The 112,689-nt window shown below is 72.4% G+C and carries 105 protein-coding genes and 1 riboswitch (2 of these 106 running past the window's edge); of the genes, 64 read left to right on the plus strand and 41 right to left on the minus strand.

Annotation, left to right across the window (positions count from 1 at the left end; genetic code table 11):
- Both DDE18_RS00535 and DDE18_RS00540 read right to left on the minus strand, forming a co-directional pair.
- Positions 1-1,970, minus strand: the 5' portion of a protein-coding gene (locus DDE18_RS00535) for an ATP-binding protein (protein ID WP_165820964.1). The gene continues 397 nt to the left of window position 1, outside the view; the window shows 1,970 of its 2,367 coding nt (coding positions 1-1,970); it begins with the start codon at positions 1,968-1,970; its stop codon lies off the left edge, out of view.
- 33 nt (positions 1,971-2,003) lie between these two features.
- Positions 2,004-3,554, minus strand: coding sequence for a multicopper oxidase family protein (locus DDE18_RS00540; protein WP_116570295.1), 1,551 nt, complete (start codon positions 3,552-3,554; stop codon positions 2,004-2,006).
- A gap of 206 nt (positions 3,555-3,760) precedes the next feature.
- Here DDE18_RS00540 and DDE18_RS00545 point away from each other — a divergent pair, with 206 nt between their 5' ends.
- From DDE18_RS00545 to DDE18_RS00570, 6 genes are all read left to right on the plus strand, one after another.
- On the plus strand, positions 3,761-3,988 hold the full coding sequence (locus tag DDE18_RS00545) for a hypothetical protein (RefSeq protein ID WP_116570296.1): 228 nt from the start codon (positions 3,761-3,763) through the stop codon (positions 3,986-3,988).
- Positions 3,981-5,735: a fumarate reductase (quinol) flavoprotein subunit gene (gene frdA / locus DDE18_RS00550; protein ID WP_116570297.1), complete on the plus strand. Its 1,755-nt coding sequence runs from the start codon at positions 3,981-3,983 to the stop codon at positions 5,733-5,735. The genes DDE18_RS00545 and frdA overlap by 8 nt, the downstream gene beginning before the upstream one ends.
- A gap of 2 nt (positions 5,736-5,737) precedes the next feature.
- Entirely contained in the window at positions 5,738-6,481 is a 744-nt protein-coding gene (locus DDE18_RS00555) for a succinate dehydrogenase/fumarate reductase iron-sulfur subunit (RefSeq protein WP_116570298.1), read from the plus strand.
- Positions 6,482-6,530: 49 nt separating this feature from the next.
- Complete coding sequence (locus DDE18_RS00560; protein WP_116570299.1) at positions 6,531-6,920, plus strand: fumarate reductase subunit C; 390 nt, start codon at positions 6,531-6,533, stop codon at positions 6,918-6,920.
- Complete coding sequence (frdD, locus tag DDE18_RS00565) at positions 6,917-7,297, plus strand: fumarate reductase subunit FrdD (RefSeq protein ID WP_245916368.1); 381 nt, start codon at positions 6,917-6,919, stop codon at positions 7,295-7,297. Before DDE18_RS00560 ends, frdD begins: the two co-directional genes overlap by 4 nt.
- 168 nt (positions 7,298-7,465) lie before the next feature.
- Positions 7,466-8,671: a glycoside hydrolase family 16 protein gene (locus tag DDE18_RS00570; protein WP_133241112.1), complete on the plus strand. Its 1,206-nt coding sequence runs from the start codon at positions 7,466-7,468 to the stop codon at positions 8,669-8,671.
- Positions 8,672-8,968: 297 nt separating this feature from the next.
- Here the strand turns inward: DDE18_RS00570 and DDE18_RS00575 are convergent, their stop codons facing one another.
- Positions 8,969-9,337 carry an alpha-crystallin domain-containing protein gene (locus DDE18_RS00575; RefSeq protein ID WP_116570302.1) on the minus strand — a complete coding sequence of 123 codons (369 nt, stop codon included), beginning with the start codon at positions 9,335-9,337 and terminating at the stop codon, positions 8,969-8,971.
- Positions 9,338-9,514: 177 nt separating this feature from the next.
- Between DDE18_RS00575 and DDE18_RS00580 the strand changes: the two genes are divergently transcribed.
- From DDE18_RS00580 to DDE18_RS00590, 3 genes are all read left to right on the plus strand, one after another.
- Complete coding sequence (locus DDE18_RS00580) at positions 9,515-10,264, plus strand: PP2C family protein-serine/threonine phosphatase (protein WP_133241113.1); 750 nt, start codon at positions 9,515-9,517, stop codon at positions 10,262-10,264.
- 153 nt (positions 10,265-10,417) lie between these two features.
- Positions 10,418-11,023, plus strand: a complete 606-nt coding sequence (locus DDE18_RS00585; RefSeq protein ID WP_116570304.1) for a helix-turn-helix domain-containing protein — start codon at positions 10,418-10,420, stop codon at positions 11,021-11,023.
- Entirely contained in the window at positions 11,016-11,753 is a 738-nt protein-coding gene (locus DDE18_RS00590; protein ID WP_116570305.1) for a B3/B4 domain-containing protein, read from the plus strand. The genes DDE18_RS00585 and DDE18_RS00590 overlap by 8 nt, the downstream gene beginning before the upstream one ends.
- On the opposite strand, the gene DDE18_RS00595 is transcribed toward DDE18_RS00590, so the two are convergent.
- From DDE18_RS00595 to DDE18_RS00605, 3 genes are all read right to left on the minus strand, one after another.
- Positions 11,737-12,051, minus strand: coding sequence for a DMT family transporter (locus tag DDE18_RS00595; RefSeq protein ID WP_116570306.1), 315 nt, complete (start codon positions 12,049-12,051; stop codon positions 11,737-11,739). The genes DDE18_RS00590 and DDE18_RS00595 overlap by 17 nt on opposite strands.
- 10 nt (positions 12,052-12,061) lie before the next feature.
- Positions 12,062-12,126: riboswitch (guanidine-III (ykkC-III) riboswitch) on the minus strand.
- A gap of 43 nt (positions 12,127-12,169) precedes the next feature.
- Positions 12,170-12,763 (minus strand): dihydrofolate reductase family protein, encoded by a 594-nt coding sequence (locus DDE18_RS00600; RefSeq protein WP_116570307.1) that lies wholly within the window; start codon positions 12,761-12,763, stop codon positions 12,170-12,172.
- Positions 12,764-12,826: 63 nt separating this feature from the next.
- Complete coding sequence (locus DDE18_RS00605; RefSeq protein ID WP_211754346.1) at positions 12,827-13,117, minus strand: hypothetical protein; 291 nt, start codon at positions 13,115-13,117, stop codon at positions 12,827-12,829.
- Positions 13,118-13,198: 81 nt separating this feature from the next.
- Here DDE18_RS00605 and DDE18_RS00610 point away from each other — a divergent pair, with 81 nt between their 5' ends.
- The 3 genes from DDE18_RS00610 (at position 13,199) to DDE18_RS00620 (ending at position 14,852) form a co-directional block, all read left to right on the plus strand.
- On the plus strand, positions 13,199-13,768 hold the full coding sequence (locus tag DDE18_RS00610; protein ID WP_245916369.1) for a sugar O-acetyltransferase: 570 nt from the start codon (positions 13,199-13,201) through the stop codon (positions 13,766-13,768).
- Positions 13,768-14,304 carry a TetR/AcrR family transcriptional regulator gene (locus DDE18_RS00615; protein ID WP_116570308.1) on the plus strand — a complete coding sequence of 179 codons (537 nt, stop codon included), beginning with the start codon at positions 13,768-13,770 and terminating at the stop codon, positions 14,302-14,304. The genes DDE18_RS00610 and DDE18_RS00615 overlap by 1 nt, the downstream gene beginning before the upstream one ends.
- An 89-nt stretch (positions 14,305-14,393) precedes the next feature.
- Positions 14,394-14,852: a GNAT family N-acetyltransferase gene (locus tag DDE18_RS00620; protein WP_116570309.1), complete on the plus strand. Its 459-nt coding sequence runs from the start codon at positions 14,394-14,396 to the stop codon at positions 14,850-14,852.
- A gap of 9 nt (positions 14,853-14,861) precedes the next feature.
- Here the strand turns inward: DDE18_RS00620 and DDE18_RS00625 are convergent, their stop codons facing one another.
- Together DDE18_RS00625 and DDE18_RS00630 are read right to left on the minus strand one after the other, a co-directional pair.
- Complete coding sequence (locus DDE18_RS00625; RefSeq protein WP_116570310.1) at positions 14,862-15,968, minus strand: pyridoxal-phosphate-dependent aminotransferase family protein; 1,107 nt, start codon at positions 15,966-15,968, stop codon at positions 14,862-14,864.
- Positions 15,969-15,978: 10 nt separating this feature from the next.
- Positions 15,979-17,346 (minus strand): FAD-binding oxidoreductase, encoded by a 1,368-nt coding sequence (locus DDE18_RS00630; protein WP_116570311.1) that lies wholly within the window; start codon positions 17,344-17,346, stop codon positions 15,979-15,981.
- 75 nt (positions 17,347-17,421) lie between these two features.
- On the opposite strand from DDE18_RS00630, the gene DDE18_RS00635 reads away from it, so the two are divergent.
- The 3 genes from DDE18_RS00635 to DDE18_RS00645 are packed head-to-tail and all read left to right on the plus strand — an operon-like array spanning position 17,422 to position 21,015.
- A complete protein-coding gene (locus tag DDE18_RS00635; RefSeq protein ID WP_116570312.1) occupies positions 17,422-19,728 on the plus strand; it encodes an FdhF/YdeP family oxidoreductase in 2,307 nt (768 codons plus the stop codon).
- A 10-nt stretch (positions 19,729-19,738) separates the two neighbouring features.
- Positions 19,739-20,572: a formate dehydrogenase accessory sulfurtransferase FdhD gene (fdhD, locus tag DDE18_RS00640; RefSeq protein WP_116570313.1), complete on the plus strand. Its 834-nt coding sequence runs from the start codon at positions 19,739-19,741 to the stop codon at positions 20,570-20,572.
- Complete coding sequence (locus tag DDE18_RS00645; protein WP_116570314.1) at positions 20,569-21,015, plus strand: CBS domain-containing protein; 447 nt, start codon at positions 20,569-20,571, stop codon at positions 21,013-21,015. The genes fdhD and DDE18_RS00645 overlap by 4 nt, the downstream gene beginning before the upstream one ends.
- 14 nt (positions 21,016-21,029) lie before the next feature.
- Here DDE18_RS00645 and DDE18_RS00650 read toward each other — a convergent pair whose 3' ends face one another.
- The 4 genes from DDE18_RS00650 to DDE18_RS00665 are packed head-to-tail and all read right to left on the minus strand — an operon-like array spanning position 21,030 to position 24,053.
- Positions 21,030-21,491, minus strand: a complete 462-nt coding sequence (locus DDE18_RS00650; RefSeq protein ID WP_116570315.1) for an MOSC domain-containing protein — start codon at positions 21,489-21,491, stop codon at positions 21,030-21,032.
- The gene (gene chrA, locus DDE18_RS00655) at positions 21,488-22,852 is read right to left on the minus strand and encodes a chromate efflux transporter (RefSeq protein ID WP_116570316.1); all 1,365 of its coding nucleotides are present in this window, start codon (positions 22,850-22,852) and stop codon (positions 21,488-21,490) included. The genes DDE18_RS00650 and chrA overlap by 4 nt, the downstream gene beginning before the upstream one ends.
- 7 nt (positions 22,853-22,859) lie before the next feature.
- On the minus strand, positions 22,860-23,432 hold the full coding sequence (locus DDE18_RS00660) for a dienelactone hydrolase family protein (protein WP_116570946.1): 573 nt from the start codon (positions 23,430-23,432) through the stop codon (positions 22,860-22,862).
- 60 nt (positions 23,433-23,492) lie between these two features.
- A complete protein-coding gene (locus tag DDE18_RS00665) occupies positions 23,493-24,053 on the minus strand; it encodes a class I SAM-dependent methyltransferase (protein ID WP_116570317.1) in 561 nt (186 codons plus the stop codon).
- Positions 24,054-24,145: 92 nt separating this feature from the next.
- On the opposite strand from DDE18_RS00665, the gene DDE18_RS00670 reads away from it, so the two are divergent.
- Positions 24,146-24,901, plus strand: a complete 756-nt coding sequence (locus tag DDE18_RS00670; protein ID WP_116570318.1) for a DinB family protein — start codon at positions 24,146-24,148, stop codon at positions 24,899-24,901.
- A gap of 33 nt (positions 24,902-24,934) precedes the next feature.
- On the opposite strand, the gene DDE18_RS00675 is transcribed toward DDE18_RS00670, so the two are convergent.
- Positions 24,935-25,117, minus strand: a complete 183-nt coding sequence (locus DDE18_RS00675) for a hypothetical protein (protein WP_116570319.1) — start codon at positions 25,115-25,117, stop codon at positions 24,935-24,937.
- Positions 25,118-25,159: 42 nt separating this feature from the next.
- Here DDE18_RS00675 and DDE18_RS00680 point away from each other — a divergent pair, with 42 nt between their 5' ends.
- Positions 25,160-25,834: a hypothetical protein gene (locus DDE18_RS00680; RefSeq protein WP_116570320.1), complete on the plus strand. Its 675-nt coding sequence runs from the start codon at positions 25,160-25,162 to the stop codon at positions 25,832-25,834.
- 13 nt (positions 25,835-25,847) lie between these two features.
- On the opposite strand, the gene DDE18_RS00685 is transcribed toward DDE18_RS00680, so the two are convergent.
- The 4 genes from DDE18_RS00685 to DDE18_RS00700 form a co-directional block, all read right to left on the minus strand.
- The gene (locus tag DDE18_RS00685; RefSeq protein ID WP_116570321.1) at positions 25,848-27,191 is read right to left on the minus strand and encodes a dihydrolipoyl dehydrogenase family protein; all 1,344 of its coding nucleotides are present in this window, start codon (positions 27,189-27,191) and stop codon (positions 25,848-25,850) included.
- 66 nt (positions 27,192-27,257) lie between these two features.
- On the minus strand, positions 27,258-28,388 hold the full coding sequence (locus DDE18_RS00690) for a DNA glycosylase AlkZ-like family protein (RefSeq protein ID WP_116570322.1): 1,131 nt from the start codon (positions 28,386-28,388) through the stop codon (positions 27,258-27,260).
- The gene (locus DDE18_RS00695) at positions 28,385-29,404 is read right to left on the minus strand and encodes a succinylglutamate desuccinylase/aspartoacylase family protein (RefSeq protein ID WP_116570323.1); all 1,020 of its coding nucleotides are present in this window, start codon (positions 29,402-29,404) and stop codon (positions 28,385-28,387) included. Before DDE18_RS00695 ends, DDE18_RS00690 begins: the two co-directional genes overlap by 4 nt.
- A complete protein-coding gene (locus DDE18_RS00700) occupies positions 29,404-29,889 on the minus strand; it encodes an ATP-dependent zinc protease family protein (protein ID WP_211754347.1) in 486 nt (161 codons plus the stop codon). Before DDE18_RS00700 ends, DDE18_RS00695 begins: the two co-directional genes overlap by 1 nt.
- Before the next feature lie 113 nt (positions 29,890-30,002).
- On the opposite strand from DDE18_RS00700, the gene DDE18_RS00705 reads away from it, so the two are divergent.
- Positions 30,003-31,193, plus strand: a complete 1,191-nt coding sequence (locus DDE18_RS00705; protein WP_116570324.1) for a RimK family alpha-L-glutamate ligase — start codon at positions 30,003-30,005, stop codon at positions 31,191-31,193.
- 19 nt (positions 31,194-31,212) lie between these two features.
- On the opposite strand, the gene DDE18_RS00710 is transcribed toward DDE18_RS00705, so the two are convergent.
- The 5 genes from DDE18_RS00710 to DDE18_RS00730 are packed head-to-tail and all read right to left on the minus strand — an operon-like array spanning position 31,213 to position 33,497.
- Complete coding sequence (locus tag DDE18_RS00710; protein ID WP_116570325.1) at positions 31,213-31,641, minus strand: CHRD domain-containing protein; 429 nt, start codon at positions 31,639-31,641, stop codon at positions 31,213-31,215.
- An 11-nt stretch (positions 31,642-31,652) separates the two neighbouring features.
- On the minus strand, positions 31,653-32,051 hold the full coding sequence (locus tag DDE18_RS00715; protein WP_116570326.1) for an arsenate reductase ArsC: 399 nt from the start codon (positions 32,049-32,051) through the stop codon (positions 31,653-31,655).
- Positions 32,044-32,745, minus strand: coding sequence for an aquaporin (locus DDE18_RS00720; protein WP_116570327.1), 702 nt, complete (start codon positions 32,743-32,745; stop codon positions 32,044-32,046). The genes DDE18_RS00715 and DDE18_RS00720 overlap by 8 nt, the downstream gene beginning before the upstream one ends.
- Positions 32,742-33,122, minus strand: coding sequence for an ArsR/SmtB family transcription factor (locus tag DDE18_RS00725; protein WP_116570328.1), 381 nt, complete (start codon positions 33,120-33,122; stop codon positions 32,742-32,744). The genes DDE18_RS00720 and DDE18_RS00725 overlap by 4 nt, the downstream gene beginning before the upstream one ends.
- A gap of 54 nt (positions 33,123-33,176) precedes the next feature.
- On the minus strand, positions 33,177-33,497 hold the full coding sequence (locus DDE18_RS00730; protein ID WP_116570329.1) for a GNAT family N-acetyltransferase: 321 nt from the start codon (positions 33,495-33,497) through the stop codon (positions 33,177-33,179).
- Between the two features lie 19 nt (positions 33,498-33,516).
- On the opposite strand from DDE18_RS00730, the gene DDE18_RS00735 reads away from it, so the two are divergent.
- Genes DDE18_RS00735 through DDE18_RS00750 form a run of 4 tightly spaced genes read left to right on the plus strand, consistent with a single transcriptional unit; the run spans position 33,517 to position 36,970 of the window.
- Positions 33,517-33,873, plus strand: a complete 357-nt coding sequence (locus tag DDE18_RS00735) for a hypothetical protein (RefSeq protein ID WP_211754348.1) — start codon at positions 33,517-33,519, stop codon at positions 33,871-33,873.
- On the plus strand, positions 33,870-34,274 hold the full coding sequence (locus DDE18_RS00740; protein WP_116570331.1) for a hypothetical protein: 405 nt from the start codon (positions 33,870-33,872) through the stop codon (positions 34,272-34,274). The genes DDE18_RS00735 and DDE18_RS00740 overlap by 4 nt, the downstream gene beginning before the upstream one ends.
- Positions 34,275-34,325: 51 nt before the next feature.
- Complete coding sequence (locus tag DDE18_RS00745; protein ID WP_116570332.1) at positions 34,326-36,017, plus strand: alpha-amylase family protein; 1,692 nt, start codon at positions 34,326-34,328, stop codon at positions 36,015-36,017.
- Positions 36,014-36,970, plus strand: coding sequence for a TIGR03885 family FMN-dependent LLM class oxidoreductase (locus DDE18_RS00750; protein WP_116570333.1), 957 nt, complete (start codon positions 36,014-36,016; stop codon positions 36,968-36,970). Before DDE18_RS00745 ends, DDE18_RS00750 begins: the two co-directional genes overlap by 4 nt.
- Before the next feature lie 23 nt (positions 36,971-36,993).
- Here DDE18_RS00750 and DDE18_RS00755 read toward each other — a convergent pair whose 3' ends face one another.
- Both DDE18_RS00755 and DDE18_RS00760 read right to left on the minus strand, forming a co-directional pair.
- Positions 36,994-37,692 (minus strand): EcsC family protein, encoded by a 699-nt coding sequence (locus DDE18_RS00755; RefSeq protein WP_211754349.1) that lies wholly within the window; start codon positions 37,690-37,692, stop codon positions 36,994-36,996.
- Positions 37,693-37,777: 85 nt separating this feature from the next.
- Entirely contained in the window at positions 37,778-38,590 is an 813-nt protein-coding gene (locus tag DDE18_RS00760) for a glycerophosphodiester phosphodiesterase family protein (protein WP_211754350.1), read from the minus strand.
- A gap of 173 nt (positions 38,591-38,763) precedes the next feature.
- Here DDE18_RS00760 and DDE18_RS00765 point away from each other — a divergent pair, with 173 nt between their 5' ends.
- Together DDE18_RS00765 and DDE18_RS00770 are read left to right on the plus strand one after the other, a co-directional pair.
- A complete protein-coding gene (locus DDE18_RS00765; RefSeq protein ID WP_245916370.1) occupies positions 38,764-42,657 on the plus strand; it encodes a Pls/PosA family non-ribosomal peptide synthetase in 3,894 nt (1,297 codons plus the stop codon).
- The gene (locus DDE18_RS00770) at positions 42,654-43,949 is read left to right on the plus strand and encodes a M1 family metallopeptidase (RefSeq protein WP_116570337.1); all 1,296 of its coding nucleotides are present in this window, start codon (positions 42,654-42,656) and stop codon (positions 43,947-43,949) included. Before DDE18_RS00765 ends, DDE18_RS00770 begins: the two co-directional genes overlap by 4 nt.
- Here DDE18_RS00770 and DDE18_RS00775 read toward each other — a convergent pair.
- Both DDE18_RS00775 and DDE18_RS00780 read right to left on the minus strand, forming a co-directional pair.
- A complete protein-coding gene (locus tag DDE18_RS00775) occupies positions 43,938-44,453 on the minus strand; it encodes a 4'-phosphopantetheinyl transferase family protein (protein WP_116570338.1) in 516 nt (171 codons plus the stop codon). The genes DDE18_RS00770 and DDE18_RS00775 overlap by 12 nt on opposite strands.
- 1 nt (position 44,454) lies before the next feature.
- Positions 44,455-44,847, minus strand: a complete 393-nt coding sequence (locus tag DDE18_RS00780) for a tetratricopeptide repeat protein (protein WP_211754351.1) — start codon at positions 44,845-44,847, stop codon at positions 44,455-44,457.
- 117 nt (positions 44,848-44,964) lie between these two features.
- Between DDE18_RS00780 and DDE18_RS00785 the strand changes: the two genes are divergently transcribed.
- The 3 genes from DDE18_RS00785 (at position 44,965) to DDE18_RS00795 (ending at position 47,340) form a co-directional block, all read left to right on the plus strand.
- A complete protein-coding gene (locus DDE18_RS00785) occupies positions 44,965-46,137 on the plus strand; it encodes an LLM class flavin-dependent oxidoreductase (protein WP_116570339.1) in 1,173 nt (390 codons plus the stop codon).
- Positions 46,134-46,820: an FMN reductase gene (locus DDE18_RS00790; protein ID WP_116570340.1), complete on the plus strand. Its 687-nt coding sequence runs from the start codon at positions 46,134-46,136 to the stop codon at positions 46,818-46,820. The genes DDE18_RS00785 and DDE18_RS00790 overlap by 4 nt, the downstream gene beginning before the upstream one ends.
- Positions 46,821-46,902: 82 nt before the next feature.
- Entirely contained in the window at positions 46,903-47,340 is a 438-nt protein-coding gene (locus DDE18_RS00795) for a VOC family protein (RefSeq protein WP_116570341.1), read from the plus strand.
- 52 nt (positions 47,341-47,392) lie between these two features.
- Here the strand turns inward: DDE18_RS00795 and DDE18_RS00800 are convergent, their stop codons facing one another.
- Positions 47,393-48,934, minus strand: coding sequence for an SDR family NAD(P)-dependent oxidoreductase (locus DDE18_RS00800; RefSeq protein WP_116570342.1), 1,542 nt, complete (start codon positions 48,932-48,934; stop codon positions 47,393-47,395).
- Positions 48,935-48,968: 34 nt separating this feature from the next.
- A complete protein-coding gene (locus DDE18_RS00805; RefSeq protein WP_116570343.1) occupies positions 48,969-51,266 on the minus strand; it encodes a DUF6351 family protein in 2,298 nt (765 codons plus the stop codon).
- A 46-nt stretch (positions 51,267-51,312) separates the two neighbouring features.
- Here DDE18_RS00805 and DDE18_RS00810 point away from each other — a divergent pair, with 46 nt between their 5' ends.
- From DDE18_RS00810 to DDE18_RS00825, 4 genes are read left to right on the plus strand one after another with little or no spacing between them, the layout of a single operon-like run.
- Positions 51,313-52,185, plus strand: coding sequence for an ABC transporter ATP-binding protein (locus tag DDE18_RS00810; protein WP_245916371.1), 873 nt, complete (start codon positions 51,313-51,315; stop codon positions 52,183-52,185).
- Complete coding sequence (locus DDE18_RS00815; protein ID WP_211754352.1) at positions 52,182-52,943, plus strand: ABC transporter ATP-binding protein; 762 nt, start codon at positions 52,182-52,184, stop codon at positions 52,941-52,943. Before DDE18_RS00810 ends, DDE18_RS00815 begins: the two co-directional genes overlap by 4 nt.
- The gene (locus DDE18_RS00820) at positions 52,940-55,237 is read left to right on the plus strand and encodes an FtsX-like permease family protein (protein ID WP_116570345.1); all 2,298 of its coding nucleotides are present in this window, start codon (positions 52,940-52,942) and stop codon (positions 55,235-55,237) included. Before DDE18_RS00815 ends, DDE18_RS00820 begins: the two co-directional genes overlap by 4 nt.
- Positions 55,237-58,299: an FtsX-like permease family protein gene (locus DDE18_RS00825; protein ID WP_165820965.1), complete on the plus strand. Its 3,063-nt coding sequence runs from the start codon at positions 55,237-55,239 to the stop codon at positions 58,297-58,299. The genes DDE18_RS00820 and DDE18_RS00825 overlap by 1 nt, the downstream gene beginning before the upstream one ends.
- Before the next feature lie 6 nt (positions 58,300-58,305).
- On the opposite strand, the gene DDE18_RS00830 is transcribed toward DDE18_RS00825, so the two are convergent.
- Positions 58,306-59,016, minus strand: a complete 711-nt coding sequence (locus DDE18_RS00830) for a response regulator transcription factor (RefSeq protein WP_116570347.1) — start codon at positions 59,014-59,016, stop codon at positions 58,306-58,308.
- Positions 59,017-59,246: 230 nt separating this feature from the next.
- Here DDE18_RS00830 and DDE18_RS00835 point away from each other — a divergent pair, with 230 nt between their 5' ends.
- Together DDE18_RS00835 and DDE18_RS00840 are read left to right on the plus strand one after the other, a co-directional pair.
- The gene (locus DDE18_RS00835; RefSeq protein ID WP_116570348.1) at positions 59,247-59,606 is read left to right on the plus strand and encodes a YciI family protein; all 360 of its coding nucleotides are present in this window, start codon (positions 59,247-59,249) and stop codon (positions 59,604-59,606) included.
- Positions 59,603-60,823: an RNA polymerase sigma factor gene (locus DDE18_RS00840; protein ID WP_211754385.1), complete on the plus strand. Its 1,221-nt coding sequence runs from the start codon at positions 59,603-59,605 to the stop codon at positions 60,821-60,823. Before DDE18_RS00835 ends, DDE18_RS00840 begins: the two co-directional genes overlap by 4 nt.
- Positions 60,824-60,856: 33 nt before the next feature.
- Here the strand turns inward: DDE18_RS00840 and DDE18_RS00845 are convergent, their stop codons facing one another.
- The gene (locus DDE18_RS00845; RefSeq protein ID WP_116570951.1) at positions 60,857-61,774 is read right to left on the minus strand and encodes a GNAT family N-acetyltransferase; all 918 of its coding nucleotides are present in this window, start codon (positions 61,772-61,774) and stop codon (positions 60,857-60,859) included.
- A 118-nt stretch (positions 61,775-61,892) separates the two neighbouring features.
- On the opposite strand from DDE18_RS00845, the gene DDE18_RS00850 reads away from it, so the two are divergent.
- Positions 61,893-63,608: a DEAD/DEAH box helicase gene (locus tag DDE18_RS00850; protein ID WP_245916373.1), complete on the plus strand. Its 1,716-nt coding sequence runs from the start codon at positions 61,893-61,895 to the stop codon at positions 63,606-63,608.
- Positions 63,609-63,691: 83 nt separating this feature from the next.
- On the opposite strand, the gene DDE18_RS00855 is transcribed toward DDE18_RS00850, so the two are convergent.
- Positions 63,692-64,267 (minus strand): YceI family protein, encoded by a 576-nt coding sequence (locus DDE18_RS00855; protein ID WP_116570349.1) that lies wholly within the window; start codon positions 64,265-64,267, stop codon positions 63,692-63,694.
- Between the two features lie 159 nt (positions 64,268-64,426).
- The gene (locus DDE18_RS23910; RefSeq protein WP_281258310.1) at positions 64,427-64,552 is read right to left on the minus strand and encodes a hypothetical protein; all 126 of its coding nucleotides are present in this window, start codon (positions 64,550-64,552) and stop codon (positions 64,427-64,429) included.
- Positions 64,553-64,892: 340 nt separating this feature from the next.
- On the opposite strand from DDE18_RS23910, the gene DDE18_RS00860 reads away from it, so the two are divergent.
- The gene (locus DDE18_RS00860) at positions 64,893-66,332 is read left to right on the plus strand and encodes an NAD-dependent succinate-semialdehyde dehydrogenase (RefSeq protein WP_116570350.1); all 1,440 of its coding nucleotides are present in this window, start codon (positions 64,893-64,895) and stop codon (positions 66,330-66,332) included.
- Positions 66,333-66,384: 52 nt separating this feature from the next.
- On the opposite strand, the gene DDE18_RS00865 is transcribed toward DDE18_RS00860, so the two are convergent.
- A complete protein-coding gene (locus DDE18_RS00865; RefSeq protein WP_116570351.1) occupies positions 66,385-67,920 on the minus strand; it encodes a glycerol-3-phosphate dehydrogenase/oxidase in 1,536 nt (511 codons plus the stop codon).
- Positions 67,917-68,522, minus strand: a complete 606-nt coding sequence (locus tag DDE18_RS00870) for a TetR/AcrR family transcriptional regulator (RefSeq protein WP_116570352.1) — start codon at positions 68,520-68,522, stop codon at positions 67,917-67,919. The genes DDE18_RS00865 and DDE18_RS00870 overlap by 4 nt, the downstream gene beginning before the upstream one ends.
- 17 nt (positions 68,523-68,539) lie before the next feature.
- Between DDE18_RS00870 and DDE18_RS00875 the strand changes: the two genes are divergently transcribed.
- Genes DDE18_RS00875 through DDE18_RS00885 form a run of 3 tightly spaced genes read left to right on the plus strand, consistent with a single transcriptional unit; the run spans position 68,540 to position 71,505 of the window.
- Positions 68,540-70,105, plus strand: a complete 1,566-nt coding sequence (locus tag DDE18_RS00875) for an FAD-binding oxidoreductase (protein WP_165820966.1) — start codon at positions 68,540-68,542, stop codon at positions 70,103-70,105.
- A complete protein-coding gene (locus tag DDE18_RS00880) occupies positions 70,102-70,989 on the plus strand; it encodes a diacylglycerol/lipid kinase family protein (RefSeq protein ID WP_116570353.1) in 888 nt (295 codons plus the stop codon). The genes DDE18_RS00875 and DDE18_RS00880 overlap by 4 nt, the downstream gene beginning before the upstream one ends.
- A gap of 21 nt (positions 70,990-71,010) precedes the next feature.
- Positions 71,011-71,505, plus strand: coding sequence for an RDD family protein (locus DDE18_RS00885; RefSeq protein ID WP_116570354.1), 495 nt, complete (start codon positions 71,011-71,013; stop codon positions 71,503-71,505).
- On the opposite strand, the gene DDE18_RS00890 is transcribed toward DDE18_RS00885, so the two are convergent.
- Positions 71,459-72,172, minus strand: coding sequence for a pirin family protein (locus DDE18_RS00890; RefSeq protein ID WP_116570355.1), 714 nt, complete (start codon positions 72,170-72,172; stop codon positions 71,459-71,461). The two genes, DDE18_RS00885 and DDE18_RS00890, sit on opposite strands and share 47 nt — an antisense overlap.
- A 17-nt stretch (positions 72,173-72,189) precedes the next feature.
- Here DDE18_RS00890 and DDE18_RS00895 point away from each other — a divergent pair, with 17 nt between their 5' ends.
- Genes DDE18_RS00895 through DDE18_RS00915 form a run of 5 tightly spaced genes read left to right on the plus strand, consistent with a single transcriptional unit; the run spans position 72,190 to position 78,903 of the window.
- Positions 72,190-73,548, plus strand: coding sequence for a GH1 family beta-glucosidase (locus tag DDE18_RS00895; RefSeq protein WP_116570356.1), 1,359 nt, complete (start codon positions 72,190-72,192; stop codon positions 73,546-73,548).
- Positions 73,549-73,558: 10 nt separating this feature from the next.
- Positions 73,559-74,602, plus strand: coding sequence for a sulfotransferase family protein (locus tag DDE18_RS00900; protein ID WP_116570954.1), 1,044 nt, complete (start codon positions 73,559-73,561; stop codon positions 74,600-74,602).
- Position 74,603: 1 nt separating this feature from the next.
- A complete protein-coding gene (locus tag DDE18_RS00905; protein ID WP_116570357.1) occupies positions 74,604-75,542 on the plus strand; it encodes a glycosyltransferase family protein in 939 nt (312 codons plus the stop codon).
- Complete coding sequence (locus DDE18_RS00910; RefSeq protein ID WP_116570358.1) at positions 75,539-77,308, plus strand: hypothetical protein; 1,770 nt, start codon at positions 75,539-75,541, stop codon at positions 77,306-77,308. Before DDE18_RS00905 ends, DDE18_RS00910 begins: the two co-directional genes overlap by 4 nt.
- Entirely contained in the window at positions 77,305-78,903 is a 1,599-nt protein-coding gene (locus tag DDE18_RS00915) for a glycosyltransferase (RefSeq protein WP_116570359.1), read from the plus strand. Before DDE18_RS00910 ends, DDE18_RS00915 begins: the two co-directional genes overlap by 4 nt.
- A gap of 3 nt (positions 78,904-78,906) precedes the next feature.
- On the opposite strand, the gene DDE18_RS00920 is transcribed toward DDE18_RS00915, so the two are convergent.
- The 3 genes from DDE18_RS00920 to DDE18_RS00930 are packed head-to-tail and all read right to left on the minus strand — an operon-like array spanning position 78,907 to position 82,710.
- Positions 78,907-80,094 (minus strand): nucleotide sugar dehydrogenase, encoded by a 1,188-nt coding sequence (locus DDE18_RS00920; protein WP_281258311.1) that lies wholly within the window; start codon positions 80,092-80,094, stop codon positions 78,907-78,909.
- A gap of 46 nt (positions 80,095-80,140) precedes the next feature.
- Positions 80,141-82,147, minus strand: coding sequence for an NADPH-dependent 2,4-dienoyl-CoA reductase (locus DDE18_RS00925; RefSeq protein ID WP_116570361.1), 2,007 nt, complete (start codon positions 82,145-82,147; stop codon positions 80,141-80,143).
- On the minus strand, positions 82,144-82,710 hold the full coding sequence (locus tag DDE18_RS00930) for a PadR family transcriptional regulator (protein WP_116570362.1): 567 nt from the start codon (positions 82,708-82,710) through the stop codon (positions 82,144-82,146). The genes DDE18_RS00925 and DDE18_RS00930 overlap by 4 nt, the downstream gene beginning before the upstream one ends.
- A gap of 155 nt (positions 82,711-82,865) precedes the next feature.
- On the opposite strand from DDE18_RS00930, the gene DDE18_RS00935 reads away from it, so the two are divergent.
- Both DDE18_RS00935 and DDE18_RS00940 read left to right on the plus strand, forming a co-directional pair.
- Positions 82,866-84,014: a CaiB/BaiF CoA transferase family protein gene (locus DDE18_RS00935; RefSeq protein WP_116570363.1), complete on the plus strand. Its 1,149-nt coding sequence runs from the start codon at positions 82,866-82,868 to the stop codon at positions 84,012-84,014.
- A gap of 195 nt (positions 84,015-84,209) precedes the next feature.
- The gene (locus tag DDE18_RS00940; protein WP_116570364.1) at positions 84,210-85,661 is read left to right on the plus strand and encodes a DEAD/DEAH box helicase; all 1,452 of its coding nucleotides are present in this window, start codon (positions 84,210-84,212) and stop codon (positions 85,659-85,661) included.
- An 18-nt stretch (positions 85,662-85,679) separates the two neighbouring features.
- Here the strand turns inward: DDE18_RS00940 and DDE18_RS00945 are convergent, their stop codons facing one another.
- Positions 85,680-86,285, minus strand: coding sequence for a helix-turn-helix domain-containing protein (locus DDE18_RS00945; protein ID WP_116570365.1), 606 nt, complete (start codon positions 86,283-86,285; stop codon positions 85,680-85,682).
- 96 nt (positions 86,286-86,381) lie between these two features.
- On the opposite strand from DDE18_RS00945, the gene DDE18_RS00950 reads away from it, so the two are divergent.
- Together DDE18_RS00950 and DDE18_RS00955 are read left to right on the plus strand one after the other, a co-directional pair.
- Complete coding sequence (locus DDE18_RS00950) at positions 86,382-87,593, plus strand: acetyl-CoA C-acetyltransferase (RefSeq protein WP_116570366.1); 1,212 nt, start codon at positions 86,382-86,384, stop codon at positions 87,591-87,593.
- 16 nt (positions 87,594-87,609) lie between these two features.
- Positions 87,610-89,790 carry a 3-hydroxyacyl-CoA dehydrogenase NAD-binding domain-containing protein gene (locus tag DDE18_RS00955; protein WP_116570367.1) on the plus strand — a complete coding sequence of 727 codons (2,181 nt, stop codon included), beginning with the start codon at positions 87,610-87,612 and terminating at the stop codon, positions 89,788-89,790.
- A 99-nt stretch (positions 89,791-89,889) separates the two neighbouring features.
- Here DDE18_RS00955 and DDE18_RS00960 read toward each other — a convergent pair whose 3' ends face one another.
- The gene (locus DDE18_RS00960) at positions 89,890-90,300 is read right to left on the minus strand and encodes a DUF4282 domain-containing protein (RefSeq protein WP_116570368.1); all 411 of its coding nucleotides are present in this window, start codon (positions 90,298-90,300) and stop codon (positions 89,890-89,892) included.
- A 185-nt stretch (positions 90,301-90,485) separates the two neighbouring features.
- Here DDE18_RS00960 and DDE18_RS00965 point away from each other — a divergent pair, with 185 nt between their 5' ends.
- The 11 genes from DDE18_RS00965 (at position 90,486) to DDE18_RS01015 (ending at position 104,461) form a co-directional block, all read left to right on the plus strand.
- Positions 90,486-91,148 (plus strand): PadR family transcriptional regulator, encoded by a 663-nt coding sequence (locus tag DDE18_RS00965; RefSeq protein ID WP_116570369.1) that lies wholly within the window; start codon positions 90,486-90,488, stop codon positions 91,146-91,148.
- A complete protein-coding gene (locus tag DDE18_RS00970) occupies positions 91,145-91,867 on the plus strand; it encodes an ABC transporter ATP-binding protein (RefSeq protein WP_116570370.1) in 723 nt (240 codons plus the stop codon). The genes DDE18_RS00965 and DDE18_RS00970 overlap by 4 nt, the downstream gene beginning before the upstream one ends.
- Complete coding sequence (locus tag DDE18_RS00975; RefSeq protein WP_116570371.1) at positions 91,864-94,551, plus strand: ABC transporter permease; 2,688 nt, start codon at positions 91,864-91,866, stop codon at positions 94,549-94,551. Before DDE18_RS00970 ends, DDE18_RS00975 begins: the two co-directional genes overlap by 4 nt.
- Positions 94,552-94,728: 177 nt before the next feature.
- On the plus strand, positions 94,729-95,337 hold the full coding sequence (locus tag DDE18_RS00980; RefSeq protein WP_116570372.1) for a TetR/AcrR family transcriptional regulator: 609 nt from the start codon (positions 94,729-94,731) through the stop codon (positions 95,335-95,337).
- Positions 95,334-96,134 carry a TIGR03084 family metal-binding protein gene (locus tag DDE18_RS00985; RefSeq protein WP_245916374.1) on the plus strand — a complete coding sequence of 267 codons (801 nt, stop codon included), beginning with the start codon at positions 95,334-95,336 and terminating at the stop codon, positions 96,132-96,134. Before DDE18_RS00980 ends, DDE18_RS00985 begins: the two co-directional genes overlap by 4 nt.
- Positions 96,131-97,975, plus strand: a complete 1,845-nt coding sequence (locus DDE18_RS00990; protein ID WP_245916375.1) for an acyclic terpene utilization AtuA family protein — start codon at positions 96,131-96,133, stop codon at positions 97,973-97,975. Before DDE18_RS00985 ends, DDE18_RS00990 begins: the two co-directional genes overlap by 4 nt.
- Positions 97,972-99,129, plus strand: coding sequence for an acyl-CoA dehydrogenase family protein (locus DDE18_RS00995; protein ID WP_245916376.1), 1,158 nt, complete (start codon positions 97,972-97,974; stop codon positions 99,127-99,129). The genes DDE18_RS00990 and DDE18_RS00995 overlap by 4 nt, the downstream gene beginning before the upstream one ends.
- 74 nt (positions 99,130-99,203) lie before the next feature.
- Positions 99,204-100,766, plus strand: coding sequence for an acyl-CoA carboxylase subunit beta (locus tag DDE18_RS01000; protein WP_211754386.1), 1,563 nt, complete (start codon positions 99,204-99,206; stop codon positions 100,764-100,766).
- Complete coding sequence (locus DDE18_RS01005) at positions 100,763-102,877, plus strand: acetyl/propionyl/methylcrotonyl-CoA carboxylase subunit alpha (protein WP_116570375.1); 2,115 nt, start codon at positions 100,763-100,765, stop codon at positions 102,875-102,877. The genes DDE18_RS01000 and DDE18_RS01005 overlap by 4 nt, the downstream gene beginning before the upstream one ends.
- A complete protein-coding gene (locus DDE18_RS01010; RefSeq protein ID WP_116570376.1) occupies positions 102,874-104,040 on the plus strand; it encodes an acyl-CoA dehydrogenase family protein in 1,167 nt (388 codons plus the stop codon). The genes DDE18_RS01005 and DDE18_RS01010 overlap by 4 nt, the downstream gene beginning before the upstream one ends.
- Positions 104,041-104,086: 46 nt before the next feature.
- Complete coding sequence (locus tag DDE18_RS01015; RefSeq protein WP_211754353.1) at positions 104,087-104,461, plus strand: MmcQ/YjbR family DNA-binding protein; 375 nt, start codon at positions 104,087-104,089, stop codon at positions 104,459-104,461.
- Positions 104,462-104,474: 13 nt separating this feature from the next.
- On the opposite strand, the gene DDE18_RS01020 is transcribed toward DDE18_RS01015, so the two are convergent.
- Positions 104,475-105,026 carry a protein-L-isoaspartate O-methyltransferase family protein gene (locus DDE18_RS01020; RefSeq protein WP_116570377.1) on the minus strand — a complete coding sequence of 184 codons (552 nt, stop codon included), beginning with the start codon at positions 105,024-105,026 and terminating at the stop codon, positions 104,475-104,477.
- 79 nt (positions 105,027-105,105) lie between these two features.
- Here DDE18_RS01020 and DDE18_RS01025 point away from each other — a divergent pair, with 79 nt between their 5' ends.
- The 6 genes from DDE18_RS01025 to DDE18_RS01050 all read left to right on the plus strand — a co-directional run.
- Positions 105,106-105,501 (plus strand): PLD nuclease N-terminal domain-containing protein, encoded by a 396-nt coding sequence (locus DDE18_RS01025; RefSeq protein ID WP_245916377.1) that lies wholly within the window; start codon positions 105,106-105,108, stop codon positions 105,499-105,501.
- Positions 105,502-105,586: 85 nt separating this feature from the next.
- Entirely contained in the window at positions 105,587-106,360 is a 774-nt protein-coding gene (locus DDE18_RS01030; protein ID WP_116570378.1) for an enoyl-CoA hydratase-related protein, read from the plus strand.
- A gap of 162 nt (positions 106,361-106,522) precedes the next feature.
- Positions 106,523-108,694 carry a HelD family protein gene (locus DDE18_RS01035; protein WP_116570379.1) on the plus strand — a complete coding sequence of 724 codons (2,172 nt, stop codon included), beginning with the start codon at positions 106,523-106,525 and terminating at the stop codon, positions 108,692-108,694.
- A 100-nt stretch (positions 108,695-108,794) separates the two neighbouring features.
- Positions 108,795-110,708: an anthranilate synthase family protein gene (locus DDE18_RS01040; protein WP_116570380.1), complete on the plus strand. Its 1,914-nt coding sequence runs from the start codon at positions 108,795-108,797 to the stop codon at positions 110,706-110,708.
- An 84-nt stretch (positions 110,709-110,792) separates the two neighbouring features.
- Positions 110,793-112,526 carry a sulfatase-like hydrolase/transferase gene (locus tag DDE18_RS01045; protein ID WP_165820967.1) on the plus strand — a complete coding sequence of 578 codons (1,734 nt, stop codon included), beginning with the start codon at positions 110,793-110,795 and terminating at the stop codon, positions 112,524-112,526.
- 59 nt (positions 112,527-112,585) lie between these two features.
- On the plus strand, positions 112,586-112,689 hold the beginning of the coding sequence (locus DDE18_RS01050) for an anthranilate synthase component II (protein ID WP_116570382.1). It continues 457 nt past the right edge of the window; the window shows 104 of its 561 coding nt (coding positions 1-104); it begins with the start codon at positions 112,586-112,588; the stop codon falls past the right edge of the window.

Below are 112,689 nucleotides of genomic sequence, written 5' to 3' on the forward strand. Positions count from 1 at the left end.
TGATAGGTCTCCAGGGGGCGGCCCATGATCTCCCAGAGGCGGTCGGCCGCGCCCAGCAGCGTCGCGGCTCGTTCATGGTGCTCGAGGGCGGACTCCGCCCAGGCCAGCGACTCCATCGACCACCCGAGACCCGTCAGGTCTCGGAGCTCTCGTCGAAGCTGGATGCTGTGCTGGATCAGCTCCACCGCCCGCGGAAGATCCCTCTGCTGCATCACGAACAATCCGAATGTCCACAGCGCGTAGGCACGATGGAAGCACTCGCCGGCGTGCTCGGTGATCCGGAGAAACTCCTCATGGCACCACGTCGCGCGGTCCGCGTCACCGAGCAGCGCCACGGCGGACGAGTACGACAACAGCAGGTCGAGGCGCACGGTGAGGTCGCGCCCGGGCTCGAGCAGGGCGAGGCCCGCCTCGAAGGCGGTGGTCGCGGCGGCGAGGTCTCCGCTGTAGAGCGCCACTGACCCCTCGATCCAGTAGGCCAGCGCTTCGGTCCCGGGATCGCCGGCCGTGGCGTCGATGGCGCGGGCGGCCGCCAGCCGCTGGCCGCCGACGTCGAACTCGCCGTCGGCCAGGGCCAGGGAGGCGTCGGTCAGCAGTGCCCGTGCCCGCACCACAGTCGGCGGACTCGGCCTGTCGAGCGCCCGCGCCAGCCAGATGCGGCCCTCGCGGGCCCAGCCGCGTCCCCACCAGTAGAAGTGGAAGACCGCCGTCAGGATCCGCATCGCGGACTCCAGCTCACCGGGCTCGGTCAGGCAATAGTCCACCGCCGCCTGGACGTTGACGTGCTCCCGGTCCAGCCGGGCGAACCACTCCACCTGCCGAGGACTGACCCAGTCGGCATCCGCCTGCTCGACCATGCGCAGGTATGCGTCGCGGTGCCTGCGGCGTAGTCGCTCCCGCTCGCTGGTCTGTTCGAGCTGCTCGCGGCCGAACTCCCGGATGGTGTCCAGCATGCGGTAGCGGACGACATCGGCATGCCGTTCCCCGACCAGGATCGACTTGTCGATCAGGTGCGCCAGGATCTCCGGCACTTCGGCGACGTCCAGGCCGTCTCCGGAACAGACCTCTTCGGCGGTGTCCAGCTCGAAGCCTCCGGTGAAGACCGAGAGCCGCGCCCACAGGAGCTGCTCCTGCTCCGAGCACAGGCCGTGGCTCCACTCGATGCAGGAGCGCAGCGTCCGCTGCCGGCTCGGGGCGGTGCTGAGTGTGGAGGTCAGCAGGTGGGGGTGTTTCGACAGCCTGGCCAACACCTCCTTCTCCGAGAAGGCGCGCAACCGCGCCGCGGCGAGCTCGATGGCCAGCGGAAGCCCGTCGAGTCGCCGGCAGATCTCGGCAACCTCGGACCTGTTGCGCTCGGTCAGGTGATAGTCGTTCACGACCGCAGTGGCCCGGTCGACGAACAGCTCCACGGCGCCGTACTGGAGGAGGTTGTGGCTCTCGGGCTGGTCAGTGCCGGGCCGTTCGGCCTCGGGCAGCCCGAGCGGCGCCACCGGGTAGACCACCTCGCCCGTGATGCCCAGCCACTCGCGGCTCGTGGCCAGGATGCGCAGCCCCGGACACGCACGCAGGAGGGCCCCGGCGAGCTCTCCGATCGCCTCGACCACATGTTCGGAGTTGTCGAGCACGAGCAACACCTGCCGCGAGGCCAGGTAGTCGGTCAGCATCTCGATCGGTGTGCGGCCGCCCTGCTCCCGGAGCCCGACCGCGACGGCGACCGTGCTCGCGACGAGCGCCGGGTCGCTCACCTGGTCCAGCTCCACGAGGACCGTGCCATCGGGAAAGCCTCGGCGTACGGCATTCGCCACCTCGCGCGCGAGGCGAGTCTTGCCCACGCCGCCGGGTCCGGTCAGGGTCACCAGGCGGGAGGTGGAGAGCAATCCCCTGACCTCGGCCACGTCATGTCGACGGCCGACGAAGCTGCTCAAAGCCAGGAACCGGCCGGAGGTCGCACCCTCCACGGGCTGCCCCATGCCGTTCATCCTAGTCCCCGACCCGTGGGCCCTTCAGTGGTCGTGGGCCTCGTGGTGGTCGTGCGAGGGATCGCCGGCCTGCTCGTCCGGCTTCACCACGACGAACTGGCCCATCATGCCGCGGTCCTCGTGTCGCAACACGTGGCAGTGGAACATGTATGGCGTCTCCGGATCGGTGTAGTCGGAGAACCGCACCAGCAGCTCCACCTCTCGGCCCTCGGGCATGAAGACGGTGTCCTTCCAGCCCGCGAGCTCCGGCGGTGGCTCCCGACCGTCGACGGACTCGACGACGAACTGGACGTCGTGGATGTGGAAGTTGTGCGGGTCACCGTCCGCGTTGCGCACGACCCACCGCTCCGTGGTGTCGACCTCGACGGTGGCGTCGGTGCGGTCCATCGCCATGTCCTGGCCGTTGATGGTGGTGCCGGACAGCCGGAACTCGCGGGTCCTCACGACGTCGTCAGGGTCGAGGGTCGGCGCGTCCGCGATCCGGTCGGGCAGGGGCGGCGACGGGGAGAGGTGGTCGGCGGCGCGGAGCTGAAGTACGTCGAGTCTGTCGTCCGCGCCAGCGAACCGGTTGCCGGAGAGCTCCGACGGCGCGCTGCGGAGCACGGTCGTCTCACCGGGTTCGACGGCGACCACGACCTCGGCGCGCTCCCCGGGAGACAGCTCCAGATGGGTGAGCTCGACCGGCCTCGGCAGCAGCCCGCCGTCGGTGGCGATCAGCTGGTATCGCCGGTGGTCGTCGAAGTGGAAGTTGTAGACGCGGGCGTTGGACGCGTTGAGAAGCCGCAGCCGGACCAGCTCGGTCGTCACGTCGAGGTAGGGACCGGGTGTGCCGTTGACGAGGACCTGGTCGCCGAGGATCCCGTTGTTGCGGAACATCCCGTCGGAGTCGTCGAGCTCGCTACCCTCGAACTTCTTGTCCTGGACGATCACGGGGACGTCGTCGACGCCGTACGTCCGGGGAAGCGGGAGCTCCGCCTCCTGCGGGTCGTCGAGGATGAACATCCCGGCGACGCCGCGGTAGACGTGCTCAGCGGTCTCACCGTGGGGATGCGGGTGGTACCACAACGTCGCCGCCGGCTGGTCGACCTGCCACGTCGGGGACACGGTGTCGCCGTCGCCGACCATCTGGTGCGGCCCGCCGTCCATCGCGGCCGGGAGGTGCATGCCGTGCCAGTGGAGGGTGGACTCCTCGCCGAGGTCGTTGTGCACGTTGACGAGCACCTGCTCGCCGCGCTCTGCTCGGAGCGTCGGCCCGAGATAGCTGCCGTTCACGCCCCAGGTCGGCGTCGGCTCCGGTCGGCCCAGATCGGTCTCGCCCTGCTGCATGGTCAGGTCGAAGACGCGCGTGCCCTCGTCGACGTGCGACTCGGCCAGCGGCGGGATCGTCAGCGGCCGGTCGAAGTCGACCTCGCCGACGGTGTCGATGTCGGCGGTCGTATAGGTGACGGCGAACGCCGTCACCAGCGCCGCGACGGGGAGCAGCACCAGGGCGACGGGGATGGCCAGCCACCGCAGCCACCGGGTGCGGCGGCGAGGCTGCGTGATCGGTCGTCCGAGTGGGTCCACGAGAGTCATGTCCCCCACCCTCGGGCGGGGCCCCTGCACGCTCAACGAGAACGGCCAGGTTCCAGGGCCGTCTCGGGGACGGTTCCGGGTGTTCCCCCAGACAGTCTCGGCGGGAGCCAGCGCTCTCATCGCGTAGACGGCAGGCCGACCCCTTCACATTCGGCCCGCGACGGAGCACCCTGACAGGAAACAGCCCTTCGTGAGGGAGATGCGCTGTGACGACCACCGTCAGCCGCTTCGAGGCCCAGCTTGCGCCCTGCGGCAAGTCGCACGACGGCGAGTCCCTGACGACCGAGGACCTGCAGGGCCTGGTCACCGAGGATCGCCGCTACTCGTGCGGATGCCGCATCAGCAAGGAGGAGTTCCATGACGGCAGCGTCCACCGCACGGTCGTGAACCACCACGGCAAGGTGCTCGTGGACGAGGAGCTCCGAGGTGAGTGAGGGCCTCGTACGCGCCGCCCACGACGTACTGATCGTGGGCGGCGGGGCCGCAGGCCTGCGCGCGGCGATCGCGATCGCCGAGACCAATCCGCGCCTCGACGTGGCGGTGGTCTCCAAGGTCTACCCGATGCGCAGCCACACGGTCTCCGCCGAGGGCGGAGCGGCCGGCGTCATCGCCGACGACGACACCCTCGACGAGCACATCTACGACACGATCTCGGGCAGCGACTGGCTCGGCGACCAGGACGCCATCGAGGCGTTCGTCCACGAGGCTCCCCGCGAGCTGCTGCAGCTCGAGCACTGGGGCTGCCCGTGGAGCCGGCAGCCGGACGGCCACATCGCGGTCCGTGCGTTCGGCGGCATGAAGAAGAAGCGCACCTGGTTCGCGGCCGACAAGACCGGCTTCCACATGCTGCACTCCCTGTTCCAGACGACCCTGAAGTACGACGCGGTCACGCGCTACGACGAGGTGTTCGTCACCCGGCTGCTGGTCGACGACGGCCGGGTGCACGGCGTCGTCGCGATCGGCCTGTTCACGGGGAAGATCCAGGCGGTCACTGCGAAGGCGGTCATCCTGTGCACGGGCGGCTGCGGCAAGGTCTTCCCGTTCACCACGAACGCCAACATCAACACGGGCGACGGCATGTCCCTCGCCTACCGCGCGGGCGCGCCGCTCAAGGACATGGAGTTCGTCCAGTACCACCCGACCGGCCTGCCGTTCACCGGCATCCTGATGACCGAGGCCGCGCGGGCCGAGGGCGGCTGGCTGCTGAACAAGGACGGCTACCGCTACCTGCAGGACTACGACCTCGGGAAGCCCTCGCCGACTCCGGAGCTGCGCAGCATGGAGCTCGGTCCTCGCGATCGACTGTCGCAAGCCTTCGTGCACGAGGTCGAGAAGGGCCGCACGTCGGACTCGCCCTGGGGTCCGATCGTCCACCTCGACCTGCGACATCTCGGCGCGGAGCTCATCGACGCGAAGCTTCCGTTCGTGCGCGAGCTGTGCCTGAAGTACGAGCGCATCGACCCCGTGCACGAGCTGATCCCGGTCCGCCCGGTCGTGCACTACATGATGGGTGGGGTCCACACCGACATCGACGGGGCGACGCCGCTCGAAGGGTTGTACGCCGCGGGCGAGACGGCCTGCGTCAGCATCAACGGCGCCAACCGGCTCGGGTCCAACTCGTTGCCGGAGTGCCTGGTCTTCGGCGCTCGCGCCGGGAGAGCGGCCGCGGAGTTCGCCTCCACCGCCGGTCCGGCACCGGCTGTCGTCGAGGCCCAGGCAGCCGATGAGGTCCGCCGCCTCGAGCGGGACCTGCTCGCGGCGGAGCCGGGGGCCGAGCGCACCTCGACGATCCGGCAGGAAATGCAGGCGACGATGGAGGACGCCGCCGGCATCTACCGGACGGGCCCCGCCCTGACCAAGGGCCTGGACCGGCTCCGCGAGCTGCAGGACCGGGTCGGGAGGGTCGGGATCGCGGATACGAGCCGGTCGTTCAACACCGAGCTGCTCGCGGCCCTGGAGCTGGCCAACATGCTCGACATCGGCGAGTGCATCCTCCAGTCGGGGCTGCAGCGTGAGGAGTCGAGAGGGGCGCACCAGCGCACGGACTTCCCGGGCCGCGACGACGAGCGCTTCCTCAGCCACCAGCTGGCGTATCGGAACGCCGACGGGACGGTGCGCGTCGAGTCCTTGCCGGTGACCATCACCCGCTGGCCTCCGGGCGAACGGATCTACGGAAGGTAGCCATGGCGGACAGCATCCGGCTCGAGGTCACCAGGTACCGGCCCGAGGGTGACTCCGGACCAGAGGTCCAGGAGTACGACGTACCGCTCCGCAAGGAGTGGACGGTCCTCGACGGGCTCAACCACGTCAAGGACGAGGTGGACACCACGCTGGCGTTCCGCTGGTCGTGCCGGATGGGCATCTGCGGCAGCTGCGGGATGAACGTCGACGGCGAACCCAAGCTGACCTGCGCGACGTTCCTGAGCGACTACGCGCCCGGGCCGGTGCGGGTCGAGCCACTCGCCAACTTCCCGATCGTCCGTGACCTCGTCGTCGACCTCTACGACTTCATGGAGAAGCTGCCGCGGGTCAAGCCATGGATCATCCGCGACGACGACCTGACCGTGATCGACGGTGAGTACCTCCAGACACCCGAGGAGCTCGACGCGTACAAGCAGTTCAGCATGTGCATCAACTGCATGCTCTGCTACGCGGCCTGCCCCGTCTACGGGCTCGACCCGGAGTTCATCGGGCCGGCCGCCATCGCCCTGGCCGAGCGGTACGACCTCGACTCGCGTGACCGGGGTGCGCGGGAGCGCCTCGACGTGCTCATCGAGCACGAGGGCGTCTGGGGCTGCACGTTCGTCGGCGAGTGCACGCGCGTGTGCCCCAAGCACGTCGACCCGGCCGGCGCCATCCAGCGGTACAAGCTGAAGGCGGCGAAGGAGAACGTGATGGCGTTCCTGCTGCCGAGGGGGGCGCGATGACTCACCCCACGAAACCGCTCGCTGCGCTCCCGCTTCCGCGGGGACCCCGATGACCGAGGTGCGCGTCCACCACCGCCCGATCTCGACCTGGTGGTGGACGCGGAAGCCGACCTACTTCGTCTTCGTGATGCGCGAGCTGAGCAGCATCTTCGTGGCCTGGTTCGTGGTCTACCTGCTGATGCTCGTGTACGCCGTCGGGCGGGGCGAGGCGGCGTACGAGGACTTCCTCGCCTGGGCGGCGACGCCGTGGGTGGTGGTCCTGAACGTCGTCGCGTCACTGTTCCTCGTGCTGCACGTCGTCACCTGGTTCAACCTCACCCCCCAGGCGATGGACGTGCGGATCCGCGGTCAGAAGGCGCCCGCCTCGCTCGTCGTCGCCTCGCAGTACGTCGGCCTGGCGGTCGTGTCCGCCTTCGTGCTCTGGCTGGTGACCCGGTGAGCACCGCACCCATGACCGCCCGCCGCCCGAGAAAGCGCCGGATCGAGCCGCTCGTGTGGCTGATGTTCAGCGGCGGCGGGGTGATGGCCGCCGTGTTCCTGCCAGTGCTCGTGTTCCTGTTCGCCCTGGCCTTCCCACTGGGCTGGATCTCCCCGCCCGACCACGACCACCTGCTCGCCGTCGTCGGCCACCCGGTGACCTTCCTCTTCCTCCTGGGCATGTTCGTGGTCCTCCTGGTCCACAGCGCCCACCGTTTCCGGTACACGCTCTACGACGGCCTCCAGCTCAAGAGGAAGCGAATGGTGGCGGTGCTCTGCTACGGAGCTGCCGTGGTCGGCTCGATCGCCGCGGTCGTCGTCCTCTGGGCCGCGACCTGAGCAAGGTCCAGCGCGCGGCCCAGCGACCAGCAGACCGCTGGGCTACCGGGTGATAGCGTTTCCGTACCGCGGGCTGCCCGGTATGCGCGGCGCCGTGGTGGTTCCTACGGCCACGGTTCACTCCGATTTCGGTCTTCGCCTCCTGTTCCTCCGAATCGGATCAGTCCCGTGACTTCTTCTCCCCGTCTCGTCGTGGCCGGGCTCGCCGCCGCGGCGTTCCTTCCGTCCACCGTGCTGGCCACCGCGGGGCCGGGCACCGCGGGCGTCGCACCCGCAGGGCGCCCCGCTGCTGCCGAGCGGGTCGCCCAGAGCGCCCGTCTCCGGGTGCTGCCGCAGATCGTCCAGCAGGGCACGACCCGGGCGCCCGCCGCGCACGCGCGGGCCGCCTTCGTGACCACCTTGAAGCCCAACGTCAAGGGCCGCCCGGTGGCGTTGCAGGTCGCCGAGGGCGAGCTCTGGAGGACCGTGGACAAGGGGCGCACGAATGGCCGTGGGAGCGCCGAGTTCGCCGCCCCCGCGGCCAGAGACGGCACGCCGCTGACCTACCGGGTCACTGCCCAGCGCTACCAGGGCCTCGGGAAAGTCAGGAGCCAGCCCAAGGCAAGCCCCTGGCTCACGGACACCTGGGTCGACGAGTTCTCCGGCACCAGCCTCGGCGACGCGTGGGGCCATCGCGGCACCATCTACGCCCCCAAGTCACGGCGCGCCTGCTCCAAGGGCGACCCGCGCGCCACGACCGTCGCCGACGGCGTCGCCCGCCTCTCGGTCCTGCCCGACCCGGACCGGACCGACCGGTGCACCGCCTACATCAGGGGCAGGCCCACCGGCCGCTACGCCTACCGGATCAACGGCCACATCGGCACCATGGGCAAGTTCTCCTTCAGCTACGGCTTCGCTGCCGCACGCGTGAAGATGCACTCAGCCCGCGGCCAGCACGGCGGCTTCTGGATGCTGCCCCAGACCTCGGTTCCCGGGGAGACGCGCCCGGCGCTGACCGGCGCGGAGGTCGACGTGGTCGAGTACTTCGGCAACAGGCACCCCGAGGGCGGTCTGGCCTCGTTCACCTACTCCCAGGACTCCACCGGCGGACAGGTCAAGACCGGCGGCTGGATCAAGCGCTCGCGTGGGTTCCTCAAGAACCGCAGCGACGGCTGGTCGAAGAGCTTCCACGTGTTCTCGGTCGAGTGGACCCCCCAGCGCTACATCTTCCGGATCGACGGCAAGGAGACGTGGCGCACCAAGGTCGGCGTCTCCGGCCAGCCGGAGTACCTGATCCTGTCCCTGCTGTCCTCGGACTACGAGCTGTCGCACAGCGGCGACTGGGCGCTGCCGCAGACGATGAAGGTCGACTGGGTCCGGGTCTGGGAGGCCTGACCGGCTGAAACCCGGCTGTGACACGAAGAGGCCCCGCAGGCGTCTCGGGTCACCTGCGGGGCTTGCGCACTATCGTGGACCGGCTCGAATGGGCTTGTCATGAGAATCCAGAACCTTTACCCACGGGACGCGAGGACGACCGCATGGCAGCAACCTCCACGCCCGCGCTGTCGGTGAGTCCCGAGGACCAGGCACCCTGCTCTGCGCAGCTGGCAGATGCCGAGCATGCTGGGCCAGCCCGCTGTACGAGTCACTCGACTCCACCGTCGCCGGTGCGTCGACCTGGTAGTCGTCGGCTTAGCGCGGCTCGTCCTGGAACGTCGCGGGGCCGAGGCTGAGCCCGCTGGCGCCGTACTCCTTGACGTAGACGTCCTCGATGAGGCCACGCACCAGCTCGCGGTCCTCCGGGTCACACTCGATGATCAGGCTCGGTGCGGGGGCGACCCGATCCAGCATGCTGGTGAAGCCGGCGTGGGCGAGTGCGGCCTCGATGACCGCCGGATCGACGCCGAGGGGCACGGCATAGGTGACCGTCGGAGTGCCTGTGGAGTGCAACCGGGCATCGGTGGCCGACTCCCTGGCGTTGTAGGAACGCAGACCCCAGCCGACTGCAAGGACCGCGCCGGCGAAGATGAGCACCAACAGGATGGCGGTGGCGATGGCCATGAGGCATCACTCCTTTCCTTCCATTCCACTACGCAGGTCCCGGATATCAAGCCACCCGATGCAGGATGGGAGCCGTGCTCCACCCGACCGACCCGAAGCGCACACCCCGACAGGACGCCTGAGACGCTGTTGTCGGGAAAGCCCCACCCCGGTGTCCACCGCTGATTAGGGTGAGCCGTGGTGTTGGAGCGGTGGGCGCAACTGGCGTCCGACGAGCGCAGCGAGGCTTTCCTCGCCGCGCTCCGCGAGCGCCTGCAGCACCAGAGCCAGGTGCCGCCGTTGCCGTCTGGCTGGCACTCGGAGTCGGCCATGCTGGCGGCCGACGGCTTCGAGTACGGTGGTGACTTCTTCGTCGCCGACATGGTCGGCGACGCCCTGCAGATGGTCCTGGTCGACGCGTGTGGCCACGGACCCTCCGCCGTGCCGGACGCCGTCCAGTTCGCGGGCGCACTCGGGGCGCTGGTGCTCGCGCTTCCCCCCGAGGACGTGATGAGCGCCGCCAACACCTATCTGTTGCGGCGTGGGCGTCCCGACGGCTTCACGACGGCCGTGCAGCTGTCGGTCAGGTTCAGTACCGGTGGCTACCGGATCTGCACCGCGGGGCATCCACCGGTGATGCGCTGGTGCGCGACGGCGGCGGAGTGGATCGTCGACAACGCGCGGGGCACCGCGCTCGGCGTCACCGAGTGCCCGGCCATGCTGATCACCGAGGGCGTGCTGGCGCCCGGCGAGGCGCTGATGTTCTACACGGACGGCGTCGTGGAGGCCCGCGGCACTGACATCGGCGACGGCATCCTCATGCTGCGGGACCTCGCGCGGGAGGCGGTCGCCGACGGATTCGTCGGCGCCCCCGGCCGGATCCTCACCGATCTCACGCGCGGTGAGGACGACCGGGCGGTCCTGATCCTGCGACGCGACCCTGCCTGAGCACCCCACGGACTCCTCCGTCACCTGGCCGAAGTCGAGCAGGACTGGTGCAACCGGCTCCGGCCGGAGAACGGCAGTAGCCCACCCGCCACCTCCGACCCGACGCGTGAGGGGCAGTGAGGTGGTGCACCAGATGTGCACTATCATGCACTCATGGACGACAGTGCCACGCGGCTCGCGGCCGCCATCGGCGATCGCGTCAGACATGAACGCCAGGCCCGGCGGTGGACGCTCGACCAGCTCGCGGAGGCTTCCGGGGTGAGCCGGAGGATGCTGGTCAACGTCGAGCAGGGCGCCGCCAACCCGAGCGTCGGCACCCTGCTGAGGATCAGTGACGCGCTGGGTGTCGGCCTGCCTGCGCTGGTCGAGCCGCCCCAGCGCAAGGCGGTGAAGGTCACCCGCTGCGGCGAGGGCGCGGCCCTGTGGACGGGGGAGTCCGGGGGCCGTGGCGTGCTGGTCGCAAGCACGGAGTCGCGCGACGTGGTCGAGCTGTGGGACTGGACGCTTCTCCCGGGGGACCAGCACGGGAGCGACGCGCACGCCGCTGGCACCAAGGAGCTGCTGCAGGTGCACCAGGGCCGCCTGGCCCTGGTGGTCGCCGACCAGGAGGTGACCCTGGAGGCAGGCGATGCGGTCAGCTTCCACGGCGACGTGGAGCACTCCTACGCGAACCGGGGCAAGCGGAAGGTCACCTTCTCGCTCGCCGTGTTCGAGCCGGGCGTGGGCTCGGCGTCCGTGAAGGAGGCCGCCCATGCCTGAGCTGATCGAGGAGCTCCTGACCGGCGCCCAGGTCGAGGACGACGTCTTCGCACTGCGCCCGGACTACCGGGCCATGCTCCTCGCCGTCGACGGGATCGTCCCCGGACCGAGCGACGAGGCCAGTGACGTGCTGCTGCAGACCGCAGAGGCCGCGGCTGCAGAGCTGCTCCGTGACCGGGCCGTGGAGGAGCTCCCCCACATCGCAGCGTGGCGGGAGGCCTACCGGGCCTTCGGGGCCAAGCCCCAGCGGACCCGCAACAGCCTCGAGGCGCTGCTGCGTCGCGCGGCGTCGGGGCTCCCACGGGTGAACAGGCTGACCGACGTCTACAACGCGGTGTCGGTGCTCCACCAGGTGCCGCTCGGCGGAGAGGACCTGACGCGGTACGCCGGGCCGGCCCGGTTGGTGCGCGCCAGTGGCACGGAGCCCTTCGACACCGTGGCGGAGGGGACGTCGGTGGTCGAGCACCCGGACCCCGGCGAGGTGGTGTGGTGCGACGACACCGGCGTCACCTGCCGGCGGTGGAACTGGCGACAGGCCCGCCGGACCCAGCTCACCGACGGCACCACCACGGCGCTGTTCATCCTCGACGCGCTCGAGCCGATGACCGACGAGGCGCTCCAGGCCGCCGCGGACGACCTGGCTACGCACCTCACCCGGCTCGGGCCGGACGTCCGGACCGCACGCCGCCTGATCGCCGCGGACGACGAGGGACTCAGTGGAGGACCTTGAGCCCGACGACGCAGCTGACGATCCCCGCGACGAGCAGCACCTTCGCGAGCGACGCCGGCTCGGTGCCGGTGAGCATGGCATGGACGACGGTCAGGGACGCGCCGATGCCGACCCACACGGCGTACGACGTGCCGACCGGCAGCTCCCGCATCGCGTAGGCGAGCCCGGCCATGCTGAGGGCCAGCGAGATCGCGAACGTGAGCGACGGCCCGAGGCGGGTGAGCCCTTCGGACCGTCCCAGGGCGGTGGCCCAGACAGCCTCGAGCACACCGGACAGGACGAGCACGAGCCAGGACATGGAAGTCTCCTTGGCGCCGTCTTGTCGCACACCGGGTACGGCACCGCTCGTCCGGGAGCCCCGTAGGGACTCTGCAGAGAAGTCTCGCAACTCCGCAGCCGGGAGGCCAACTCAGGAGTCAGCGCCGCCAGGTCACGTGCGTGACATGTGGAGTCGTGCGGCTCGATACCGGCACCAGCTCGAGGTCCGGCGTCCCGTCGAAGATCCGCAGTCCCTCGCCGAACGTGATCGGCACGATGTGCAGCCGGAGCTCGTCGAGGAGTCCCGCCCGGAGATAGGCGTTGATCGTGGTGGGCCCACCGGCGATCGCGACGTCCTGGTCGCCCGCCCCGTCCAGCGCCCGCCGGAGAGCGGCCTCGATTCCGTCGGTGACGAAGTGGAACGTCGTGCCGCCCTCCATCTCGAGAGGGTCCCGCGGTCGGGAGCAGAGGACGAACACCGGCGCGTGGTACGGCGGCTCGGGGCCCCACCAGCCGCGCCACTCGAGGTCCCACTCGCCTCGGTCGGGGCTGAACATGTGCCGGCCCATGATGAAGGCGCCTGCCGCCGTGATGGCCGAGACCTCGTCGGCATTCTCGTCGCGGTGGTCGAACATCCAGGTGTGCAGGCGCTCGCCGGCTCCGACCCGGCGCCCGAATGGATGCTCCAGCGACTGGTCCTCTCCCGCCGCGACGAGGTCCAGGGAGACCGACAGGTCCGCAGTGACCGCCATGATGGGTGTGCTCCTCCCGATGAGATGGATCCGTTGCCCGCACGGCAGGCGTCAGTCAGTCCGTCACGCCGAGGTGTGCTCGAGTCCGGCTCTGTACGCCATGTCGCCGACGACGTCGTACGCGAGCAGCTCGAACTCGTAGGACGTGCAGTCGGAGAACATCTGCCCGAGCGCGGTGAAGAGCTCGTCGACCTCTTCCTGCCCGTGGGCGTTGCGCCAGGCGCCGAGGACGCTGACGGGCTCGTTGCGTGACCAGAGCGCCCGGCGAGGGGCGGCGTCACCGTTGTGGACTGCGAGCTCCGCCTCGTAGAGCGCGGTCCTCACCCACGCCAGGAAGTCGTCACGGTCGCTCATGCACTCAGGATGCTCCCGCGGGAGCATCCGTGCACGGGATTGCGCGGTTCAGCGAGCCAGCGCATGTGTACGTTTGTACGCATGAGCGACGAGAAGAGCATGCGCGACCGGATGCTGGCGGGCGAGCCGTACCTGGCGGACGACCCCGCCCTGACGCGGGACTCGCGGCGCGCGCAGCGACTCACCCACCTGATCAACACGATGGACCCGACCGACCACCGACGACGTCGGGAGCTGTTCACCGAGCTGCTGGGGGCCTTCGGGGAGCACAGCGAGATCCGGCCGCCCTTCCGGTGCGACTACGGCTACCAGACCTCCTTCGGTGCCCGCAGCTTCGCCAACTGGGGCCTCGTGAGCCTCGACGTCGCGACCGTCACCATCGGCGACGACGTGCAGATCGGCCCGAACGTGCAGCTGCTCACCGCGACCCACCCCCTCGAGCCAGGGCCGCGCCGGGACAAGTGGGAGGCGGCCGAGCCGATCGTGATCGGCGACAACGTCTGGCTCGGCGGCGGCGTGATCGTCTGCCCCGGCGTCACGATCGGGGCCGACACCGTCGTGGGCCGGGTCAGTGGTCACCCGGGACCTTCCGGCCGGCGTCGTCGCTGTCGGGTCGCCCGCCCGGGTGGTGCGCGAGCTGTGACAGCCTGATGCCCCGTCGTACGGACCCCGACCGCAGGGACCGCATCATCGACGCAGCGCTCGACGTGATCGCCGAACGCGGCGTCGCCGCCACCACGCACCGGGCGGTCGCGGCGCGGGCCGACGTGCCGCTGGGCTCGATGACCTACCACTTCGCCGGTCTCGGCGACCTCCTGGCGCAGGCGTTCGGGAGGCACGCCGAGCGCATGTCCGTGCTGTACGCCGCGCACTTCGAGGCCGTGGAGGACCGCACGCAGCTCGTCGACGCCGTGACCGACCTCATCCACGGCAACGCCTCCGCGGAGGCGCGCGACTGGGTGATCGCCTACGAGCTCTACACCGCCGCCCTGCGCGACCCGGCGCTGCGTGTGATCACCGAGACCTGGATGCGGACCAGTCGCTCGGTGCTCGAGCGCTTCATGGACCCCACCACCGCCCGCGGCGTGGACGCGCTGATCGAGGGCCTGGTCATGCACAAGACGCTCTCGACCTCGAGGCTGACCAGGGAGGAGATCCGGCTGGTCGTCAGCCGCGCCGTCGCGTGACCGGTGGTTTCGTCACGGGACTTCGTCCTCCTCCACCCGAGTCACGCGCCTCTGGTGCGACGCACGCCGATCGGTGCACAGTGACGGGCATGGACACCCGGATCGCCTCGACCGCAGAGGACTTCGCGCGCGCCGCGCAGCTCCAGGTCGACTTCGACGCCGAGTACGACACGCCCGTCCTCGATGTGGCCGGGCTCGCCGAGCACCTGGAGCGGCTGGTCGCGCAGGGCGACACCGCGGTGGTCCTGATCGGGGACCCCCCGGTCGGGCACGCGATCGTGCGGTTCCGGCTGCAGAGCACAGTCAACGAGCTCGAGGGCTACCTCGCGGAGCTCTACGTCGTGCCCCGGCTCCGCGGCCGGGGCCTCGGGGCCAGGCTGCTCCGGGCAGTCATCGACGAGGCGCGGGCCCGCGGCGCGACGTACCTGGACCTCAACACCAGCGAGGACGACACCGCCGCCCGCGCGCTCTACGAGCGCTTCGGCTTCGACTGCCACGAGGGCAGGGGCGCGGGGCCGCTGGCGCTCTACTACGAGCTGGACCTGTGAGGGCCGGCCTCAGCGACCGAGGGTCTCCGCCAGCGCACCGAGGACGAGCGCGACTGCGTCGGGCCGGGCGTTGGGACCCATCAGGCCGATCCGCCACACCGACGCGGCGTAGTCGCCGACGCCCGCGCCGATCTCGATGTCGTAGCGCTCCAGCAGGATGCGGCGCACGGCGGCCGAGTCGACCCCGTCGGGCACCCGGACCGCGGTCAGCTCCGGCAGCCGCGAGCCCTTCTCCGCGAAGAGCTCCAGGTCCATCGCCTCGAGCCCGTCCTGCAGCGCCTGCCCCGCGGCGGCGTGCCGAGCCCACACCTGCTCGAGCCCCTCGTCGAGGACCCGGCCCAGGCCAGCGTGCAGCGAGCCGACCATCGCCACCGGGGCGGTGTGGTGGTAGGTCCGGGCACCCGGCCGGCCGCCCGCCTCGCCGACGTACCCACCGAGCAGGCCGAGGTCGAGGTACCACGACTGCGGACGCTCGACGCGCCGCTCGAAGGCCCGGTCGTTGATCGTGAAGGGTGCCAGGCCGGGCGCGACCCCCAGGCACTTCTGGGTGCCGGCGTAGCCCACGTCGATGCCCCAGTCGTCGGCCCGCAGCTCGATGCCCCCGATGGAGGTCACCGCGTCGACGACCAGGAGCGCGTCCCCGGCCTCGCGCACCGCGGCGCCGAGCGCCGCGATGTCGGAGCGCACGCCGGTCGACGTCTCGGCGTGCACGGCTGCCACGATCGCCGGCGAGGGGTGCGCGGCGAGCACCCGCTCGGGGTCGACCGGCGAGCCCCACTCGTGCTTGACCGGCACCACCTCGGCGCCGCACCGCGAGGCGACCTCGCACATGCGCTGGCCGAAGAGCCCGTTGACCGCCACGACCACCACGTCACCGGGGTGCACCGTGTTGACGAAGGCGGCCTCCATGCCGGCCGACCCCGTCGCCGACAGCGGCAGGGTGCGCGCGTTGGCGGTGCCCCACACCTCGCGGAGCCGGTCGCACGTCTCGTCCATGAGCGCGAGGAACGCAGGGTCGAGGTGGCCGAGCAGCGGGCGGGCCAGCGCCTCGGTCGCCTCGGGGTAGGGGTTGGTGGGGCCTGGCCCGAAGAGGTGCCGCTGCACGACCTGCGTCATGCGCCCGAACCTACAGAATCGCCCCCGGATTGAGGATCCCGTCGGGGTCGAGGGCGTCCTTGATGCGCCGGGTCAGCGCCATCACGTCGTCGCCGAGCTGGTCGGGCAGCGCGGGCTTCTTCGCCCGCCCGACGCCGTGCTCTCCGGTGATGGTGCCGCCGAGCTCGATGGCCAGCGCCATCACCTCGTGGAAGGCCTTCCTGGCGCGCTCGTCGGAGCCGGGGTCTGCGGCGTCGTAGACGATGAGCGGGTGGGTGTTGCCGTCGCCCGCGTGGGCCACGACGGCGATCTCGACCCCGCACCGCTCGGCGATGCCGGCGACCCCGTCCACCAGCGCAGGCAGCAGCGGCACCGGGACGCCGACGTCCTCGAAGAGCACGCTGCCTCGCTGCTCGAGCGCAAGGAAGGCGTTGCGCCGGGCGGCGACGAACAGCTCCGCCTCCTCGGGGTCGGTGGTCGTGAAGACGGCGGCCGCGCCCTCGCGCTCGCAGCACTCCCGGATCATCTCGATCTCCGCCTCGCAGGCGGCGCCCGTCGCGTCGGACTGGGCGAGCAGCAGCGCGCCGGTGGCGCGGTCGAGCCCGTGGGAGCGCCAGTCCTCGACGGCGTTGATGGCGGTGTTGTCCATCAGCTCCAGCATCGAGGCACGCACCCGCTGGCGGATCGCCACGACCGCCCGCGACGCGGCGGTCATCGTCGGGAACGCGCTGACCAGCGTCGCACCGGCGACCTGCACCGGCACGAGCCGGAGGACCGCGCGGGTGATGATGCCGAGGGTGCCCTCGCTGCCGACGAAGAGCTTGAGCAGCGGCAGCCCGGCGACGTCCTTGATCTGCTTGCCGCCCAGCCTGACCAGGGTGCCGTCGGCGAGCACCACGTCCATGCCGAGCACGTAGTCGGTGGTCACGCCGTACTTCACGCAGCACAGGCCGCCCGCGTTGGTCGCGAGGTTGCCGCCGATCGAGCAGATCTCGTACGACGAGGGGTCGGGCGGGTACCACAAGCCGTGCTCGGCGGCGGCGATCTTGACGTCGACGTTGAGGGCGCCGGGCTCGACGATCGCGACCTGGCACGCTTGGTCGATCTCGACCGCGCGCATCCGCTCGAGCGAGATCGTGATGCCGCCCTCGACGGCGGAGGACCCGCCCGAGAGGCCGGTGCCGGCGCCGCGGGGGACTACGGGCACCCGGTGCTCGGCTGCCCACCGCACCGCCACCTGCACCTGGGCGGCGTCCTCGGCCCGCACCACCGCAGCCGGCGTCCCGGCCGAGCCGTCCCGGGCGAAGTCCTCGCGGTACTTCTCCATCTCGGCCGCGCCGGTGACCACCACGCCTTCCGGGAGGGCATCGACCAGGCGCGCGAGCACGTCGGCCTCCATGGCCCCACTCTGCCATCACGTGCCGCCATCTGGAGCGGGGGAGCGCTCCGGGCACCGGCAAGGCACGATGGAGCCATGAGCACGAAGGACGGCCCGGACGTCGACCCGGTCGACGAGCTGGAGGTGAGCCCACCCAAGACCTGGGCCGCCGGCGTACCTGCGGTGGCACATGCGATGAAGTACGCCCTCGGCGAGAACTCGGTCGGGCGGACCACCCTGTCCCTGCTGAGCGTGAACCAGACCAAGGGCTTCGACTGTCCCGGCTGCGCCTGGCCCGAGCCGCGGCACCGGCACAAGAACGAGTACTGCGAGAACGGCGCCAAGCACGTCAACGACGAGGCGACGACTCGCCGGGTGACGCCCGGCTTCTTCCGTGCGCACTCGGTCGAGGAGCTCGACGGCAAGTCCGACTACTGGCTCAACCAGCAGGGCCGCCTCACCGAGCCCATGGTCAAGCGGCCGGGCGGCACCCACTACGAGCCGATCAGCTGGGACGACGCGTTCGGCCTCGTCGCGGACGAGCTCCGCGGGCTCGAGTCACCCGACCAGGCCTTGTTCTACACCTCGGGGCGGCTCAACAACGAGGCAGCCTTCCTGCTCCAGCTCTTCGCCCGCGCCTACGGCACCAACAACCTCCCCGACTGCTCGAACATGTGCCATGAGTCGAGCGGCTCCGCGCTCATGGAGACGCTGGGCACCGGCAAGGGGAGCGTGTCGCTGGAGGACATCTACGAGGCCGACCTGGTGTTGGTCGTCGGCCAGAACCCCGGCTCCAACCACCCCCGGATGCTCACCGCCCTCGAGCAGACCAAGCGCAACGGCGGCAAGGTGATCGCGGTCAACCCGCTGCCCGAGGCGGGGCTGATCCGCTTCAAGAACCCGCAGCACGCGCGCGGCGTGATCGGCCGCGGCACCGCGATCGCCGACCAGTTCCTCAAGATCCGGCCCGGCGGCGACCTCGCCCTCTTCCAGATGCTCAACCGGCTCCTGCTGGAGGCCGAGGAGGCCGCGCCGGGGACGGTGCTGGACCGGGACTTCATCGAGGCCCACACGACCGGCTTCGAGAAGTTCGCCGAGCACGTCAGGGCGGTCGGCTGGGACGAGGTGCTGCACGCGACCGGGCTCTCCCGCGAGGAGATCGAGCAGGTCCACCGGACGGTGCTGTCCAGCAAGAAGGTCATCGTCTGCTGGGCGATGGGCCTCACCCAGCAGAAGCACGGCGTGCCCACGGTCCGCGAGATGGTCAACTTCCTCCTGCTGCGCGGCAACCTGGGCCGGCCCGGCGCCGGGGTCTGCCCCGTGCGCGGGCACAGCAACGTGCAGGGCGACCGCACGATGGGCATCTGGGAGCGGGTGCCCCCGTGGTTCATCGACGCGCTCGAGGCCGAGTTCGGCTTCACGCCGCCGACCCGGCACGGCCTCGACTCCGTGGAGGCGATCCGGGCGATGCGGGACGGCAGGGCCAGGGTCTTCGTCGCGGCGGCCGGCAACTTCGTCCGCGCCATGTCGGACAGCGAGGTCACCGAGGCCGCGCTGCGCCGCTGCAGCCTCACCGTCCAGATCTCCACCAAGCTGAACCGCTCGCACACCGTGTGCGGCGAGGCTGCCCTGATCCTGCCGACCCTCGGGCGCAGCGACCGCGACGTCCAGGCGACCGGCGAGCAGTTCGTCACCGTCGAGGACTCGATGAGCGAGGTGCACGCCTCGCACGGCCGCCTCGACCCTGCCTCCCCGGCACTCCTCAGTGAGGTGGCGATCATCTGCCGGCTGGCGGAGCGCACGCTGGGCGCGGACGGCCCGGCGATCCCGTGGCGCGAGTTCGAGCGCGACTACAGCCTGGTCCGCGACCGCATCGCGCGCGTCGTACCTGGCTTCGAGGACTTCAACGCACGGGTCACCGCGCCGGGCGGCTTCCGGCTTGCCAACCCGATCAACTCCCACGTCTTCCGTACGCCGAGCGGCAGGGCGGTCTTCTCCTGCAACGACTTCGTCAGCCTGGACGCCCCGCCGGGCCATCTGGTGCTGCAGTCACTGCGCTCGCACGACCAGTGGAACACCATCCCCTACGCCATGGACGACCGCTACCGCGGGATCCATCAGGCCCGCCGGGTGGTGCTGGTCAACCCCCTGGACCTGGCAGAGCTGGGCGTCGCCGACCGTGAGCTGGTGGACCTCGTGAGCGTGTGGGAGGACGGCGTCGAGCGCCGGGCACGGGGCTTCCGTGCAGTGGCCTACCCGGCGGCGCGGGGCTCGGCGGCTGCCTACTACCCGGAGACCAACGTCCTGGTGCCGCTCGACAGCGTGGCGGACATCAGCAACACCCCCACCTCCAAGGGCGTCATCGTGCGCCTCGAGCGCGTCGCGGAAGCGACCTCACGATGAGGGGACCCCGATGGGACGCGTGACGACGCGGCGACCCGTGGTGCGCATCCGCGACGGGATGGTGACGCGCCGCCCGGACACGATGACCGTCGAGGAGCCGATGGAGCTCCGGGTCGACGGGCGCGCCCTCACCGTCACCATGCGCACCCCTGGCCACGACTTCGACCTCGCAGCGGGCTTCCTCGTGGGCGAAGGCGTCGTGTGGTCGGCCGACCAGGTCAGAGCCGTCCGCTACTGCGCAGGGGCGACCGCGGACGGAGGCAACACCTACAACGTCGTCGATGTGTCGCTGGCGCCGGGCGTGGTGCTGCCGGAGCTGACCCTCGAGCGCAACTTCTACACCACCTCGTCCTGCGGGCTGTGCGGCAAGGCGAGCCTGGAGGCCGTGGAGACCTCGGCGCGGTGGTCGGTCGCCGACGACCCGCTGGTCGTGTCTCCCGAGCTCCTCACGTCACTGCCTGATCGGCTCCGCGCGGCCCAGCGCGTCTTCGACGTCACGGGTGGACTGCACGCAGCCGGGCTGTTCTCGGCCGAGGGCGAGCTGCTCACCCTCCGTGAGGACGTCGGCCGGCACAACGCCGTGGACAAGGTCGTCGGCGACGCGCTCCAGTCCGGGCTGCTGCCGCTGCGGAGCACCGTCCTGATGGTCAGTGGCCGGGCCTCGTTCGAGCTCGTCCAGAAGGCGGTGATGGCCGGGATCCCCATGCTCGCCGCGGTGTCGGCGCCCTCCTCGCTCGCCGTGGACCTCGCCGCCGAGCGCGGGATGACGCTCGTCGGGTTCCTGCGCGGCTCCTCGCTCAACATCTACACCGCCCCCGAACGGATCGGGATGATGGACCCATGACGACCGAATGCCACCCCCGGAGTGCAGAGGCTGCTGCACCGCCGCGTGTCGTCGCGGACGCGATGATCCACCACCCGAAGGTCCACGGCGTGCAGGCGACGGTCGCCGACCTCCGCAGGTTCTTCGAGGACGACCACGTGCACCTCGCCCTCGTCGTCGACGGGGGCCGGCTGGTCTCGGTGGTCGACCGCGACGACCTGCTGGAGGAGCTGTCCGGCGACACCCTTGCCGCGGCCCTGGGCTCCCTGGACGACCGGCTGGTCGCGCCGGACACCGACCTGACCGCCACACGGCAGCGGATGGCCGCCGACGGCGGCCGGCGGCTCGCGGTCGTGGACGACGACCTCACCCTGCTGGGTCTGCTGTGCCTCAAGCGCAGCGGCACCGGCTTCTGCTCCGACTCCGACGTGAGCGCGCGCGCCCAGGAGCGCGGCCGGGCCTGAGGAGGGCCTGGGCGCTACTTCGTCCCGCTCGACGCGCCGGGCAGTATGACGGGGTCGCCGACGCGGATCTCGCCCGAGCCGAGGAGCCGGCAGACCGTGCCGCCCCGGCGGTGCAGGGCCTTCATCGCGCCGGGCGCGATCCAGTCGTCGAGCAGTCGGCAAGGCGCGGACTGGCGCACCACCTCGAGCTCGACGTCGCCGATCCAGAGCCGGTCGCCCGGCGTGGTCGGCACCGGACCCTGGGTGATCGTGACGTTGCGCCGCGTGGCGCCGGGGTCGATCTCGGTGCCGAGCTCCGCAGAGGCGTCGGCGAGGTCGGTGAGCGACTGCAGCGTCACGTGGCGGTGGCGGGTGCCGTGGTAGCGGTCGCCGACCAGGCCGGCGCCCGCCTCGGCGTACACCGACTCCACCGCCCGCGTCGGCAGCCGCCGCGCCTTGGCGACGTGGATCGCGTGGACCCGGACCGGCTCGGTCATCCGAGGAGCTGCTGGACGGGGTAGGCGCACAGCCCCACGAGCGCGCACAGCCCGAGGGTCCGCAGCGGGCTCCAGCCGCGACTGAACATCACGAACAGCGCCACGGCCGTGAGCGCGAAGGCAAAGGGGTCCCAGCTCGAGATCACCGGGACATCGAGCCGGACCGGGCCGGAGGTGACGGTGTGGCTCTCGTCGAAGAGGTTGTGCAGCGCGAAGAAGACCGCGAGGTTGGCGATCACCCCGACGACGGCCGCGGTGATGCCGGTGAGGGCAGCAGAGAGGTGCTGGTTGTGGCGGAGCCGCTCGACGTAGGGCGCTCCCAGCAGCACGAAGAGGAAGCAGGGCACGAAGGTCACCCAGGTGACCAGCAGCGAGGCGACCAACGCCGCGACCCACGGGTCGAGCGCCCCCGGGGAGCGGAAGGCGCCGACGAAGGCGACGAACTGCACGACCATGATGAGCGGCCCCGGCGTCGTCTCGGCGAGCGCGAGCCCGCGCACCATCTCGCCTGGCGTGAGCCAGCCGTAGACGCCGACCGCCTGCTGGGCGACGAAGGCGAGGACCGCGTAGGCGCCACCGAAGGTGACCACCGCCGTGCCGGAGAAGAAGAGCCCCTGGTCGAGCAGCACCGGTGTCGAGGCGAGGAAGAGGGCGCAGGCGGCCACCGGGGTGAACCAGAGCAGGAGGCCGACTGTCACGACCCCCAACGACCGCCGTCTCGAAGGCAGCTCGTGGTGGAGCGCCTCGTCGCTGATGAGCGGCTGCGGACCGTCCTGGGCACCGTGGCCGGCGCCGTCCTGCACGATCGGCCACCGGCGGCTGAGCAGCCAGCCGATCACTCCGGCGGCGAGCACGACCACCGGGAAGGGGACCGCGAAGAGGGTCAGCGCGAGGAACGACGCGACCGCGAGGCCGGTGAGCGCGACGTGGTGGAGGGTGCGCTTGCCCACCTTGTGCACGGCCTGGACGACGATCGCGATGACCGCCGGGGCGACGCCGGCGAAGAGCGCCGCGACGAGGTCGGTCTCGCCGAACGCGACGTAGATCGCGGAGAGCACCAGCAGCGCGAGCATGCCGGGCAGCACGAAGAGGCTGCCGGCGATCAGCCCGCCGCGGGTGCCGTTGAGCAGCCAGCCGGTGTAGATCGCCAGCTGCTGGGCCTCCGGCCCGGGCAGGAGCATGCAGTAGTTGAGCGCGTGCAGGAACCGCTGCTGCCCGATCCACCGCTTCTCGTCGACGAGCTTGTGCTGCATCACCGCGATCTGGCCGGCCGGACCCCCGAAGGTCTGCAGCGAGATCGAGAACCATGCGCGCGTCGCGTCGCGGAGGGGGATCACGTCCTCGCGAGCCGCCTGCGCCATGCCCGCATCATGCCAGCCGGGTCAGGAACTCCAGCACGCGGCGGGTCAGCAGGGTGGCGGCCTCCGCGTCGTAGTCAGGCACGCTCGAGTCGGTGAACAGGTGGCCGTCGCCGGGGTAGACGAACAGCTCGGCTCCCTCCACCTGTGCCGCGAGCGCCCGGGCGGCGTCGAGGTCGCCCTCGGCCATCCACGGGTCGTCGGCCATCCCGTGCACCTGCACCGGCACGCCGTTCGGCCAGGCGCCGAAGGCCTCCGTCGGGATACATCCGTGCAGCAGCAGGGCTCCCCTGGCTCCTGGGCGGGTCTGGGTGAGCTGCTGCGCCGGGGCCGCGCCGAGCGACATCCCCGCGTAGACCAGCGTCTCCGGCAGCACCGCGGCGACCTCGGCGGCCCGTTGTTGGATCATGTCGAACCCGATCGCCTGTGCGTGGGCGACACCCTCGTCGGTGGTGGCGAAGATCTCCCCGTCGTAGAGATCCGGCACGTGGACCTCGTGGCCCGCGTCGCGCAGCTCCTGGGCAAAGGCCCGGACCCCCTCGGTCAGTCCCTGCGCATGGTGGAACAGCAGCACCTCGGCCATCTTCACTTCTCCTCTTCGTCGAGCGACCCCGAGACGGACCCTAGACGCGACCAGGGACACTCACCGGAGCCGGAGGGCTCGCAGCACGACGGCATCGCCCTCCTCGCTGGCCAGCGCCTCCCAGCCGTGCGGGTCGAGCACGGAGATCACCGCGGCGGGATCGAACGCGGGCTGTGCGGTCCCGGAGTGATCGTGCCCGCCCGCCCCGTGGCCGGCGACGAGCAGCGTGCCGCCCGGAGCGACGGCGCCCGCGAGCGCCCGGTAGTAGCTGTCGTAGCCACCCTCGGGCACGTGGACGAACTGGGAGGAGACCAGGTCGTACGCCGCGTCCGGCGCCCATGCGGCCAGGTCGGCCTCGACCCATTCGACCCGGTCGGCGCCGGGCCGGGTGCGCGCGCGTGCGAGCGCGGTCGTCGAGATGTCGACGGCAGTGACCCGCCAGCCCTGCTCGGCCAGCCACAGGGCGTCCGCTCCCTCGCCGCAGCCCGAGTCGAGCGCCGAGCCGGGGGTCAGCGTCGAGGCGGCCGCGACGAGCTGCGGGTGGGGCCGGCCGTGCCCGTGGTGGTCGTGCCCGGGATGCCGGTAGTGCTCGTCCCAGGAGGCCTTGTCGAAGTCGTTCATCGCCCCAGCATGCCCCGGCGGTCCACGGTCCGGGCGGCATCAGCGCACCGCGAACGCTGCGCGGGCGGCGACGACAGGCCTAGCGTGGATCCATGGGGGAAGAGATCTTCGAGCACCGCAACCTCGCCGGCGCGATGTTCCGGGAGGTGAACCTGCGCGGTGCCCGGTTCCGTGAGGCCGATATGCGCGACGTGGTGATGCGCGGCGTGCTGCTCGCGCACGTGGACATCGACGGCGAGGTCGCCGACCTGCGGATCAACGGCGTGGACGTGGCGCCCCTGGTCGAGGCGGAGCTCGACCGCCGCGACCCCGACCGGGCGCGGATGCGGCCGACCGACGCGGCCGGCTTCCGCCAGGCGTGGGACATCGTCGAACGGCGCTGGGCCGAGACCGTCGAGCGGGCCCGCGGCCTCGATCCCGAGCTGCTGCACGCGTCGGTCGACGGGGAGTGGTCGTTCATCCAGACCCTGCGGCACCTCGTCCACGCCACCGACGTGTGGATCAACCGCGTGCTCCTGGGCGACCCACGGCCGTGGCACCCGCTGGGGCTGCCCTTCGACGGGGCCGACCCGCACCCGGAGATGCCCTGGGACCGCGAGGCGCGGCCCACCCTGGACGAGGTGCTCGCGGTGCGTGCCGAGCGGATGGCGACGGTACGCCGGGTGGTCGCCGACCTCACCGACGAGCGACTCGGCGAGCGCACCACCCCGGTGGAGGGGCCCTCATGGCCACCTGCCGACGCCTACCCGGTGATCGAGGTGCTGTCGATCGTGCTCAACGAGGAGTGGCAGCACCGCGTCTACGCCGAGCGTGACCTCGACGCCCTGACCTCCACGCGGACTCCGTAGGAGTAGAGCCGGCGACGGGTCCTACCGGGGGCTTCACCCAGGGGTCGCGGAGGAATCCCGGCGCTCCTCGGCCTCGGCCAGTCTCTGGTGCAACCGCTCGCGCACCTGCTCGGGCGTGTAGGCGCGGCGTACGCGCTCCTGCCGGGCGACCGCGGCGCCCGTCACCGCGACGCCGACGACGCCGGCCAGGCCCAGCCACTTCCAGAATGCGCGCACGCGGGGAAGCCTAACCAGACGGCGACCGGGCAGACTTCGGCCATGCTCGACATCGACGAGGCGATCGGCCTGACCCGCACGGGCGACCTGTGGCTCTTCCGTGGCCGCACCGTGGCCGACCGCGCCATCCGGGTCCTCACCAACGCGCCGGTCAACCACGTTGGCATGGCGGTCGTGGTCGACGACCTGCCACCGCTGATGTGGCACGCGGAGCTCAGCAAGTCGGTCCAGGACGTCTGGACGGGCGGCCACCACCGGGGAGTGCAGCTGCACGACCTGGGCGAGTCCGTCCGCCGCTGGCGGGTGACCTACGGGCAGGCGGCCTGGCTGAGGCAGCTCACGCCCGAGGTCGGCAGGGCCGAGGAGGACGCGCTGCTGCGCACGATCGCGCGGCTGGACGGGGTGTCCTTCCCGAGCACCGTCAAGGCCGGCTGGCGCTGGCTGGCGGGCCGGGACTCCTACCTGCCGCGCCGCAAGCGGGGCGAGAAAGTGCGCCCCGAGGACGCCTTCTGCGCCGAGACCGTGGCGATCACGCTCCAGGAGATGGGCATCCTGCAGGACGACCGCAAGGCGCACTGGTTCGACCCCGGCACCTTCTGGAGCGGCGCCTACCTCCCGCTGCGCAAGGGCTGGCAGTACGGCGCGGAGCTGCAGGTCGGCCCGCCGCCGGACCCGGCCGCGCGGGTGCCGAGCAGCCGCACCCGCTGGCAGCAGTAGTCCCTGCGCTGCGTCACTGCTCCAGCAGGCGCAGCCAGATCTCGCTGGCGGTGGGATACGACGGCACGGCATGCCGCAGCACCTCGACCGGCACCCGGCCCACGATCGCGACGGTCGCCGCGTGCACGAGCTCGGCCACCTCGGGGCCGACGAAGGTCGCGCCGACCAGCAGGCCGTCCTCGACCACCAGCCGGACCTGCCCGGACAGGTCGTCGCGCAGGAGGGAGGCGCCGGCCACGCCCGAAAGGTCGGCGTCCAGCACCGTGGCGCCGGGACCGGCCTCGTCCGCCCGGAGGCCGACGGCCGCGACCTGTGGGTCGGTGAAGACGACCTGCGGCACGGGCACGGTCTCCGGGGGGCTGGGCGGCGACTCGCCGCGGGCGCGGGCCTGGATGAGCGCGCCGGCCTGCCGCGCCTGGTACTTGCCCCAGTGGGTCAGCGGCGCCTCACCGCTCGCGTCGCCGACGGTGTGCAGCCAGTCGGGCAGCGGGTCGCCCACCTCGTCCAGCCCGAGCTCGTCGGTGGCGGGGCGCCGCCCCGTGGCGGCGAGCACCTCGGCGACCTCCAGCGTGGAGCCGTCGGACAGCGTCAGGGTGACCGGACCGCCGTGCGGGCGGCCGAGCTCCGGGGCGCCGGCGGCCTGGTCCCGGCTCGCCGAGGTGACGGACACGCCCAGCCGCACGTCGACGCCGGCGCTGCGCAGGCCCTCGGCGACGAGCTCGCCGGCGAAGGGCTCGGTGCGCCCCAGCAGCCGGTCGCCGCGCACCAGCACGGTCACGCGGCAGCCCAGGTCGGCCATCCACTGCGCCGCCTCCGACGCGACGACCCCGCCGCCGACGATCGCGAGCGACGGGGGCACCTCCTTCACGCCGGTCGCGTCCCGCGACGTCCACGGTGCGACCGCGGCCAGCTCGTCCGGCACCACGGCGACGCTGCCGGTGGCGATCACGACGGCCTCGCGGGCCCGCAGCAGCCGGGTCTCCGCCCCCGAGACCACCTCGACCTCGCGCTTGCCCGCGAGCCGGCCGCGCCCGCGCACGACCGTCAGGCCCGCGCCCTCGGCCCAGGAGACCTGGCCGGAGTCGGAGTAGCGGGAGACCCACACGTCGCGGCGGGCGAGCAGCCCGGCCACGTCGACGTCGGGGTCGGTGACGCCCTCCAGGTGCCGGGCCGTGCGCCGCACGTCCAGCGGCCGCAGCAGCGCCTTGCTCGGCATGCACGCCCAGTAGGAGCACTCCCCGCCGAGCAGCTCCGCCTCGACGATCGCGGCCGTGCGGTCCGTGCCCTGCACGGCGTACTGCGCGGCGTTCTCCCCCGCGGGGCCGCCGCCGATCACGATCACGTCGAACTCGTCCATGGCACGTCCTCGGATCTACGGCGACAGCATGCGGGACAACGCTAGCGCCCGCCGTGCGGCCGGGCGTCAGTCCGGGCGGACGACCTCCTCGAAGCCGAGCCACTCGCTGAGCGCGGAGATCTCGGCCTCGACGGCGACGCGTACGTCGCGCGGCCAGGGCTCGTCCTCGTGCACCGCGTCGACGCGAAGCACGCCGGCGTCGCGCTCGGCGGTGGCGTCGAGCTTGCCGACGAGGCGGTCGCCGGCGAGGACGGGCAGCGCCCAGTAGCCCCACCGCCGCTTCGCGGCCGGCTTGTACATCTCCAGCTGGTAGTCGAAGCAGAACAGCTCGGCCACCCGCTTGCGGTCGTAAGCCAGGCGGTCGAGCGGCGAGAGCAGCGCGACGCGGCCGCCCGTCGCCAGGTCGAGGGGCGGCGCGTCGAGGTATGCCAGGTCGACGCGCCACTTGCCGCGCACCCCCTCGACCACCGCGGGCTCACCGACCTCGCCGACGTCGGCCGGCTCGCCGGGCACCTTCGAGCTCCGGGCCCGCGCCAGCCCGAGGGAGCGGAGCCGGCGCTCGGCGCGGATCCTCAGCGCCTCCTCCAGGGGCACCGGCTCGACGTCGGGATAGACCCGCTCGGCCAGGTCCCACAGCCGCTCGCGCCCCTCCCGGCCGGCCATCGCGATCTCGCCGCGCTGCACCATCCGGTCCAGGAGCATCCGGATGTTGCGGTCGTTGTTCCACCCGCTCGACTCCCACGGCACCGCCGTGGTGTCGGGGAAGGCGCTCGCCGGCAGCGGCCCCTCGTCGTACAGCCGGTCGAGGATGTCGCGGCGGCAGTGGTCGTTGGCCGCCACCCAGTCGCGCATGTCGACCTGCCACTCCGTGAGCGGGCCGGGCCCGGGCCAGGCGGCCATCTCCGCGCGGAAGAGCGCGATGTCCTCCGCCGGCCGGATCATGCTGTGCAGCTCGACGAGCGTCCCCACGGCGAGTGCCTGCTCGAGCTCGCGGGGGTCGTAGCCGCCGCCGAGCCGGCTCCAGGCGACGAGGTCGGCGCTCGGCGCGACCGCCTTCGTCGGGTCGTCCTGCAGGATCGTGAGGTGGCGGACGAGGCCGAGCAGGTCGGTGGGCCGCTCGGCGGACAACAGCTGCGCGTGTACGGCGATCCGCCGGGCGTCGTCCCGGGTCAGCTCGTGCACCTCGCCGGACCTCATGCGGGGTGGTCGTCCGAGAGCTCATCGTGCACGACGTCCTCGGCAGCCTGCTCGGTGAGGGCGACATCCTCGAGGCCGGCGATGTGCACCAGGGCGTCGCCGGAGTTGACCAGCGGCGCCTGGGTGCGGCCGATGACGATGCCGGGCCGGTGGGCGTGCACCAGCCGCAGCCGGCGGCCGAAGGTGTCGGAGAGGCCGCCGAGCCGCTGGCCGGTCTCCACGACCTGCCCGAGGTGGGCCTCCAGATGCAGGATGCCGGTGCTCTTGGCGCGCACCCAGCTGGAGCTGCGCGAGACCAGGCTCTGCTGCTCGGGTGGCTCGACCGGGTCGACCATCCCGAGCGCCGCGAGCACGCGGCGTACGCCCACGACGCCGGGCTCGATCGCGAAGTCGTCGAAGCGGAGGGGCTCGCCGGCCTCGTAGAGCAGCACCTTGGTGCCGCGCTCGCGGGCCGCGTGCCGCAGCGAGCCGTCCCGGATGCGGGCGTGCAGCATCACCGGCGCGCCGAAGGCCTGGGCCAGCGCGCGGGTCTGCGGGTCGTCGAGGTCGGCCCGGACCTGCGGCAGGTTGCTGCGCGCGTCCGAGCCGGTGTGGAGGTCGATGCCGACCTCGCACTTGGCGACCACCTCGGTCATGAAGAGGTGGGCGATCCGGGCGGCCAGCGAGCCGCGGGCCGAGCCGGGGAAGGAGCGGTTGAGGTCGCGCCGGTCGGGGAGGTAGCGGGTGCCGTTCATGAAGCCCAGCACGTTGACGACCGGCACGGCGATCACCGTGCCGCGCAGCTGCCGCGGCGAGAGCCCCTCGAGCACCCGGCGGATGACCTCGACGCCCACCACCTCGTCGCCGTGGATCGCGGCTGCCAGCCACACGGCCGGGCCCTCCTCGCGGCCGTGCACGATCCGCACCGGCAGGCTGACGTCGGCGCCGGTCACCAGGCGGGTGATCGGCAGCTCGAGCTCGCGCGCCTGACCGGCGCGCACCCGCCAGGAGCCGATCGCGAAGGACTCGCGCGCCATTAGGCCCCCCGGTTCTTCCGGCGCGTACGCCGCTTGGGGCGGCCGCCGAGGTAGGAGCGAGCGGGGTCGACGAGAAAGCCCTGGCGCAGTGCCTCGCGGCCGATCAGCATCCGGAAGCCCATCTCGTCGCGGCGCGTGAGGGTCATCTCCGCCGTGACGACGCGGCCGACCAGCTCGATGTCCATGAGCACGACCGGCCGCTCCACCGTGTGGCCCGACGAGCTGCGCACCCGGCGCCGGTCGAGCACGGGCAGCTCGGTGAGCACCGCGTCGTCGGTGGACCGCTGCCACGGGTGGATCGAGAACCGCACCCAGGCCTCGCCGTCCACCTCGTACTGCTCCAGGTCGAAGGCGTGCATGGCCGAGGAGCGTGCTCCGGTGTCGAGCTTGGCCTTGATCCAGGGCACTCCGGCGCCCGGCAGCGCCACCCACTCCCGCCACCCCGCCCGGGTGGCATCCGTGGTCTCGTGGGGCTGCTGGGGCACGCGCGCATCCTCTCAGGTGCCCAGCGGCGTGGCGGCAACCTGCCGCCCAGCGGGCCCCGCGCCTGGTGCTTGAATGGGGCGCTCGTCCCCACCTCCTGCCTAGGAAGACAGCGATGAAGCTGGCCATCCTCTCCCGCGCCCCGCGGTCCTACAGCACCCAGCGCCTCCGGCACGCGGCCGTCGACCGCGGCCACGAGGTCAAGGTGCTCAACACCCTGCGGTTCGGCATCGACCTGTCCGGCGACGAGCCCGACCTGCTCTTCCGCGGCCGCCAGCTCTCGGCGTACGACGCGGTCCTGCCGCGGGTCGGCAGCTCGATCACCTACTTCGGTACGGCGGTCGTGCGGCAGTTCGAGCAGATGGACGTCTACACCCCCAACACGTCGTACGGCATCGCCAACTCGCGCGACAAGCTGCGGGCGACCCAGATCCTGTCGCGGCACCGCATCGAGATGCCGGCGACCACGTTCGTGCGCGACCGCGCCGACGTGATCCCTGCGATCGAGCGGGTCGGCGGCGCGCCCGTGGTCATCAAGCTGCTGGAGGGCACCCAGGGCATCGGCGTCATCCTGGCGCCGGAGCTCAAGGTCGCCGAGGCGATCGTGGAGACGCTGCAGAGCACCCGGCAGAACGTGCTGATCCAGCGCTTCGTCAAGGAGAGCAAGGGCCGCGACATCCGGGCCCTCGTCGTCGGCGACCGCGTGGTCGCCGCGATGCGGCGGGTGGCGCAGGGCGACGAGTTCCGGTCCAACGTGCACCGTGGCGGGTCGGTCGAGGCCGTGCAGCTCGACGAGGAGTTCGAGCGGGTCGCCGTACGCTCGGCGCAGATCATGGGCCTGCGGGTGGCCGGCGTCGACATGCTCGAGGGCGCGGACGGGCCGCTGGTGATGGAGGTCAACTCCTCGCCCGGCCTCGAGGGGATCGAGACGGCCACCAAGCTCGACGTCGCCGGCGCGATCATCGACTTCATCGACAACCAGGTCGCCTTCCCCGAGATCGACGTGCGCCAGCGGCTGTCGGTCTCGACCGGCTACGGCGTCGCCGAGATCGTCGTCCACGGCGGCTCGGACATGGTCGGCAAGAAGCTCAGCGACTCGGGTCTCGACGACCGCGACATCACCGTGCTCACGCTGCACCGCGGCACGCAGGTGATCCCCAACCCGCGCCTCAAGACCGTGCTGGAGGCCGAGGACCGGCTGCTGTGCTTCGGCAAGCTCGAGGAGATGCGCTCGATGATCCCCCAGCGCCGGAAGCGCCAGCGGGTCAAGAAGCTGCCCAAGCAGATGCCCGTCGACCTGGGCTGAGCCGCGATCACCCTTCGCGTCAGCGGTGCAGGCGGCCGGAGATGGCGCCGCCGGGGTACGCCGCGGTGTGAACGTTGACGTAGAAGCGACCCGGCCGGCGGGCGATCCGGCGGACCGTGCGCGCCGACACCCCCGTCGTACAACGCGAGCCGCCGGTCACGGCGCCGGTGAGGTCCACGACCACGCTGCCGTCGGAGACCCTGTGGACGTGGGCGGCCGTGGGCTTGTCGATGTCGCTCCAGGTGATCCGCGCGCAGACCCGGCCGCGGGCCGGCGCCAGCCGCAGCGTCGCCATCCCGGTGCCATCGGGGTCGTCGCCGTGGAGATGGGCCATCAGCACGGTGGCCGCGCGTCTCTCGACGGCGGGCGCGGCGTCGGCTGCGGCGAGCACAGCGGTGGGTGAGAGCAGGGTCAGCGCGAGAGTCGCGGCAAGGGTGGGACGGATCATGTTCAGCCTCCTCAGCTCAGGCTAGCGATGAGCTCCTCCACGCGGGTGCGAATCTTGTCGCGGATCGGGCGGACGGCCTCGATGCCCTGGCCGGCCGGGTCCTCGAGCACCCAGTCCTCGTAGCGCTTGCCGGGGAAGTAGGGGCACTCGTCTCCGCAGCCCATCGTGATGACCACGTCGGACTCCTGCACCGCCTCGGTGGTGAGCACCTTCGGCTGGTTGGCGGAGATGTCGACGCCCTCCTCGGCCATCGCCGCGACGGCGGCCGGGTTGATCGAGTCGGCGGGTGCGGAGCCGGCGGAGAGCACCTGGATGCGGTCGCCCGCGAGGTGCTGCAGCCACCCGGCCGCCATCTGGGAGCGGCCGGCGTTGTGCACGCAGACGAACAGGACGGTGGGCTTGTCAGCCATGGGAGACCTCTTCAGCAGGGGCGTCGGTCGGGCGGGGGTCGGAGGGGTGGAGCACCAGCAGCAGGCCGAGCGCGAGCACTCCGCCGAGCAGCTGCATGAGCACGAACATCGGCACCGACGCCGGCGAGATGCCGGCGAAGGTGTCGGAGAAGAGCCGGGCGACCGTGACGGCCGGGTTGGCGACGCTGGTGGAGCTGGTGAACCAGTACCCCGCGGCGATGTAGCCGCCGACGGCGAACGCGACGGAGTCCACCCGGCCGGCGCGCACGGAGCCGAAGATGACGAGCACCAGGCCCAGCGTGGCCACGACCTCGCCGAGCCACTGGCCGGTGCCCCCGCGCTCCGTGGTGGCGAACGAGACGGCGTCGAGCTCGAACATCAGGTTGGCCACGACGGCGCCGAGCACGCCGCCGACCAGCTGCGCGGCGACCAGCACCAGCGCCGCCCGGGTCGTGAGCAGCCCGAGCACCCGCTCGATCAGGGTGACGACGGGGTTGAACGCCGCGGACACCGGCTGGAGGGCGAGGATCAGCGCGACCAGGACGGCTCCGGTGGCGATGCTGTTCTGCAGGAGCTGGAGGCCGACGTCGTCGGGGCTGAGGCGGGTCGCCATCACGCCCGAGCCGATCACCGCAGCGACGAGGAACGCCGTGCCGACCAGCTCCGCCACCGCCTTGCGGGCGAGCAGCGTCACGAGCGGCTCCCCGAGGTCGCAGTGCCCGAGGTGGCGAGCAGTGCGCCGATCGCGTCGAAGGCGGCGGGACGGATCCGGTAGTAGACCCAGACACCCTCCTTCGAGCGGTCGAGCAGGCCGGCCTCATGGAGGGTCTTGAGGTGGTGGCTGATCGTGGGCTGCGAGAGGTCGAAGGCGTCGTTGAGGTCGCACACGCAGGCCTCCCCGTCGGCGTGCGAGGCGATCAGCGAGACCAGGCGCAGGCGCACGGGGTCGGCGAGGGCCTTGAGCAGCGGCGCCGCCGCCTCCGCCTCGTCGGCGGTCATCGGCCGCGAGACCAGGGGCGAGCAGCAGGCCACCGACTCCACGGGGTCAGCGAGCGGGAGCAACTTCGACATGCATCAATATTGACAGATGTCGTTGTCTGGCCCCAACCCGCCCCGTCCGGCTGGTCACTGAGTGACGGACTCCACGGCGGCCATGTCGGCCCGGGTCGGCCGCTCGAGGAGGTCGGCCCAGTCCTCGTGCTCCTCGACGTAGCTCTTCACGTAGGGACACACCGGCACGACGCGCAGGCCGGCGGCGCGGGTCGCATCGAGCGCCTGCCGGACCAGGCGGCCCGCGAGGCCCTTGCCCTCGAAGGCCGGGTCGACCACCGTGTGGAAGAAGATCCGGCGGCCCTCGGACTCGACGAACTGGGTGAAGCCCGCTGGCTGGCCCTCGAGGGCGATGGAGAAGCGGTCGGACTCCTGGGTGACGACTGGCTCGCTCATGGCGCCTAGGCTGCCACGCGTGATCGACCCGCTCCAGACGGCCCTGATCGGGGCCGCCCTGCTCCTCGCCGTCGCCACCGGCGTCTACGTCGCCCTCGACCGCAGCCCCGACCTCGTGCTGATCGGGCTGGCCGCGCTCGTCGAGGTCGGCCTGCTCGTGCAGGCAGTCGTCGGGATCGCCCAGGTCGTCGGCGACTCCCGCGGCGTCAGCGTCGTGACCTTCGTCGGCTACCTGCTGGCCGCCCTCGTCGTCCTTCCGGCCGGCGTGCTGTGGTCACTCGCCGAGCGGAGCCGTGGCGCGACCGCCGTACTCGTCGTGGCGGCACTGACCGTGGCCTTCCTGGTCGTCCGCCTCGACCAGATCTGGTCGGTGTGAGCACCTCGACCCGCAGCGGGCTGGGCCGTGCGCTGATCGCCGTGTACGCCGTGTTCGCGCTGTCGGCGACCGGGCGGTCCCTCGTCCAGCTGGCCACCAAGGCCGGCGAGGCGCCGCTGGCCTACTCGCTCTCGGCGGTCGCGGCGCTGGTCTACATCGCGGCGACCCTCGGCCTGGCGGAGGTCGGTCCGAGCCCGCGGCGACTCGCGTGGGCCGCCTGCGGCTTCGAGCTCGTGGGTGTCCTGGTCGTGGGCACGCTCACGGTGGCCGACCCAGACCTCTTCCCCGACGCGACCGTCTGGTCGGCCTTCGGGCAGGGCTACGGCTACTTCCCCCTCGTGCTGCCCTTCGTCGGCCTCGGCTGGCTGGTTCGGACGCGCGGGAGCCACGCGAGGTCGTAGGCCCAGCACCGTTCTGGGTACCTCTCTGGCGGGAGCCAGGGAAGGGAACGGATGAATCTGACGGACACCGCGGACCTCTGGTGGAAGACGGCGGTCATCTACTGCGCGGACGTGCAGACGTTCCTCGACCTCGATCGCGACGGCCACGGCGACCTGCGGGGCATGCAGCACCGGGTCGACTACCTCGCCGAGCTGGGCATCACCTGCCTGTGGCTGATGCCGTTCTACCCGACGACCGACAAGGACGACGGCTACGACGTCACCGACTTCTACGGCGTCGACCCGCGCGTCGGGTCCGCCGGTGACTTCGTCGAGCTCGTGCACACCTGCCGCTCCCGGGGCATCCGCGTCATCGTCGACCTGGTCATGAACCACACCTCGGAGAGGCACCCGTGGTTCGTGGAGGCGCGGAAGAGCCCCGACAACCCGATGCGCCACTGGTATGTCTGGCGCGGCTCGACGCCCCCCGACACGTCCAAGCAGGTGGTCTTCCCCGACGTCGAGGACAGCATCTGGGAGCTCGACGAGCGCACGGGCGAGTACTACCTGCACAACTTCTACAAGACCCAGCCGGACCTCAACCTCGCCAACCCGGAGGTGCGCGACGAGGTGGTGCGCACGATGGGCTACTGGCTCCAGCTGGGCGTCTCGGGCTTCCGGGTGGACGCCATCCCGTTCATGTTCCAGGTCGACCAGCTGCCGAAGCGGGAGCGGCGGTTCCCCGACTTCGACACCCACGCCTATCTCCGCTCGCTGCGCTCGCAGTCCGGCCGGCGCGTCGGTGACTCGATCCTGCTCGGCGAGAACAACCTCCCCTACGAGGAGCAGCGGCAGTTCTTCGGCGGGGGCGACGGCGACGAGCTCACCGTGCAGTTCGACTTCATCGGGATGCAGGCCACGTGGCTCTCCCTCGCCCGGGGCGACTGCCGGCCGCTCGCCGACGCCCTGCGCCAGCGGCCGCCGGTCGACCCGTCGAGCCAGTGGGGCAACTTCCTGCGCAACCACGACGAGCTCACCCTGGACAAGCTCAGCAAGCAGGAGCGCCACGAGGTGTTCGACGCCTTCGGCCCCGACCCGGAGATGCAGATCTTCGACCGCGGGCTGCGACGCCGGCTCCCGACCATGCTGGGCGGCGACCAGCGGCGGATCCGGATGGCCTACTCGCTGATGTTCTCCCTGCCCGGCACTCCCGTGCTCTTCTACGGCGAGGAGATCGGCATGGGGGAGAACCTCGACATCCCGGGCCGCAACGCCGTGCGGTCGCCGATGCAGTGGTCCCCGGGCCCGCACGGCGGCTTCACCACCTCCGACCGCCGCAGGCTCAGGCGTCCCGCGGTGACGGGCATGTGGGGCCCCGAGCACGTCAACGTGAGCGACCAGCGCAACGATCCCGACTCGCTGCTCTCCTTCATCAAGCTGCTCGTCAACCGCTATCGCCAGTCGCCGGAGATCGGCTGGTCCGGCGTCGAGGTGCTCGACCACTCCGACCCACGCGTGCTGGTCCACGTCCTGCGCAAGGACGAGTGGGCGATGGTGGCGCTGCACAACTTCGGCGACGAGCCCGTCGAGGTCTCCGTGCCGGTCCCGGGCGTACCCCGCGGCACGTCGCTGGTCGACCTGCTGAGCCCCGGGGTCCCCGACCGCACCACGGCCGGGGCGAGCGGCCGGCTCGACCTCACGCTGCCGCCCTACGGATACGCCTGGTGGCGGGTGCTGCACGACGGGGAGGTGCGCCTGGCATGACCGAGCTGTGCTTCCACTGCTCCCACGAGCAGTTCCCGCCGTCCCGGCTGCTGGACCTGGCCGTGCGGGCCGAGGACGCCGGGTTCGACGGCATCCACTCCGCCGACCACCTCGCGCCCTGGCGTCCCGACGGCCACTCGGGCTATGCGTGGGCCTTCCTCGGCGCCGCGATGGCCCGGACCCGGGTGCCCTTCGGCGTGGTGACGGCGCCCGGCCAGCGCTACCACCCCGTCGTACACGCCCAGCGGATCGCCACCCTCGGGGAGATGTTCCCCGGGCGGCTCACGGTGGCGCTCGGCTCGGGGCAGGCGATCAACGAGCACGTGACCGGGGAGTCGTGGCCGGCCAAGCCGGCGCGCAACGCCCGGCTGGCGCAGTGCGCCGACCTGATCCGGCGGATGCTCGCCGGCGAGACGGTGGAGTCCCCCGAGCTCCGGGTGCACGACGGCCGGATCTGGTCGCGCCCCGACGTGCCGCCGCGACTCTTCGCCGCTGCGATCACGCCGGGCACCGCCCGCGAGGTGGCCGCCTGGGCCGAGGGGCTGATCACCGTCGGCAGCGACCCGAGGGTGGTCGGCGAGGTGGTGGCGGCCTTCCGCGAGGGTGGCGGCGAGGGCAAGCCGGTGCACCTGCAGGTGCACGTGTCGTGGGCCGACGACGAGGAGACGGCCCGCACGCAGGCGCTGGAGCAGTGGGCGAGCAACGCGCTGCCGCCGGAGCTCGCCGAGTCACTGCCCACGCCGGAGGCGCTCGTCGAGGCCGCCGCACACAGCGATCCCCAGCAGGTGCTTGCCTCGCTGGTGGTCTCGGCGGACCTCGACCAGCACGTCGCCCGCCTCGCCGAGCTGCTGGAGCTCGGCTTCGAGCGGCTGGCGATCCACCAGGTCGGGCCCGACCAGGAGCGCTTCGTCGAGCGGTGGGGGCGGGACGTGCTCCCGCGGCTGCGCTCCTGAGGCCGGCCCGGGCCCCCGGCCGGTCAGGCGCCCGGCGCGGTGACCCTGCGGGGGAACTCCTGCATCGCGTGGTCGGCGATCTTCTTCATCATGAAGCCGTCCACGCCGCCGCCGATGACACCGCCGACGAGGGGTACGCCGCGGCCGAGCTTGCCGAGCGCCTTGGTGCCGACACCCTTCATCAGGTTGAAGCCGACGGCCTTGTTGATCACCATCAGGGCCGCCGGCGGCACGTTGCGGAGCGCGATCGTCACAAGGCGGCTACCACCCGTCGCCATGCCGGCCTTCCGGAGCACCTCGTCGGACCTCGAGCCCACCAGGGTCAGCAGGACGGCGGTGCGGATCTGCGGGTCGTCGACGTCGTAGCCGCGCAGGGTCGCGATCGCCCCCACCATCCGGGTGGCCTGCACGTAGAACTCGAGCACGTTGGCCGGCAGCGCGACCGGCATCGTCACGAACCCGCCCACACCCGTCACGAAGCCGCCGATGGCGCCGCGCGTCATCGCGCCGCGGGCGACCCTGTGCACCGCGGCCTCGGGCGAGCCGGCCTTCAGAAGGGCCTCCTCAGCGACCTGCGTGGCCGAGTCGATCGGCCCCTTCCCGTCGAGGCCGAGGTCCAGCAGCATCGTCACCAGCTTGCTCATCGCCTGGTCCAGGCGGCCGTCGCCGCCGAGGACGGTGGGGTCGGCGGCCGCCTCCAGTGCGGACCGCGTGTCCTTCACCTGGTCATCCTTCGGCGTGAACATGTCGAACAGGCCCATCGGGATCCCTCTCGTTCCGGGTGCGTGCGGGCGAGTCTCGCACGCGTTACCTGTACCCAGCCGGAGTCTGTCGAGGGCTCGTACGCCGCGGCGCGGGGAGCGGCGACCACTGGCCGCGCGCGATCAGCACCTCGCGCAGCACGTCGGGGTGGTCGGTGATGATGCCGTCGACGCCTGCGTCGAGCAGCGTGTGCATGGTGGATGCGTCGTTGACCGTCCAGACGTTGACCCGGATCCCGAGCCGGTGCGCCTGGGCGACCACGCGCTCGGCGTACACCGGGAACCGGCCGAGCCGGAACGGCACGTGGGCGAAGCTGCCGCTGGCCACCCCGGCCGGCGGACGGGCGTAGGAGCGCGAGCACGCGATCAGCGTGGTGAGCGAGCGCCAGCCGAGCGCAGTGGTCAGCTCCGGCACCTGGCCCTGGAGGCGCAGCAGCCAGCGGGTCCACGCTCCGGCCACGCAGATCCGCGGCGCCCAGCCGGGGTTGTGCAGCAGGAGGTCGGCCATCGCCACGACCGAGCGCGCGTCCTTGAGGTCGATCGTGAAGCGGGTGTCGGGGAAGGAGTGCATCGCCTCGGCGAGCGTCGGGATGGTCTCCGACCCGGCGACGCGCAGCCGGCGCAGCCAGCCGAGGTCGGCCTCGCCGACGGTGCCCGGGACACCCGTCAGGCGCTTGAGTGAGGTGTCGTGGAAGAGGACCAGGTGGCCGTCGCGCGTGGTGTGCACGTCGGTCTCGAAATAGCGGAACCCCAGGGCGGTCGCCCTGGCGAACGTGGCCAGCGTGTTCTCCGGACCCAGCGCCATCCCACCGCGGTGGGCGATCGCGAGAGGTCCGCTCTCCTCGCCGTAGGTCGTCACGTGCTCCAGCATGGGCGGCTCGCGGCCGCCCGATGACCAGACCGGGCCCGTGCGCGGGAGTGTTCACCGACCCTTCTCCTGGAGCACCACACCCGGTGGTCGAGTAGCCGCCGACGGTCCGCCGGGCGCCGTCGTTCACCTCGCGGTCGCCCGGGTCCGCCACAATGCCCCGGGTGACGCACCCCCTGCTGCCCTCGCTGCTCGCCGGCGACCGGGCACCCCAGCCGCGCACGCTGGTCGACATCCTCCGCGCCACGGCGGCCGAGCACCCCCAGGCGCCCGCGATCGACAGCGGCGTCGCCGTGCTGACCTACGAGGAGATGGTCGAAGCGGCCGAGACGCTGGCCGGGGAGCTGGCGGCGATCGGCGTACGCCGCGGCGACAAGGTCGCTGTCCGCGTGCGCTCGGGGACCACCGACCTCTACGTCGCGATCCTGGGCGTGCTGTGCGCCGGCGCGGCCTACGTGCCGGTCGACGCCGACGACCCCGACGAGCGGGCGCGCGTGGTGACGCGGGAGTCCGGTGCGGTCGCCGTCGTCGGCAACGACCTGGCGGTGGCGGCGACGGGTCTCGATACGCCCCGCTCGTCCCTCGCGGGGCTACTCGACCAGCGAGCGGACGCGGGCGGGGACCCGACGCCGGACGACGATGCCTGGGTCATCTTCACCTCCGGCTCGACGGGCACGCCCAAAGGCGTGGCGGTCACCCACCGCAACGCGGCGGCCTTCGTCGACGCGGAGAGCCGGATGTTCCTCCAGAAGGAGCCGATCGGCCCCGGCGACCGGGTGATGGCCGGCCTCAGCGTGGCCTTCGACGCCAGCTGCGAGGAGATGTGGTTGGCCTGGGCCTACGGCGCGTGCCTGGTCCCCGCGCCGCGCAGCCTGGTCAGATCCGGCGTCGACGTCGGTCCGTGGCTGGTCGCCAACGACATCACCATCGTGAGCACCGTGCCGACGCTGGTCTCGCTGTGGCCGGCGAGCTCGCTCGACCGGGTGCGGCTGCTGATCATGGGCGGCGAGGCATGCCCGCCGGAGCTGGCGGGGCGCCTGCAGAAGCCCGGCCGCGAGGTCTGGAACACCTATGGCCCCACCGAGGCCACGGTCGTCGCGTGCGGCGCCTTGCTCGATGGCACCGACCCGGTGCGCATCGGCCTGCCGCTCGACGGCTGGGACCTCGCCGTCGTCGACGCAGAGGGCAGCCCGGTCGCCGAGGGCGAGTCGGGCGAGCTGATCATCGGCGGAGCCGGCCTGGCCCGCTACCTCGACCCCGCCAAGGACGCCGAGAAGTACGCCCCGATGCCGACCCTCGGCTGGGACCGCGCCTACCGCTCCGGAGACGTGGTGCGCAACGACCCCGTCGGCCTGGTCTTCGCCGGTCGGGCCGACGACCAGGTGAAGGTCGGCGGGCGGCGGATCGAGCTCGGGGAGCTCGACGACCAGCTGCTGCGCCTCCCGGGCGTCGTGAGCGCGGCTGCCGCGGTGCGCTCGACGAAGTCGGGCAACAAGCTGCTGGTCGGCTACCTCACGGTCGACGGGCGGTACGACGCGACGACGGCCGCCGAGCTGCTCCGGCACCGGCTCCCGACTGCCCTGGTGCCGCGCCTCGCGGTCGTCGAGGACATGCCCACCCGCACGTCCGGCAAGGTCGACCGCGACGCCCTGCCCTGGCCGCTGCCCCGCTCAGCGGGCCAGGGACGAGGGCTCGACGAGACGCAGGCCTGGCTCGCGGGGATCTGGGCCGACGTGCTCGGTGCTGACGTGACCGGCCCGGGCGACGACTTCTTCGCGTTCGGCGGCGGCTCCCTCACCGCTGCGCAGGTGGTCAGCCGGGTCCGGGAGCGCTACCCCGAGGTCGTGGTCGGCGACGTCTACGAGCACCACACGATCGCCACCCTGGCCGCTGCCCTGCCCGGCATCTCGACCGGCGCGATGGCCACCGACCGCGAGGTCGCGCCGCTCCCGCGCAAGACCCAGGCCGGCCAGCTCGCCGCGCTCGTCCCGCTCCGGGCGCTGGCGGGCCTGCGCTGGCTGTCCTGGCTGATGCTCGCCTCGACCCTCGGCGGTCGCCTGCCCGGCCTCCCCTGGCTGCCGGCGTACTCCATCTGGCTGCTGATCCTGACTACCTGGTTCTTCCTCGTGCCGCCGGGCCGGATGACGCTCGCGGCCCTGCTCGCACGGCTCGTCCTCCGCGGCGTCACTCCCGGCAGCCACCCGCGCGGCGGCAAGGTGCACCTGCGCATCTGGCTGGCCGAGCGGATCCAGGACGAGCTCGCGGCCACCGGGCTCGCGGGCGCGCCGTGGTTCCCCTACTACGCGCGGCTGCTCGGCAACCGCATCGGCAAGGGCGTCGACCTCCACACCCTGCCCACCGTCACCGGCCTGCTCACCCTCGGCAACGGCGCGGCGATCGAGCCCGAGGTCGACCTGGCCGGCCACTGGATCGACGGCGACCTCCTCCACGTCGGCCCGGTCACGGTGGGAGCGCACGCCCGCGTCGGCGCGCGCTGCACGCTCGCCCCCGGCTCGGTGGTCGGCAAGGACGCGGAGGTGGCTCCCGGGTCGTACGTCGACGGCGAGGTGCCGACCGGGGAGTACTGGTCGGGCGCGCCCGCCGAGCGACAGGCCGACCAGGCCCGTGGCCCGTGGCTCGAGGACACGCCCGACGGGCAGGACAGCGCCTGGCTGGGCGCCTACGGCGTGATGGCCTGGCTGATCGCCTCGCTGCCCGCGGTCGCGGTGTTCCTCAGCGGCCTGGTCGTGCTCCCCGTCCTCCTGGACGCCGACTCGCTCGGCGAGGCCGTGCTCGCCGCCCTGCCCTGGCTGCCACTCGCCGCGTTCACCGGGTACGCCACGCTGGCGGCCATGGTCTGGCTGCTGGTCCGTGCCCTCGGTGCCGGGATGGAGGCCGGCCACTTCCCGGTCCGCTCGGGGACCGGGGTGAGGATCTGGGGCACGCTGCGGGTGCTTGACGAGGCGCGCACCTGGCTCTTCCCGCTCTACTCCAGCGCCCTCACGCCGGTCTGGCTGCGGCTGCTCGGGGCCAGGGTCGGCAAGAGTGTGGAGGCCTCGACGGTGCTGCTGATCCCGAAGTTCACCACCGTCGGCGACGACGCCTTCCTGGCAGACGACACGCTCGTGGGCTGCTACGAGCTCGGCGGCGGGCGGATCCGGGTGGGCCACGTGAAGATCGGCAAGCGGGCCTTCGTCGGCAACTCCGGCATGGCAGCGCCCGGCCGCAAGGTGCCGAAGGAGTCCTTGGTCGCAGTGCTGTCCGCGGCGCCGAGCCGCGAGCGCGCCAAGGCTCGCTCCTCCTGGGTCGGCAGCCCGCCCACCAAGCTCCGACGGACCGCCAGCGACGTCGACGACTCGCGCACGTATACACCGTCTCGCCGGCTGAAGGTGGCGCGCTCGTTCGTGGAGGCCTGCCGGGTGGTACCGATGTTGCTGCTCGTGGCGCTGGTCGCCGGCGTCGGGGCGACGCTGCTCGCGCTCCTCGACGCCTCGCTGCTGCTCGCCGTGCTCCTCGCGGGCCCTGTCCTGATCGCCGCAGGGGTGCTGGCCGCCCTCGTCACTGTCTCCGCCAAGCTGCTCCTGGTGGGCCGGCACCGAGTGGGCGACCACCCGCTGTGGTCGTCGTTCGTCTGGCGCAACGAGCTCGCCGACACCTTCACCGAGGTGCTGGCGGCGCCGTGGTTCGCCGCGCCGGCGCAGGGCACCTACGCGCTCAACGTCTGGCTGCGGATGCTGGGCGCGCACATCGGCCGCGGCGTGTGGTGCGACAGCTACTGGCTGCCCGAGACCGACCTGGTCACGCTGGCAGACGGGGCGACGGTCAACCGCGGCTGCGTCGTGCAGACCCACCTCTTCCACGACCGCGTGCTCAGCATGGACGAGGTGACGCTCAAGGCGGGTGCGACGCTCGGCCCCAACAGCGTTATCCTGCCCGCCGCGACGCTCGGCCGCCATGCGACCGTGGGCCCGGTCTCGCTCGTGATGCGCGGGGAGGCGGTGCCTGCCCGCACGTGCTGGATCGGCAACCCCATCGGTCCCTGGGAGGCACCTGAATGACCGACCCCGCAGTCCCCGATCCGTACTTGCCGGGCCACGGCGACCCGTCGTACGGCGTCCGGCACTACCAGCTGTGGCTGGGCTACAAGGTGGTCGGCAACCGGCTCGACGGCGACGCGCGGCTCTCCTGCGTCGCGAAGCAGGATGTCCGCTCGATCGCCCTCGACCTCGCCGGGCTGCGCGTCGCCAAGGCCTGGGTCGACGGCCGGCCCGTGCGCTTCACCCACCGCGGCACCCGCCTCACCCTGCCGGTCACCGCGGCGGCCGGTGCGGAGTTCGAGGTGCGGGTCAGGTACGCCGGGAGCCCGGGGCCGTTGAGCGTCGAGGGCCACGACCCGGCGGGCTGGGAAGAGCTGGCCGACGGCGTCATCGTGGCGGCCCAGCCGCAGGGCGCCCCGACGTGGTTCCCCTGCAACGACCGGCCCTCGGACAAGGCGACCTACTCGATCACGATGGCCGCCCCAAGCGACTACTACGTCGCGATGTCGGGCGAGCTCGTCGAGTCCGTGCGGCGCGGCTCGAGCGTCGAGTGGACCTACGAGATGACCTCCCCGATGGCGTCGTACCTCGCGACCTGCCAGATCGGCCGCTACGAGGCCCGCGAGCTCGACCACGGTGTCCTCGTGGTCGCGCCGCCCGACCTCAAGGGCGACGGCTACGACGCCTCCCTCGGGCGCCAGCCGGAGATGATGGTCTTCTTCGAAGGCTGCTTCGGCGACTACCCCTTCGACTCCTACACCTGCGTCGTGACCGACGACGACCTCGAGATCCCGCTCGAGTCGCAGTCGCTGTCCACCTTCGGCCGCAACTTCGCCTCCGCCGACTGGGGCGCCGTGCGGCTCGTGGCCCACGAGCTGGCGCACCAGTGGTTCGGCAACGCCGTCACCCTCACGGAGTGGAAGGACATCTGGCTGCACGAGGGCTTCGCCTGCTACGCCGAGTGGCTGTGGTCGCAGGAGTCCGGCGGGCGCTCGGCCGAGGAGTGGGCCGAGCACTACCACGACAAGCTCTCGGAGCTGCCCCAGGACCTGCTGCTCGCCGACCCCGGCGTGGAGCTGATGTTCGACGACCGCGTCTACAAGCGCGGCGCCCTCACGCTGCATGCCCTGCGCCGTGAGATCGGTGACGACGACTTCTTCGTGCTGCTGCGGCTGTGGGTGAAGCGCTTCTCGGGCCACAACGTCACCAGCGCCGACTTCGAGGCGCTCGCCGAGGAGGTGTCGGGCCGGCCGCTCGGCGGGCTGTTCGACGCCTGGCTGCGGTCAGAGGCCCTGCCGCCCTCAATCCGCTGATCGAGTAGGGACGAGGGACGAGGCCCTCATCGAGACGGCGGCGACGAAGCCACGGGGCGCGGTCAGGTCGACCCAGTGCTCGTCCTCGAGACGTACGGCGCCCATGGGCGTCGCCAGGCCGGTGCCCCTTGCCTTGAGGACCGCCTCCTTGCGCGCCCACGCGCGCGCCCGGTCGAGGGGCGACTCGGCGACCTCCCCGTCCGCGAGGACCAGCGAGGGGTCCCAGCGGGCCGCGACGGCGGCAATTGACTCGACGTCGACCCCGACGGGCGCGCGGGCGAGCACCGTCACGAGGTAGGGCCCGGACCGGGACGCCGAGACGTGCTGCGGCGCCCCGCCGTGGCGCAGCCACGGCCGCCCGTGCTCCGAGGAGCCGCAGACGGGGCAGAGTCGACCGGTCGTCACGTCGCCCGGACCCAGGAGCGCCACCGCGTGGGCGGCCAGGGCGTCATCCATGTCTCCGGCGGCCGCCCAGCGCGCGCCGCACTGCTCATGCGCCGTCATCTCAGGCGCGGTAGCCGCCGAGCAGCTCGGCGAGCTTGAGGTGGCCGCGGGCCTCGTCCTTCTTGCCCTGCCGCTGCAGCGCCCGCCCGACGAGCAGGTGGGCGTAGGCCTCGCCCGGCTCGTCCTCGAGCAGCGACTCGGCCGTCTCGATGGTGCGGTTCAGCTGGGCGGAGTGGAAGTAGGCGCGAGCCAGGAGGAGTCGGACGTCGATCAGGGCGTGACCGAAGTCCGCGGCCTCCGGCGAGTCGATGAGATCGCGGAGCATCACTGCGGCCTCTCGGTAGGCGCGCTGGTCGAACAGGGCCTGGGCGCGGCGCCAGCGGTCGTGGGGACTGTCCCCGAGCATGCCGGCGTGGCCGCGCAGCAGCTCCTCGAAGGGCGTGAAGTCGGTCATCGCAGTGACTCCTCTCGCCGATGCCAACACGCCCATGGTGCGCTCTGATTCCCGGAATATCGGGGGACCAACGCCGGTTCAGAGTGATAGAATCTTCAACTACCAGCAGGAGCACTCATGCAGATCGGCATCTTCAGCGTCGGCGACGTGACTCCCGACCCGACGACGGGCAAGACCCCCAGCGAGCACGAGCGCATCGAGGCGATGACCCAGATCGCGCTCAAGGCCGAGGAGGTCGGGCTCGACGTGTTCGCCACCGGCGAGCACCACAACCCGCCGTTCGTGCCGAGCGCGCCCACCACCCACCTGGCCTTCATCGCCGCGAAGACGGAGCGGCTGCTCCTCTCGACCGCGACCACCCTGATCACGACCACCGACCCGGTCCGGATCGCGGAGGACTACGCCTTCCTCCAGCACCTCTCCGGCGGCCGCGTCGACCTGATGATGGGGCGCGGCAACACCGGTCCGGTCTATCCCTGGTTCGGCAAGGACATCCGCGACGGCATCAAGCTCGCGGTGGAGAGCTACCACCTGCTGCGCAAGCTGTGGCGCGAGCCGGTCGTCACCTGGCAGGGCCAGTTCCGCACGCCGCTGCAGGGCTTCACCTCCACGCCCGCGCCGCTCGACGGCACCCCGCCGTTCGTGTGGCACGGCTCGATCCGCTCGACCGAGATCGCCGAGCAGGCGGCCTACTACGGCGACGGGTTCTTCCACAACAACATCTTCTGGAACCCCGAGCACACCGCCCAGATGGTCGCGCTCTACCGCCGCCGTTTCGAGCACTACGGCCACGGCTCGGCCGACCAGGCGATCGTCGGCCTCGGCGGCCAGGCGTTCATGGCCGAGACCGAGGCCGAGGCCAAGCGGTTCTTCCGTCCTTACTTCGACAACGCCCCGGTCTACGGCCACGGTCCCTCGCTGGAGGAGTTCACGGCCGCCACGCCGCTGACCGTCGGCACGCCGGAGATGGTCATCGAGCGCACCCTCGCGTTCGCCGACAACGTCGGTGACTACCAGCGCCAGCTGTTCCTGATGGACCACGCCGGCCTGCCGCTCCCGGTCGTGCTCGAGCAGCTCGAGATCCTCGGCAAGGAGGTCGTGCCGGTGCTGCGCGCCGAGTTCGAGCGCCGCCGCCCCGCCCACGTGCCCAGCGATCCGCCCACCCATGCCAGTCTCGTGGCCGCCGGCCCCGAGGCGCCGCACCACCTCGTCGAGCCCGCCCGCGCCCGCGCGGAGGCCCTCGCCCAGGAGTCCGCCCAGGAGTCCGCCCAGGAAGGAGCCCAGCAGTGACCCGTCGCATCGTCGTCGTCTCCGCCGGCCTCAGCGTCCCCTCGTCCACCCGGCTGCTCGCCGACCAGCTCGCCGACGCCGTCTCCGCCCAGGTCACGGCGCGCGGTGAGGCGGTCGCGTACGACGTCATCGAGCTGCGTGAGCTGGCCGCTGACCTCGCCTCGTTCATGACCACGGGCGGCATGCCGACGCCCGCCCTCGCCCGGGCGCGCGAGCTGGTCTCGGCGGCCGACGGCCTGATCGCCGTCACTCCGGTGTTCAGCGCCAGCTACTCCGGGCTGTTCAAGATGTTCTTCGACGCCCTCGACCCGGGCACCTCCGAGACCGGCGCGCTCAACGGGATGCCGGTGCTGATCGCCGCCACCGCTGGCACGGCGCGCCACTCGCTGGTGCTCGACTTCGCGATGCGCCCGCTCTTCACCTACCTGCGGGCCGTCGTCGTGCCGACCGGCGTCTTCGCGGCCACCGAGGACTTCGGCGCGTCCGGACTCACCGAGCGGGTCGCCCGCGCGGCGGCCGAGCTGGCCAACCTCGTCGTCGCCGAGTCCGACCACGTCGCCGGTTTCGCGCCGGACCTGACTGCCGCCAGGCGGCGTACGGACGGCCGGCGGCGTACGGACGGCAACGGGGTCGCGGCCGAGGTCACGCCCTTCGAGTCGCTCCTGCGCGGGCACGCGGGCTGAGGGCCTTCACGGGGTCGGTGCGCCTCACTAGCGTGGGGTGCACCGACTCCCATCCAGGAAGTCCCGTGAGGAAGGCAGTGCGATGACCACGACCCTCAACCCCTACCTCAACTTCCTCGACGGGAAGGCGCGGGAGGCGATGGAGTTCTACCAGTCCATCCTCGGGGGCGACCTCACGGTGATGACCTTCGGCGACATGGGCATGGAGGGCGACGTCGGCTCCCAGGTGATGCACGCGCAGCTGCAGACCGACGCGGGCTTCACCCTGATGGGTGCCGACGCCCCCGAGGGGATGGTCCAGGTGACCGTCGGCAACAACGTCTCGGTGTCGATCAGCGGCGACGAGCTCGATCTGCTCCAGGGCTACTTCGAGAAGCTCTCCGACGGCGGCACGGTGACGATGCCGTTGGACAAGCAGGCCTGGGGCGACGTGTTCGGCGCCTGCGTCGACAAGTACGGGATCAACTGGCTCGTCGACATCTACGAGACGCCCGCCGAGGGCGCACCCGCCGGGGTCTGAGCACCCCTCGTAGCGCTGATGAGAGATCGCCACGCGGCGCCGGCGTCGGGCGTCACCAGGGCGACGGCTCGTAGTCCTTCACGAAGCAGCCGAAGAGGTCGTCGCCCGCCTCGCCGCGGACGATCGGGTCATAGACCCGGGCAGCGCCGTCGACCAGGTCGAGCGGCGCGTGCCACCCTTCGGCGGCGATCCGCAGCTTCTCCTGGTGCGGCCGCTCGTCGGTGATCCAGCCGGTGTCGACCGCGGTCATCAGGATCCCGTCGGTCTCGAACATCTCGCCCGCGCTGGTGCGCGTGAGCATGTTGAGCGCCGCCTTGGCCATGTTGGTGTGCGGATGGCCGGCACCCTTGTAGCGCCGGGAGAACTGGCCCTCCATCGCCGAGACGTTGACGACGTAGGCGCGCTTCGACGGCGCCCGCCGCGCGGCCTCGGCCAGGGCCGGGCGCAGCCGCGAGACCAGCAGGAACGGCGCGATCGAGTTGCACAGCTGCACCTCGAGGAGCTCCAGCGGGTCGACCTCGCCGACGGTCTGGGTCCAGGAGTTGTTGGTCTGTACGTCGGGGAGCAGGCCGCCGGCGTCCACGGCCGTGCCCGCGACGTGGGCCTCCAGCGAGGCCGAGCCGGCCTTCAGCGCCTGCCTGGAGAGGGAGAGCGCCGTCAGGGTGGCGGCGTTGTGCACGGCCAGCGCGTGCTCGGCCGACTCGCCTTCGTGGTGGGCGACGGCGACGTCGGCCAGCGCGCCGGCGATGACGGCCGGGTGGGCCTCGCTGATCCGGTCGAAGGTGACCATCTCCGGGAGCTCCATGCCCCCGGGAACGAGGTCGGAGGGCAGCGGCGCGGACTCTCCCTCGACGAGCGGGGCGTAGGCGCCGGGCGTGCGGCGCACCGTCTGGCAGGCGTTGTTGACCAGGATGTCGAGCGGGCCCGCGGCCGCGACGTCGTCCGCCAGGGAGATCACCTGGGTCGGGTCGCGCAGGTCGATGCCGACCACCTTGAGCCGGTGCAGCCAGTCGCCGCTGTCCTCCAGGGAGCTGAAGCGGCGTACGGCATCACGCGGGAACCGCGTCGTGATCGTGGTGTGGGCGCCGTCGCGCAGCAGGCGCAGCGCGATGTACATCCCGATCTTGGCGCGGCCACCGGTCAGCAGGGCGCGCTTGCCGGTGAGGTCGGTGCGCTGGTCGCGCTTGGCGTGCGACTTCGTGGCGCAGCGGGGGCAGAGCCAGTGGTAGAACGCGTCGACGAGGGTGAAGTCCTCCTTGCAGATGTAGCACCCGCGGGCGGTGATCAGCTCACCCGCGAACGCGCCCTGCGCCGTGGAGACCAGCGGGATGCCGGCGGTCTCGTCGTCGATCCGCATCGGCGATCCGGTGGCGGTCCGCTCGATGATCTGCTGGTCGTGGCGCTGCCGCTCCTCGCGGATCTCCGCCCGGCGCGCCTTCTTGATCAGCTTGTACATGAAGGACGCCTCACGCTTGACCGTCCGGATGTCCGGGTGGTCCGGCGGCAGGCTCGGCAGCTCGCGCAGCACCTTGAGGGCGATGGCGAGCTCGCCGGGGTCGATGCCAGGAGGCGGTGGTGCAGGAGCGTCGTTCACCGGAGAAGGGTATGACCGCGCCCGGCCGGGGACCTCACTGGCGGACGATCTCCCTGAAGGCCTTCCCCTGCCAGCCCGTCATCGACCGGCGCGGGACCCTCGGCAGCGCGCGACCGCCGTACGCCACCTTGCCGGAGGCGTCGGAGTAGGTCAGCCAGGTCTCGGCGACGCCCTGCCCGAGGCCGGGCTGCAACCAGTCGCAGACACCGCCGGGGAAGGTGGCCTGGAGCGTGGCCCACTCGGCGTCGGTGAACGGGATGGGGTGGCCGCCGACGTAGGTGTAGGCGGCGCGGTCGAGCGGCACCAGCCGGCAGGCCAGCACGTCGTTGGTCGCGGGTCCGCCGGCCTCCTGGCGCGGGGTCGAGAGGTGGGTGCGGGCGAGGTCGTTCTCGCAGAGCACGCCGGGCACGCCGTCGGCGTGGCACCGGTCGGTGAGGGTGGCAGGCCGGTCCTCGACGATCTTCTGCGCGAGCGGCACCGGCCGGCGGTCCTTCTCCACGGCCGCCAGCCACTCGTCCATCCGGTCGAACGCCTCGACCGGCCAGGCGAGGTCCCCGACCAGCGGCGTCGGGCCGAACCACTCGACCCGGTTGTCGGTGTGGCCCTGGTCGCGCTGCAGCCTCAGGTGGCTCCACACCGCGTGCGAGTAGTCGTGGGCGACCCCCGGGTCGGGGCCGCCGTGGTTGATCATCGCCACCTCGTCGGTGTGCGTGAACTCGTTGAGCAGGCCGGTGCGGTAGGCCCGCGCGACCGAGGCCGGGTCGCCGAGCAGGCGGCCGGCGGTGAGCTCGTTGTTGACGTCCAGGCCGCCGAGCTTGGCGTTGAGGTCCACGAACTGCGCCGGCGTGATCCGACCACCGAGCAGCGCGTTGAGCCCGTACTGGATGCCGGCGTTGCCGACGGGGAAGCCGGCGAACCCGTGCCCTGCCGCCTTCTCCTGCGCGCTCCACACCGACTGCGGCCGGCGGCCGAGCTGGTTGACCATCAGGTCCAGCACCGAGCACCGGACCCCACCGGGGTTGGTCTCGGAGTCGTAGCGGGTCGTGCGGTCACCGGGCACCGGGTGGGGCACGCCTCCGCACGGCAGCTCGGGGTCGAAGGCCTTCTTGAAGAGCAGTTCGTCGGCCGTGACGGCGTTGGCGTGCGTGAGGTGTCCCTCGACGTCCGCCATCTGGGTCGGCGACCACAGCACGCCCGCGCCCCAGCGCGACGGGTGCTCGAAGTAGAGGCGCATCAGGTGGTAGTCGGCGAACTGGGCGCCGGGGCTCATCACGTCGGGGTAGGAGCAGGTGACGACCAGGCCCTGGTAGATGCCCGGGTAGGCGTTGGCGATGGTGTGCTGGGCGACCGAGCCGCCGCTGCAGCCGGTGCCGATGGTGTAGCGCAGGGTGCCGTAGCGCTCGACCACCCGCTCCTTGGCCATCATCAGCGACTCGGCGTTGTAGGCCACGTTGCAGTTGTGGCCGGTGTTGCTCAGCGAGGTGGCCATCACCGCGAACCCGCGGCTGAGCGCCTCGACGTAGGTGTCCTTGGCCCCGGCGACCCGCAGGGTGCCGGCGGAGTCCTGCAGGTTCGGATCCTCCGGGTGGTACGACGCGCCGCACCCGCCGCCGTGGGTGACCAGCAGCTTGTGGTTCCACTGGTCCTGCGGCCGCCACGCGTGCCAGCGCTTGCCCGGTCGGAAGAGGGTGAGGATCGAGTAGCGGTCGCGGTCGGCGTAGCCGTCCTCGCGCCGCACGATGAACGGCACGCGGACGCCCCGGTCGGTGGTCGTGGTGGCGACGTCGGTCGGCGAGTTCTTCCTCGAGTAGGGCTTCAGGCCGGCCGGCCCGCCGCTCGGCTGGTAGAGCCAGGAGTAGCGCGGCGGCTCGTTGCACCGGGCGTCGCGGGCGGTGTCCTGGCAGTCGTAGGCCACGTGCACCGGGCCGGTGAGCACCGGCCCGCCCTGGTCGTGGTTGGTGACCACGGCCTTCGTGGTCCGGGCGCCCTTCGCGCTGGCCACCACGAGGTTGCGGCCGTTCTTCAGGCGGCGGACCAGGCCGACGTACGTCTGCGGCGCCGTGTGCCGGAAGTGCTTGGTGACCACACGACCGCCGACGGTGATGACGAGGTGCCGGCGCCTGACCTGCCGGGGCAGCCGGACCTTCAGCAGCACGTCGCCGCCCGACACCAGGTCGGCCCGGTTGGAGAGCACCTGGAGGACGATTCTGCCCGCCTTCGGCGGAGCCGCGGCGGGGGCCGTGGGGGCCGGGGAGGCCGGGGTGGGAGTCCCGCTGGAGAGGAGGAGCGCCAGGGCCGAGACCAGGGACACGAGGGTGCGCTGCAGTGGCATGCCGAGTCAACGACGGGGGGTGAGCCCGGTCACGTATCGTGACCGCGTGGAGGCCACCGGACTGGGAGTGCGGTGCGAGGGCGTCGTACACCTCTACCGCACCTTCGGCGGCCACGACGTGGTCGCGCTCCGGGGCGTCGACCTGGTGATCGCCCCAGGCGAGCGGGTGGCCTTCCTCGGCCCGAGCGGCTCCGGCAAGTCGACGCTGCTGACCCTCCTCGGCGGCATCCAGAAGCCCAGCGCGGGCCGCATCTTCCTCGGCGACGCCGAGATCTCCCGGATGGGGGAGCGCCAGCTCTCGCGGATCCGCTCCCGCCAGGTCTCCACCATGCTGCAGGGCGCGACCCGCAACCTGCTCCCCTACGCGACCGCCCGGCAGAACATCGCCTTCGCCCGCCTCTCCCTCACGGCGGAGGAGAAGCGCGAGGCCCTCGTCGACCGCGAGCTGCTGCGCCGGGTCGGACTGGAGGAGCAGGTCGACCAGGTCGTCTCGACCATGTCAGGCGGACAGCGCCAGCGACTCGCCCTGGCCTGCGCGGTCGCCACGGCGCCGCGGCTGCTGCTAGCCGACGAGCCCACCAGCCAGCTCGGCCACGAGGACCGCGACCACGTCCTCCACCTGATCCACTCCCTCGGCGACGACTTCGGGACCACGATCGTCGTCGTCACCCACCAGCCGGAGGTGGCCGAGACCTTCCCGCGCTCGGTCAAGATGCTGGGCGGCCGGGTGGGCGCGGAGGGCCGCGAGGGCTCGGAGTACGCCGTGGTCGGCGAGGACGGCGTCCTGCACCTCCCCGGCCACGTCGCGGCCGACTGGCCGGCGGGCACGCTGGTGCGGTTCGAGGACGACGGCGACGGTCGGCTCGTCCTCACCCGGGCCACGCACGAGAGGGTCACGCAGGAGGGCGCACAGCCGTGACCAGCCCCTGGGGCGTGCCGCCAGTGACCGACGCCGACTACCAGCGCCGCACCCAGGAGCGGGAGCGAACGAGCGACCCCGGCCCCCGCCGGTCGAGCGAAGTCGAGACCCGCCGCGCGGACGCCGCCGGCCTCGAGGTCCGCAGCGTCACCTTCTGGGTCGGCCGCGCCCTGCTGGACGACGTCAGCGTCACCTTCCCTGCCGGCAAGGTGACGGCCCTCTCCGGCCCGAGCGGCTCGGGCAAGACCACGCTGCTCTCCGTCGCCGGCGGGCTGCTCGAGCCCACGTCGGGCACCGCGACGTACGCCGGCCGGCCGACGTGGACCGGCAGCGGTGATCCGCGTCCAGAGGTGGCGTTCGTGCTGCAGGTCTACGGCCTGGTGCCGATCCTCTCCGCGGGCGAGAACGTGTCGATCGCCCTGCGCGCCCGCGGCGTCGCGCCGGCCGAGGCGGACGACCGTGCCGCCGCGGCCCTCGCCCGCTTCGGCGTCGCCGACCTCACCGACCGGCAGGTCGAGGAGCTCTCCGGCGGCCAGCTGCAGCGCGTCGCCTGTGCCCGCGGCTTCGTGGTGGGGGCCGAGGTGCTGCTGGCCGACGAGCCGACCTCGGAGCTCGACGAGACCAACCGCGCCCTCGTGCTCGCGGAGCTCCACGCGGAGGCCGAGCGGGGATCGGTGGTCGTGGTCGCCACCCACGACCCCGCCGTCGTCGAGGCCTGCGACCTCCACCACGCGCTGGACGAAGGCCGGCTGCGATGACCCGCGTCCTGCGCGGTGCCTGGAGCCGCCGGGGCGCGCTGGGCACGCTGGTCGCGATGACCGCCGTGGTCGTCGGCGGCACGGTGGTGGTGCTCGGCTTCGCCCGAGCAGCCGGCACGTCGGCCCTGCTCACCGCGCCGTTGCTCCTCCTCGGCGCCGTCGCCGTGCCCAGCATCGGCCGCGAGCTGGCCACCGCGCGCCGCGAGGAGATCGGCCTGGCCCGGCTGCGCGGCGTGCACGGGGGACGGCTGTGGCGCTTCCTGCTCGCGGAGCCCCTGCTCGCCGTGGTGCTCGGCACCCTGGCAGGCGCCGGCGTGGGGTGGCTCGCCGGCCGGCTCGTGACGACCGCCTGGCTCGGCGAGGCGGCGCCGATGCTGTGCGGGTCGACGCTGGGCGTGGCGCTGGGCATCGCCGCGGGCGCCCTCGCGCTCGTGATGGTCGGGTCCGCGCTCGCGCTCCGCGAGCCGTTGGCCCTGCAGGTGGCCCCGGCCCGTCGCCCCCGTGCCGCCACGACGGCCGCGCTGTTCCTCGGCGTGCTCGTCATCGTCGGCGCCGGCGTCGCGGCGTACCGCGCCCGCGCCGCCACCACCGCCGAGCCCGACGCGGTGGTGCTCCTGGGCCCGGCGCTGGTCGGCCTGGCCCTCGGCCAGGTCGCCGTCTGGCTGCTTCGGGTGCTCGCGAGGGTGGCCACCGGGCCGACGGCCGCGCGCGGCCTCGCGCCGATGCTCGTGGCCCGCCGGCTCGCCCGCACCGACGACCTCGCCACGCCCGTGCGGCTCGTGGTGGCGGCCGCCGTCGTGGGTGCCCTCGCCCTCACCGGCGCCGTCGCCGTCGGGCGCTGGGCCGACGACCAGGCCCGGCTGGACGCCGGCGCCCCACTCGCCTTCCGCGTCGACGGCGGCGCCGCACAGGCGCTGGCGCTCACGCACCGGCTCGACCCGGAGGGGCGGTGGCTGATGGCCGCGGCGACCGTGCCGAGCGAGGGCCGCCCCGGCGAGCGGCGCGCGTTCGTGGACGCCGCGCGGTACGACGCGGTGGTCGGCGACTTCCTCGACGGCACTCCGGCGGCGGGGGTGGGCCCGGCGGTCGCCGCGCTGGCCACGGAGACGCCGCCCCTGGTCACCGAGGCCGGCGCGCGGGTGATCGAGCTCCACGTGGAGCTGCAGACCCTCTCCGACCTCGCGGCCCCCGGGCGCCTGGTGCTCCACCTGACCTACGTCGCAGGCGGCGACTACACCACCACCGTCAGCCTCCCCGTCCGGGTGGCAGCCGGCGACGGCGTGGTCCGGGCCCGGACCGAGGCGGCCGACTGTGAGGCCGCGTGCTCGGTGACCAGCCTCGCGGTCGAGCGGGGGCCCGGCGACGCGGACCTGCGGGTGCTGCTGCGCAGGGCGGAGCTCGGCGGCCTCGACCTCGCCCGGCAGGCGTGGGTGCCGGGCCCCGACGCCGAGCCCGTCGACGACCTCGACGGCGGCCGGCTCCTCGTCAACCGCCCCGACGGCATGGAGATCGCGCCGGAGCCCGATGCGATCACCACGGTCGTGCCCGAGGCGTCGACCCGGCCGCTCGCGGCGCTCGTGGCCGCCGGCACGGACCCACGAGGGGTGGTCCGCACGCCGGGAGGCGACGAGCGGCCGCTGGCCCGCGTGGCCACGGCCGGCACGCTGCCCCTGGTCGGCTCCGTCGGCACGCTCGCCGACCTCCCGAGCGCCCTCGCCGGGTCTGGCCCCACCGTCTCCACCGGGCAGGTCGCGGTGCTCGCGGCCGCAGGCACGCCCGACGCCCTGGTGGCCGAGCTCACCACCGCCGTGGGCACGCGCCCGCGCACCCCGGCCGACGCCCACCGCGACGTGTGGGCGGCGTCCGGCGCCGACCAGGCCCGTGCCCAGGCGCTGATGGCCGTGGCCGCCGCGCTCGTCGCGCTGCTGGCGCTGGCCGCGGAGGTGGCCCGCCAGCTCCGCGGCTACCGCCACGACGTCGCTGCACTCCGGGTGCTCGGCATCGGGCTCGGCACCGCCCGACGCGCCGGCCGCGCCGAGCTCGCCCTCGTGGCCGGCCTGGTCGTCGTGGCCGTGGTCGCCGGAGGCTGGCTGGCCGCCCGGCTGCTGCTCGCGGGCCTGCCCCTGCTCTCACCGCCCATCGCCTCGACTCCCCTGGACACCTCCCCGGCGGTCGTCTGGCTGCTCGTGCCCGCCGCCCTCGCGGCGGCGGCGGTGCTGCTGGTGGGCGGCCGGGCCCGGGCCGTGCGCGCCTCGGAGACCCGGCCGGCCATCCTCCGGAACGAGGAGGGCTGATGCGACAGCTCCTCGGCGCCGTCCTGCGTGGGCTCAGGGCCCGCGCGCTCCTGACCGCCGGCTCGCTGCTGCTGACCGCGCTCGCCGTGGCCAGCGCGGTGCTCGGGCCCGCCTTCTCCGAGGCGGTCACCGACTCCTTCGTCGTGACCCGGCTCCGGGAGGCGCCCGCGGCCCAGACCGGGCTGGTGCGCCGCCTCCTGCCAGACCCGGGGGTCGCGCCCGGTGATGCGGTGGCGCACGCGACCGACGCCGCCTCCGCGCGCGACATCGGCCCCTGGCAGGCGCCGCAGGCCATCACCGAGTCGCAGTCCTACAGCGCCCTCGGCGGCGAGGCGCTCTTCTGGGGAGTGCCCGGTGCCTGCAAGCGGCTGGAGGTCGTCGGCCGATGCCCCCGCGCACCGGGCGAGGTGCTGATGTTCGGCGTCGACGCCGACCGCGCCGGCGCCGAGGTCGGTGACCGCGTGCGGCTGCTCGCCCCCGAGCCGCCCGCCATCGCAGGGCAGCTGCCCCGGCCGCCGATCGACACGGTCAGGCTGGTCGGCACCTACGCCACGCCGGCCGACGACCGCCACTGGTTCCAGCCCGGCACGCTGAGCAGCGGCCCCGAGCGCCCCGGCCCGCCCTTCGTGCCCTACCGGCCCGCGCCGCTGGTCACCGGGGTCTCCACGTTCGAGGCGTTCCCGCCCGGCGACTGGTGGGTGCGCATCGAGACCCGGCTGGACGTGCCCGCCGACCTGGGCGCCGACGACCTGCAGGCGGCCCGCGCCGCGGCCGCCACCCTGGCCGACCTGGACGAAGCGGTCGACGGCGGCACACTAACGGGTGTGGCCGAGGGCGACCTCAACGACCTGACGGCCATCGAGGAGGAGGTCCGGGCCCAGGAGGGCACCGCCCGCCGGACCATCGCCCCCGCCCTGCTGTCCCTCGTGCTGGTCGCGTTCGCCCTGCTCCTGCGTCTGCTCATGGCAGCCAGCGAGCTGCGCGTCCCCGAGCTCGCCCTGGCGTCGCTGCGGGGAGTCGGCACCCGACGTCTCTGGGCCCTCGGCCTCGCCGAGCCACTCGTCGTACTCACCCTGGCCGCACCCTTCGGCGTCGCCCTCGGACTGGTGGCGCGGGCTGTCCTGACCCGCGCCTGGCTGGTGCCGGGGCTGCCGCTCGCGGTGCCGGCGGTGAGCTGGGTGGCGGTCGCGCTGGTCCTGGCGGGCGCGGTGGCCGTCGCCTGCGTCGCGGTGGGCCTCGTGGTGCGCAGGTCGCTGTCGGCGCAGCTGTCGGGCGTACGCCGCCCGCACCGGTCGCACCGCTGGGCTCTCGTCGCCCAGCTGGTCCTGGTGGCGCTGGCGCTCACCGTGCTGGCCAGCCGGATCGCCGGCGGCCGGCAGGCGGAGCCCGACGCGACCGACCTGGTGCTGCCGGTGCTGCTCGCGGTGGTCGCCGGCCTGGGGGCGACGCGCGTCGCCGCCTGGCTGGCCGCCTGGTGGACCCGCCGCTCGCGCGGTCGCTCGCTGTCGGGCTTCGTGTCCTCGCGGGCGGTCTCCCGCCGGCAGGAGGGCACCCTGGTGATCCTCCCGATCACGGCGGCGGTCGCGGTAGCCGTGTTCTCCGCAGGGGTGCACGACTCCGCCGCGACCTGGCGCGCCAGCGTCGCGGCCACGGTGTCGCCGGCGCACACCACCTGGCACTCGCCGCTGGGGCTGACCGGGACGGTCGCCATGACTCGCCAGCTCGACCCGGAGGGGGAGTGGCTGATGACGGCCGCGTCGGCCGCCCTGCCGGGGGCGGGCTTGGCCGTCGTGGACAGGGACCGCCTGGCGAGCGTGGCGGCGTGGCCGCCGACCTGGAGCCCCGGCCGGTCGGTCGAGGACGTGGTGGACGCGCTCGGGGCCGACGGCCACGTGCCGTCCGTGGCCGGCCGCAGGGTCTCGGTCACCCTCGACAACCAGGTCGCCACGTCGACCGGGCTGACCCTCGAGCTGCGCCTGGGCCAGCAGGGCAGCCGCCTGCGCCGGCTCTACCTCGGGCCCTTCGAGTCCGGCACGTCCACCCTGTCGGCCCGGCTCCGCGACTGCGACGACGGCTGCCCGCTCGAGGGGATGACGCTCGGCGGCAGCGCGGGCACGGCGGCCGTGATGGCCGGCCGGGCGCGGATCCTCGCCCTCGAGGTCGACGGCCGCCGCATCCCGTTCGAGGGTGCTGGCTGGTCGTCGTCGTCCACCGACAGCTCTCGCTCGGCGATCGCCGACATGCAGGTCGGGGAGTCCCTCGACCTCACCTTCGACACCGGCGGCCAGCCCGCCATGGCCCGGCTGACCTCCGGCGGGTTCACCGCGAAGCGTCCCGCCCTGCGCGGGCTGGACGTGGTCGACGACGCACTGCTGCAGTTCGACGGCTCCGCCTACCCTGCCCTCGACGTCCGCGGCCGGCTCGACGGGATGCCGTTCGCCGGTCCGGCGGGCCTGCTGGTCGACCACACGGCGCTGCTGACCGACCGGCCCGTCTATGAGTCGGTGCTGGACACGCGGGTGCTGATGCGCGAGGGCGCGCCCGCTGCGATGCGGGAGGCCCTCGCGGACGCCGGGCTCACCGTGGAGACCACCCTCGCGGCCGAGCGCCGGCTGCTCGACCAGAGCGCCTACGCGCTGGCCCTGCGCCTCTACGGCCTGGTCGCGGTGCTCGTGCTCCTGATGGCGCTCGCCGGCCTGGCCGTCAGCACCGCCGTTCAGCTGCCCGCCCGCCGCCGTGACGCTGCGGCGCTGCGAGTCGTCGGCGTGCCCCGGCGCGCGGTGATGGCGGCGGTGGCGCGCGAGTTCGCCAGCGTGCTCGGGGCGGCGGCGGCGGCAGGGATCGCCGCCGGGGCGCTGGCCCAGTGGGTGGTGCTGCGCTCGCTCACCCTGGGCCACGTCGAGGCGCTCTCGTCACCACGGGTGGTGGCGGCGATCTCGCCGTCCCGGCTGATGGCGCTCGGGGTGATCGCCGTCGTAGCGCTCGGCCTCGCGGCGTACGTCAGCGCCCTGCTCGCCGTGCGCGGCGCCCGGGGAGCGACGCTGCGGGAGAACGCCCGCTGAGGCGCCTCAGGCCCCGTCGAAGCGGAAGCCGACGCCGCGGACGGTGCGGATCCATGAGGTCGTCGAGTGCAGGCGCAGCTTGCGGCGGAGGTTGGCCACGTGCACGTCGACGACGTGGCTGTCGCCGGTGAACTCGGTGTCCCACACCTCGCGGAGCAGCTCACCGCGCGGCACGACGGTGCCCGAGCGGGTGGCCAGGTGGCAGAGCAGGTCGTACTCGGTGCGGGTCAGGTCGACCACGTCGCCGTCGATGGTGACGAGGTGGGCGTTCCGGTCGACGAGGAGGCCGGCGCCGCCGTCGATCACGGCGGGGCTGGCGGGCGAGGCCGCCCGGGTCTGGTCGGGGGCCCCGCGGGGGCGGCGGAAGAGGGCCGCGACGCGGGCCGTCAGCTCGCGGGGGGAGAACGGCTTGGCGATGTAGTCGTCGGCACCGACTTCGAGGCCGATCAGGACGTCGATCTCCTGGGCGCGGGCGGTGAGCATCACGACGTAGCAGTCGCTGGTGTCACGGATCCGCCGGCACACCTCGACGCCGTCCATGCCGGGCAGGGAGAGGTCCAGGGTGACCAGGTCGGGGTTGGTCTCGGCGATGACGGCAAGGGCTTGGGAGCCGTCGGCGACGCGCGTGACGGCGAAGCCGGCGCGGCCCAGCACCTCCGAGACGAGCTCCGCGATCGACGGGTCGTCCTCGACGACCACCGCACGTCGTTCTGCCATCAGCTTCCCCCTGTGTCCTCGTGATCAAACAACGTCCCGAGAACAGCCGCAACACCCAGGCTGAACGCTGATGCCCATCTGCACGACTAACGGTCGATGTCTGCCGGCGTCACGCTCCGTGTCCCCCCGCCGCAAGAAATCCTCGTGACAGTGTCGTAACCACCGCACGCCGTTCGTGGAGAAGATGGTAGGGCCGGAGATGCTGGCCCACCGACACATTGGAGGAATTCATGACGCAGTACCTGCTCTCGGTCCACCAGGCCGAAGGTGACGACATGCCGACCTCGATGGAGGAGCTACAGCCGATCTTCGACGCGGTGGACGCGTTCAACCAGAAGGTGCGGGACGCGGGCGCCTGGGTGTTCGGCGGCGGCCTGCAGGGCATCGAGTCCGCCACCACGGTCGACGGGACCGGCGACGGTGCCCCGGTCGTGACCGACGGTCCCTTCGCCGAGTCCAAGGAGTACCTCGGTGGCTTCTGGATCATCGAGGCCCCCGACCTCGACGCCGCCCTGAAGTGGGCCGCCGAGGGCTCCGCGGCCTGCCGGGGCAAGGTCGAGGTCCGCCCGTTCCAGGAGGAGCCGTCCTGAGCGACCACGACGGACTCCAGGCCGAGCTCACCCGGATCCACCGGGAGGAGTACGGCCGCGTGGTGGCCTCGCTGGCGCGGCGCTTCGGCGACCTCGACCTCGCCGAGGACGCCGCCGGCGAGGCCTTCGTCGCCGCGCTCGAGCGGTGGCCCCAGGACGGCATACCGCCCAACCCTGGTGGCTGGCTGACCACGACGGCGACGCGCAAGGCGCTCGACCGGATCCGTCGCGAGTCGCACCGGGACGCCAAGCACAAGGCGGCCGCGATGCTCCACGACCCCACACCCCCCGAGCCCACCGGCGCGGTGGAGGACGACCGGCTCCGGCTGGTCTTCACCTGCTGCCACCCGGCTCTCGCGCCCGAGGCGCGGGTGGCACTCACCCTCAAGCTCGTCGGCGGCCTCACCGTCGGCGAGATCGCCTCGGCCTTCCTCGTCCAGGAGACGACCATGGGGCAGCGGATCACCCGGGCCAAGCGGAAGATCGCCGACGCCCGCATCCCCTACCGGGTCCCCGAGCGCGAGGACCTGCCCGCCCGTCTCTCCGCGGTCCTTGCGGTCGTCTACCTCGTCTTCAACGAGGGCTATCTCGCCTCCGCCGGCGAGGCGCCGATCCGCGGCGAGCTCTGCGCCGAGGCCATCCGCCTGGGCCGGCTGCTGCGCCAGCTGCTGCCCGAGGAGCCGGAGGTCGCCGGGCTGCTGGCGCTGATGCTGCTCACCGACGCCCGGCGCGACACCCGCGTCGCGGGAGGCGAGCTGGTGACCCTGCCCGACCAGGACCGCGGCCGCTGGGACCGCGAGCTGATCGCCGAGGGCCACGCCCTCGTCCGGGAGTGCCTGGCCCGCAACCGGCCCGGCCACTACCAGCTGCTCGCCGCCATCAACGCCGTGCACACCGACGCCCCCGAGGCCGCCGCCACCGACTGGTCCCAGATCGCCCAGCTCTACGACCAGCTGTACGCCGTGTCCCCGACGCCGGTCGTCGCGCTCAACCGGGCGGTCGCGGTCGCCGAGCTCGACGGGCCCGAGGTCGCCCTCGCGCTCGTCGACCGCCTCGACCTCTCGTCGTACCACGCCTGGCACGCCACGCGGGCCGACCTGCTGCGCCGGCTGGGTCGCAGCGAGGAGGCCAAGGCGGCCTACGACGCGGCGATCGCGGCGACCGACAACCCGGCCGAGCGCGCCTGGCTCTCCCGCCGCCGCTCCCAGCTGGGCTAGCCCGGCTGGACTACCCCGGCGATCGGGCAGAGGTCAGAGACGGATCGCCCGGTTGACCCAGCTGGAGGTGACGACCATCCCGACCTTCTCGTAGAGCGGCAACGCACCGGTGCGGGAGTCGGTGGCCAGCTCCGAGACGGTGGCACCGTGCTCGCGGGCGAGGGCGAACGCGTCGACGAGCAGGGCCTGCGCGAGGCCGCGGCCGCGCTGGTCCTTCCGTACGCCGAGGCGCGCGATGTAGGCGGTCGGCAGCGCGAGCTGCACGATCGCCGCGCCGACGACGACACCGCCGGCGTCCTTGACGACGCGGATGTTCCACGGCTCGAAGCCCGGGCGACCCATCACCTGGGCGGCGAAGTCCTCCCACGGCTCGCGGTCGCGCTCGGACCACTCCAGGAAGGCGTCCTCGAGGACCTCGTGCGCCGCCGGCCGGTCGGCCTCGCCCGCTTCGCCGACGGTGTAGCCCGAGGGCAGCTCGCGCGGCTGGATCTCGAAGCCGTCGGGCAGCTGCAGCACCCAGCTGTTCCAGCGCACCTCGAAGCCCAGCGCCTCCAGCAGCCGGTCGCCCGCGGAGCCCACAGGCACCGGCATCCCGACGATGCTCGAGCCGTGGCGGCGTCCGCAGTCCTGCAGCCAGGCGGCGAGCCAGGTGCCGATGCCACGCCCGCGGTAAGCGGGCAGCACGGCGGTGTCCGCGCGGTCGGCGCCCGCCAGCTCGGCGTACGCCACCATCAGCTCGCCGTCGAAGACGGCGACGCTGCGGGCGGACTGGTCGTGGCTGGGCTTGGCCCAGTCGCAGATCAGGTCGGCTTCCTCGATGAAGGCCTCGCCGATGTCCTCGACCTCCTGGGCCGCCATCAGCTCGTAGACGGCCCGCGAGTCCGCGCGGGTGAGCGGGCGGGTGGTGAGGCCCTCGGGGAGCGGGACGCCGAGATCGGGACGGCTCTGCATGGTCACCCGAGGATGGTGCGCCCTGGACGCCCGTCCTGTCCTCGAATTTTCGATCGGTGACGCACGTCGCCGCGTCCGCGAATCCACGCACGGGCGGGCGGAGCACTACCGTGGACGCGTGCAAGACGACTCCGCGCCCGACCTGACCGCCATGACCTTCGACGGGCTGGGGCTCACGCCCGAGGTGCTCAAGGTGCTCTCGGACGTCGGCTACGAGACCCCGTCCGCCATCCAGGCACAGACGATCCCGCCACTCCTCGAGGGCCGGCACGTCGTCGGCCTCGCCCAGACCGGCACCGGCAAGACCGCGGCGTTCGCGCTGCCGATCCTGTCTCAGCTCGACACCTCCCAAAAGACGCCGCAGGCGCTCGTGCTCGCGCCCACCCGCGAGCTCGCCCTCCAGGTCTCCGAGGCCTTCGAGCGGTACGCCGCGCGGATGCGTGGCGTGCACGTGCTCCCGATCTACGGCGGCCAGGGCTACGGCGTGCAACTGTCGGCGCTGCGCCGCGGCGTACACGTCGTCGTCGGCACGCCCGGCCGGATCATGGACCACCTGGAGAAGGGCACGCTCGACCTGAGCGAGCTGCGCTTCCTGGTGCTCGACGAGGCCGACGAGATGCTCAACATGGGGTTCGCCGAGGACGTCGAGACCATCCTCGCCGACACCCCCGACACCAAGCAGGTCGCGCTGTTCTCGGCGACCATGCCCAGGCAGATCCGGCGGCTGGCGGAGAAATACCTCACCGACCCGGTCGAGATCATCGTCAAGGGCAAGACCCAGACGTCGGCCAACATCACGCAGCGCTACCTGATCGTGTCCTACCCGCAGAAGGTGGACGCGCTCACCCGCATCCTCGAGGTCGAGAACTTCGAGGCGATGATCGTCTTCGTCCGCACCAAGAACGAGACCGAGACGCTGGCCGAGAAGCTGCGCGCCCGCGGCTACTCCGCGATGGCGATCAACGGCGACGTGCCCCAGGCCGTGCGCGAGCGCACCGTCAACCAGCTCAAGGCGGGGAAGCTCGACATCCTGGTCGCCACCGACGTGGCCGCCCGCGGTCTCGACGTCGAGCGGATCAGCCATGTCGTCAACTACGACATCCCCACCGACACCGAGTCCTACGTGCACCGCATCGGCCGCACCGGCCGGGCCGGCCGCAAGGGTGACTCCATCGCCTTCGTCACTCCGCGCGAGCGCCACCTGCTGCGCGCCATCGAGAAGGCGAACCGTCAGCCGCTGACCCAGATGCAGATGCCCACCGTCGAGGACGTCAACGTCACCCGGCTCTCGCGCTTCGACGACGCGATCACGGCGGCGCTCGCCTCGGGCGAGAAGGTCGAGATGTTCCGCGACATCGTCGCCCACTACGTCGCCGAGCACGACGTGCCCGAGCTCGACGTCGCCGCGGCGCTTGCCGTGGTGGCGCAGCGCGACGAGCCGCTGCTCCTCGACGCCTCTGCCGACCGGCCGGCCGCGCGCGACTTCGACGACCGCGCCGCCGGCAAGCAGCGCCCCGAGCGCAAGCAGCGCGGGCGCAGCGACGTCCCGATGGCGACCTACCGCATCGCCGTCGGCAAGCGCCACAAGGTCGAGCCGCGCCAGATCGTCGGGGCGCTCGCCAACGAGGGCGGCCTGGGCCGCGCCGACTTCGGCCACATCGACATCAAGCCCGACTTCTCGCTCGTCGAGCTGCCGGCCCAGCTGCCGACGGGCACCCTGGACCGCCTCGCCGGCACCCGGATCTCCGGCAAGCTGATCGAGATCCGCCCTGACGCCGGGCCGCCGCGCCGGAGCAGCTACGCCGGCGCGAAGAAGCCGCGCGAGCGCTCCTGACCGCTGTCAGCGCAACGTAGAAGCCCCGCCAGCACAGGTGCTGGCGGGGCTCCTGCTACCCGGCGGGAAGGGTGAACGTGGGCTCAGGCGTTGCGGATCGCCGAGATGTCGAACTCGAGCTTGATCTTCTCGGAGACGAGCACGCCGCCGGTCTCGAGCGCGGCGTTCCAGCTCAGGCCCCAGTCCTTGCGGTTGACGGCGGTCTCGCCCTCGAAGCCGACGCGGGTGTTGCCGAACGGGTCCTTGGCGGAGCCGGTCTGCTCGAAGACGACGGTGACGGGCTTGGTCACGTCCTTGATCGTGAGGTCGCCGGTGATCGTCCACTCGTCACCGTCCCGGGCGACGTCGGTGGAGACGAAGCGCATCGTCGGGTAGGTCTCGGCGTCGAAGAAGTCGCCGGACTTGAGGTGGCCGTCGCGGTCGGCGTTGCGGGTGTCGACGGACGCGACCTGGATGGTCAGGTCGACCTTCGACGCCGACGGGTTGGCCGCGTCGATCTGGGCGGTGCCCTCGAAGTCGGCGAACTGGCCGCGCACCTTGGTCACCATCGCGTGGCGGGCGACGAACCCGATGCGGCTGTGGGCCACGTCGAGGGTGTAGTCGCCGGAGATGTCGTCGAGGACGGTGGTGGGCGTGTCGAACTGCTGGTCGGTGGTCATGGGACTCCTCATGGTGGGTACGGGGTCGTTCAGGATTCAACCACTTGAACGTGGCGGCTTCCAGATCCATTCCCACCCAGCGAGAAATGCGGACGAGCCGCACCCCGGTGGGATGCGGCTCGTCCGAGGAAGACTTCCCCGTGGGGCTCTCTGGCCTCGTCAGGCGGCGTGGGGCTGTCGCGCCGCGCACGGCGTGGCCCAGCGTGCCTCCATGTGGGTGCGCCCGGACTCATCCGTGACGGAAACCCAGGTGCAGACGAGCTCGTTGGTCTTCTGGTCCCTCATGTGACACCTCCTGTTCACCTTCCGTTCACCCAAGGTAACACGTCCCCACGACGGCGCCACCGGATCGCCCAAATCAACGCCGATGCTCCACTCGCGGGGTCGCTCGCGGCTTGGCATCGGGGGCTCGCTCCACCTGTGAGACGGAGCGTGGCTCGGATCGCTGTCACACCAGCACCGAAAGCCTCGCAAGGTCACACCAGCCACAGAGACGAACGAGCTCCTTGCTGCATGGGGTCAGCAAGGAGCTCGTTGCCGAAATCGTGACAGGTGGGTGCAGCGGTGTCCGCAGATCGCGACAACTCGTCGGCAAAGAGTCTGGGACGCCTGTCACTATGGCTGCATGGGCGACTTCCGCGACCAGCTCTTCATCGACGGCGAGTGGCGAGAGGCGGCCGACGGCCGGCGCTTCGCGGTCGAGGACCCCGCAGACGGTACGACGCTCGCCGAGGTCGCCGACGCCGGCGAGACCGACGCGCACGACGCCCTGGAGGCGGCCGTCGCGGCGCAGGCCGGGTGGGCCGCGACCGCGCCGCGCGAGCGCGGCGAGCTGCTCCGCGCGGCGTACGCGGCCGTCGTCGCCCGGGCGGACGAGTTCGCGCGCGTGATCAGCCTGGAGATGGGCAAGCCGCTGGTGGAGGCGAAGGGCGAGGTGACCTACGGCGCCGAGTTCCTCCGGTGGTTCTCCGAGGAGGCGGTCCGCATCGACGGCCGCTGGCTGGTCGCTCCCGACGGGAAGAGCCGGCTGCTCACCGTGAAGAAGCCGGTCGGGCCATGCCTGTTCGTGACGCCGTGGAACTTCCCGATCGCGATGGGCACCCGCAAGATCGGCCCGGCGCTCGCTGCCGGCTGCACGATGGTGGTCAAGCCCGCGTCGCAGACGCCGCTCACCATGCTGCTCCTCGCCGACGTGCTCCACGAGGTCGGTGTGCCGCACGGCGTCGTCAACGTGATCACGTCGAGCGACTCCTCGGGCGTCGTGAAGACGCTGATGGGCGACGACCGGCTCCGGAAGGTGAGCTTCACCGGGTCGACCGAGGTGGGCCGGATCCTGGTGCGCCAGTCCGCCGACAACCTCCAGCGGGTGAGCATGGAGCTGGGTGGCAACGCGCCGTTCGTGGTCTTCGAGGACGCCGACCTCGACGCCGCCGTGGACGGCGCGATGATCGCCAAGATGCGCAACATGGGCGAGGCGTGCACGGCCGCCAACCGGTTCCTGGTGCACGAGAAGGTTGCCCCGCAGTTCTCCGCCCGGTTGGCCGAGCGGATGGCGGCGCTCAGCGTCGGCCGCGGCCAGGACGACGGCGTCGACGTCGGTCCGCTGGTCGACGCGGACGCGGTCGAGTCGGTGGGCCAGCTGGTCACCGACGCCGTCCACGACGGCGCGCGGCTGCTCACCGGGGGCGCTCCGGTCGACGGGCCCGGCCACTTCTACTCCCCGACCGTCCTGGTCGACGTGCCGCCGGAGGCCCAGATCAACAAGGAGGAGATCTTCGGCCCGGTCGCACCGGTCACCACGTTCACCGACGAGGACGAGGCGATCGCCTCGGCCAACTCCACCGACTACGGCCTCGTCGCCTACGTCTGGACCCGCGACCTGGGCCGCACCATCAGGCTCTCCGAGTCGCTGGCCTTCGGCATGGTCGGCGTCAACACCGGCCTGGTCTCCAACCCCGCCGCTCCGTTCGGTGGGGTGAAGGCCAGCGGCTTCGGCCGCGAGGGCGGCTTCGAGGGGATCGAGGAATACCTCGACCTCACCTACGTCTCCCTGCCCGGGGGATAGTCCGCGACGATCGGACACCTCCCGGGCTCGTGAGAGGTCCGAACGTCACGGACTACCCCGAGGAGTGGGCCGAAGCGAGGTCGAGGGCCCGCTCGGCGAGGGGAAGGGCCACCTCGCGGTCGGCGGGCACCAGCCCGACGCGCGTACGCCGGTCCAGCAGGTCGCCGACGTCGTGCGCGCCCTCGTGGGTGACCCCGAAGACGAGCTCGGCGAGCGTGACTGGCACCTGGTCGGACGCCGGCGCCAGGAGGACGTCGTCGGACAGCCCGGTCACGGTGCGGGCGTCGTCGAGCACCAGCGCGGCGTCGGTGCCGAAGCGGCGTACGAGCCGGGCCGGCTGCTCCAGGCGGGCGAGCTCGGTGCGGGGGGCGGCCCCCAGCAGCGGCGTCGACGCCGTGACGCACGGGGAGGACGTGAGGGCGAGCGCGTCGACGGTGTCCTGCGCCATCCGCCGGTAGGTCGTCAGCTTGCCGCCGACGATCGTCGTGACGCCGGTCCTGCTCGTGAGCACCGCGTGCTGGCGGGAGAGGTCGGCCGTGCTGTCGGTGGCCCCGGGCACCTGGAGGAGGGGGCGCAGGCCGGCAAAGGCGCCGACGACGTCGCGGCGGCGCAGGGGCCGGGCGAAGGCAGCGGCCACGACGTCGAGCAGGAAGCCGATCTCGCCCTCTGACGGCGTCGGCACGTCCTCGACCGCGTCGACCTCCTCGTCGGTGAGCCCGACGTAGATCGTGCCGTCGGGCTGCGGGAGCACCATCACGTAGCGGTTGGCCTCTCCCGGGATCGGCGCGGTGACCGTGGCGCGCAGGCCGGGGAGGCTGTCGGCGCGCAGCACCAGGTGGGTGCCGCGGCTCGGCCGCAGGGTGATCTCGTCCACGAGGTCGCCGGCCCAGACGCCCGCGGCGTTGACGACGGCGGCCGCGGTCACGGTCGACATGGCGGAAGTGAGCTGGTCGCGCAGCAGTACGCCGCCGCCGGTGGCCGACAGGACGCTGGCCCTGTTGCGGACGTGGGCGCCGTGCGCGGCGGCCGTGCGGGCCACCGTGGTCACCAGTCGGGCGTCGTCTTCGAGCTGGCCGTCCCAGCCGAGCAGGCCGCCGCGGAGACCGTCGGCGCGCAGGCCGGGTGCGAGCGCCAGCGCCTCCGCAGCGGAGACCTTGCGCGGGGCGGGCAGGGTGCCGCGCGACGTGCGGGCCGTGCGCCGGAGCACGTCACCGGCCGCGAGCCCGGCGCGGGCGAGGCCCGCCTGGAGCGGCGTCACGCTGGACATCAGGGGCACCAGCATCGGCATCGCCCGGGTGAGGTGGGGCGCCGTGACCTCCATCAGGATGCCGCGCTCGACGGCGCTCTCGTGGGCGACGCCGACCTGGCCCCTGGCGAGGTAGCGCAGGCCGCCGTGCACGAGCTTGGACGACCAGCGCGAGGTGCCGAAGGCGAGGTCGTGGGCGTCGACGGCGAGCACCGACAGGCCGCGCGTCACGGCGTCGAGGGCGACGCCGGCGCCGGTGATGCCGAGGCCGATGACGACGACGTCCACGTGGGTCGGGGCGCCGGCCAGGCCGGGTGTGATCCGGGTGCTGGGGAGGCTCATCGGGCGAGGAACCTCCGCACCAGCTCGCGCAGCTCGGCGTCCAGGTCGTCCTCGCTCACGTGGTCGTCGAGCATGGTCTGGGACGAGAGCACGGCGCCGTGGAGGGCGAGCACGAGCGTGCGCGCCATCACGACCGGGTCGCCGTCGCGGAGCACGCCGGCCTCCTGGCCCTTCCGGATCGCGGCGGCGAAGAGGACGAGGATCGCCTCCTGCGACCGGCCGCGCCGCGAGAGCAGGTAGGGGAGCAGGAGCTCGGGGTCGAGCTCGACGATGCGCGTGAAGAGCTCGTTGTCCCGGAGTGCGTGCACCGTGCGCACCACCCGGTCGGCGAGGTCACCACCCTCGTCCCCCGTGGCGCTCGCGGCCACGACCGAACCCCACTCCCGGGTCATCAGGTCGCCCAGCAGGCGCGACATGTCCGGCCAGGCGCGGTAGATGGTCATCCGGGATACGCCCGCCCGGCGGGCGACCTCGGTGAGCGTCGTACGCCGCCAGCCGACGTCGAGGATGCAGGCGCGCGCGGCATCGAGGTAGCCGTCCAGGCGCAGGTCCTCCGGCGTCTTCGGCGGCGCACCGGAGCCGTTGTGACGAAGTGACGCCATATGTCACACTGTAACACATGACCATCGAGATGCACCCCCAGCGCTGGGGCGACCCGGGCGCCGCGACCACCCTCGACGAGAGCGCCCGGGCCCTGGTCGACCTCGCCTTCGGGCTCACCGAGACGCCGGCCGTCAGCGGCGCGACGCCGCCGGTCACCCGCCTCCCCGAGGAGCTGCTGGCCGGCCTGCGCGGGATCGTCGGCGAGGAGCACGTCCTCACCGACGACGACACCCGGGCGCTGCGCACCCGCGGCAAGTCCACCCCCGACCTGCTCAAGGCCCGGGCCGGCGACCTCGCCGACGCCCCCGACGCGGTCGTCCGCCCACGCACCCCCGCCGAGGTCGAGCGGCTGCTCGCCTTCGCGGTCGAGCACCACGTCGCCGTGGTGCCCTTCGGTGGCGGCACCTCGGTGACCGGCGGCCTCGCCGCGCAGCGCGACGGCTACGCCGGGCTGGTCAGCCTCGACCTGGTCCGGATGAAGCGCCTGCTCGCCGTCGACCCGGTCTCGATGACCGCGACCCTCGAGCCAGGGCTGCGCGGCCCCGAGGCCGAGGCACTGCTCGCCGAGCAGGGCCTGACGCTGGGCCACTTCCCGCAGTCCTTCGAGTTCGCCACCATCGGCGGCTTCGCGGCGACCCGCTCCAGCGGCCAGTCGAGCGCGGGCTACGGCCGCTTCGACTCGCTCGTCGTCGGCCTCACCGCGGCGACGCCGACCGGCACGGTCACCCTCGGCACGGCCCCGGCCAACGCCGCCGGCCCCGACCTCCGCCAGCTGCTCCTCGGCTCCGAGGGCGCCTTCGGCGTGATCACCGCGGTGACCGTGCGCGTCCGCAGGACCCCGGCCGTCAAGCGGTACGACGGGTGGCGCTGGCCGTCCTTCGAGGCCGGCGCCGACGCGATGCGGACGCTGGCGCAGGCCGGCCTGCTGCCGACCGTGCTCCGGCTCTCCGACGAGGCCGAGACCGCGATCAACCTCGCCGACCCCGACGGCATCGGCTCCGAGAGCAGCACGGGCTGCCTGATGATCGTCGGCCACGAGGGCACCGCCGAGCTGGTCGAGGCCCGCCGGGCCGCGGTGGCCGGCGTGCTCGAGGGCCTCGGGGGCACCTGCGTCGGGGAGGAGGCGGGACAGAAGTGGGCCCACGGCCGCTTCGCCGCGCCGTACCTCCGCGACGCCCTGCTCGACGTCGGCGTGCTCGTCGAGACCCTGGAGACCGCGACGTTCTGGTCCAACCGCGAGCGGCTCTACGCCGGCGTGAAGCAGGCGCTGGAGTCGTCGCTGGAGGGCGCGATGGTGCTCTGCCACATCTCGCACGTCTACGAGACCGGCTGCTCGCTCTACTTCACGGTGGCGGCCAAGGAGGCCGCCGACCCGCTGGCGCAGTGGCAGGCTGCGAAGGCCGCCGCGAGCGACGCGATGGTCGCCGCCGGCGCCACCATCACCCACCACCACGCGGTCGGCACCGACCACAAGCCGTGGTTCGCCGAGGAGATCGGGCCGGTCGGGGTGCGCGTGCTGCGCGCCGTCAAGGCCGAGCTGGACCCGACCGGTGTGCTCAACCCCGGAGTGCTGATCCCATGAGCGCACGCAGCTTCGCGCTCCTCGTCAACCCCGCCTCCGGAGGTGGCGCCGCGCCCGAGGCCGTCGTGCCGGTCGCCCGCCACCTGCGCGACCGCGGCGCCTCCGTGGAGGTGACCTACTCGCCCGGACCGCAGGCCACCCGGCGGCTGGTGGCCGAGGCGGTGGACCGCGGCGAGGTGGTCGTCTCGATGGGCGGCGACGGGATGCTCTCCTCGCTCGCCGGCGAGGTCGCCCGCGCCGGCGGCACCCTCGGCATCCTGCCGGCCGGCCGCGGCAACGACTTCGCCCGGATGCTCGCGATCCCCGCCGACCCGCAGGCCCAGGCGGAGCTCCTGCTCACCGGGACGGTCAGCCCCGTGGACCTGCTGGCCTACGGCGGCCGGCTCGTCGCCGGCTCCGTCTACGCCGGCGTCGACGCCCGCGCGTCCGAGCTCGTCGACCGCGCCCATTGGCTGCCCGTGCGGCTGCAGTATCCCTACGCCGCCGTCCGCGCGCTCGCGACGTTCTCCCCGGCGCGCTGCCGGGTGAGCGTCGACGACACGACCCGGGACTACGAGGCCGCCACGGTCGTCGTCGCCAACTCGGCCTACTACGGCAAGGGCATGCGCATCGCCCCCGACGCCCGCGTCGACGACGGGCTGCTCGACGTGGTGGTCATCGAGGCAGCCTCCAGGCGCAGGCTGATCCGCTCGCTGCCGCAGGTGTACGACGGCACGCACACCTCGCTGCCGCAGGTGCACGTCCTGCGGGGTGCCCGGGTCGAGCTGTCGGCGACCACGCAGGTGGCCGTCGGAGCGGACGGCGAGCAGCTCGGCGTCCTGCCCGGACCCGACGCGCCGGCCGTCGTGGAGGTGCGTCCGGGGATGCTGCGCGTCATCCGCTGACGGGTCGGCGAGGATGGGGCCATGCACCCAGGCCTCACCCACGAGCCGGCCCGGCTCGGCCGGCGAGCCGTGGCCCGCCTGGTCGAGCTCGCGCTGGCGGCCGTGCTCTATGCCGCCGTCGCGCTCGTGGCCGTCCAGCTCGGCCGGACGGGGTCTGGCCCGCTCGCGCTCGGCGTGGTGGTGGCGGCGGTGCTCGTCCACCTGGTCGCCACGGTGGGCTGCCTCCTCGCCAGGGCGGCGTTGCCCGGCCAGCTGATCCTGGGCCTGGAGCACGTCGACCCCGATGACGGGCAGCGGGCCGGCCGGCGCGCCCTCCTGAAGTACGTCGTGGAGGGCGCGGTCACGGCGATCACCTTCGGCGCGGCGGTCATCGTGGTCGCGTTCACCGTCCGCCCGCCCGACCACCGGAGCTGGTTCGACAAGGTGGCCGGCGTCGCGCTGGTCGACCTCCGCCGTCCGCGTACGGGGATCAGCGGAAGGACCACACCAGGAGCTCGGTGGGCTCCGTCGCCCTGATCGGCAGCTCGGGCTCGTCGGTGAGCCGCGCCGCGTCGCCGGCGCGGAGGGTCTCGACTTCGCTCGACCAGCCGACCCCGCTCGACCCGCCGGGGAGCTCGACGGCTCCCGTCGCCGCGAAGACGTGGACGAGCGGGGCGTCGGGCAGCGCGACCTCGTCCCCCGGCGCCAGCCGTGCGACGTGCAGCGTCGCGGCGGCCGTGCGGATCGGCAGGCCGCCGGCACCTGCCACGGGGACAAGCGCGCCCGCGGGCAGCTCGGTGTCGTCGAGGTAGTACGCCGGGGCGCCGCCCGGCTCGTCGGGCCGGACCCAGACCTGCACGAACCGCGTCGGCCCGGCCGCCATGTCCGCGAGCTCGCTGTGCCGCACTCCCGAGCCCGCCGAGAGCACCTGCACCTGACCCGGGGCGACGACGCGCGTCGTACCGGACGAGTCCGTGTGCACCAGCGCCCCGGAGAGGACCCAGGTGACGATCTCCAGGTCGGTGTGCGGATGGTCGGGGTAGCCGCCGCCGGCCGCCAGCAGGTCGTCGTTGTGGCAGACCATCGGGCCGAAGCCGAGGTTGGCCGGGTCGTAGTGCTCGCCGAACGAGAAGGAGTGCCGGGTGACCCGGTCCCCGGTCTTCGTGGTGAACCTGCCCGATCCGGCATACAGAGCCCGTGCCATGCGCCTATCTTTGCCCAGTGACCAGCCAGCCGACGGGGGCGCCACTGACACTCCCGCCGGGGTTCCGCTTCGGCACGACCGCGGCCGCCTACTGCGTGGAAGGGGCCGCGGAGGCGGACGGTCGCGGCCCGAGCATCTGGGACACGTTCACCCAGCAGCCCGGACGGGTCGTGGACGGGAGCAGCGGCGCCGTGGCGGCCGATCAGTACCACCGCCTCGACGAGGACGTGGTCCTCCTCAAGGGACTCGGCGTGCAGGCGCACAAGTTCTCCGTGAGCTGGCCGCGCGTCCTTCCTGAGGGACGAGGCCCGGTCAACGCCAAGGGCCTCGACTACTACGACCGGCTCGTCGACCGGCTGCTCGCGCACGGCATCGAGCCGATGGCCACGCTCTACCACTGGGACCTGCCGCAGGCGCTCGAGGATGACGGCGGCTGGCTCAACCGCGGCACCGTCGACGCGTTCGCCCAGTACGCCGAGGTGGTGGCCGAGCGGCTGGCTGACCGGGTCGCGCACTGGATCCCCGTCCACGAGCCCGGCATCGCCGCCTCCCTCGGCTACGGCAACGGCACGCACGCCCCGGGCCGGCGGCTGTTCTTCGACTCGCTCGTGGCCTCGCACCACCTCCTGCTCGCCCACGGGCGCGGCGCGATCGCGCTGCGGGCGGCGGGTGCCGTCAGCGTGGGCTGTGCCAACAACCACAACCCGATCTGGCCTGCGTCGCAGAGCGACGCCGACGTGGGCGCGGCCAAGTTCTTCGACACACTGTGGAACGGGCTCTACATCGAGCCCACGCTGCTGGGCCGGTTCCCCGACGACGTGGCGCCGATGATGGCGGACATCGCCGAGCCGGGCGACCTGGTGACCATCCGCCAGCCCCTCGACTTCTACGGCGTCAACTACTACTTCCCGATGCGCCTCGGCGCCGCCCCCGAGGACGCCGAGCTGCCCTTCGAGCTGCGCGAGGTCCTCGGCTACCCGCTCACCGACCTGGGTCGCCCCGTCGTACCCGACGCCCTGCGGGAGTGGCTGATCATGTTCCGCGCCCGCTATCGGGCCGCCCTGCCGCCGCTCGTCCTCACCGAGACGGGATGTGCCGACAACACCGAGCCCGGCCCGGACGGGACTGTCGACGACCAGCGGAGGATCGACTTCCTCGCCGCCCACCTCGGCGCCGTGCAGGAGGCGATCGCGCGCGGCGTCGACGTGCGCGGCTTCTACTGCTGGTCCCTGCTGGACGGCTTCGAGTGGATCGAGGGCCTCACCCAGCGGTTCGGTCTCGTGCACGTGGACCACGAGACGCTCGTCCGCACTCCGAAGCGCTCCTACCAGTGGTACGCCGACGTGATCGCCGCCCAGGCCCGCGCTGCTGGATAGGGTGGCCCGCATGAGCACCCGCCGGATCGTCTTCGTCGTCGGGTCCGGCCGCAGTGGCACGAGCACGATGGCGGGCACGCTCCAGACGCTGGGGCTGCACGTGCCGCAGCCGGAGGTCGCCGCCGACGCCACCAACCCCAAGGGCTTCGGCGAGTCGCAGTGGGTGGTCGACCTCCACCACGAGCTGCTCCGCCGCTCCGGCGTCCAGGTCTCCGACGCCCGGCCGCGCGCCTGGCTCGACGCCGGCAAGCTCTCGGCCGACCACGGCGTCCGCGAGCGGGTGACCGCCTGGCTGGAGGAGCAGTTCGCCGTGGCCGACGAGCTCGTCGTCAAGGATCCGCGCGAGGCGTGGTTCCTCGGCCTGTGGCGGGCGTGCGCCGCCCGCTGCGACGCGGAGGCGTCGTACGTCACGATGCTGCGGCCCGTCACCGAGGTGGTCGGGAGCAAGCAGAAGTACTACGACACCGCGCAGGGCGGCATCACCCGCACCGCGGCCTGGGTCAACATGATGCTCGGCACCGAGCGGGCCACCCGCGGCGAGCCGCGCCGCTTCGTCCGCTTCGCCGACCTGCTGGCCGACTGGACGCAGCCGGTCTTCGGCCTCGGCGAGGCGTTCGACCTGCACGCCGTGAAGACCGCGATGGCCGTCGACATCGCCAAGGTGCACTCCTTCATCGATCCCACGTTGCGCCGGGTCACGCTCACCTGGGACGACGTGCAGGTGCCCGCCCGGCTGCGCGAGCTCGCCCAGGAGACCTGGGACGTGCTCGACTCACTCGCCGACGAGGGCGGCGACAACGAGAAGGCCCACGAGGTGTGCGACCAGCTGCGCGCCGCCTACGCCGAGCAGTACGCCGAGGCGGAGGCGTTCGTTGCCTCCACGACCCTGGCCGCGCGGCGGACCGGCGCGGCCGAGGCACGCGCCGAGCTGGCCCGGGCCGGCGAGGCCGGGGGCCGGCGGGCCGTCGACCGCGTGCCCCACGCCGTACGCGCGATGGTGCCGGCCTCGACCCGGCAGAAGCTGCGCAAGGCCCTGGAACGGCGGGAGCGCTGACGTGGTCGACATCCCCTCGCTGGAGGGCCTGTCGGACTACGACGTCACCTGGCCGTGGACGTCGGGGGAGGCGCTGGCGCCCGGCCTGACGTGCGTCTTCCGGGTGCGCAACGAGGCGCGCAACCTGCCGTGGGTGCTCCCGCCGATCCTCTCGGCCGTCCAGCACGTGCTGGTCGTCGACAACGGTTCCGACGACGGGACGCCGGAGGTCGCGCAGCGGGTGGCGGAGCAGTGCGGCGCGAGCGACCGGTTCACGCTGCTGCACTATCCCCACGCGGTGGCGCGCGCCGGGTCGGAGCACCTCGCCACGCCGGCGACGAGCGTCCACTCGCTCACCCACTTCTACAACTGGTGCTTCTCCCACGTCCGCACGACCTACTCGATGAAGTGGGACGGCGACATGGTGCTCACCCCCGAGGGCGCCAGCATCCTGCGCGACCTCTCGTGGCAGCTGCAGCCGACGCGCACGGTGGTGGCGATGCCGCGCCACCCGCTCACCGTGGTCGACGAGTCGACCGGCTGGCTCGACCTGTCGCTGCGCTTCCTCGAGCCGTGGGTCTATCCGATGGGACCGGACACGACGTTCGTGAAGGCCTTCGACTGGGAGCTGCGCGAGCAGCCGGCCTCGGCCGAGCGGCTGGTCCTGCAGCAGGGCCTGGTCGTCGAGGTGAAGTGGCTCGACGCCGACGAATACGCCCACTGGCGGCGCGACGGCGTCGACTTCACCAACACGCGGCTCTACCGCAAGCTGCGGGAGTTCGAGGTCGACGAGGCCATCCGCACCGGCCGCGCCGAGCAGCTGGGCGGACTGGTGCGCGTGGACGCGCCGGCCGGGGAGCACGTCATCGACTACGTCACCCGCACCTGGCTCCGCCAGCAGCCGCGCCCCCTGGTCACGCACTCGCTCCCGGCCGCACTCCGCGAGAGGCGGCCGCGATGACGCATCCGCTGCACGGCTTCACCGCCCCCGAGCCGATCCTGGTGCTCGCCGACGCGGGAGCCCCGCCGCCCCCCTTCGGGGAGGTGGTCGAGGTCGCCTCGCTGAACGGCTCTCCGGTCAAGCGCGGCCAGAAGTCGGTGCTGCTCGTCACCGCCGACCGCGCCTCGCTGCGCCGGCTCGCGTCCGCCCTCCCACGCCTCGGCCAGGTGCGCGTCGTCGCCTGCTGGCTGCACGCCGCGACCTCGCCGCTCGTCGTCGCGCCCCGCCCCGAGTGGCCGGCGCTCACGTCCGCCATGGCGCGCGAGGCCGACCAGGGCGTGCTGACCGTGCTGCGCTTCGCCGCGCCGGTGCCCGCCCACCAGGTGCTGGCCGAGATGGCGCGGCAGGCCGTCCCGGCTCCGCTGGCCGCCGGGTCGGTCGGCCATGGCGGCCTCGTCGCGTCGTACGCCGGCCGCCCGGCCGCCGCGGGCCTCGACCCGCGTGCCGTGCTGCTCGGCGACGCCGCCGACGCGGGTGACTCCGAGCGCGATGTTCCCCCCGACGTGGTGGTAGTCCGTGACGATCGGACCCTCGCCGAGGGGTCTGTCGGGGTCCCTTCGTCACGGACTATCCCGGCGCACCACGTGATCGGTAGGGCGCCGACCGTGGTGACCGAGCCCGGCGTCGAGCCGGTCGACGAGCTGGTGGTCAACCCGCGCGGCTGGCGCAAGGACTGGGAGCAGCCGGTGGCCGACGCCGCCGGGCTCGGCCTCGGCGACACCCTGCGCGAGGCCGACCTGCCGCGCCTGCGCGCACTCCAGGGCGTCGCGGTGCGGCTCGGCGAGACCCCGAGCCGGCTGGTCGCGGCCCTGGCGATGAGCGGTGTGCCCCTCCTCGCCGAGGGCGACGACCCGCGCCTGGCCGACACGCTCCGCAAGGCGCTCGCGGAGCGGCCCGACCTCGACGACCCGCTGGCCCGGGAGGAGCACAGCGTGACGACCCGCCGGGCCGCGCTGCGTGCGCACTCGACCCTCGCCTGGCGAGAGTCCCTGGCGGCGCAGGCAGGCGTGCGGTTCGTGGCGCAGCCGAAGGTCAGCGTGCTGCTGGCGACGGTGCGGCCCCACCAGCTCGACTTCGCGCTGCGGCAGATCGCGAGGCAGCGCGACGCCGACCTCGAGCTGGTGGTCTCGACCCACGGCTTCGCCGCCGACCCCGCGCACGTGCGCGCCGCCCTCGGCGACCGGCCGTTCACGCTGCTCGACCACCCGGCCGACGCGTTCTTCGGCGACGTCCTCGACGCCGCCGCCAGCGCGGCGACGGGCGACGTGCTGCTCAAGGTCGACGACGACGACTGGTACTCCCCGCACGTCGTCGGCGACCTGCTCCTCGCCCGCCGCTACTCCGGCGCCGAGGTCGTCGGCATGCCGAGCGAGTTCGTCTACCTCCAGGAGCTCGGGGTGACGGCGCAGCGCAACCACCCCACCGAGGTGTTCAACCGCTTCGTCGCCGGCGGCACGATCATGATCGACCGCCAGGTGCTGCGGTCCGTGGGCGGCTTCCGTCGCGTGCGCCGCTTCGTCGACGCCCAGCTGCTCGACGCCGTGCAGGCCGCCGGCGGGAGCATCTACCGCGCGCACGGGCTCGGCTACGTGCTCCGCCGCACCGGGTCCGGCCACACCTGGCAGTCCGACCCGGAGTCCTTCCGCCGGCCCGAGATCCTCGCCCGCCAGTGGCCCGGCTTCCACGCCAGCCGCGAGCTCGAGGTGGACGAGAGGGACCTGCCATGACCCTTCGAGACGGGGCTGGCGCGCCTCCTCAGGGCGGCGCGCAGCCGCTCGTCCGCCGCAACGACTGGGGCAGCCTGGCCCCTCCGGCGCTGGGGGAGTGGACGCCGCGCCTGTCCGTGAGCGTCGTCGTGCCGACGTACGCCGCCAGGGCGACCCTGCCCTACGTGCTCGCCGGCCTCGCGGCGCAGAGCTACCCCGCCCACCTGCTCGAGGTCGTCGTGGTCGACGACGGCAACAGCCCGCCGGTCGAGCTGCCCGACGTGCGGCCCGAGCGCACCCGCGTGGTGCGCGTCGAGAGCGGCTGGGGCCGGGCCAACGCCTGCCACACCGGCGCCTTGGCCGGCGACGGCGAGGTCATCCACTGGCTCGACTCCGACATGCTCGTCTTCCGGGAGCACGTCGAGGCCCAGCTGCGCTGGCACCACCTCGTCGACTACACCGTCGTGCTCGGCACCAAGCGCTTCGTCGACCCGGCGCCCCTGCTCGAGCGCGACCCCGCCGACGTGCGCGACCTCGTGGCGGCCGGCCGGGCCGACGAGCTGTGGGACTGGGACGCTGGTGAGCCGCACAAGTGGGTGGAGGGCATGTGGCGGCGCACGGGCGACCTCACCGAGGCGGGGCCACGCGCCTTCCGCGCCCACGTCGGCGCCACCGGGTCGCTGACGCGGGCGCTGTACGACGACGCCGGCGGGATGGACACGGCGCTGATCCTGGGCGAGGACATGGAGCTGGGGCACCGCCTCGCGGAGGCAGGCGGCGTCCTGGTCCCCGAGCACGCGGCCCGCGCCTGGCACCTCGGTCGCTCCCACGTGATGGAGAAGAAGGACGACGTCAACCGCCACAACGACTCGTTCCTGGCCAACCTCGTGCCCGGCATGCGTCCCAAGCGCAACCTGCACGGGCGCACGTACGACGTGCCCTACCTCGAGGTCGTGGTCGACGCTCCGCCCTCGGACGAGCTCATCCACTGCGTCGACGCGGTCCTCGACTCCACCCTCGACGACCTCCGGGTCGTGCTGCCGGGCAGCTGGCACGAGCTCCACGACGGCCGGCGCTCGCCGCTGGCCGACCCGCTGCTCGACCTGAGGATCGTCGAGCGCACCTACCGGCACGACCCGCGCGTCGAGCTGGTGCCCGGCGTGCCGCCCGGCCGGTGCCGCTCGTCCTTCCGGCTGACCCTCGACTCCACGGCCTGGGCCCCGACGCCGGTGGCCCTGCAGGCAATGCTCGATGACCTGGAGCGCACCCACGAGGGCACCCGGATCATCCGCCGCGTGGGCCGGCTCGACCGGACTGCTGCCGTCTCCCGGGTCGCCAGGGCGCTCGGCCAGGTGTCAGACGACGGCCTGGACGCGGCGTTCGGGCTTCAGGTGCTCGCGTCCTCGCAGGCGGGCTTCGTGCCGACGGCCGAGCGCGACGTGCCCCGGCACGAGGGCAAGCTCAAGCCGCCGGTGGACCCGGCGGAGTCACGGGCCAGGCTGGCTGCCGACCTGGGCTCGCCCGGCGACGGCCATGTGCACGACGCCGCCGTCGGAGACGACGTGCGCGACCGGCAGGACGGCGAGCGACGTGGACTCTTCGGCCGGAGGCTGTGAGGCTCAGTCGGAGCCGAAGAGGTCGCGCGTGTAGACCTTGTCGGCGACGTCGGCCAGCTCGTCGACCATCCGGTTGGCGACGATGACGTCGGCCTTGGCCTTGAACTTGTCGAGGTTGCGGTAGACCTTCGAGCCGAAGAAGCGCTCCTCGGTGAGCTCGGGCTCGTAGACCACGACCTTCACGCCCTTGGCCTTGATCCGCTTCATGATCCCCTGGATCGAGGACTCCCGGAAGTTGTCCGAGCCGGTCTTCATGATCAGCCGGTGGATGCCGACGACCTTCGGCTTGCGCGCGAGGATGTCGAAGGCGATGAAGTCCTTGCGGGTGGTGTTGGCCTCGACGATCGCGTGGATGAGGTTCTGCGGGACGTCGGTGTAGTTGGCCAGCAGCTGGCGGGTGTCCTTGGGCAGGCAGTAGCCGCCGTAGCCGAAGGACGGGTTGTTGTAGTGCCGCCCGATCCGCGGGTCGTGGCCGACGCCGTCGATGATCGACCTGGTGTCCAGGTCGCGCGAGATCGCGAAGGAGTCGAGCTCGTTGAAGAAGGCGACCCGCATTGCGAGGTAGGTGTTGGCGAAGAGCTTGATCGCCTCGGCCTCGGTGGGCTCGGTGAACAGGACGGGGATGTCGTCCTCGTCGGCCCCCTTGACGAGCAGCTCGGCGAAGCGCCTGGCCCGCTCGGAGTCCTCGCCCACCACGATGCGCGATGGGTGGAGGTTGTCGTGCAGGGCCTGGCCCTCCCGGAGGAACTCAGGGCTGAAGACCACGTCGTCGGTGCCGAGCCGCTTGCGCACGTCCTCGACGTAGCCCACCGGGACGGTCGACTTGATCACCATCGTGGCGCCGGAGCCCACGCGCTGCACGTCGCCGATCACGTCCTCGACCGAGGAGGTGTCGAAGTAGTTGGTGACCGGGTCGTAGTTGGTCGGCGTCGCGATCACCACGAAGTCGGCGTCGGCGTAGGCCGCGTCCTTGTCGGTGGTGAAGGTGACGTCGAGCTCCTCCTCCGCCAGGAACCGGCTGATCTCGGCGTCCTCGATCGGGCTCTCGCCGGCGTTGAGCCGGGCCACCCGGGCCTCGTCGATGTCCACGCCCACGACGGTGTTGTGGCGGGCCAGCAGCATCGCGATCGACAGGCCGACGTAGCCGAGGCCGGCGACGGCGATGCGGGACGTCTCCTCCGAAGTGGTCACGTCCGGCATTGTGCCGCACCCGGGTGACCGGGTGGTGGCGTCCCGCCTACAGGCCGGCGACGACCCGGGTGCCCTGCTCGATGGCGCGCTTGGCGTCGAGCTCGGCGGCCAGGTCCGCGCCGCCGATCAGGTGCACGTCCGCGCGGCCTCCCAGCTCGTCGTACAGGCCCCGCATCGACTCCTGCCCCGCGCAGATGACCACGTGGTCGCACTCGATGACGCGCTGCTCGCCGCCGACGGTGACGTGCAGGCCGGCGTCATCGATGCGGTCGTAGGTCGCGCCGGTCACCTGGGTGACGCCGCTCTGCTCGAGGACGGCGCGATGCGCCCAGCCCGAGGTCTTGCCGAGGCCGATGCCGATCGGGGTGGTCTTGCGCTGGACGAGGGTGACCTCGCGGGCCGGCGTGCGCGGCTTGGGCTCGGTGAGGCCGCCGACGTGGAGGGTCGGGTCGCCGACGCCCCAGTGCGACATCCACTCATCGAGACTCTCCTCCTCGTGGGTGAGCCAGACGCTGACGTCGACGCCGATGCCGCCGGCGCCGACCACCGCGACCCGCTTGCCGGGGACGACCGTGCCGTTGAGCACGTCGGCGTAGGAGACGGCCTTGGGGTGGTCGATGCCGTCGATCGCGGGGATGCGCGGCTCGACACCGGTGGCGACGACGACGTGGTCGTACGACGCGAGGTCGGCGGCCGTCGCGTGCGTGCCCGTGCGCACGTCGACCCCGAGGACGTCGAGGCGGCGGGCGAAGTAGCGCAGCGTCTCGGCGAAGTCCTCCTTGCCGGGGACCTGCATGGCGAGCCGGAACTGCCCGCCGATCTCGGGCGCCGCCTCGAACAGGGTGACCGCGAACCCCCGCTCGGCCGCGCTCGTCGCCGCCGCGAGGCCGGCCGGGCCCGCGCCGACGACCGCGACGGTCCGCTGACGCGGCTCGGGCAGCGGGAGCAGCAGCAGGCTGGTCTCGCGGCCGGCCCGCGGGTTGACCAGGCAGGACGCCTTCTCGTTGCTGAAGGTGTGGTCCAGGCAGGCCTGGTTGCAGGCGATGCAGGTGTTGATCTCGTCGGCCCGACCGGCCGCGGCCTTGGCGACGAAGTCGGGGTCGGCGAGGAACGGGCGCGCCATCGAGACCAGGTCGGCCTGGCCGGAGGCGATGATCTCCTCGCCCAGCTCGGGGGTGTTGATCCGGTTGGAGGCACAGACCGGGACGGTCGCGACCTCCTTGAGGCGGGCGGTCGCGGAGACCCAGGCGGCGCGCGGCACCTGCGTGATGATCGTGGGCACCCGGGCCTCATGCCAGCCAATGCCGGTGTTGAAGACGGTGACGCCGGCCTGCTCCAGCTCGCCGGCCAGCTCGACGACCTCGTCCCAGGTCTGCCCGCCCTCGACCAGGTCGAGCAGCGAGATCCGGTAGACGATCGGGAAGCCGTCGCCGACGAGCTCGCGGGCGCGGCGTACGACCTCGACCGGGAAGCGCATCCGCTTGGCGGCCGTGCCGCCCCACTCGTCGGTCCGGTCGTTGGTGCGGGCGGCCAGGAACTGGTTGATCAGGTAGCCCTCGGAGCCCATGATCTCGACGGCGTCGTAGCCGGCCTTCTGCGCCAGCCGCACGGCGCGGGCGAAGTCGCTGGCCGTCCGGTCGACTCCCCTGGTCGAGAGCGCCGTGGGCTTGAACGGCGTGATCGGCGATTTGATGCTGCTCGCGCCGACGCTGAACGGGTGGTAGGCGTAGCGGCCGGCGTGCAGTACCTGCAGCGCGATCGCGCCGCCCTCCGCGTGCACCGCGTCGGTGACCCGGCGGTGCCGTGCGGCGTGCAGCCGGCTGGTCATCTCCGAGGCGAACGGCTTGAGCCAGCCGCGCTTGTTGGGCGCGTAGCCGCCGGTCACGATGAGGCCGACACCGCCGCGGGCGCGCTCCGCGAAGTAGGCGGCGAGCTTGTCGACGTCCCAGGGCGCGTCCTCGAGGCCGGTGTGCATGGAGCCCATCACCACGCGGTTGCGCAGGGTGACGTCACCGACGGTGATCGGCTCGAGGAGGTGGGGGTAGTCGGTCATGCGGACTGCTCCTTCTTCACGGGGTGGGCGGCCGCGTCGTGGGCGGCGAGGTAGTCGTCGAGCCAGGCGATCCAGAACTCCTCCAGCCGGATCCCGCCCCGCAGGACGAGGTGCTGGTCGAGCTCGGCGCCGGTGAGCTGGCCGGGCTGCGGGTAGTCGCGGGCTTCGAGCTGGCGGTAGTGCTGCAGGCGTGCCTCGTGGTCTGCCCGGGCCGCGCGCACGACCTCCAGCAGCGCCGCGCGATCGCCGTACGACGCGCCCCGCATCTTCACGGCGAGCTCGCTGCGGAAGGCCTCCATGGGCACCGGCGTGGCGAGCCAGTCGCGGAGTACGGCGGCGCCCGAGGCCGAGACCGCGTAGACCTTCTTGGCGGGCCGGCCGGTCTGGGCGACCTCCTCGACCGTGACCCAGCCGTCGGCTTCCATGCGGGCGAGGACGCGGTAGATCTGCTGGTGGGTGGCGTGCCAGAAGAACCCGATGGACTTCTCGAAGCGGCGCGCCAGCTCCAGCCCGGCAGCGGGCTGCTCGCTGAGCGCTACCAGCAGCGCGTGCTCCAGGGCCAACGTGTCCTCCGATGATCAAGCCTGCCGGGATCCTCGCAGCCCTATGCAACTCGTTGCAAGGTGGTGCTGGTCACGGGAGGCGCAGGGCTGACGTCTTTCCCTGCGGCTGGCGGCTCACTCGCGACCGTGACAGCAGAAGTGTCATGATCGGCCGCATGGGCATCACACTCGGCCAGGGCACCGGTCCGCTGCGCGGCATCAGGGTCGTCGAGATCGCGGGCATCGGCCCGGCGCCGCACGCCTGCATGGCGCTGGCCGACCTCGGGGCCGACGTGATCCGGATCGAGCGGCCGGGCGGGTCGGCGTTCGGCGGCGGCGCACACGACGTGCTCACCCGGGGCCGCCCGACCGTGGCGATGGACCTCAAGCACCCCGACGCGCTGCGCACCGTGCTCGACCTGGTCGGGGATGCGGACGTGCTCGTCGAGGGGATGCGTCCCGGGGCGGCCGAGCGGCTCGGGATCGGGCCCGAGCAGTGCCATGAGCGCAACCCGCGACTGGTCTACGGCCGGATGACCGGCTGGGGCCAGGACGGTCCGTGGGCCCAGGCCGCGGGCCACGACCTGAACTACATCGCCGTCACCGGCGCCCTGCACGCCCTCGGCCAGGATCCCGCGCGCCCGCACTTCCCCAACAACCTGGTCGGCGACTTCGGCGGCGGCTCGACCTACCTCGTCATCGGCGTCCTCGCCGCGCTCCTCGAGGCCCGCGTGAGTGGCCAGGGCCAGGTCGTCGACGCCGCGATCGTCGACGGCACCGCCCACCTCAACGCGGTGGAGTTCAGCCTGCGGGCGCTCGGGATGGCGAGCGACCGGCGCCGCTCCGGGCTGCTCGACGGGGGCATGCCCTTCTACGACGTCTACGAGACCGCCGACGGCAAGCACCTGAGTGTCGGCGCGCTGGAGCCGGAGTTCTACGACGAGCTGGTGCGGCTCCTCGGCGTCGAGGTCCCCGACCGCAACGACCTGACCAACCTCCCCGGCATCCGCGAGGCCTTCACCCGCCGGTTCAAGGAGCGCACTCAGGCGGAGTGGTGCGAGGTCTTCGACGGCACCGACGCGTGCGTCGCACCGATCATCCCGCTCAGCGAGGCGGTCGAGCATCCACACCTCAAGGCACGCGAGGTCTTCGTGGAGCACGAGGGCGCCACCCAGCCGGCACCAGCGCCGCGATTCTCCCGCACCGGAGCCACCCTCGACCTCGCGCCGGCCAGGCCCGGCTCCCACACCCGCGACGCCCTCGCGGCCTGGGGCGTCGCGGACGTCGACGCCCTCCTCGAGAGCGGCGCCGCCTTCCAGGCCTGACGGCCAGCCCCAGCACCCCGATTGAGGGAATGTCGGCCCGCACCGCTACCGTTGTCCCCACGCAGCCCGTCAAGTCTTGCCCCGGGCCGCAGCGGGAGCTCGTCCGACGAGCAGCCCGCCCCCTCATTCCTGAGGCACACGTACGCCGATTCGCTCGGCCCTCGTGTTGGCGAGACGCCAACCGGAAGAATCCCCATGACCTTCGCCGCCCTCGGCGTGCCCTCGACCCTGTCTGCCGTCCTCGAGGCGCAGGGCATCACGACTCCCACCCCCATCCAGGCCGCGACGCTGCCGGACAGCCTGGCCGGACGCGACGTCCTCGGCCGTGGCCGCACCGGCTCCGGCAAGACCTACGCCTTCCTGCTCCCGCTCGTCGCGCGACTCGAGAAGGGCCGCCCGGCCGCCTCGAAGAAGCCGCGCGCGCTGATCCTGGCGCCCACCCGTGAGCTCGTCGGCCAGATCCACACCGCGCTCCAGCCGCTGGCCAAGGCCGCCGGCCTCACCACGATCACCGTCTTCGGCGGCGTCGGCCAGCACCCGCAGGTGCAGGGCCTCCGCAAGGGCATCGACATCGTCGTCGCCTGCCCCGGTCGCCTCGAGGACCTCATCGGCCAGGGCCACTGCGACCTCGGCGCCATCGAGATCACCGTCCTCGACGAGGCCGACCACATGGCCGACCTCGGCTTCCTGCCCGGAGTGCGCCGCCTGCTGAACCGGACCCCGGCGCGCAGCCAGCGGCTGTTGTTCTCGGCCACCCTCGACAAGGCGATCGACACCCTCGTCAAGCAGTTCCTGCACGACCCGGTCACCCACCAGGCCGACTCCGCGCAGTCGCCCGTCGCGACGATGCAGCACCACGTGCTGCACCTGTCCCGCGAGAGCCGCGTCCCCGTGCTGGTCGACCTGACCAGCGCCCCCGGCCGCACCGTCGTCTTCACCCGCACCAAGCACGGCGCCAAGGCACTCGCCCGCCAGCTCAACGCCCGCGGGGTGCCGAGCGTCGAGCTGCACGGCAACCTCAGCCAGAACGCCCGCACCCGCAACATGGACGCCTTCCACTCCGGCAAGGCCACCACGCTGGTCGCCACCGACATCGCCGCACGCGGCATCCACGTCGACGACGTGGCACTCGTGGTGCACGCCGACCCGCCGGTCGAGCACAAGGCCTACCTCCACCGCTCGGGCCGTACGGCGCGTGCCGGCGCCGAGGGCACCGTCATCACGCTGATGACGGACGACCAGGTCAAGGACGTCCGCGACCTGACCCGGCTCGCCGGCATCAAGCCCACCACCACCAAGGTGCACGGCCCCGACCACCCGGTCCTCGTCGAGCTCGCCCCCGGCGAGCGCACGCTGGTGCCGGGCGGCCTCGCGGTCGAGGCCTCGGCCCAGGAGTCCGGCGGCGGGAGCCGCGGGAGCTCCGGTCGCGGTGGCGGCGGTCGTCCGCGGCGCTCCGGCCAGGGCCAGCGGTCCGGCCAGGGCTCGTCCCAGGGCCAGGGCGGCCGGCGCCAGGGCCAGTCGGCCGGCGCGAAGTCCGGTGGCCAGTCGGCGAAGCCGGGTGGCGGCAACGGCGGCAGCCGCTCGCGGCGTCCGTCGTCCGGCGGCGGCCGCGGCCACAGCGCGGCGTCGTTCTCCGGCGGCCGCTGACCGCGCGCTCGCCCAGCGTCAGCGTGCCCGGCGCTCGGCGAAGCTGCGGGCGCTCTCGTCCATCGCCTGCTCATAGGCGGCGACGAGGCTGGCGATGGTGAGCGGCTTGAGCCGCTCGACCAGCGCGCGCAGCTGCTCCGGCGAGCCCCCGGCTTCCCGGAACGCGGGCCACATGTGGTCGCGCACGATGCCCGAGAGCTCCTCCGCGACGGCCTTGCCGTGCGCGGCGTACACCTCGGCGGCAGCGACCGCCGCCTCGGGCGGCACGCCGAGCTCGACGAGCTCGCTCGGGACGTCGGAGATGTCGCCGAGCGTGTCGGGGGCGAGCAGCGCCAGGTGCAGCCGGATGTCGGCGGGCGTGGCGTCGGCGGGGATGCGGCCGACGTAGCGCTCGATCGCGGCCAGTGTGAAGCCGTGGGCCTGCAGCTCGCGGACCAGCTCGAGCCGGGCCACGTGGAGGGGCGTGTAGTAGCCCGACCGGCCACGGCGCAAGGGCGGCGGCACGAGCCCCCGGCTCGTGTAGAACCGCACGTTGCGGACGCTGATGCCGACCTGCCCGGTGAGCTCCTCGAGGGTCAGCAGCTCCTCGGACTCGAGCGGCGGACCCGCCTCCACCTGCGCCACGCGACCTCCTCTGCGCACTCGGCCTGGGCGTGACCCGCACCACACCCGCGCGGGGCCCTTGACGACTGTGACAGTAACAGTGTCACAATCGCAACTATGGCAGAAGCATTCGTGTACGACCACATTCGTACGCCGCGGGGCAAGGGCAAGGCGAGCGGCTCCCTCCACGAGGTGAAGCCGGTCGACCTGGTCGTGGGCCTCCTCGACGAGATCAAGGTGCGCAACCCCGGGCTCGACCCGGAGCGCATCGACGACCTGGTGCTCGGCGTGGTGTCGCCGATCGGGGACCAGGGCGGAGACATCGCGAAGACCGCGGCGCTCAAGGCCGGCTACCCGCACACGGTGGCGGGCGTGCAGCTCAACCGCTTCTGCGCCTCGGGCCTGGAGGCCGTCAACCAGGGCGCCTCGCGCGTGCGCGGCGGGTTCGAGGACCTCATCCTCGCCGGCGGCGTGGAGTCGATGAGCCGGGTGCCGATCGGCTCCGACGGGGGCGCCTGGGCGATGGACCCGGCCACCGCGCTGCTGACCGACTTCGTCCCGCAGGGCATCGGCGCCGACCTGATCGCCACCCTCGAGGGCTTCAGCCGCGAGGACGTCGACGCCTACGCCGCGGAGTCGCAGGCCCGCGCCGCGAAGGCCCAGGCCAACGGCTACTTCGACAACGCCGTGGTCCCGGTCAAGGACCTCAACGGCGTCGTCGTGCTCGAGCGCGACGAGTTCATCCGCCCCGGCACGACCGTCGAGAGCCTCGCCGGCCTCAAGCCGAGCTTCGCCGACCTGGGCCAGGGTGCGGGCTTCGACGACGTGGCCCTGGAGAAGTACCACTGGCTCGAGAAGATCAACCACGTCCACCACGCCGGCAACTCCTCGGGCATCGTCGACGGCGCGGCCATCGTGGTGCTCGGCAACGAGCAGGTCGGCCAGGACCTGGGTCTCACGCCCCGCGCGAAGGTGCTCGCCACCGCCGTCTCCGGCGCCGAGCCGACGATCATGCTGACCGGACCGGCTCCCGCCGCCCGCAAGGCGCTCGCCAGGGCCGGCCTCGAGGTCGGCGACATCGACCTGTTCGAGATCAACGAGGCGTTCGCGGCCGTGGCCATGCGCTTCATGCGGGACATGGGCATCAGCCACGACATCACCAACGTCAACGGCGGCGCCATCGCGATGGGCCACCCGCTGGGTGCCACCGGGGCGATGATCCTGGGCACCCTGATCGACGAGCTCGAGCGGCGCGGGCTGCGCCGCGGCCTCGCCACGCTGTGCGTCGGCGGCGGCATGGGCATCGCGACCATCGTCGAGCTGGTCTGAGAGAGGACTTCGAACAATGACTGAGACCCAGAGCGCCGTCCGCTACGACAAGGACGCCGACGGCATCGTCACGCTGACGCTCGACGACCCCCACCAGAGCGCCAACACCATGAACCAGCTCTACATCGCGTCCATGCGCGAGGCGGTGGAGAAGTTGTACGACGACGCCGAGGGCACCGTCGGCGTCGTGATCGCCTCGGCCAAGAAGACCTTCTTCGCCGGCGGCGACCTCAAGATGATGATCCAGGCCCGTCCCGAGGACGCGCCGCGAATCTTCGAGGAGGTCGAGCAGGTCAAGGCCAGCCTGCGCCGCCTGGAGACGTTCCCCAAGCCGGTCGTGGCCGCGATCAACGGCGCCGCCCTCGGTGGCGGGCTCGAGATCGCGCTGGCCGCCAACCACCGCATCGCCGTGGACGGCCGCTACGAGATCGGCCTGCCGGAGGCGACGCTGGGCCTGCTGCCCGGCGGTGGCGGGGTGACCCGCACCGTGCGGATGTTCGGCATCCAGACGGCGATCATGGACTTCCTTCTGCAGGGCACCCGCTTCAAGGTCGCCCAGGCCAAGGAGAAGGGACTCGTCGACGAGGTCGTCGCGACGTACGACGAGCTCATCCCTGCTGCGAAGGCGTGGGTCCTGGCGCACGCCGACGACGAGGCGGCCGCGAAGCAGCCGTGGGACCGGCCGGGCTACAAGATCCCCGGTGGCACGCCCAGCAACCCGAAGCTCGCGGCGTTCCTGCCCGCCTTCCCCGCGCTGCTGCGCAAGCAGCTCAAGGGTGCCGACTACCCCGCGCAGAAGGCGATCCTCAGCGCCGCGGTCGAGGGCTCGCAGGTGGACTTCGACACCGCGTCGCGGATCGAGTCGCGCTATATGACCAAGCTGGTCACCGGGCAGAACTCGAAGAACATGATCCAGGCGTTCTTCTTCGACCTGCAGGCGATCAACTCCGGCTCGCTGCGGCCGCAGGGCATCGAGCCGTGGAAGCCCACCAGGGCGGGTGTCCTGGGCGCCGGCATGATGGGCGCCGGCATCGCGTACGTCCTGGCTCGCGCCGGCGTCGCGGTCGTGCTGAAGGACGTCGCGCTGGAGAACGCGGAGAAGGGGAGGTCCTACACCGCTGCCCTCAACGAGAAGGGCGTCTCCCGCGGCAAGATCACCTCGGAGCTGGCCGACGAGATCCTCGGCCGGATCACACCGACCGCCGACGCGGCCGACCTCGCCGGCTGCGACCTCGTCATCGAGGCCGTCTTCGAGAACCCCAACCTCAAGCACCAGGTCTTCGGCGAGATCCTGCCGCACGTCAGCCCCGACGCGCTGCTGTGCTCCAACACCTCGACCCTGCCGATCACCGACCTCGCCAAGGGCGTCGACCGTCCGCAGGACTTCATCGGCCTGCACTTCTTCTCACCGGTCGACAAGATGCCGCTGGTCGAGATCATCACCGGGAAGGAGACCACTGACGAGACCCTGGCCCGGGCCTACGACGTGGTGCAGCTGATCCGCAAGACGCCGATCGTCGTCAACGATAGCCGCGGCTTCTACACCTCGCGGGTCATCGGCACGGTGATCAACGAGGGCCTGGAGATGCTGAAGGAGGGCGTCGCGCCCTACTCCATCGAGCGCGCCGCGACCCAGGCCGGCTACCCGGTCGGACCGCTGCAGATCGCCGACGAGCTCAACCTCGAGACGATCAAGAAGATCATGCTGGAGACCCGGAAGGGCCACGGGCTGGAGCAGCCGCTCGCCGCCGAGACGGTCGTCGACCGGATGATCGAGCTCGGCCGCCCGAGCAAGCTCAAGGGCGCCGGCTTCTACGAGTACGTCGACGGCAGGCGCCAGGCGATCTGGAGCGGGCTGGCGGAGGAGTACCCGGTCGCCGAGGAGCAGATCCCGTTCGTCGACGTGAAGGAGCGCCAGCTCTTCATCGAGGCCCTCGAGACGGCGAAGTGCTTCGAGGAGGGCGTCATCACCTCGGCGGCCGCGGCCAACATCGGCTCGATCATGGGCATCGGCTTCCCGCCCAACACCGGCGGCGCGGCCCAGTTCATGACCGGCTACGAGTCGGCCACCGGCGAGATCGGGCTGGCGGCCTTCGTCGCCCGCGCGGACGAGCTGGCGGAGAAGTACGGCGACCGGTTCCGGCCGACCGACCGCCTGCGCGAGATGGCGGCCAACGGGGAGTCCTTCCCCGCCTGACGCTCCCGGGCTCCGCCGGCTGTAACGCCGGGTTAGTGCTTGTTCTACCCATGAAATTTCATAGGTAGAACAGCTCCTAACCCGGCGTTACAGCTGCGCTCAGGAGCGGGGGAGCCGCTCGTGGATGTCCTCGCTCATCCGCACCACGGCGACGTAGAACTCCAGCATCATCCGGAAGAGGCACAGGTAGAGCAGCAGCACGATCGGCCCCAGGATCAGCACGGCGATGCCCGACATCGCGTCCTGGCTGAAGGCGCCGACCAGGAGGACGAAGAACGCGAGCACCATCGCGACGAGGCCGATGACGTAGACGACCTTGACGACCATCGGCGTGATGAAGGTGTTGAAGCCGAAGTCGAAGAGGGCCCCGAAGAAGCCCTTCTTCGGAGGCTGCTGCCCGATGCCGCCGTAGTAGGCCGGCTGCTGCTGGCTGTAGTCGGGCTGCTGGCCGTAGGGGTTCTGGCCAGACTGGCCATAGGGGTCCTGCGGCGTGTTGCCGTAGTGGGACATGGCGCTCTCTCCTTGCTGCGGGGGACTTCCCTGGATCTTCTATCCAGCGGACACGGTCCGAAACGCGCCGCGTTCCCGGAGTCTCAGCGCAGGAGACCCGATCGCCTCCATGCCCACGTACATACGTGGTATACATACCCGGTATCCTCGCCATGGCGGTCGGGGAAGGAGAAGGGGGAGCGCCCATGTCGGTGAGGCAGGCCCTGCTCGCGCTGCTGCACGAGGGGCCCAGGCACGGCTACCAGCTGCGTGCGGAGTTCGAGCAGCGCACGGGCGGCACCTGGCCGCTCAACGTGGGGCAGGTCTACACCACGCTCCAGCGGCTCGAGCGGGACGGACTCGTCGAGACCCTCCACGGGGGTGAGGATCTCGACGCCCGGAGCGGGCAGGTGATGTACGGCCTGACCGACGCGGGGCGGAGCGAGGTGTCGGAGTGGTTCACCACTCCGGTGCCTCGCACCCAGCCGCCCCGTGACGAGCTCGCCATCAAGCTCGCCATCGCCGTGACGCTGCCGGGAGTGGACGTCGGCACGATGATCCAGCGCCAGCGCAGCGCCACCATGGCGGCGATGCAGGACTACACCCGCCTCAAGCGCAGCGGGCGGGCGAGCAGTCCGGAGGAGTCCGGCGACCTCGCGTGGAGCCTGGTCCTCGACTCCCTCGTCTTCGACGCCGAGGCGGAGATCCGGTGGCTCGACCACTGCGAAGCCCGCCTCCGCCGCGCCGCCCTGGCCCCCGGCCGGTCGAGCGGACCCGGTCGGTCGGGCGACCCGGACCCGGCCTCCGGTGGTCGAGTAGGGCCCAGAGACGAGGCCCGTATCGAGACCAACCAGGGAGCCCGCCGATGACCGCGGTCCTGCACCTGTCCGACGTAACCCGGGTCCACGGCGAGGGGCCGACGGCCGTGCAGGCCCTCCGTGGGGTGACCTTCCGCGCGCACGCCGGCGAGCTCGTCGCCGTGATGGGCCCGAGCGGCTCCGGCAAGTCGACCCTGCTCACCCTGGCGGGCGGCCTCGACCAGCCCACCAGTGGCACGGTGAGCATCGAGGGGGTCGACCTGGCGACGCTCGGCGCCACGGGGCGCGCACGCATGCGTCGTACGTCGGTCGGCTATGTCTTCCAGGACTTCAACCTCATCCCCGCGCTCACCGCGCTGGAGAACGTCTCGCTCCCGCGTGAGCTCGACGGCGAACGGGGCCGGGCGGCGCGCACGCTCGCGCGCGCGGCGCTGGAGGAGGTCGGCATCGCCGACCTGGCCGACCGGTTCCCCGACGAGATGTCGGGCGGCCAGCAGCAGCGCGTGGCCATCGCCCGCGCGGTCGTGGGCGAGCGCCGGCTGATCCTCGCCGACGAGCCCACGGGCGCCCTGGACACCGACACCGGAGAGGAGATCCTGAGGCTCCTCCGGGCCCGCTGCGACGCCGGAGCCGCGGGCGTGCTGGTCACCCACGAGGCCCGGCACGCCGCCTGGGCCGACCGGGTGGTGTTCCTGCGCGACGGCGTGGTCGTCGACGAGCAGGGCAGCGACGAGCCCGAGGGCCTGCTGGCACCCGAGGCGGCTCGATGAGCCGACTGGCCGGCTGGCGGCCCGCCCTGCGGATCGCCTGGCGCGAGGCCCTGCGAGCCAAGGGGCGCAGCCTGCTCGTGCTTGCCATGATCGCGCTGCCCGTGCTGGCCGTGACGGCCGCCGTCGTCGTCATCAAGACCTCCGAGGTCAGGGGCCTCGAGGCGGCCGATCGTGACCTCGGTGCCGCCGACGCACGGATCTGGACCGAGGGCGGTGGCCGGGTCGTCCAGGCTGCGGACCCGCTCCGCGAGTCGATGTGGTACCTCGACGGACCCGACCGCGAGCACCCGCTCACCGAGGAGGACGTGCGCGAGGTGCTCGGCCACGACACCCGCCTCCTGCCGCTGGGCCACGGCTACACCCAGGTCCTGGTGGGGGAGCGCAGCGTGGACGTCGAGGCGACCGAGGTCGACCTGTCCGACGCCATGGCCGAGGGACTCTTCGAGCTCACCAGCGGCCGCCTGCCCGAGGGCGGGCACGAGGTGGTCGTCAACGACGCCCTGCTGGCCAAGGGCGTGGCGGTCGGCGACACGCTCGACCTGGTCGGGGTCCAGGCGGCCCCGGTCGTGGTCGGCGCCGGACGCGACGCGACGTACCGGGACATCCCCGTCGCCATCGGCCCCGCGGGGTCCCTGCTCGCCGAGGGGTCCTCCCACCTGCTCGGCAGCTGGCTCGTGGAGACAGGGCCCGTGCTGTGGAGCGACGTGCTCGCGCTCAACGAGCTCGGCGGTGCCGTGCAGTCGCGGGCCGTGCTCGCCGACCCGCCGCCGGTGCGCGAGATGGCCGAGGAGATGGGCTACGACACCGGGATGGACGAGGTCTACGCCGTCATCGCCCTGATCGTCACGATGGCGTTGCTCGAGGTCGTCCTGCTCGCCGGCCCGGCCTTCGCGGTCGGCGCACGCCGCCAGTCGCGCACGATCGCGCTGCTCGCCGCCAACGGTGGCACTCCGGTCCAGGGACGGCGTGTCGTGCTGGCCTCCGGAGTGGTCCTCGGCGCGCTCGCGGCCGCCCTCGGCGTCGGTCTCGGCATCGTCACCGGCTGGGCAGTGCTGCCCGCGGTGCAGCGGTTCAACAGCGCCTGGCTCGGCCCCTTCGAGGTGCCGTGGACCTGGCTCGCCGGCATCGCGGCCTTCGGTGTCGCCAGCGCCTTCCTCGCCGCGGTCGTGCCGGCCTGGATCGCCTCGCGCCAGGACGTCGTCGCGGTGCTCGCGGGCAGGCGCGGCGACCGCAAGCCGTCGGCGAAGTCGCCCGTCCTCGGCGTGGTGCTGGTCGGCATCGGCATCGCGTCGTCGGCGTACGGCGCCGTCAACTCGGACTCGGGCAATGGCGCCTACTGGATCGCCGGCTCCGCGATCATCTCCGTGCTGGGCATGATCCTGATCGTCCCGCTGGTGGTCTCGCTCGTCGCGCGGCTCTCGGGTCGCTTCCCGCTCGTGCTGAGGTACGCCGCGCGCGACGCCGCCCGGCACCGGACCCGCACCGTGCCGGCTGTCGCGGCGGTGGCCGCGACCGTCGCCGGCGTGGTCGCGCTCGGGATCGCGAACGCCAGTGATGAGGCGGAGAACGCCTCCACCTACACCCCACAGCTCCCGATGGGCATGGGCTCGGTGACCTGGTATCCCGGCGACACGATGACCGGCGAGGCGCCTGACAGGGCAGAGGTTGCCGCGACGTGGGCCGAGCTGCGCGACATCGCCCGCGCCACCCTGCCCGAGGTCGAGATGCACGAGGTCAGGGGCCTGCAGAACAACGGGGCGGGCGGCACCTACACGAACCGGATGTTCCGGGTGCCGGGCGATGAGACCGAGCACTTCCTGCTCCAGGGCTACGGAGGCTCCTGGTCCGCGTCCGAGCTCGTCTCCGACGGCGACCTGTCCGGCATCCCGGGCCTCGAGCCGGGCGCCCTCGCCCAGGCCGAGGAGGCCTTGGCCGACGGCCGGGTCGTGGTCTTCAGCAACGCCTCGGTCGAGGCGGAGCGGGTCGAGATCACCGCGGAGACCTGGGGCCCCGACTCCGACCAGGCGGAGCTGGACGAGCTCGGCGCCTTCCCCGCGGCGTACGTCGTCGTGTCCGGCATGCCGCCGGCCCAGGCCGTGCTGCCGACGGACGTCGCGGAGCAGGTCGGCGAGGTGGCCACGGTCGGGCTGCTGCTCGACGGCGACTCGATCAGCAAGGACCAGGAGGAGGCGCTCGACGAGGCGGTAGGCGGCCTGCAGCAGTACGCGAGCGTCTACGTCGAGCGCGGCTACCAGCGCCCGGCGGAGGCCACGATCATCCTGCTCGTGCTCGGCTGCCTCGGTGGGGTGCTGATGCTCGGCGGCACCCTCACCGCGACGTTCCTGGCGCTGTCCGATGCGCGGCCCGACCTCGCGACGCTGAGCGCCGTAGGCGCGGCTCCACGGACCCGGCGCGGCGTCGCCGCGTCGTACGCCGTGGTGGTGGGGTTCGTGGGCGCCCTGCTCGGGGCGGCGGTTGGGTTCATCCCCGGCGTCGCCATCTCGCGACCGCTGACCTCGATGAACCAGGGCTTCGTGCAGGGTGTCCAGCAGGGGAGCGGCCCCTACCTCGACATCCCGTGGCTGCTGATCCTCACGCTGGTCGTCGCGCTGCCGCTGCTCACCGCCGCGATCGTCGGGCTGACCGCCCGCTCGCGGCTGCCGCTCGTCGCCCGCCTCGACTGACCGACTCGGCGCATCTGCACACGGGATCGGTGCCGAGTCGGCGCATGTGCCGAGCAGATGCGCCGACTCGACGGGGCGTGCGTGTGCAGATGCGCCGGGTCGGCGAGAGGCAGGTTCACCACAGGCAATAAACAGTCAGGCTTGACTGTTTGTTAGTGACACCCCCAGGATGGGGTGATGAGCACCACGACCCGCGTGCCGCAGGAGGAGCGCACCCGCGCCATGCGGCACCGACTCCTCGAGGCGACTGTCGAGTGCCTGGTGGAGCGGGGATTCTCGGGCACCACGACGACGGTCGTCTCCGAGCGGGCTGGAGTCTCCCGGGGCGCGCAGCTGCACCACTTCCCGACGAAGAACGCCCTCGTCGTCGCGGCGGTGAGCCATCTGACCGAGCTCCGCGGCGGGGAGCTCGGGCGCGCCGTCGCCGAGCTGCCCGACGGCGAAGGCCGGACCCGCGCGGTGGTGCGGATGCTGGGCGACCACTTCAGCTCGCCGGTCTTCGCCGCGGCGCTCGAGCTGTGGGTCGCCGCGCGCACCGACCCCGCCCTGCTCGAGGCTGTCGGGCCGCTGGAGCAGAGGGTCGGCCGCGAGACCCACCGGATGACCGTCGAGGCGCTCGGCGCCGACGAGTCGCGTCCCGGCGTGCGTGAGCTGGTGCAGGCCACCCTCGACCTGGTGCGCGGCCTCGGCCTGGCCAACACGATCTCCGACGACACGCGCCGGCGTGGGCGCATCCTCGACAGCTGGGCTGACGTGCTCGACGAGAAGCTCCAGGAGAACCGGTGAGCAACGACGTGCTCGAGCAGGTCATCGCCGACCTCGAGGCCGAGGGGCTCGCCGTCGAGGCGCTGGTCTCGCCTCTCACCGCCGCTGGCTGGCGTCGGCCGACGCCCGCCGAGGGCTGGGACATCGCCACCACCATCAGTCACCTCGCGTGGACCGACGAGGTCGCGATCCTGGCCGCCACCGACAAGGCGAAGTGGGACGAGGTCGTGATGGACGCGATCAACGACCCGGCGGGGTTCGTCGACACCGCGGCGGCCGAGGGCGCGCAGGTCGACCCCAGGCTGCTGCTCGAGCGCTGGCAGGCCTCCCGCCCGGCGCTGGCGCAGGTGCTCCGGGACTTCCCCGAGGGCGGGAAGGTGAGGTGGTTCGGCCCGCCCATGGCCCCGGCCAGCATGGCGACCGCTCGCCTCATGGAGACGTGGGCGCACGGCCTCGACATCGCCGAGGCCCTCGGCGTCCACGTCGAGCCGACCGACCGGATCCGCCACGTCGCCAGCATCGGCTTCCGCACCCGCGACTACTCGTTCGCCAACGTGGGCCTCGAGGCGCCGGCCGAGCAGTTCCGTCTCGAGCTGACCTCCCCGTCCGGCGACGTGTGGACGTTCGGCCCCGATGACGCGCCCCAGGCGGTCACCGGCTCGGCGTACGACTTCTGTGCGCTGGTCACCCAGCGCCTGCACCGCGCCGACACGGACCTGGTTGCGGTCGGTCCCGACGCGGACACGTGGCTCGACATCGCCCAGTGCTTCGCCGGCCCGGCCGGCGGCGGGCGCGAGCCCAAGCGCGGGATCGCATGACCGGGATCAGTGGTTTCGAGGCTCGCTCCGCTCGCACCTCAACCACCGAGATGGTCCGGATCGGCAACTGCTCCGGCTTCTACGGCGACCGGCTCTCCGCCATGCGCGAGCTGCTGGAGGGTGCCGGTGGTGACCAGAGACTCGACTACCTCACGGGCGACTACCTCGCCGAGCTGACGATGCTCATCCTCGGCAAGGACACCTGCAAGGACCCCGCCCTCGGCTACGCCCGCACCTTCGTGACGCAGGTCGAGCAGTGCCTCGGCCTCGCGCTCGAGAAGGGCGTGAAGATCGTCAGCAACGCCGGCGGCCTCAACCCCGCCGGCCTGGCTGCCAGGCTCCGCGAGGTCGCCGAGGCCCTCGGCCTGGACGCGAAGATCGCCCACGTCGAGGGTGACGACCTGCGCGGCAAGGTCGACACGCTCGGCCTGGCGCACCCTGACCACGGCAGCCCGCTCACCGCCAACGCCTACCTCGGTGCCTTCGGCATCGCGGCCGCGCTCGGGGCGGGCACCGACGTCGTCGTCACCGGCCGGGTCACCGACGCCTCGCTCGTCGTCGGGCCCGCGATCCATGCCTTCGGCTGGACGCCGGAGCAGTACGACGAGCTCGCCGGCGCCGTCGTCGCGGGCCACGTCATCGAGTGCGGCACCCAGGCGACGGGCGGCAACTTCAGCGGCTTCCTCACCCTTCCCGACCGGCGCAAGCCGCTCGCCTTCCCGGTGGCCGAGGTCGCCGCCGACGGCTCCTGCGTGATCACCAAGCAGGCCGGGACCGGTGGAGCGGTCACCGTCGACACCGTGACGGCACAGCTCGTCTACGAGATCCAGACGACCCGCTACCTCAACCCCGACGTCACCGTCGACCTGGCGACCGTCACCCTGGCGCAGGCGGGCGACGACCGGGTCTCGGTGACCGGCGTGCGCGGCTTCGGGCCCCCGGAAGCGCTCAAGGTCTGCCTCAACTACGTCGGGGGCTGGCGCAACAGCGTGGAGCTCGTCCTCACCGGCCTCGACATCGAGGAGAAGGCCGCCTGGATCCGGCAGCAGGTCGAGGAGTCGCTGGGTGACGACCGGCCCGCGCGTCTCGAGTGGTCCGAGACCGTGCTGCCCCGCGAGGACGCCCCGACCGAGGAGCAGGGCGCGACCCTGCTCCGGCTCAACGCCTTCGACCCGGAGCCCGACCCGGTCGGCAAGGGCCTCACCGGCCCGATCATCGAGCTGGCCCTCGCGTCCTACCCGGGCTTCGCGGTCACCCGCCCGCCGGCGCCGGGCACGCCGTACGGCATCTACACCCCGGGCTACGTCCCGCGCGACGCTGTCGAGCACACCGTCGTCCACGCCGACGGCCGTCGCGAGGTGATCGCCGACCCAGTCGTTCGTCGAGTGACGTCCGGTCTCGATACGCCCTCGCCTGGCGGCTCGGGCTACTCGACCAGCGAGGGAGCGGCGGCGTACGGCTCGACCAGCGAGGCCGCGGCGGCGTACGGCGCGACCCGCGGCGTGCCGCTCGGCACCTTCGTCTACGCCCGGTCCGGCGACAAGGGCGGCGACGCCAACCTCGGCCTATGGGTAGAGCACGAGGACGACGAGAAGTACGACGCGCGCGTCGCCTGGCTGCTCGCCACGATCACCGAGGACACCGTCCGCCGGCTCGTGCCGGAGGCTGCGGGCCTGGACATCGAGGTCTATCCCCTGCCCAACCTGGGCGGCGTCAACGTGCTGGTCCGTGGCCTGCTGGGTGCCGGCGTGGCCGCCACCTCCCGCTTCGACCCGCAGGCCAAGGGATTCGGCGAATGGCTGCGGTCCCGCACCATCCGCGTCCCGGAGGAGCTCCTGTGACGACGACGTTCACCCACGGGTGGAGCGAGGAACGGCTCGCGCTCAAGCGCTCCGCGCTCGAGTTCACCAGGCGTGAGGTCACGCCGCACCTCGAGCAGTGGGAGCGGCACGGCGAGATCCCCCGCGGCTTCCAGAAGAGGCTGGCGCACGCGGGCCTGCTCGGCGTCGGCGTCCCGGAGGAGGTGGGCGGCGAGGGCGGCACGCTCCTCGATGTCTGCGCGATGCAGGAGGGCTTCATGGAGGCCGGCTGGTCCGGCGGCCTGATGGCCGCGGCGTACACCCACGGGATCGCGATCCCGCACATCGCCCGGTTCGGCTCGAAGGAGCTGATCGACACCTACGTGCGGCCGGTGCTCTCCGGCGACATGATCGGCTCGCTCGGCGTGACCGAGCCCGGGGCCGGCTCGGACGTCGCCGGCATCACCACTCGCGCGGTCCGCGACGGTGACCACTACGTCATCAACGGCGCGAAGACGTTCATCACCTCCTCAGTGCGCGGCGACTTCGTCACCACGGCGGTGCGCACCGGCGAGGACGGCGCGCACGGCATCTCGCTGATCGTGGTCCCCCGGGGCACGCCCGGCTTCACCGTCTCCCGCCAGCTCGACAAGATGGGCTGGCTCGCGTCCGACACCGGCGAGCTCTCCTACGAGGACGTCCGCGTCCCGGTCACCAACCTGGTCGGCGAGGAGAACCACGGCTTCCACTACATCGCCCAGAGCTTCGTCTCCGAGCGGATCTGGCTGGCCCTGATGGGCTACGGCCACGCGCTGCGCTGCCTCAACCTCACCGCGCAGCACTGCAAGGACCGCGAGGCCTTCGGCAAGCCGCTCGTGGCCAACCAGGTCGTCCGCGCCAAGCTCACCGAGATGCACCGCCAGGTGGCGGTGGCGCGCAGCTACACCCTCGAGGTCGCGTCGCGGTACGACGCGGGGGAGAGCGTGGTCGCCGACGCGTGCCTGGCCAAGCAGACGGCGGTCGACACCGCCGTCTGGGTCGCCGACCAGGCCGTGCAGCTGCACGGCGGCATGGGCTACCTGCGCGAGTCCGAGGTCGAGCGCCACTACCGCGACGTCCGCCTGCTGCCGATCGGCGGTGGCGCCACCGAGGTGCTCACCGACCTGGCAGCCCGGCTCCTGGGGTACAGCACATGACCGCCGAGACGACCGGCCGCGATACGCCCGCGCCTGGCGGCTCGGGCGACTCGACCAACGAGAGGCGCCAGGCGATGCTCGACAAGATCGCCCGCATCGAGGCCGAGCAGCAGAAGGCCGTCAACGCGGGCGGTGACTACATCGAGCGCCACAGGGAGCGCGGCAAGCTCACCGCCCGCGAGCGCATCGAGCTGCTCGTCGACGAGGGCTCCGCGTTCCTCGAGCTGATGCCGCTGGCCGGCTGGGGCAGCGACTTCGCGGTCGGCGCGAGCATGGTCACCGGCATCGGCGTCGTCTCCGGCGTGGAGTGCATGATCGTCGCCAACGACCCGACGGTGAAGGGCGGAGCGCTCAACCCGATGTCGCTCCGCAAGAGCTTCCGGGCCGCGGAGATCGCGGAGAAGAACAGGCTCCCGACGATCAACCTGACCGAGTCGGGCGGCGCCGACCTGCCCACCCAGAAGGACATCTTCATCCCCGGCGGCAAGGCGTTCCGGGACCTGACGCGGTCGTCGGCGATGAAGCTGCCGACCATCTCGGTGGTGTTCGGCAACTCGACGGCCGGTGGCGCCTACGTCCCCGGCATGAGCGACTACGTGATCATGGTCAAGGAGCAGGCCAAGGTGTTCCTGGCCGGCCCGCCGCTGGTGAAGATGGCCACCGGCGAGGAGACCGACGACGAGTCGCTCGGCGGAGCCGAGATGCACTCGCGGATCTCCGGCTCCTCGGACTTCCTGGCGGTCGACGAGTACGACGCGATCCGCCTCGCCCGCCGGTGCATGGCCCGGCTCAACTGGCGGAAGAAGGGCAGCCCGCCTGCCCCGACGTACGCCGAGCCCGACCTCGACCCCGAGGGCCTGCTCGAGCTCATCCCCACCGACCTGAAGGAGCCGTTCGACCCGCGGGAGGCGATCCTGCGCATCGTCGACGGCACTTCGGGGCCGGGCCACGGTGACAACGCAGTGCCGTTCGACGAGTTCAAGCCGCTGTACGGCTCCTCGCTCTGCGTCGGCTGGGCCACGCTGCACGGCCACCCGATCGGCATCGTCGCCAACGCCCGAGGCGTGCTCATGTCGGAGGAGGCGCAGAAGGCCGCGCAGTTCATCCAGCTGGCCAACCAGAAGGACACGTCGCTGCTCTTCCTGCACAACACCACCGGCTACATGGTCGGCACGGAGTATGAGCAGGGCGGCATCATCAAGCACGGCGCGATGATGATCAACGCGGTCTCCAACTCGAAGGTCCCGCACCTCACGGTGATCATGGGCGCCTCCTATGGCGCGGGCAACTACGGCATGAACGGCCGCGCCTACGACCCCCGCTTCCTCTTCACCTGGCCGTCGGCCAGGTCCGCCGTCATGGGCCCGGCCCAGCTCGCCGGCGTCATGGAGATCGTGATGCGCGAGTCCACAGAGAAGAAGGGCAAGCCCTGGGACGCCGACGAGTTCGAGGGCGTCAAGGCCTTCGTCATGCAGATGGTCGAGGACCAGTCGCTGCCCGAGTTCCTCTCCGGCCTCGTCTACGACGACGGCGTGATCGACCCGCGTGACACCCGCACCGTCCTGGGCATCTGCCTGTCCGTCATCGACAACCAGCCGATCGAGGGCGCCATGAACTTCGGGGTGTTTCGACTGTGATCACCCGACTGCTCGTCGCCAACCGGGGCGAGATCGCGCGCCGCGTCTTCCGCACCTGCCGCGACCTCGGCATCGAGACCGTGGCGGTGCACTCCGACGCCGACGCGGGGATGCCGTTCGTCCGCGACGCCGACGTCGCGGTGCACCTGCCCGGCAGCACGCCCGCCGAGACCTACCTGCGCGGTGACCTCGTCATCGAGGCCGCCAGGAAGGCGGGCGCCGACGCCGTCCACCCCGGCTACGGCTTCCTGTCCGAGAACGCCGCCTTCGCTCAGCAGGTCATCGACGCCGGGCTGACCTGGGTCGGCCCGGACCCGTCGTCCATCGAGAAGATGGGCTCGAAGATCGAGTCCAAGAAGCTGATGGAGGCCGCCGGCGTCCCGGTGCTCCCGAGCTGGACGGGCGAGGAGCTCTCGAGCGGTGGTCGAGTAGCGAGCGCCAGCGATCTCGGAGGTCGAGTAGCGAGCGCCAGCGAGCGTATCGAGACCCGTATCGAGACCCCGCTGCTCGTCAAGGCGTCCGCCGGGGGCGGCGGCCGCGGCATGCGGATCGTCAACTCGCTCGACGCCCTGCGGGGTGAGATCGAGGCCGCGCAGTCCGAGGCTGCCTCGGCCTTCGGCGACGGCACGGTCTTCGTCGAGCCCTACATCCAGTCCGGCCGGCACATCGAGGTCCAGGTCGTCGGGCTGGGAGCAGAAGGAGGGGCCGACGGCGCGATCGTCTTCGGCGACCGCGACTGCTCGGTGCAGCGCCGCCACCAGAAGGTGATCGAGGAAGCCCCGGCGCCGGCGCTTCCCGAGGCCACGCGCAAGGCACTGCACGAGGCTGCCAAGGTGGCGGCGGACGCGATCGACTACCGCGGTGCGGGCACCGTCGAGTTCCTCTACGACGTGGCGTCGGACCGCTTCTACTTCCTGGAGATGAACACCCGGCTTCAGGTGGAGCACCCCGTCACCGAGGCCGTCTTCGGGGTCGACCTGGTGGCCCTGCAGATCGCGGTCGCCGAGGGCCGGTCGCTGGCCGGCCTCGAGGTCGGCGCCCCGAAGGGCCACTCGATCGAGGTCCGGCTCTACGCCGAGGACCCGGCCCACGGCTACCAGCCGCAGTCGGGCCGGATCACCCGCTTCGAGGTGCCCGGCGTGGTGTCGCAGTTCGCCACCACCGGCTACGGCATCCGGCTCGACTCGGGCGTCGGCGCCGGCGACGAGATCGGCACGTTCTACGACGCGATGCTCAGCAAGGTCATCGTCTGGGCTCCGACCCGCGATCAGGCGCTGCGCCAGCTCGCCGGTGCCCTGGCCAAGGCCCAGCTGCACGGGCTGAGGACCAACCGCGACCTGCTGGTGAACCTGCTGCGCGACCTGGTCGTGACCGGCGCGACCATGGACACCACGTGGCTGGACGGCTCCGACCTGAGCGCGCTCGGCGCCGTGCCCGGCGGTGAGCAGGCGGTCCCGCTCTCGGCGTTCGCCGCGGCGATCGCCCTTGCTGAGGCGGCCCGTCTCGCGCGGCCCGTCCAGACCCGGATCCCTGCGGGATGGCGCAACGTCGTCTCGCAGCCGCAGGAGACGGCTTTCCTGGTCTCGTCAAGCTCGACCAACGAACCGGAGGAGGTGGCGGTCCACTGGTACGGCGGCCGGTCGTTCCGGTCGGCCGACCGCGACGACGTCATCGTCCGGGAAGCCGGGCCGGACAGCGTGGTGCTCGAGGTGGCCGGCGTGCGGCGTACCTTCACCATTCATAGCGCCCGGGACCCGGTTTCGCAGTCAGTCGACGTGGAGTCATCGCTCGGGCACGTCGCCCTGCGCCGCAAGCCGCGCTTCGTCGACCCGGCCACCCAGGTGGCCGCGGGCTCGCTGCTCGCGCCGATGCCGGGCTCCGTCATCGCGCTCCGCGCGGCGGTCGGCGACGTGGTCGCCGAGGGCCAGCCCATCCTCGTGATGGAGGCCATGAAGATGCAGCACACCATCGCCGCGCCCTACGCCGGCACCGTGACGGAGCTGGCCGCCACCGAGGGCCAGCAGGTCGAGGCGGGCGCCGTGCTGGCCGTCGTGGTCCCGACAAGGTCGACCGACGAGCCAGCCGCCGGCGAAGAAGGAGAGGACGCATGAGCGACATGTTCACCGAGCCCGAGGAGCGTACGGCGCTGCGCGAGGCGGTCGCCAGGCTCGCCGCGTCGTACGGTCGCGAGTACATCGAGAAGCAGGTGGCCACCGGCGGCAAGACCACCGACCTGTGGCTCGACATGGGCAAGCAGGGCTACCTCGGCGTCAACATCCCCGAGGAGTACGGCGGGGGTGGCGGCGGCATGGCCGACCTGGCTGCGGTCCTCGAGGAGGCGGCGGCCGCCGGCGCGCCCCTGCTGATGATGGTGGTCTCGCCCGCCATCTGCGGCTCGATCATCACCCGCTGCGGCACGCCGAGGCAGAAGCAGAAGTGGCTGCCCGGCATCGCCGACGGCACGCTGCTGATGGCCTTCGGCATCACCGAGGCCGACGCCGGCTCCAACGCCCACCAGATCACCACCACCGCCATCCGCGACGGCGACGAGTGGGTGCTCAACGGGCAGAAGACCTTCATCTCGGGCGTCGACGAGGCGCACGCGGTGCTGATCGTCTCCCGCACCGCCGACGCCAGGACCGGCAAGCTCAAGCCGGCGCTCTTCGTGGTGCCGACCGACGCCCAGGGCTTCACCCGCACGCCGATCCCGATGGCCTGGAAGGCGCCGGAGAAGCAGTTCACCCTCTTCCTCGACGACGTCCGGCTGCCCGCCGACGCGCTCGTCGGCGACGAGGACGGCGGCCTGTGGCAGCTCTTCGCCGGCCTCAACCCGGAGCGGATCATGGGCGCGGCGCTGTCCAACGGGATGGCGCGCTACGCGCTCGGCAAGGCGGTCGACTATGCCAGGACCCGCTCGGTGTGGAAGGACCAGCCGATCGGCTCCCACCAGGGCATCGCCCACCCGCTGGCCAGGGTCAAGATCGAGCTCGAGCAGTCGCGCCTGCTCCAGCAGAAGGCGGCCGCGCTCTACGACGCCGGCGACGACTTCGGGGCGGGTGAGTACGCCAACATGGCCAAGTACGCCGGCGGCGAGATCGCCTGCAACGCGGCCGACGTCGCGGTGCACACCCACGGCGGCAACGGCCTCACCGAGGAGTACGGGCTGGCCAACCTGCTCATCGCCGCCCGCCTGGGCCGGATCGCGCCGGTGAGCCGCGAGATGATCCTCAACTTCGTCGGGATGCACACGCTCGGGCTGCCGAAGTCCTACTGAGCCATGACGTTGGCCGCGTGTCGGTGCGGCGTGCCACGATCGGCGCATGGCGAAGGCGGAGCGACCCCTGGTGCCGGAGTGGATGCTCGACCGGGTGCGGTCCTGCGTGCAGGGGCTGCCCCAGCTCCGCGAGGAGGACGCCTGGGTCGGCGTCCGCTGGCGCGTCGGCAGCGACACGGTCGCCCACGTCTTCGGGGGCGAGGACCAGCTGTTCCGCATCACCTTCCGCGGCGAGCCCGACGAGGTCGCCGCCTTCGAGCACCTCGGCGCGCCCTACTTCCGGGCCGGCTGGGGCGGCAACGTCATCGGCCTCCTGCTCGACGAGTCGACGGACTGGACCGAGCTGCACGAGCTGCTCACCGACTCCTACTGCCTCCAGGCGCCGCAGCACCTCGTCGAGGCGGTCGACCGGCCTGCCTGAGGGGCGAGCCGCGTCAGCGCAGGGGCACGAATCGGTAGGCCCCGTGCTCGGTGACGACGGCGCCGGGGTTGGTGACCCGCGTCATCCAGCCCGACACCGGGATCACCATCACGCCGTCGTCGGCGAGCTGGTCGACGAGCTCCAGCGGCAGCTCGCGGGCCTCGGCCGACACCAGGATCCGGTCGTACGGCGCGTGGTCCGGGTCGCCGAGCACACCGGGCGTGGCCTCGTCGATCCGCGCCCAGGGGCGGCCGACCGCTTGGAGGTTGGCCCGTCCGAAATCGACCAGCGCGGGCTCGATCTCGACCCCGCGCACCTGCCCGGTCGGTCCGACGAGGTGGGCCAGCAGGGCCGTCGTCCAGCCGGACCCCGACCCCACGTCCAGCACGGTCTGCCCTGGACGGACGTCGAGCAGGCGCAGCATGTCCTCGACCGTCCGGGGCTGGGAGTTGGTCTGCCCGCAGCCGATCGCCAGCGGACCGTCGTACGCGGCCCGCTCGCGGCTCTCGGGGCGCAGGAAGCCCGTCCTCGGCGTGGCCTCGAAGGCTGCCGCCACGGCGTCCATGTCCTCGAGTCAACCACGGAATCGGGACGGGTTCGGCGATCTGCCCCCGCCGCTTGGTGCGAGGGGTGAGGATGGGCGCGTGGTGAAGTTCTACCTGCTGATGTCGGTCGTGAGCCTGGTGCTCACGGTCGTCGCGATGGTGCAGATCCTCAGCACCGAGGAGAAGCACATCCGCAACCTGCCGCGCATCGCCTGGCTGCTGCTCGTCCTCTTCGTCCCGCTCGCCGGGTCGCTGGCCTGGTTCTTCGCCGGCCGACCGCCGGCCGCCGGTCGGGTGGCACGCTCGCAGGGGGCCGGGTCGCAGTTCCCGGAGTACGACCGGCCCGGCCGCGCGGCGGCCGCGAACCCGGAGAAGGACGCGGAGTTCCTCCGCCGGGTGCGGGCGCGCGCCGAGGAGCAGCGCCGCCGTTACGAGGAGCAGAAGCGCCGCGAGCAGCAGGAGCCGCCGGAGCCCGGCAGCCCGCCGGCCGTCTGAGTCACTCCCCGGGCTCCGCGCGGAGTGCACCGGTCGCCGTAACTCCGAGTTACACCCGCTGCTCGCCTGCGGCACAATGCGGCCCATGACCGACCAGAGCGCGACCGACCAACCGACCGAGCTCGTCCACCTGGCCGTCACCGACTCCATCGCCACCATCACCCTCGACTCGCCTCACAACCGCAACGCGCTCAGCCGCCAGCTCGTCACCGAGCTCCTCGAGCGACTGCGCACCGCTGCGGCCGACGACGACGTGCGGGTCGTGCTGCTCACCAGCGCCGACCCGGTCTTCTGCTCCGGAGCCGACCTCTCCGAGGCCAGCGCCGAGAGCCTCGCCGAAGGCCCCCGGGCGATGGTCGAGCTCCAGCGCCGGATCGTCACCCTGGACAAGCCCGTCGTGACCCGGCTCGCCGGCCCGGTGCGGGCCGGCGGCATCGGCATCGTCGCCGCCAGCGACATCTGCATCGCCAGCGAGGACGCCACCTTCGCCCTCACCGAGGTCAGGCTCGGCCTGGCCGCCGCGGCCATCAGCCTGACAGTGCACCACCGGATGCACCCCCGCGCCGCTGCCCTGACCACCCTCGGCGGCGAGGTCTTCGGCGGCGCTGCCGCGGCGTCGTACGGCCTGGTCACCGAGGCCGTGCCCGCCGACCGGCTCGACGCCCGCGTGGCCGAGGTGTGCGCCAGCCTGGCGAGCGGCGCGCCGCAGGGGCTGCGCGAAGCCAAGCGCATCCTCAACGCCGACCTCGTGGCGCGCATCGAGGCGTACGGCGAGGAGATGGCGGCCCTCAGCGCCCGGCTGTTCGCCTCCGACGAGGCCCGCGACGCGATGCTCGCCTTCCTCTCACGCAAGAAGTGAGGCGCCCGCTGTAACGCCGGGTTAGCCCTTGTAGGGACCATGAAATTTCATGGGGCCTACAGCTCCTAACCCGGCGTTACAGCAACCCCGGTGAGACACCGGTCAGGGGACAGTAGGCTTGATCCTCTTTGTCAATCTCCAGCTCCAGGGGGAAGCACCCGCGTGTCTGAGGATCTCGCCGCACGAGAGGCCGCCGCCGAGCAGGCCTACGTCGACACGGTCTATGCGCAGCTCGAGGCGTCCGCCGTTGCTGCCCACGAGCTCGCCCGGGAGGGCCACGCCCGCGGCCGGCTGGGCCACGAGGGCGGGCTGGTCGAGCGCGACGCCATGGTGTTCCAGGCGGCCAGGCGCATCGCCCAGCTCGACGCCGCCCACGAGGGGCTGGTCTTCGGGCGCCTCGACCTGCGCGAGGAGATCGACGCGGAGCCGCGCTACATCGGCCGGATCGGCCTGCGCGACGCCAATCGCGACACCCTGCTGATCGACTGGCGCGCCCCGGCCGCCGCGGTGTTCTACCAGGCGACGGCCGCCGAGCCGCGGGGCGTGGTCCGCCGCCGGGTGCTCCGCTCCCACCACCGGACCGTGGTCGGCGTCGAGGACGAGCTGCTCGACGACTCGGTCGAGACCGACCTCCCGATCGTGGGCGAGGGCGCCCTGATGGCCCAGCTCTCCCGGGCCCGCGACCGCTCGATGCACTCGATCGTCGCCACCATCCAGGCCGAGCAGGACAAGGCGATTCGCGCGCCCGGCAAGGGCGTCGTGTCGATCTCCGGCGGCCCCGGCACCGGCAAGACCGTCGTGGCGCTGCACCGCGCCGCCTTCCTGCTCTACTCCGACCGCCGCCGCTACGAGACGGGCGGCGTGCTCGTCGTCGGCCCCAGCGGCGTCTTCATGCGCTACATCGAGCGTGTGCTCCCGAGCCTCGGCGAGACCGCCGTCGCGCTCCGCTCCCTCGGCGAGGTCGTCGACGGGGTGCGCGCCGTCCGCCACGACGAGCCGGCGGTCGCCGATCTCAAGGGTGCTGCGCGGATGGCCGAGCTGATGCGTCGTACGGCGCGGCAGCAGGCGCCCGGGTCGCCGACCGAATTCTCCGTCTTCTGGCGCGACGACCGCATCGTCCTCGACCGCCAGGTGCTCGGCCGGCTGCGGCGCCAGCTGATGTCCCAGGGCCTGCGCAACCGCCAGCTGCCGCGGGTCTCCCGCACGCTGCTCGACGCGATGTGGCGCCAGGTGCGCGGCGAGCGGGGCCGCGAGGCCGGCCGCGAGCGCTTTGACGACGACATGCTCTCGCGCCAGGACTTCGTGGACTTCGCGCTGGCGTGGTGGCCCCCGCTCGCTGCGCCGACGGTGCTCGGCTGGCTGCGCGACCCGGAGTTCCTGACCCGCGTCGCCGAGGGCGTGCTGACCCCGGAGGAGCAGCGGTTGCTCACCAAGTCGTGGGCCGATCCGACGCTGTCGGTGGAGGACGTGCCGCTGCTCGACGAGCTGCGCTACGCGCTGGGCGACATCCCGCAGCACAGCAGCGACGACGAGGAGGACCACGCGCTCCTCGAGGGCGGGATCGACCTGCAGGAGCTGACGACGGCCGCCGACCGCGAATATGCGCCGTCCGGCCGGGCCTGGCAGCCGCCAACCCACCGGATCGAGGACGACGGCTTCGCCCACGTGCTCATCGACGAGGCGCAGGACCTCACGCCGATGCAGTGGCGGATGGTCGGCCGGCGCGGCCGGACCGCCAGCTGGACGATCGTCGGCGACCCTGCGCAGTCGTCGTGGCCGGTGCCCGCCGAGTCGGCGGCCGCCCGGGCAGAGGCGCTGGAGGGCAAGGAGCAGCACGAGTTCCACCTCTCCACCAACTACCGCAACTCCGCGGAGATCTACTCCTACGCCGCCGCCTACGCCGAGCGGGTCGGCCTCGACGCCGACCTGCCCGACGCCGTGCGCCGGACGGGCGAGGAGCCGAAGGAGGTGGACTCCGGCGCCGACCTCGAGGGCGCCACCCGCGCGGCGGTGGACGAGATCGCCTCGCGCGTGCAGGGCACGATCGGGATCGTCGTGCCCGTCGCCCGGCGCAGCGAGGTCAACGCGTGGCTCGCGTCGTGGCCCGAGCGGGCCGAGGACGCCGCCGGGGCGCGAGCGGCCGTCGACTCCAGCCAGCCGCCGAGCGGGGAGGACCGTGTCGTGGTGCTCACGGGGCTCGACACCAAGGGCCTGGAGTTCGACGGCATCGTGGTCGTCCGTCCCGAGGAGATCGAGGCCGAGTCGGCCACCGGCCGCGCCTCGCTCTACGTCGTACTCACGCGCGCGACGCAGCTGCTCACGACCGTGGGCTGAGCCGGATCGGGATCCGCCATCCCGATCCGAACCCATGAGTGCGGATCTGCATGACGGACCGCGGGGTCGGCGAACGCCGCGCCGCCGTAGGGTTTCGGCCATGAGTCCCACGGTCACCGACGCCCAGGAGGTCCGAGCGCTGCTCGACGACGTCCGGGGGCTGGAGGCGTGGGCGATCATCCGGCGCAAGGCCGCACCCACCGCCGGCATCGTGGGCGGGCGGCGCAGCGTCGTGGACTCGCTCACGGACATCCCCCTCGAGGACGGCGTCCCCGAGGACGGCCGCACGGCCGACCGGCTCGTCGCGGTGCCCTTCCGCCAGGTGCGCGAGCGGGGCTTCGAGGCGATCGACGACGGCACGCCCCTCGTGGTGGTCGATCTCGACGCCGAGCACGAGGTGGACGTCGACGCGCTGCTCGCGGCGCTGCCGGACGAGCCCATCGAGTTCACGGACCGCGGCGGCTTCGTCGTCGACGACGCGGCGTACGAGGACATCGTCGAGGCGATCATCCGCGACGAGATCGGCCAGGGCGAGGGCGCCAACCTCGTCATCGGCCGTCACTACCGCGCCGTCGTCGCGGACTGGAGCGCGGAGAAGGCGCTCACCGTCTTCCGCCGGCTGCTCGAGCGCGAGCGCGGCGCCTACTGGACTTATCTCTTCTTCACCGGGGACCGGTTCCTGATTGGCGCGAGCCCCGAGCGGCACGTGTCGGTGAAGGGCGGCGACGTGCGGATGAACCCGATCTCCGGCACCTTCCGGGTCAGGCCGGGCGAGGGGGCGGAGGGCGACCTCAAGGACCGGCTCCTCGACTTCCTCGCCGACGAGAAGGAGATCTACGAGCTCTTCATGGTCGTCGACGAAGAGCTCAAGATGATGTGCGACATCTGCCACGAGGGCGGCCAGGTGCTGGGCCCGTTCCTCAAGCCGATGACCCACCTGGTGCACACCGAGTACCTGCTGGCCGGCCGAAGCGAGCGCGACCCGCGCGAGATCCTGCGCGACACGATGTACGCCGCCACGGTCACCGGGGCGCCCGTCGAGAACGCCTGCCGCCTGATCTCCCACTACGAGACCGAGGGCCGGGGCTACTACGCCGCCGCGCTGGCGCTCTTCGGCCGCGACGCCGAGGGCCGGCACACCATGGACTCGCCGATCCTGATCCGCACCGCCGACGTCTCGCCGGCCGGCGAGCTCAAGGTGACGGCCGGCGCCACCCTGGTGCGCGACTCCGACCCCGCCTACGAGGTCGCCGAGACCCGCGCCAAGGCGGGCGGCATCCTCAGCGCCTTCGGCCTGGTGCCCGCCGCGCCGTCGGACGGCAGCGACGTCGCCGCACTCGCGCGCGACGAGGACGTGCTGCTCGCGCTCGGCTCGCGCAACCAGCGGCTGAGCCGATTCTGGCTGACCGACCAGGAGGGCTCGCTCGTCGACCCGGCGCTGGCGGGCAAGAAGGTGGTGATCCTCCACGGCGAGGACGACTTCGTGAACATGCTCCGCCACGTCTTCGGGGTCTTCGGCATGACGTCGACCGTGGTCCGCCACGAGGACTACGCGACCGGCGCCTTCGACGGGCACGACCTCGTGGTCGTCGGGCCGGGCCCGGGCGACCCGCGCGACGGCGACCACCCCAAGGTCGCGTCGTTCCGCAAGGCCGTCGACGACCTCCTGGCCAGCGGCCAGCCGTTCCTGGCCGTCTGCCTGGGGCACCAGACCCTGTGCGAGCGCCTCGGCATCCCGCTGGCCTTCAAGGACATCGTCTTCCAGGGCACGCAGTCGGCGATCCCCTTCCAGGGCCGCACCGAGCGGGTGGGCTTCTACAACACCTTCGTCGGCCGGGTGACCGGCGACGACCAGCTCCCCGAGGGCGTGACCGTCGACCGCGACTCCGACTCGGGCGACATCCACGCGCTCACCGGGCCGCACTACCGCGGCATCCAGTTCCACGCGGAGTCGATCCTCACCGAGGACGGCCGCGACCTCCTGCACGACCTGGTCTGCTCATTGTTGACCTAAATGGTTGACTTTGGCGTGGCGCGCAACCGAACGGGTCCCGCGTGCGTCATCATGAGTGGCTTGCCAGTTGGACGGGGGATCGAGTTGTCACGAGTACGTCGAGGGGTCGCGGCGGCCTGCCTGCTGCTGCTCACTGCCTGCACCGCGGCAGAGGGCACGCCGAGCGGCCGCGCGCAGGTCCAGCGAGCCCAGGCCCAGCCAGTACAGGGCGGTGACGCCGTCGCAGTGAGTGCGGTGAAGCCGAGGTCCGCACCCCGCGCGGCAGACCGGCCCAACATGGTGCTCGTCCTGATGGACGACTTCTCGATGGACCTGGTCCAGACGATGCGCACGGCCCGGGTGCTGCGGAGGAAGGGCGCCTGGTGGGACCGCGCGTTCTCGGTCGACTCGCTGTGCTGCGTCTCGCGCTCGAGCCTGCTGACCGGGCAGTACCCCCACCAGACCGGCGTGCGCACCAACACCTCGGGTGACCGCGACGCCGCGCCGCTGGGCGGGTTCCCCGCCTTCCACGAGCACGGCAACGAGGCCAGGTCGTTCGCGGTCGCCCTCCAGCGGGCCGGCTACACGACCGGCTTCGTCGGCAAGTACCTCAACGAGTACGAGTGGCTCGCCGGCCGCGCCCTGCCGCCGGTCCAGCCCGGGTGGTCGGTCTTCAACGTGGTCTTCGGGTCCGCCTACGACGGCTGGGACTTCGATAGCACCTACCTCGAGGGCGGCCAGCTGAAGGTGCGCCACCACCCCGCGCCCGCCGCCTCGGCGTCCGCGGAGGAGAAGGACAACGCGTCCGCGGCCAGTGTGATCGAGCGGCTGTCGCTCGACTTCATCCGCGCGCAGGCGGGCGCGGCCGCGCCGTACTTCCTGGAGGTCGCGGTCTACGCGCCGCACAACCGCACCCAGCCGAAGGGCTACTACGACGGCGACCCGGTCTTCCCCCCGCTCTTCCGTGACCGGGCGGGCGCGGACGGGCCGGGCAACTGCGGGCGGGTGCCGTGCCGGTCGCTGACCACGGGCGACCTGCCGGGCTTCGGCGACGACCCGCGGGACAACCGCCCGGTGACCCGCCGCGGCGAGCCCGCGCGGGCTTGGAACACCGTGCCCGGCAGCCTGCCCTCCAGTGCCGCCATCCACGACCTGCGCGACCGCGCGCGGATGGCGCAGTCGATCGACCGCACCGTGCGTCGCATCCTGCGCGTGGTCGACGACAACACCTACGTCGTGCTGACCTCCGACAACGGCTTCCACCTCGGCCAGCTCGGCCTCGGCCGCGGCAAGGGCACGGCCTACGGCACCGACAGCCGCGTCCCGCTCTACGTCGTGGGGCCGGGCGTCTCGCCTGGCCGCCGGGCGGAGGTCACCACCAACATCGACCTCGCGCCGACCTTCGAGGAGATCGCCGGCCTCGCGCCCGCCCCCTACCGGTCGGGGGTGTCGCTGCTGCCGACGTTCGCCGACCGTAGCCTGGTCCGCCAGCGCTACGCGTTCCTCGAGCACACCGGGCAGGCGCTGGTGAAGGGTGACCCGGACGCCGCGTTCACCGGCGACGAGCTCGACCGCGTCCCGTCGTACGTCGCGGTGCGCAGCCGGGACGCGCTGCTGGTGCGCTACGACCTCGACCCTGCGGCGGACCGTGAGCAGTGGGCATACGAGTTCTACCGCTACACCAGGCGGCTCTCCTGGGAGCGCACCAACACCTTCGCCAGGAAGGCGCACCGGCCGAAGGTCAGGGAGCTGCTCGGCAAGCTGGAGCAGTGGGACGCCTGCGCCGGCGCGGCCGGCGACCAGCCCGTTGGCCCCGCCTGCCGCGGCCTGACGTCCTGAGGGCTGGACCACCGGACGCGTCCGCCCACCCGGCCTCGGCCAGGGGCTAGCCTCACTGCGTGCACCGGGACGTGATCGTGGTCGACCACCACGACTCCTACACCTGGAACCTCGTGCACCTCGTCGCCGGCGTCACGGGCAGCATGCCCCGGGTCGTGCAGCA

The organism is Nocardioides gansuensis (assembly GCF_003076135.1).
In the GTDB taxonomy this organism is placed as follows: Bacteria; Actinomycetota; Actinomycetes; order Propionibacteriales; family Nocardioidaceae; genus Nocardioides; species Nocardioides gansuensis.

Bases quoted from the DNA above. Each gene is read 5' to 3' on its own strand.
- DDE18_RS00900 (WP_116570954.1), top strand. From the start codon at position 73,559: ATGAGCACCCGCCGGATCGTCTTCGTCGTCGGGTCCGGCCGCAGTGGC.
- DDE18_RS00595 (WP_116570306.1), bottom strand. From the start codon at position 12,051: ATGTCCTGGCTCGTGCTCGTCCTGTCCGGTGTGCTCGAGGCTGTCTGG.
- DDE18_RS00625 (WP_116570310.1), bottom strand. From the start codon at position 15,968: ATGACGCAGGTCGTGCAGCGGCACCTCTTCGGGCCAGGCCCCACCAAC.
- DDE18_RS00635 (WP_116570312.1), top strand. From the start codon at position 17,422: ATGAGCACGAAGGACGGCCCGGACGTCGACCCGGTCGACGAGCTGGAG.
- DDE18_RS00830 (WP_116570347.1), bottom strand. From the start codon at position 59,016: ATGGCAGAACGACGTGCGGTGGTCGTCGAGGACGACCCGTCGATCGCG.
- DDE18_RS01010 (WP_116570376.1), top strand. From the start codon at position 102,874: ATGAGCGACATGTTCACCGAGCCCGAGGAGCGTACGGCGCTGCGCGAG.
- DDE18_RS00880 (WP_116570353.1), top strand. From the start codon at position 70,102: ATGAGCGCACGCAGCTTCGCGCTCCTCGTCAACCCCGCCTCCGGAGGT.
- DDE18_RS00795 (WP_116570341.1), top strand. From the start codon at position 46,903: ATGACCACGACCCTCAACCCCTACCTCAACTTCCTCGACGGGAAGGCG.
- DDE18_RS00745 (WP_116570332.1), top strand. From the start codon at position 34,326: ATGAATCTGACGGACACCGCGGACCTCTGGTGGAAGACGGCGGTCATC.
- DDE18_RS00560 (WP_116570299.1), top strand. From the start codon at position 6,531: ATGACCGAGGTGCGCGTCCACCACCGCCCGATCTCGACCTGGTGGTGG.
- DDE18_RS00890 (WP_116570355.1), bottom strand. From the start codon at position 72,172: ATGGCACGGGCTCTGTATGCCGGATCGGGCAGGTTCACCACGAAGACC.
- DDE18_RS00750 (WP_116570333.1), top strand. From the start codon at position 36,014: ATGACCGAGCTGTGCTTCCACTGCTCCCACGAGCAGTTCCCGCCGTCC.
- DDE18_RS00805 (WP_116570343.1), bottom strand. From the start codon at position 51,266: ATGCCACTGCAGCGCACCCTCGTGTCCCTGGTCTCGGCCCTGGCGCTC.
- DDE18_RS00590 (WP_116570305.1), top strand. From the start codon at position 11,016: ATGCCTGAGCTGATCGAGGAGCTCCTGACCGGCGCCCAGGTCGAGGAC.
- DDE18_RS00665 (WP_116570317.1), bottom strand. From the start codon at position 24,053: ATGAACGACTTCGACAAGGCCTCCTGGGACGAGCACTACCGGCATCCC.
- DDE18_RS00965 (WP_116570369.1), top strand. From the start codon at position 90,486: ATGTCGGTGAGGCAGGCCCTGCTCGCGCTGCTGCACGAGGGGCCCAGG.
- DDE18_RS00820 (WP_116570345.1), top strand. From the start codon at position 52,940: ATGACCCGCGTCCTGCGCGGTGCCTGGAGCCGCCGGGGCGCGCTGGGC.
- DDE18_RS00575 (WP_116570302.1), bottom strand. From the start codon at position 9,337: ATGGCCATCGCCACCGCCATCCTGTTGGTGCTCATCTTCGCCGGCGCG.
- DDE18_RS00585 (WP_116570304.1), top strand. From the start codon at position 10,418: ATGGACGACAGTGCCACGCGGCTCGCGGCCGCCATCGGCGATCGCGTC.
- DDE18_RS01040 (WP_116570380.1), top strand. From the start codon at position 108,795: ATGAGTCCCACGGTCACCGACGCCCAGGAGGTCCGAGCGCTGCTCGAC.
- DDE18_RS00915 (WP_116570359.1), top strand. From the start codon at position 77,305: ATGACCCTTCGAGACGGGGCTGGCGCGCCTCCTCAGGGCGGCGCGCAG.
- DDE18_RS00860 (WP_116570350.1), top strand. From the start codon at position 64,893: ATGGGCGACTTCCGCGACCAGCTCTTCATCGACGGCGAGTGGCGAGAG.
- DDE18_RS00925 (WP_116570361.1), bottom strand. From the start codon at position 82,147: ATGACCGACTACCCCCACCTCCTCGAGCCGATCACCGTCGGTGACGTC.
- DDE18_RS00910 (WP_116570358.1), top strand. From the start codon at position 75,539: ATGACGCATCCGCTGCACGGCTTCACCGCCCCCGAGCCGATCCTGGTG.
- DDE18_RS00955 (WP_116570367.1), top strand. From the start codon at position 87,610: ATGACTGAGACCCAGAGCGCCGTCCGCTACGACAAGGACGCCGACGGC.
- DDE18_RS01000 (WP_211754386.1), top strand. From the start codon at position 99,204: ATGCTCGACAAGATCGCCCGCATCGAGGCCGAGCAGCAGAAGGCCGTC.
- DDE18_RS00935 (WP_116570363.1), top strand. From the start codon at position 82,866: ATGGGCATCACACTCGGCCAGGGCACCGGTCCGCTGCGCGGCATCAGG.
- DDE18_RS00775 (WP_116570338.1), bottom strand. From the start codon at position 44,453: ATGACGGCGCATGAGCAGTGCGGCGCGCGCTGGGCGGCCGCCGGAGAC.
- DDE18_RS00875 (WP_165820966.1), top strand. From the start codon at position 68,540: ATGACCATCGAGATGCACCCCCAGCGCTGGGGCGACCCGGGCGCCGCG.
- DDE18_RS00975 (WP_116570371.1), top strand. From the start codon at position 91,864: ATGAGCCGACTGGCCGGCTGGCGGCCCGCCCTGCGGATCGCCTGGCGC.
- DDE18_RS00940 (WP_116570364.1), top strand. From the start codon at position 84,210: ATGACCTTCGCCGCCCTCGGCGTGCCCTCGACCCTGTCTGCCGTCCTC.
- DDE18_RS01020 (WP_116570377.1), bottom strand. From the start codon at position 105,026: ATGGACGCCGTGGCGGCAGCCTTCGAGGCCACGCCGAGGACGGGCTTC.
- DDE18_RS00990 (WP_245916375.1), top strand. From the start codon at position 96,131: ATGACCGGGATCAGTGGTTTCGAGGCTCGCTCCGCTCGCACCTCAACC.
- DDE18_RS00670 (WP_116570318.1), top strand. From the start codon at position 24,146: ATGGGGGAAGAGATCTTCGAGCACCGCAACCTCGCCGGCGCGATGTTC.
- DDE18_RS00620 (WP_116570309.1), top strand. From the start codon at position 14,394: ATGGACACCCGGATCGCCTCGACCGCAGAGGACTTCGCGCGCGCCGCG.
- DDE18_RS00770 (WP_116570337.1), top strand. From the start codon at position 42,654: ATGACCGACCCCGCAGTCCCCGATCCGTACTTGCCGGGCCACGGCGAC.
- DDE18_RS00725 (WP_116570328.1), bottom strand. From the start codon at position 33,122: ATGTCGAAGTTGCTCCCGCTCGCTGACCCCGTGGAGTCGGTGGCCTGC.
- fdhD (WP_116570313.1), top strand. From the start codon at position 19,739: ATGGGACGCGTGACGACGCGGCGACCCGTGGTGCGCATCCGCGACGGG.
- DDE18_RS00710 (WP_116570325.1), bottom strand. From the start codon at position 31,641: ATGATCCGTCCCACCCTTGCCGCGACTCTCGCGCTGACCCTGCTCTCA.
- DDE18_RS00540 (WP_116570295.1), bottom strand. From the start codon at position 3,554: ATGACTCTCGTGGACCCACTCGGACGACCGATCACGCAGCCTCGCCGC.
- DDE18_RS00600 (WP_116570307.1), bottom strand. From the start codon at position 12,763: ATGGCGGTCACTGCGGACCTGTCGGTCTCCCTGGACCTCGTCGCGGCG.
- DDE18_RS00870 (WP_116570352.1), bottom strand. From the start codon at position 68,522: ATGGCGTCACTTCGTCACAACGGCTCCGGTGCGCCGCCGAAGACGCCG.
- DDE18_RS00885 (WP_116570354.1), top strand. From the start codon at position 71,011: ATGCACCCAGGCCTCACCCACGAGCCGGCCCGGCTCGGCCGGCGAGCC.
- DDE18_RS00825 (WP_165820965.1), top strand. From the start codon at position 55,237: ATGCGACAGCTCCTCGGCGCCGTCCTGCGTGGGCTCAGGGCCCGCGCG.
- DDE18_RS01015 (WP_211754353.1), top strand. From the start codon at position 104,087: ATGGCGAAGGCGGAGCGACCCCTGGTGCCGGAGTGGATGCTCGACCGG.
- DDE18_RS00715 (WP_116570326.1), bottom strand. From the start codon at position 32,051: ATGGCTGACAAGCCCACCGTCCTGTTCGTCTGCGTGCACAACGCCGGC.
- DDE18_RS00960 (WP_116570368.1), bottom strand. From the start codon at position 90,300: ATGTCCCACTACGGCAACACGCCGCAGGACCCCTATGGCCAGTCTGGC.
- DDE18_RS00970 (WP_116570370.1), top strand. From the start codon at position 91,145: ATGACCGCGGTCCTGCACCTGTCCGACGTAACCCGGGTCCACGGCGAG.
- DDE18_RS00645 (WP_116570314.1), top strand. From the start codon at position 20,569: ATGACGACCGAATGCCACCCCCGGAGTGCAGAGGCTGCTGCACCGCCG.
- DDE18_RS01030 (WP_116570378.1), top strand. From the start codon at position 105,587: ATGACCGACCAGAGCGCGACCGACCAACCGACCGAGCTCGTCCACCTG.
- DDE18_RS00630 (WP_116570311.1), bottom strand. From the start codon at position 17,346: ATGGAGGCCGACGTGCTCGCGCGCCTGGTCGATGCCCTCCCGGAAGGC.
- chrA (WP_116570316.1), bottom strand. From the start codon at position 22,852: ATGGCGCAGGCGGCTCGCGAGGACGTGATCCCCCTCCGCGACGCGACG.
- DDE18_RS00785 (WP_116570339.1), top strand. From the start codon at position 44,965: ATGCAGATCGGCATCTTCAGCGTCGGCGACGTGACTCCCGACCCGACG.
- DDE18_RS00705 (WP_116570324.1), top strand. From the start codon at position 30,003: ATGAAGCTGGCCATCCTCTCCCGCGCCCCGCGGTCCTACAGCACCCAG.
- DDE18_RS00950 (WP_116570366.1), top strand. From the start codon at position 86,382: ATGGCAGAAGCATTCGTGTACGACCACATTCGTACGCCGCGGGGCAAG.
- DDE18_RS00855 (WP_116570349.1), bottom strand. From the start codon at position 64,267: ATGACCACCGACCAGCAGTTCGACACGCCCACCACCGTCCTCGACGAC.
- DDE18_RS00555 (WP_116570298.1), top strand. From the start codon at position 5,738: ATGGCGGACAGCATCCGGCTCGAGGTCACCAGGTACCGGCCCGAGGGT.
- DDE18_RS00865 (WP_116570351.1), bottom strand. From the start codon at position 67,920: ATGAGCCTCCCCAGCACCCGGATCACACCCGGCCTGGCCGGCGCCCCG.
- DDE18_RS00615 (WP_116570308.1), top strand. From the start codon at position 13,768: ATGCCCCGTCGTACGGACCCCGACCGCAGGGACCGCATCATCGACGCA.
- DDE18_RS00685 (WP_116570321.1), bottom strand. From the start codon at position 27,191: ATGGACGAGTTCGACGTGATCGTGATCGGCGGCGGCCCCGCGGGGGAG.
- DDE18_RS00690 (WP_116570322.1), bottom strand. From the start codon at position 28,388: ATGAGGTCCGGCGAGGTGCACGAGCTGACCCGGGACGACGCCCGGCGG.
- DDE18_RS00695 (WP_116570323.1), bottom strand. From the start codon at position 29,404: ATGGCGCGCGAGTCCTTCGCGATCGGCTCCTGGCGGGTGCGCGCCGGT.
- DDE18_RS00660 (WP_116570946.1), bottom strand. From the start codon at position 23,432: ATGGCCGAGGTGCTGCTGTTCCACCATGCGCAGGGACTGACCGAGGGG.
- DDE18_RS00835 (WP_116570348.1), top strand. From the start codon at position 59,247: ATGACGCAGTACCTGCTCTCGGTCCACCAGGCCGAAGGTGACGACATG.
- DDE18_RS00680 (WP_116570320.1), top strand. From the start codon at position 25,160: ATGCTCGACATCGACGAGGCGATCGGCCTGACCCGCACGGGCGACCTG.
- DDE18_RS00605 (WP_211754346.1), bottom strand. From the start codon at position 13,117: ATGAGCGACCGTGACGACTTCCTGGCGTGGGTGAGGACCGCGCTCTAC.
- DDE18_RS00845 (WP_116570951.1), bottom strand. From the start codon at position 61,774: ATGCAGAGCCGTCCCGATCTCGGCGTCCCGCTCCCCGAGGGCCTCACC.
- DDE18_RS00730 (WP_116570329.1), bottom strand. From the start codon at position 33,497: ATGAGCGAGCCAGTCGTCACCCAGGAGTCCGACCGCTTCTCCATCGCC.
- DDE18_RS00650 (WP_116570315.1), bottom strand. From the start codon at position 21,491: ATGACCGAGCCGGTCCGGGTCCACGCGATCCACGTCGCCAAGGCGCGG.
- DDE18_RS00780 (WP_211754351.1), bottom strand. From the start codon at position 44,847: ATGACCGACTTCACGCCCTTCGAGGAGCTGCTGCGCGGCCACGCCGGC.
- DDE18_RS00610 (WP_245916369.1), top strand. From the start codon at position 13,199: ATGAGCGACGAGAAGAGCATGCGCGACCGGATGCTGGCGGGCGAGCCG.
- DDE18_RS23910 (WP_281258310.1), bottom strand. From the start codon at position 64,552: ATGAGGGACCAGAAGACCAACGAGCTCGTCTGCACCTGGGTTTCCGTC.
- DDE18_RS00980 (WP_116570372.1), top strand. From the start codon at position 94,729: ATGAGCACCACGACCCGCGTGCCGCAGGAGGAGCGCACCCGCGCCATG.